The organism is Pseudomonas sp. 29 (genome assembly GCF_002754355.1).
Classification (GTDB): Bacteria; Pseudomonadota; Gammaproteobacteria; order Pseudomonadales; family Pseudomonadaceae; genus Aquipseudomonas; species Aquipseudomonas neuropathica.
The window spans coordinates 2,200,001-2,315,343 of sequence record NZ_PEEY01000001.1 but is presented as its reverse complement, the minus strand read 5'-3'; the positions used below and the strand labels follow the sequence as shown (position 1 = coordinate 2,315,343).

100 protein-coding genes, 1 tRNA gene and 1 pseudogene (1 of these 102 cut by a window edge) are annotated in these 115,343 nt (G+C 58.2%); 45 read left to right on the top strand and 57 right to left on the bottom strand.

Annotated elements, in window-relative coordinates:
- From CLU80_RS10825 to CLU80_RS10805, 5 genes are all read right to left on the bottom strand, one after another.
- Positions 1-529, bottom strand: partial view of a TonB-dependent siderophore receptor gene (locus CLU80_RS10825; protein WP_099757358.1) — the 5' end (the start) only. It extends 1,898 nt beyond the left edge of the window; the window shows 529 of its 2,427 coding nt (coding positions 1-529); it begins with the start codon at positions 527-529; its stop codon lies beyond the left edge, outside the window.
- 234 nt (positions 530-763) lie between these two features.
- Entirely contained in the window at positions 764-1,738 is a 975-nt protein-coding gene (locus tag CLU80_RS10820; RefSeq protein ID WP_099757357.1) for a FecR domain-containing protein, read from the bottom strand.
- On the bottom strand, positions 1,735-2,211 hold the full coding sequence (locus CLU80_RS10815; protein ID WP_286079728.1) for an RNA polymerase sigma factor: 477 nt from the start codon (positions 2,209-2,211) through the stop codon (positions 1,735-1,737). Before CLU80_RS10815 ends, CLU80_RS10820 begins: the two co-directional genes overlap by 4 nt.
- 349 nt (positions 2,212-2,560) lie before the next feature.
- Positions 2,561-3,268, bottom strand: coding sequence for a 3'-5' exonuclease (locus CLU80_RS10810; RefSeq protein WP_099757355.1), 708 nt, complete (start codon positions 3,266-3,268; stop codon positions 2,561-2,563).
- Positions 3,265-5,199 carry a DUF294 nucleotidyltransferase-like domain-containing protein gene (locus CLU80_RS10805; protein WP_353616979.1) on the bottom strand — a complete coding sequence of 645 codons (1,935 nt, stop codon included), beginning with the start codon at positions 5,197-5,199 and terminating at the stop codon, positions 3,265-3,267. The genes CLU80_RS10810 and CLU80_RS10805 overlap by 4 nt, the downstream gene beginning before the upstream one ends.
- 259 nt (positions 5,200-5,458) lie before the next feature.
- Here CLU80_RS10805 and CLU80_RS10800 point away from each other — a divergent pair, with 259 nt between their 5' ends.
- Positions 5,459-5,905: a response regulator gene (locus CLU80_RS10800; RefSeq protein WP_095050287.1), complete on the top strand. Its 447-nt coding sequence runs from the start codon at positions 5,459-5,461 to the stop codon at positions 5,903-5,905.
- Between the two features lie 533 nt (positions 5,906-6,438).
- Here CLU80_RS10800 and CLU80_RS10795 read toward each other — a convergent pair.
- A complete protein-coding gene (locus CLU80_RS10795; protein WP_099757353.1) occupies positions 6,439-8,616 on the bottom strand; it encodes a malate synthase G in 2,178 nt (725 codons plus the stop codon).
- 504 nt (positions 8,617-9,120) lie between these two features.
- Between CLU80_RS10795 and CLU80_RS10790 the strand changes: the two genes are divergently transcribed.
- Complete coding sequence (locus CLU80_RS10790) at positions 9,121-9,639, top strand: glycine cleavage system transcriptional repressor (RefSeq protein WP_093429935.1); 519 nt, start codon at positions 9,121-9,123, stop codon at positions 9,637-9,639.
- 223 nt (positions 9,640-9,862) lie between these two features.
- Here the strand turns inward: CLU80_RS10790 and rarD are convergent, their stop codons facing one another.
- The 5 genes from rarD to CLU80_RS10760 form a co-directional block, all read right to left on the bottom strand.
- The gene (gene rarD / locus CLU80_RS10785) at positions 9,863-10,750 is read right to left on the bottom strand and encodes an EamA family transporter RarD (protein ID WP_093429936.1); all 888 of its coding nucleotides are present in this window, start codon (positions 10,748-10,750) and stop codon (positions 9,863-9,865) included.
- Positions 10,751-10,956: 206 nt separating this feature from the next.
- Positions 10,957-11,931 (bottom strand): serine/threonine protein kinase, encoded by a 975-nt coding sequence (locus CLU80_RS10780; protein WP_093429937.1) that lies wholly within the window; start codon positions 11,929-11,931, stop codon positions 10,957-10,959.
- A 170-nt stretch (positions 11,932-12,101) separates the two neighbouring features.
- Positions 12,102-14,003: a PhoX family protein gene (locus CLU80_RS10775; RefSeq protein ID WP_099757352.1), complete on the bottom strand. Its 1,902-nt coding sequence runs from the start codon at positions 14,001-14,003 to the stop codon at positions 12,102-12,104.
- Between the two features lie 70 nt (positions 14,004-14,073).
- Positions 14,074-14,838: a TOBE domain-containing protein gene (locus CLU80_RS10770; RefSeq protein ID WP_099757351.1), complete on the bottom strand. Its 765-nt coding sequence runs from the start codon at positions 14,836-14,838 to the stop codon at positions 14,074-14,076.
- A 182-nt stretch (positions 14,839-15,020) separates the two neighbouring features.
- Positions 15,021-15,755, bottom strand: a complete 735-nt coding sequence (locus CLU80_RS10760) for a ComFC family protein (protein WP_099757350.1) — start codon at positions 15,753-15,755, stop codon at positions 15,021-15,023.
- A gap of 91 nt (positions 15,756-15,846) precedes the next feature.
- Here CLU80_RS10760 and bioB point away from each other — a divergent pair, with 91 nt between their 5' ends.
- From bioB to CLU80_RS10705, 11 genes are all read left to right on the top strand, one after another.
- Complete coding sequence (gene bioB, locus CLU80_RS10755) at positions 15,847-16,902, top strand: biotin synthase BioB (protein WP_038363255.1); 1,056 nt, start codon at positions 15,847-15,849, stop codon at positions 16,900-16,902.
- Between the two features lie 161 nt (positions 16,903-17,063).
- Positions 17,064-18,242 (top strand): 8-amino-7-oxononanoate synthase, encoded by a 1,179-nt coding sequence (bioF, locus tag CLU80_RS10750; protein WP_099757349.1) that lies wholly within the window; start codon positions 17,064-17,066, stop codon positions 18,240-18,242.
- The gene (locus CLU80_RS10745) at positions 18,235-18,966 is read left to right on the top strand and encodes an alpha/beta fold hydrolase (RefSeq protein ID WP_099757348.1); all 732 of its coding nucleotides are present in this window, start codon (positions 18,235-18,237) and stop codon (positions 18,964-18,966) included. Before bioF ends, CLU80_RS10745 begins: the two co-directional genes overlap by 8 nt.
- On the top strand, positions 18,959-19,768 hold the full coding sequence (gene bioC / locus CLU80_RS10740; protein WP_099757347.1) for a malonyl-ACP O-methyltransferase BioC: 810 nt from the start codon (positions 18,959-18,961) through the stop codon (positions 19,766-19,768). Before CLU80_RS10745 ends, bioC begins: the two co-directional genes overlap by 8 nt.
- Positions 19,765-20,445 (top strand): dethiobiotin synthase, encoded by a 681-nt coding sequence (bioD, locus tag CLU80_RS10735; RefSeq protein ID WP_095050294.1) that lies wholly within the window; start codon positions 19,765-19,767, stop codon positions 20,443-20,445. Before bioC ends, bioD begins: the two co-directional genes overlap by 4 nt.
- Positions 20,446-20,552: 107 nt before the next feature.
- Positions 20,553-20,849, top strand: coding sequence for a pyrroloquinoline quinone biosynthesis protein PqqE (locus CLU80_RS10730; RefSeq protein ID WP_093429944.1), 297 nt, complete (start codon positions 20,553-20,555; stop codon positions 20,847-20,849).
- Between the two features lie 274 nt (positions 20,850-21,123).
- Positions 21,124-22,929: a phenylacyl-CoA dehydrogenase gene (locus tag CLU80_RS10725; protein WP_099757346.1), complete on the top strand. Its 1,806-nt coding sequence runs from the start codon at positions 21,124-21,126 to the stop codon at positions 22,927-22,929.
- Positions 22,930-23,200: 271 nt separating this feature from the next.
- The gene (locus tag CLU80_RS10720) at positions 23,201-25,303 is read left to right on the top strand and encodes a cytochrome-c peroxidase (RefSeq protein ID WP_099757345.1); all 2,103 of its coding nucleotides are present in this window, start codon (positions 23,201-23,203) and stop codon (positions 25,301-25,303) included.
- A 198-nt stretch (positions 25,304-25,501) separates the two neighbouring features.
- Positions 25,502-26,791, top strand: coding sequence for a GGDEF domain-containing protein (locus tag CLU80_RS10715; RefSeq protein ID WP_093429947.1), 1,290 nt, complete (start codon positions 25,502-25,504; stop codon positions 26,789-26,791).
- A gap of 90 nt (positions 26,792-26,881) precedes the next feature.
- Entirely contained in the window at positions 26,882-28,678 is a 1,797-nt protein-coding gene (locus CLU80_RS10710; RefSeq protein ID WP_093429948.1) for an acyl-CoA dehydrogenase C-terminal domain-containing protein, read from the top strand.
- 210 nt (positions 28,679-28,888) lie between these two features.
- Positions 28,889-30,667: an acyl-CoA dehydrogenase C-terminal domain-containing protein gene (locus tag CLU80_RS10705; RefSeq protein WP_099757344.1), complete on the top strand. Its 1,779-nt coding sequence runs from the start codon at positions 28,889-28,891 to the stop codon at positions 30,665-30,667.
- Positions 30,668-30,894: 227 nt separating this feature from the next.
- Here the strand turns inward: CLU80_RS10705 and CLU80_RS10700 are convergent, their stop codons facing one another.
- Positions 30,895-31,809 carry a LysR family transcriptional regulator gene (locus tag CLU80_RS10700; protein WP_099757343.1) on the bottom strand — a complete coding sequence of 305 codons (915 nt, stop codon included), beginning with the start codon at positions 31,807-31,809 and terminating at the stop codon, positions 30,895-30,897.
- A 169-nt stretch (positions 31,810-31,978) separates the two neighbouring features.
- Between CLU80_RS10700 and CLU80_RS10695 the strand changes: the two genes are divergently transcribed.
- Both CLU80_RS10695 and CLU80_RS10690 read left to right on the top strand, forming a co-directional pair.
- Positions 31,979-33,262 (top strand): aspartate aminotransferase family protein, encoded by a 1,284-nt coding sequence (locus tag CLU80_RS10695; protein ID WP_099757342.1) that lies wholly within the window; start codon positions 31,979-31,981, stop codon positions 33,260-33,262.
- A gap of 194 nt (positions 33,263-33,456) precedes the next feature.
- Positions 33,457-33,615: a YqaE/Pmp3 family membrane protein gene (locus CLU80_RS10690; RefSeq protein WP_003228885.1), complete on the top strand. Its 159-nt coding sequence runs from the start codon at positions 33,457-33,459 to the stop codon at positions 33,613-33,615.
- 133 nt (positions 33,616-33,748) lie between these two features.
- On the opposite strand, the gene CLU80_RS10685 is transcribed toward CLU80_RS10690, so the two are convergent.
- From CLU80_RS10685 to CLU80_RS10630, 13 genes are all read right to left on the bottom strand, one after another.
- Positions 33,749-35,560, bottom strand: a complete 1,812-nt coding sequence (locus tag CLU80_RS10685; protein WP_099757341.1) for a S9 family peptidase — start codon at positions 35,558-35,560, stop codon at positions 33,749-33,751.
- Complete coding sequence (gene pqqE, locus CLU80_RS10680; protein WP_016983158.1) at positions 35,526-36,665, bottom strand: pyrroloquinoline quinone biosynthesis protein PqqE; 1,140 nt, start codon at positions 36,663-36,665, stop codon at positions 35,526-35,528. The genes CLU80_RS10685 and pqqE overlap by 35 nt, the downstream gene beginning before the upstream one ends.
- Positions 36,658-36,933, bottom strand: coding sequence for a pyrroloquinoline quinone biosynthesis peptide chaperone PqqD (gene pqqD, locus CLU80_RS10675; protein ID WP_007910068.1), 276 nt, complete (start codon positions 36,931-36,933; stop codon positions 36,658-36,660). Before pqqD ends, pqqE begins: the two co-directional genes overlap by 8 nt.
- Complete coding sequence (gene pqqC / locus CLU80_RS10670) at positions 36,930-37,682, bottom strand: pyrroloquinoline-quinone synthase PqqC (RefSeq protein WP_093429953.1); 753 nt, start codon at positions 37,680-37,682, stop codon at positions 36,930-36,932. Before pqqC ends, pqqD begins: the two co-directional genes overlap by 4 nt.
- A gap of 136 nt (positions 37,683-37,818) precedes the next feature.
- The gene (gene pqqB / locus CLU80_RS10665) at positions 37,819-38,730 is read right to left on the bottom strand and encodes a pyrroloquinoline quinone biosynthesis protein PqqB (RefSeq protein WP_099757340.1); all 912 of its coding nucleotides are present in this window, start codon (positions 38,728-38,730) and stop codon (positions 37,819-37,821) included.
- An 81-nt stretch (positions 38,731-38,811) separates the two neighbouring features.
- Entirely contained in the window at positions 38,812-38,886 is a 75-nt protein-coding gene (gene pqqA, locus CLU80_RS10660; protein WP_003422658.1) for a pyrroloquinoline quinone precursor peptide PqqA, read from the bottom strand.
- A gap of 156 nt (positions 38,887-39,042) precedes the next feature.
- On the bottom strand, positions 39,043-41,457 hold the full coding sequence (pqqF, locus tag CLU80_RS10655; RefSeq protein WP_099757339.1) for a pyrroloquinoline quinone biosynthesis protein PqqF: 2,415 nt from the start codon (positions 41,455-41,457) through the stop codon (positions 39,043-39,045).
- 38 nt (positions 41,458-41,495) lie between these two features.
- A complete protein-coding gene (locus CLU80_RS10650; RefSeq protein WP_093429956.1) occupies positions 41,496-42,290 on the bottom strand; it encodes a carbon-nitrogen hydrolase family protein in 795 nt (264 codons plus the stop codon).
- A 12-nt stretch (positions 42,291-42,302) separates the two neighbouring features.
- The gene (locus tag CLU80_RS10645) at positions 42,303-43,985 is read right to left on the bottom strand and encodes a flavin monoamine oxidase family protein (RefSeq protein WP_099757338.1); all 1,683 of its coding nucleotides are present in this window, start codon (positions 43,983-43,985) and stop codon (positions 42,303-42,305) included.
- A gap of 222 nt (positions 43,986-44,207) precedes the next feature.
- Positions 44,208-44,669 (bottom strand): Lrp/AsnC family transcriptional regulator, encoded by a 462-nt coding sequence (locus tag CLU80_RS10640; protein ID WP_093429958.1) that lies wholly within the window; start codon positions 44,667-44,669, stop codon positions 44,208-44,210.
- Between the two features lie 296 nt (positions 44,670-44,965).
- Positions 44,966-45,532 (bottom strand): PBECR2 nuclease fold domain-containing protein, encoded by a 567-nt coding sequence (locus CLU80_RS10635; protein WP_099757337.1) that lies wholly within the window; start codon positions 45,530-45,532, stop codon positions 44,966-44,968.
- Positions 45,533-46,284: 752 nt separating this feature from the next.
- Positions 46,285-46,956 carry a hypothetical protein gene (locus tag CLU80_RS30205; RefSeq protein WP_286079727.1) on the bottom strand — a complete coding sequence of 224 codons (672 nt, stop codon included), beginning with the start codon at positions 46,954-46,956 and terminating at the stop codon, positions 46,285-46,287.
- The gene (locus CLU80_RS10630) at positions 46,944-48,260 is read right to left on the bottom strand and encodes an HsdM family class I SAM-dependent methyltransferase (protein ID WP_099757336.1); all 1,317 of its coding nucleotides are present in this window, start codon (positions 48,258-48,260) and stop codon (positions 46,944-46,946) included. Before CLU80_RS10630 ends, CLU80_RS30205 begins: the two co-directional genes overlap by 13 nt.
- A gap of 166 nt (positions 48,261-48,426) precedes the next feature.
- Between CLU80_RS10630 and CLU80_RS10625 the strand changes: the two genes are divergently transcribed.
- Together CLU80_RS10625 and CLU80_RS10620 are read left to right on the top strand one after the other, a co-directional pair.
- Entirely contained in the window at positions 48,427-48,666 is a 240-nt protein-coding gene (locus CLU80_RS10625) for a helix-turn-helix domain-containing protein (protein ID WP_099757335.1), read from the top strand.
- A gap of 28 nt (positions 48,667-48,694) precedes the next feature.
- Positions 48,695-49,507: a hypothetical protein gene (locus CLU80_RS10620; protein ID WP_286079726.1), complete on the top strand. Its 813-nt coding sequence runs from the start codon at positions 48,695-48,697 to the stop codon at positions 49,505-49,507.
- 383 nt (positions 49,508-49,890) lie between these two features.
- Here CLU80_RS10620 and CLU80_RS30200 read toward each other — a convergent pair whose 3' ends face one another.
- Positions 49,891-50,760 (bottom strand): helix-turn-helix domain-containing protein, encoded by an 870-nt coding sequence (locus CLU80_RS30200; protein ID WP_286079725.1) that lies wholly within the window; start codon positions 50,758-50,760, stop codon positions 49,891-49,893.
- A gap of 287 nt (positions 50,761-51,047) precedes the next feature.
- On the opposite strand from CLU80_RS30200, the pseudogene CLU80_RS30495 reads away from it, so the two are divergent.
- Positions 51,048-51,233, top strand: a pseudogene (locus tag CLU80_RS30495) (helix-turn-helix domain-containing protein); the annotation flags it as partial.
- Positions 51,234-51,554: 321 nt separating this feature from the next.
- Complete coding sequence (locus CLU80_RS30195) at positions 51,555-51,842, top strand: hypothetical protein (RefSeq protein ID WP_286079724.1); 288 nt, start codon at positions 51,555-51,557, stop codon at positions 51,840-51,842.
- A gap of 139 nt (positions 51,843-51,981) precedes the next feature.
- Here the strand turns inward: CLU80_RS30195 and CLU80_RS10605 are convergent, their stop codons facing one another.
- A complete protein-coding gene (locus CLU80_RS10605) occupies positions 51,982-52,203 on the bottom strand; it encodes a TraK family protein (protein ID WP_099757332.1) in 222 nt (73 codons plus the stop codon).
- Between the two features lie 415 nt (positions 52,204-52,618).
- On the opposite strand from CLU80_RS10605, the gene CLU80_RS10600 reads away from it, so the two are divergent.
- The gene (locus tag CLU80_RS10600; RefSeq protein ID WP_286079723.1) at positions 52,619-52,933 is read left to right on the top strand and encodes a plasmid mobilization protein; all 315 of its coding nucleotides are present in this window, start codon (positions 52,619-52,621) and stop codon (positions 52,931-52,933) included.
- Positions 52,934-52,945: 12 nt separating this feature from the next.
- On the opposite strand, the gene CLU80_RS10595 is transcribed toward CLU80_RS10600, so the two are convergent.
- The 7 genes from CLU80_RS10595 to rpsU all read right to left on the bottom strand — a co-directional run bounded on the left by CLU80_RS10595 (position 52,946) and on the right by rpsU (position 63,004).
- On the bottom strand, positions 52,946-53,239 hold the full coding sequence (locus CLU80_RS10595; RefSeq protein ID WP_286079722.1) for a hypothetical protein: 294 nt from the start codon (positions 53,237-53,239) through the stop codon (positions 52,946-52,948).
- A gap of 41 nt (positions 53,240-53,280) precedes the next feature.
- Complete coding sequence (locus CLU80_RS10590) at positions 53,281-54,336, bottom strand: site-specific integrase (protein WP_099757330.1); 1,056 nt, start codon at positions 54,334-54,336, stop codon at positions 53,281-53,283.
- 125 nt (positions 54,337-54,461) lie between these two features.
- A tRNA-Ile gene (locus tag CLU80_RS10585) sits at positions 54,462-54,538 on the bottom strand.
- Positions 54,539-54,553: 15 nt separating this feature from the next.
- Positions 54,554-58,300, bottom strand: a complete 3,747-nt coding sequence (locus CLU80_RS10580; protein WP_099757329.1) for a bifunctional diguanylate cyclase/phosphodiesterase — start codon at positions 58,298-58,300, stop codon at positions 54,554-54,556.
- Positions 58,301-58,426: 126 nt separating this feature from the next.
- Positions 58,427-60,271: an RNA polymerase sigma factor RpoD gene (gene rpoD / locus CLU80_RS10575; RefSeq protein WP_093441990.1), complete on the bottom strand. Its 1,845-nt coding sequence runs from the start codon at positions 60,269-60,271 to the stop codon at positions 58,427-58,429.
- A 67-nt stretch (positions 60,272-60,338) separates the two neighbouring features.
- Positions 60,339-62,303 (bottom strand): DNA primase, encoded by a 1,965-nt coding sequence (gene dnaG / locus CLU80_RS10565; protein WP_093441982.1) that lies wholly within the window; start codon positions 62,301-62,303, stop codon positions 60,339-60,341.
- Between the two features lie 485 nt (positions 62,304-62,788).
- Positions 62,789-63,004 carry a 30S ribosomal protein S21 gene (rpsU, locus tag CLU80_RS10560; protein WP_002551877.1) on the bottom strand — a complete coding sequence of 72 codons (216 nt, stop codon included), beginning with the start codon at positions 63,002-63,004 and terminating at the stop codon, positions 62,789-62,791.
- A 199-nt stretch (positions 63,005-63,203) separates the two neighbouring features.
- Here rpsU and tsaD point away from each other — a divergent pair, with 199 nt between their 5' ends.
- Positions 63,204-64,229 carry a tRNA (adenosine(37)-N6)-threonylcarbamoyltransferase complex transferase subunit TsaD gene (gene tsaD / locus CLU80_RS10555; RefSeq protein WP_093441977.1) on the top strand — a complete coding sequence of 342 codons (1,026 nt, stop codon included), beginning with the start codon at positions 63,204-63,206 and terminating at the stop codon, positions 64,227-64,229.
- A 23-nt stretch (positions 64,230-64,252) separates the two neighbouring features.
- Here tsaD and plsY read toward each other — a convergent pair whose 3' ends face one another.
- Positions 64,253-64,822 carry a glycerol-3-phosphate 1-O-acyltransferase PlsY gene (gene plsY / locus CLU80_RS10550; protein ID WP_093441972.1) on the bottom strand — a complete coding sequence of 190 codons (570 nt, stop codon included), beginning with the start codon at positions 64,820-64,822 and terminating at the stop codon, positions 64,253-64,255.
- 74 nt (positions 64,823-64,896) lie between these two features.
- Here plsY and folB point away from each other — a divergent pair, with 74 nt between their 5' ends.
- Both folB and folK read left to right on the top strand, forming a co-directional pair.
- Complete coding sequence (gene folB, locus CLU80_RS10545) at positions 64,897-65,253, top strand: dihydroneopterin aldolase (protein WP_064390789.1); 357 nt, start codon at positions 64,897-64,899, stop codon at positions 65,251-65,253.
- Positions 65,244-65,759 carry a 2-amino-4-hydroxy-6-hydroxymethyldihydropteridine diphosphokinase gene (gene folK / locus CLU80_RS10540; RefSeq protein WP_099757328.1) on the top strand — a complete coding sequence of 172 codons (516 nt, stop codon included), beginning with the start codon at positions 65,244-65,246 and terminating at the stop codon, positions 65,757-65,759. Before folB ends, folK begins: the two co-directional genes overlap by 10 nt.
- Before the next feature lie 91 nt (positions 65,760-65,850).
- Here folK and CLU80_RS10535 read toward each other — a convergent pair whose 3' ends face one another.
- The 11 genes from CLU80_RS10535 to CLU80_RS10485 form a co-directional block, all read right to left on the bottom strand.
- On the bottom strand, positions 65,851-67,074 hold the full coding sequence (locus tag CLU80_RS10535) for a multifunctional CCA addition/repair protein (RefSeq protein WP_099757327.1): 1,224 nt from the start codon (positions 67,072-67,074) through the stop codon (positions 65,851-65,853).
- A gap of 63 nt (positions 67,075-67,137) precedes the next feature.
- Complete coding sequence (locus tag CLU80_RS10530) at positions 67,138-68,700, bottom strand: SpoVR family protein (protein WP_093441957.1); 1,563 nt, start codon at positions 68,698-68,700, stop codon at positions 67,138-67,140.
- A complete protein-coding gene (locus CLU80_RS10525; protein WP_007910114.1) occupies positions 68,697-69,968 on the bottom strand; it encodes a YeaH/YhbH family protein in 1,272 nt (423 codons plus the stop codon). The genes CLU80_RS10530 and CLU80_RS10525 overlap by 4 nt, the downstream gene beginning before the upstream one ends.
- A gap of 121 nt (positions 69,969-70,089) precedes the next feature.
- Positions 70,090-72,012 (bottom strand): PrkA family serine protein kinase, encoded by a 1,923-nt coding sequence (locus CLU80_RS10520; RefSeq protein ID WP_007910115.1) that lies wholly within the window; start codon positions 72,010-72,012, stop codon positions 70,090-70,092.
- A gap of 297 nt (positions 72,013-72,309) precedes the next feature.
- Positions 72,310-72,639 (bottom strand): thiosulfate sulfurtransferase GlpE, encoded by a 330-nt coding sequence (gene glpE, locus CLU80_RS10515; RefSeq protein WP_016983139.1) that lies wholly within the window; start codon positions 72,637-72,639, stop codon positions 72,310-72,312.
- A gap of 33 nt (positions 72,640-72,672) precedes the next feature.
- A complete protein-coding gene (locus CLU80_RS10510) occupies positions 72,673-73,554 on the bottom strand; it encodes a symmetrical bis(5'-nucleosyl)-tetraphosphatase (RefSeq protein WP_093441948.1) in 882 nt (293 codons plus the stop codon).
- On the bottom strand, positions 73,554-73,934 hold the full coding sequence (gene apaG, locus CLU80_RS10505; RefSeq protein WP_099757326.1) for a Co2+/Mg2+ efflux facilitator ApaG/CorD: 381 nt from the start codon (positions 73,932-73,934) through the stop codon (positions 73,554-73,556). The genes CLU80_RS10510 and apaG overlap by 1 nt, the downstream gene beginning before the upstream one ends.
- Before the next feature lie 113 nt (positions 73,935-74,047).
- Positions 74,048-74,866 (bottom strand): 16S rRNA (adenine(1518)-N(6)/adenine(1519)-N(6))-dimethyltransferase RsmA, encoded by an 819-nt coding sequence (gene rsmA / locus CLU80_RS10500; RefSeq protein WP_038363334.1) that lies wholly within the window; start codon positions 74,864-74,866, stop codon positions 74,048-74,050.
- Positions 74,863-75,852, bottom strand: a complete 990-nt coding sequence (gene pdxA, locus CLU80_RS10495) for a 4-hydroxythreonine-4-phosphate dehydrogenase PdxA (protein WP_099757325.1) — start codon at positions 75,850-75,852, stop codon at positions 74,863-74,865. The genes rsmA and pdxA overlap by 4 nt, the downstream gene beginning before the upstream one ends.
- Positions 75,849-77,165 carry a peptidylprolyl isomerase SurA gene (gene surA / locus CLU80_RS10490; RefSeq protein ID WP_147307367.1) on the bottom strand — a complete coding sequence of 439 codons (1,317 nt, stop codon included), beginning with the start codon at positions 77,163-77,165 and terminating at the stop codon, positions 75,849-75,851. The genes pdxA and surA overlap by 4 nt, the downstream gene beginning before the upstream one ends.
- Complete coding sequence (locus CLU80_RS10485) at positions 77,146-79,962, bottom strand: LPS-assembly protein LptD (protein WP_099757324.1); 2,817 nt, start codon at positions 79,960-79,962, stop codon at positions 77,146-77,148. Before CLU80_RS10485 ends, surA begins: the two co-directional genes overlap by 20 nt.
- A 130-nt stretch (positions 79,963-80,092) precedes the next feature.
- On the opposite strand from CLU80_RS10485, the gene CLU80_RS10480 reads away from it, so the two are divergent.
- Genes CLU80_RS10480 through CLU80_RS10470 form a run of 3 tightly spaced genes read left to right on the top strand, consistent with a single transcriptional unit; the run spans position 80,093 to position 82,549 of the window.
- On the top strand, positions 80,093-81,112 hold the full coding sequence (locus tag CLU80_RS10480; protein ID WP_099757323.1) for an aminoglycoside phosphotransferase family protein: 1,020 nt from the start codon (positions 80,093-80,095) through the stop codon (positions 81,110-81,112).
- The gene (gene murU, locus CLU80_RS10475) at positions 81,109-81,780 is read left to right on the top strand and encodes an N-acetylmuramate alpha-1-phosphate uridylyltransferase MurU (protein WP_099757322.1); all 672 of its coding nucleotides are present in this window, start codon (positions 81,109-81,111) and stop codon (positions 81,778-81,780) included. Before CLU80_RS10480 ends, murU begins: the two co-directional genes overlap by 4 nt.
- A gap of 1 nt (position 81,781) precedes the next feature.
- Positions 81,782-82,549, top strand: coding sequence for a TerB family tellurite resistance protein (locus CLU80_RS10470; protein ID WP_093441918.1), 768 nt, complete (start codon positions 81,782-81,784; stop codon positions 82,547-82,549).
- 126 nt (positions 82,550-82,675) lie between these two features.
- On the opposite strand, the gene CLU80_RS10465 is transcribed toward CLU80_RS10470, so the two are convergent.
- On the bottom strand, positions 82,676-83,659 hold the full coding sequence (locus CLU80_RS10465) for an alpha/beta hydrolase family protein (protein ID WP_099757321.1): 984 nt from the start codon (positions 83,657-83,659) through the stop codon (positions 82,676-82,678).
- Between the two features lie 73 nt (positions 83,660-83,732).
- Here CLU80_RS10465 and CLU80_RS10460 point away from each other — a divergent pair, with 73 nt between their 5' ends.
- From CLU80_RS10460 to trpE, 10 genes are all read left to right on the top strand, one after another.
- On the top strand, positions 83,733-86,129 hold the full coding sequence (locus CLU80_RS10460) for a PAS domain-containing sensor histidine kinase (RefSeq protein ID WP_099757320.1): 2,397 nt from the start codon (positions 83,733-83,735) through the stop codon (positions 86,127-86,129).
- Between the two features lie 85 nt (positions 86,130-86,214).
- A complete protein-coding gene (locus CLU80_RS10455; protein ID WP_093441901.1) occupies positions 86,215-86,844 on the top strand; it encodes a response regulator in 630 nt (209 codons plus the stop codon).
- Between the two features lie 347 nt (positions 86,845-87,191).
- Positions 87,192-88,316, top strand: a complete 1,125-nt coding sequence (locus CLU80_RS10450) for an ABC transporter ATP-binding protein (protein ID WP_016983608.1) — start codon at positions 87,192-87,194, stop codon at positions 88,314-88,316.
- A gap of 48 nt (positions 88,317-88,364) precedes the next feature.
- The gene (locus CLU80_RS10445) at positions 88,365-89,408 is read left to right on the top strand and encodes an ABC transporter substrate-binding protein (protein ID WP_008085222.1); all 1,044 of its coding nucleotides are present in this window, start codon (positions 88,365-88,367) and stop codon (positions 89,406-89,408) included.
- A 181-nt stretch (positions 89,409-89,589) separates the two neighbouring features.
- Complete coding sequence (locus CLU80_RS10440) at positions 89,590-90,837, top strand: ABC transporter permease (protein WP_093441896.1); 1,248 nt, start codon at positions 89,590-89,592, stop codon at positions 90,835-90,837.
- A gap of 12 nt (positions 90,838-90,849) precedes the next feature.
- Positions 90,850-91,674 carry an ABC transporter permease gene (locus CLU80_RS10435; RefSeq protein ID WP_099757319.1) on the top strand — a complete coding sequence of 275 codons (825 nt, stop codon included), beginning with the start codon at positions 90,850-90,852 and terminating at the stop codon, positions 91,672-91,674.
- A 499-nt stretch (positions 91,675-92,173) separates the two neighbouring features.
- Positions 92,174-93,322 carry an iron-containing alcohol dehydrogenase gene (locus tag CLU80_RS10430; protein WP_093441891.1) on the top strand — a complete coding sequence of 383 codons (1,149 nt, stop codon included), beginning with the start codon at positions 92,174-92,176 and terminating at the stop codon, positions 93,320-93,322.
- Between the two features lie 114 nt (positions 93,323-93,436).
- Entirely contained in the window at positions 93,437-94,111 is a 675-nt protein-coding gene (gene rpe / locus CLU80_RS10425; RefSeq protein ID WP_007918813.1) for a ribulose-phosphate 3-epimerase, read from the top strand.
- Positions 94,108-94,926, top strand: a complete 819-nt coding sequence (locus CLU80_RS10420) for a phosphoglycolate phosphatase (protein WP_034155098.1) — start codon at positions 94,108-94,110, stop codon at positions 94,924-94,926. The genes rpe and CLU80_RS10420 overlap by 4 nt, the downstream gene beginning before the upstream one ends.
- A gap of 71 nt (positions 94,927-94,997) precedes the next feature.
- Positions 94,998-96,479: an anthranilate synthase component I gene (gene trpE / locus CLU80_RS10415; RefSeq protein ID WP_099757318.1), complete on the top strand. Its 1,482-nt coding sequence runs from the start codon at positions 94,998-95,000 to the stop codon at positions 96,477-96,479.
- A gap of 174 nt (positions 96,480-96,653) precedes the next feature.
- On the opposite strand, the gene estP is transcribed toward trpE, so the two are convergent.
- Positions 96,654-98,561, bottom strand: coding sequence for an esterase EstP (estP, locus tag CLU80_RS10410; protein WP_099757317.1), 1,908 nt, complete (start codon positions 98,559-98,561; stop codon positions 96,654-96,656).
- A gap of 408 nt (positions 98,562-98,969) precedes the next feature.
- Between estP and CLU80_RS10405 the strand changes: the two genes are divergently transcribed.
- The 4 genes from CLU80_RS10405 to CLU80_RS10390 all read left to right on the top strand — a co-directional run bounded on the left by CLU80_RS10405 (position 98,970) and on the right by CLU80_RS10390 (position 102,292).
- Positions 98,970-99,563: an aminodeoxychorismate/anthranilate synthase component II gene (locus CLU80_RS10405; RefSeq protein WP_093441878.1), complete on the top strand. Its 594-nt coding sequence runs from the start codon at positions 98,970-98,972 to the stop codon at positions 99,561-99,563.
- Between the two features lie 9 nt (positions 99,564-99,572).
- A complete protein-coding gene (trpD, locus tag CLU80_RS10400) occupies positions 99,573-100,622 on the top strand; it encodes an anthranilate phosphoribosyltransferase (RefSeq protein WP_095050325.1) in 1,050 nt (349 codons plus the stop codon).
- The gene (trpC, locus tag CLU80_RS10395; protein WP_093441870.1) at positions 100,619-101,455 is read left to right on the top strand and encodes an indole-3-glycerol phosphate synthase TrpC; all 837 of its coding nucleotides are present in this window, start codon (positions 100,619-100,621) and stop codon (positions 101,453-101,455) included. Before trpD ends, trpC begins: the two co-directional genes overlap by 4 nt.
- A gap of 135 nt (positions 101,456-101,590) precedes the next feature.
- Positions 101,591-102,292 carry a lipoate--protein ligase family protein gene (locus CLU80_RS10390; RefSeq protein ID WP_099757316.1) on the top strand — a complete coding sequence of 234 codons (702 nt, stop codon included), beginning with the start codon at positions 101,591-101,593 and terminating at the stop codon, positions 102,290-102,292.
- A gap of 9 nt (positions 102,293-102,301) precedes the next feature.
- Here CLU80_RS10390 and crp read toward each other — a convergent pair whose 3' ends face one another.
- On the bottom strand, positions 102,302-102,946 hold the full coding sequence (gene crp, locus CLU80_RS10385) for a cAMP-activated global transcriptional regulator CRP (RefSeq protein WP_093441863.1): 645 nt from the start codon (positions 102,944-102,946) through the stop codon (positions 102,302-102,304).
- A gap of 238 nt (positions 102,947-103,184) precedes the next feature.
- Here crp and CLU80_RS10380 point away from each other — a divergent pair, with 238 nt between their 5' ends.
- Entirely contained in the window at positions 103,185-103,607 is a 423-nt protein-coding gene (locus tag CLU80_RS10380; protein ID WP_016772921.1) for an OsmC family protein, read from the top strand.
- A 237-nt stretch (positions 103,608-103,844) separates the two neighbouring features.
- A complete protein-coding gene (gene speD, locus CLU80_RS10375; protein ID WP_093441859.1) occupies positions 103,845-104,639 on the top strand; it encodes an adenosylmethionine decarboxylase in 795 nt (264 codons plus the stop codon).
- 110 nt (positions 104,640-104,749) lie between these two features.
- Here speD and coq7 read toward each other — a convergent pair whose 3' ends face one another.
- From coq7 to hemJ, 6 genes are all read right to left on the bottom strand, one after another.
- Positions 104,750-105,397 carry a 2-polyprenyl-3-methyl-6-methoxy-1,4-benzoquinone monooxygenase gene (gene coq7, locus CLU80_RS10370; RefSeq protein ID WP_008077993.1) on the bottom strand — a complete coding sequence of 216 codons (648 nt, stop codon included), beginning with the start codon at positions 105,395-105,397 and terminating at the stop codon, positions 104,750-104,752.
- 196 nt (positions 105,398-105,593) lie between these two features.
- Positions 105,594-105,932 carry a histidine triad nucleotide-binding protein gene (locus tag CLU80_RS10360; RefSeq protein ID WP_003228789.1) on the bottom strand — a complete coding sequence of 113 codons (339 nt, stop codon included), beginning with the start codon at positions 105,930-105,932 and terminating at the stop codon, positions 105,594-105,596.
- A gap of 57 nt (positions 105,933-105,989) precedes the next feature.
- The gene (locus CLU80_RS10355; protein ID WP_093441854.1) at positions 105,990-106,778 is read right to left on the bottom strand and encodes an SDR family NAD(P)-dependent oxidoreductase; all 789 of its coding nucleotides are present in this window, start codon (positions 106,776-106,778) and stop codon (positions 105,990-105,992) included.
- A 61-nt stretch (positions 106,779-106,839) separates the two neighbouring features.
- On the bottom strand, positions 106,840-107,790 hold the full coding sequence (locus tag CLU80_RS10350) for a DUF805 domain-containing protein (RefSeq protein ID WP_093441849.1): 951 nt from the start codon (positions 107,788-107,790) through the stop codon (positions 106,840-106,842).
- A 75-nt stretch (positions 107,791-107,865) separates the two neighbouring features.
- On the bottom strand, positions 107,866-108,837 hold the full coding sequence (locus CLU80_RS10345; protein WP_099757314.1) for an NAD(P)H-dependent flavin oxidoreductase: 972 nt from the start codon (positions 108,835-108,837) through the stop codon (positions 107,866-107,868).
- Between the two features lie 33 nt (positions 108,838-108,870).
- Positions 108,871-109,299, bottom strand: a complete 429-nt coding sequence (gene hemJ / locus CLU80_RS10340; protein ID WP_099757313.1) for a protoporphyrinogen oxidase HemJ — start codon at positions 109,297-109,299, stop codon at positions 108,871-108,873.
- Positions 109,300-109,432: 133 nt separating this feature from the next.
- On the opposite strand from hemJ, the gene argC reads away from it, so the two are divergent.
- Both argC and erpA read left to right on the top strand, forming a co-directional pair.
- The gene (gene argC / locus CLU80_RS10335; RefSeq protein ID WP_099757312.1) at positions 109,433-110,467 is read left to right on the top strand and encodes an N-acetyl-gamma-glutamyl-phosphate reductase; all 1,035 of its coding nucleotides are present in this window, start codon (positions 109,433-109,435) and stop codon (positions 110,465-110,467) included.
- Between the two features lie 168 nt (positions 110,468-110,635).
- Positions 110,636-110,986: an iron-sulfur cluster insertion protein ErpA gene (gene erpA / locus CLU80_RS10330; protein ID WP_008077999.1), complete on the top strand. Its 351-nt coding sequence runs from the start codon at positions 110,636-110,638 to the stop codon at positions 110,984-110,986.
- Positions 110,987-111,057: 71 nt separating this feature from the next.
- Here erpA and CLU80_RS10325 read toward each other — a convergent pair whose 3' ends face one another.
- Positions 111,058-112,149, bottom strand: coding sequence for an anhydro-N-acetylmuramic acid kinase (locus CLU80_RS10325; RefSeq protein ID WP_093441839.1), 1,092 nt, complete (start codon positions 112,147-112,149; stop codon positions 111,058-111,060).
- Between the two features lie 3 nt (positions 112,150-112,152).
- Positions 112,153-113,571 (bottom strand): peptidoglycan DD-metalloendopeptidase family protein, encoded by a 1,419-nt coding sequence (locus CLU80_RS10320; protein ID WP_093441835.1) that lies wholly within the window; start codon positions 113,569-113,571, stop codon positions 112,153-112,155.
- A 212-nt stretch (positions 113,572-113,783) separates the two neighbouring features.
- On the opposite strand from CLU80_RS10320, the gene tyrS reads away from it, so the two are divergent.
- Complete coding sequence (gene tyrS, locus CLU80_RS10315) at positions 113,784-114,983, top strand: tyrosine--tRNA ligase (RefSeq protein ID WP_099757311.1); 1,200 nt, start codon at positions 113,784-113,786, stop codon at positions 114,981-114,983.
- Positions 114,984-115,343: the final 360 nt, after the last annotated feature.

Below are 115,343 nucleotides of genomic sequence, written 5' to 3'. Positions count from 1 at the left end.
TGTGCACGCTGCGGTCGTCCATTTGCTGGCGAGTCGCGACGGAGATCGAACGCGGCGCTTCGACCAGCGCGGTGTCGGTCTTGCTGCCGGCGGCGGTGCGGGTGGCGGTGTAGCCGTCGACCGGCCCCCAGGCGCTTTCGAAGTTTTCCACACCGATAACCGATGTTTCCGGCAGGGCCAACGTTCCTTCAGGTACCGCCACAAGGGTGTAGGTGCCGGTGCTGCTTTGTTCCAGTTGCAGACCGGTGCCACGCAGGGCCGCGCGCAAGGCACCGGCCGCGTCGTACTGGCCGTTGACCGGCGCCGAGGTCTTGCCCGCCGCCAGCGACGGATTCAGCGACAGCGCAATGCCGCCCTGGCTGGCGATCTGGTTCAGGGTGGTCGACAGTGGCGCCGCCGGCAGGTTGTAGGCGCGCACGCTGGACGCTTGTTCAGCGGCGAGCAACGGACTGCTGATCAGCGGCGCGCTGAGCGCGATGGCGACGGCCAGCAGACCGGGGCGCAATAAGGTGTCTAGCGAACGGGACATACGGCGGCTCCTGAATGGAAATATTTCTCAATTGCCTGTGTGCCGGATGAAAAGCAGAAAGTGATAGGGCAGGATGAAAATAATTTCGATTAACTGGAAACAGCCACATTTCTGCGGGCTTGATCGTTCCCACGCTCCGCGTGGGAATGCCTCAATGGACGCTCTGCGTCCGCTTCGGCAGGGACGCAGAGCGTCCCGAGCTGCATTCCCACGCAGAGCGTGGGAACGATCAGGTCAAAGGGAGGAGGGCTCGGCCTTAGCGACTGTGACCCAATACGGCGTATGCCGCTCGATCTGCACCGGCAGGGTCGGCAGCAATGCGCTCAGGGCCTTATCGGTGTCATGCAGCGGGAAGCTACCGGTAATCCGCAGGTCAGCCACGTCCGGTGCCACGCCCAGATACCCGCGACGATAACGCCCGAGCTCGTGCACCAAATCGCCCAACCGCGCGTTATCGACCACCAGCATGCCGCGCGTCCAGGCATCGGCGCCGGGGTTGAGCGCGACGATCGAACCCAATCCATCACGGCGCAGCAGCACTTGCTGGCCTTCATGGAGAATTTGCTCATCAGGGTTGGATTGCGGGTGCGCCGCGACCGCCGACTGCAACACACTCAGGCGCGTGCCTTGGTCTTCACGCTTGACCAGGAACCGCGTACCCAGCGCGCGCATGCTGCCTTCGCGGGTTTCGACGATAAAAGGGCGCGCATCGCCATGCCCGGTTTCGACAAGAATTTCGCCTTCCTGCAAGACGATCAACCGGCGCTTCTCATCGAACCGCACATCCACCGCACTGTGGGTGTTCAGATTCAGCACGGTGCCGTCAGCCAGACGCACAGTGCGCTGCTCACCGGTCGCGGTGCGTTGATCGGCGAGCCAGTAATCCAGCGGCAGAAAGCGTTCGCTGGCGAACAGCCCCACACCGACCAGCAGCACAACGCTGGCCAGCCCACTGCCGAGCTTGCGTACCCGTCGGCGAATGCCTTCGCGTGATTGCAGCAGTGCAGTGCGCGCCGGGCCTTTGGCGACGCTGAAACGCTGATCGAGCATGCCCAGTTGCCGCCATGCGCGGGCGTGCTCTTCATGGGCCGCATGCCATTTGGCGAATTCCTCACGCTCCAGCGGGCTGCTCGAATCGAGGGTCAGTTGCCAGGCAATCGCCGCGTCCAGCACATGCGCCGGCACCGGTCTGGAACTGGCCGGGCTCACGTCGGCTCTCCGTACAGCGCGATGTAGCACTGACGAATCCCCTGGGCCAGATACTGGCGCACGCGCGGCACCGAGACGCCGAGCTTGTCGGCGATCTCGGCATGGCTGAAGCCATCGAGGCGGTTATAAAGGAACGCGGCGCGGGCCTTGGTCGACAGTTTGCCGAGCAAGCGGTCGATGGCTTTGAGGTCTTCGAGGATCATTTGCTGTTCTTCCACCGACGGTTGTTCGCCTTCGGGGATCAGCATCAGTTCGGTGAGGTAGGCCTGTTCCAGCGCCGCGCGGCGGAAGTAGTCGAACAGCAAGCCTTTGGCGATCGCCACCAGAAAGGCGCGTGGCTCGCGCGGTGTCAGCATGTCGTCGCGACCGAGCAGGCGGACGAAGGTGTCCTGGCTCAGGTCTTCGGCACGTTGCGGGCAGGCCACATTGCGCCGCAGCCACGCCAGCAGCCAACCGCGATGGTCACGATACATCGCACCGACGAGCTCACTGTTAGGGCTTGGGACTGACGACACCGGACATCACCGATTGGGAAATATTAACTAACGCGAATTGTTCGCGATTGTGGCAGAGGTGGGAATGGTTAGCAATTGGCCACTGGTCAGGTGGGCGTTAAAGGCTGGCCCTCACCCTAGCCCTCTCCCGGAGGGAGAGGGGACCGATTGGGGGATATTGTCGCAATACACCGACGTGAAAGATTTCTGCTGAATCCATAATCGACTCGGTTTCTCAGGTCGATGGAAAACCCGAGACACCTCGGTAGGCTCCCTCTCCCTCGGGGAGAGGGCTGGGCGGGCGGCGTTCCGATGAGGGGCTTTTGATTTAAAACGAAGGCGTCTGCTGCCGCCGCTTCCACTGACTCAACCGCTGCTGCAAATTCAACGGACTATGAATCTGCTGACCCCGCGCCCGACTGAACAGAATCAACGCCAACTCTGCAGTGGCCAGCGCATCGGCACTCGCGTTATGCCGCTCGAACACCTCAAGCTTGAACCAGTCGATCCACTCATCCAGCCCGGCCTCACGAATGTTCGCTTGCGGGCACACTAGCGGTGCAATGTCGGCGACATCCAGGAACACCTGCTGCAACTTGTGCCCCAGATGTTCCTTCAGCGCACGCCCGAGCATGTGCTGATCAAACGGCGCATGAAACGCCAGCACCGGGCTGTCGCCGATAAATTCCAGGAGTTCCAGCAACGCCTCGACCGGCTCACTGCCCGCCGCAATCGCATTCGGCCCCAACCCGTGAATCAACACGCTGGGACTGAGCTTCAGCTCGCGACATTGCAGCGTGCGTTCGAACTGCTGACTGAAATCGATCGCGCCGTCCTCGATCACCACCGCGCCAATCGACAACACACGGTCCTTGTTCAGATTCAGCCCGGTGGTCTCCAGATCCAGCACCACCCAGCGTTGTTCGCGCAGTGTGCATTCGCTCAGCTCGGTAATCGTCGGCAGCTGCGCCAGACGCTGCTGAAAATCCACCGGCACCACCGCACTCGCCGGGCGCAGCCACGAGAACAGGCTCATAGCTGATACCGCAACATCAGGCTACTTTGCAGACGCTGAGCCTGGCGCAGGGATTCACGCAGGATGCGCCGGTCGAGGTGATTGAGGCTGTCCGGGTCGACGCGGTTGGAATAGGGCAGGTTCTCCCGCGTCTGCAATTGATGCTGCTGCATGCGCGTCTGCTGTATGAAGTGATAGGCCTCTTCATACGCCGCGCCATCCAGTCGCTCGATGACTTCTTTCTCGACCAACTGACGGAAGCGCTCGAGGGTATTGTTGGCGTCGATACCGTTAGCCAGCGCGAGCAATCGTGCGCCATCCACGAACGGCGTCAGCCCCTGCACCTTGAGGTCCAGCGTGGCTTTCTCGCCATTCTTGCGTGCCAGCACAAACTCACGGAAACGGCCCACCGGTGGACGATTGCGCAGGGCGTTCTCGGCCATCATGCGCTGGAACAAACGGTTGTCGCCGACCTGATCGAGAATGCCACGGCGCAATTGTTCGCAGCCTTTTTCATCGCCCCAGACCACGCGCAGATCGAAGTAAATACTCGAACCGAGCAGATTCTCCGGCGTTGCCTCACGAATAAACGCCGCGAAGCGCCGCGCCCATTCTGCCCGCGACAGACACAGCTCGGGATTGCCGGCCATGATGTTGCCCTTGCACAGAGTGAAACCGCACTGCGCCAGACTCTGGTTGATCTGCTGCGCAATCGGCAGCAGCTTGCCGCGAATCTCTGCTGCATGCGCAGCATCGCGGGCGTCGAACAGAATGCCGTTGTCCTGATCGGTGTGCAGCGTCTGCTCGCGACGGCCTTCGCTGCCGAAGCACAACCAACTGAATGGCACGCCGGGGTCGCCTTTTTCCGCGAGGGTCAGCTCGATCACCCGGCACACGGTGTGATCGTTTAGCAAGGTGATGATGTGGGTGATCTGCGTCGACGACGCGCCATGAGCGAGCATGCGCTCGACCAGTTGGCCGATCTCACCGCGCAGACCGACCAGCTGTTCGACGCGTTGGGCGCTGCGAATCGTCCGGGCTAGATGCACCAGGTCGACCCGTTGTAGCGAAAACAGATCACGCTCTGAGACCACGCCACACAAACGCTGATCCTTGACCAGACAGACATGCGCGATGTGCCGTTCGGTCATGGCAATCGCCGCATCGAACGCACTGTGATCCGGCGAAAGATAAAAGGGCGAAGGCGTCATGTGGCGCTCGATGGCCTCGCTGAAATCACCGACGCCCGCAGCCACGACATGACGCAGATCGCGCAGGGTGAAAATCCCCAGCGGGGCTTTGTGTTCATCTACCGCCACGATGCTGCCGACCTGTTGCTCGTGCATCAGCTTCACCGCTTCACGCAATGGCGTGTCGGGGCTGCAGGTCACCGGGTGACGCATCGCCAGTTCGCCCAGTCGGGTGTTCAGCGAATACTGGGTGCCAAGGGTTTCCACGGCTTTCTGCTGCACTTGCTGATTGACTTGATCGAGCAGACTGCTTACCCCGCGCAAGGCGAAATCGCGAAAGGCGTTGGAGAGGGCGAACAGTTTGATGAACGCCAGTTTGTTCAGTTGCAGGCAGAAAGTGTCTTCGCCCGCAAGGTGCTCGGTGCGCGTCGCGCGTTCGCCGAGCAATGCGGCCAGCGGAAAACATTCGCCGGTGGTGATTTCAAACGTGGTCTCGGTGCCGGGCTTGGTGATGTGCTGACGTTCGCCGACCACCCGACCTTGCTTGACGATATAGAAGTGTTCAACCGGGCCGTCGGCGGGTTTGATGATGCTTTCGCCCTGGCCGTAGAAACGCAGCTGACATTGCTCCACCAGATAAGCCAGGTGGGCGTGTTCCATCTGATTGAAGGGCGGGAAGCGCTGGAGGAATTGCAGGGTGCCCTGAATGTTCTGCAATACCGCGGTTTTCCCTGCCTGGGTGAAGGCGTCCGCTTTACTCATAACCATTACCGCAGTCTTTTTCGAATTGTTGTTGTCGGATCGTTCTGGCCATGGTCGACCCCTGCGGGCGGGGTGCCCATTGGACGTAAGTCTAGGTTTGCCATGCCGTTCGGCACATTTGGGAAGTGCCCTACAAAAACAGTCGGAAATTCGCCCGCCAGCCTCTTGGAAAAAAATCCGACGAAGTGCACATTGAAGCTCTGCTTAGCGATGTCTGACGACTGTGCCAGGTGATTGATTTGAAAACGTAGAGAACGCCATGTCCGACCACGATATTTTGAGCGACGCCGAGCGTGAAGCGCTCAGCGCTGTAATGCTCGAACCCGATTTGCCGCCGCAGCGTGTACTGATCGTCGATGACGACAAGGACGCCCGAGAGCTGTTGTCGGAGATTCTCGCGTTGGATGGCATTCGTTGCATGACCGCAGCCAGTGGCGAGACGGCGCTGAAGATGCTCGAAGAAAAACCTTCGATCGGGCTGGTGATTACCGATCTGCGCATGGGCCATGTCGGTGGCCTTGAGCTGATCCGCCAGGTGCGTGAGTCGGTAAGGGCGGCGATGCCGATCATCATTGTCTCGGGCGATGCCGATGTGAAAGACGCGATCGCGGCGATGCATTTGAGCGTGGTGGATTTTCTGCTCAAGCCGATTGATACGGGCAAGTTGTTGGAGTTGGTGAAACATGAATTGGGGATTGAACCCTAAGAGCCCCTCACCCTAGCCCTCTCCCGGAGGGAGAGGGGACTGACCGCGGTGAATGTTTGAGGTATACCGACCTGAGATTCCCGAGTCGAACTCCGGTTTTGAAAGCACAAAGATCGGCTCCCTTTCCCTTCTACCCTTGGCAACTCCTGAGCCGAGCTCAGATTTTGAAAAGCACAGAGATCGGCTCCCTTTCCCCTCTACCCTTGGCAATTCCTGAGCCGAGCTCAGATTTTGAAAAGCACAGAGATCGGCTCCCTTTCCCCTCTACCCTTGGCAATTCCTGAGTCGAGCTCAGATTTTGAAAAGCATACAGATCGGCTCCCTTTCCCCTCTACCCTTGGCAATTCCTGAGTCGAGCTCAGATTTTGAAAAGCATACAGATCTGCTCCCTTTCCCCCTCTCCCCCCTGGGGGAGAGGGCTGGGGTGAGGGGGGATGGATTTCAAGCCCACCACAAAAATCCAATCCACAGCACAAACAAAAAAGCCCTGATCTTTCGATCAGGGCTTTTTCATGTCCGGCATTCAGCGCAAGTTACAGGCCGTTGGCCTTCTTGAACTCGCGACGACGACGGTGCAGCACCGGCTCGGTGTAGCCGTTCGGCTGTTTGGTGCCTTCGATCACCAGTTCGACCGCCGCCTGGAAGGCGATGTTGCTGTCGAAGTTGGGTGCCAGCGGACGGTACAGCGGGTCGTTGGCGTTCTGACGATCCACCACCGGCGCCATGCGCTTGAGGCTTTCCATCACTTGCGCTTCGGTGACTACACCGTGGCGCAGCCAGTTGGCGATGTGCTGGCTGGAGATACGCAGCGTGGCACGGTCTTCCATCAGGCCGACGTCATTGATGTCCGGCACTTTCGAGCAACCCACGCCCTGGTCGATCCAGCGCACCACATAGCCAAGAATGCCCTGGGAATTGTTGTCCAGTTCGTTCTTGATCTGCTCAGGCGTCCAGTTCGGGTTGACCGCCAGCGGAATGGTCAGGATATCGTCTACCGAAGCGCGAGCACGTTTGGCCAGTTCGGCCTGACGGGCGAACACGTCGACCTTGTGGTAGTGCAGCGCGTGCAGCGCAGCAGCAGTCGGCGACGGCACCCAAGCGGTGTTAGCACCGGCCAACGGGTGCGCGATTTTCTGTTCGAGCATCGCCGCCATCAGGTCTGGCATCGCCCACATGCCTTTACCGATTTGCGCGCGACCTTGCAGGCCGGTGCTCAGACCGATATCGACGTTCCAGTTTTCGTAAGCGCCGATCCACTTCTCAGCCTTCATGTCGGCCTTGCGTACCACCGGGCCGGCTTCCATGGAGGTGTGGATTTCGTCGCCAGTGCGGTCGAGGAAACCGGTGTTAATGAACACCACGCGCTCGCTGGCCGCTTTGATGCAGGCCTTGAGATTGACCGTGGTGCGGCGCTCCTCGTCCATGATCCCGACTTTCAGGGTGTTGCGCGTAAGGCCCAACACGTCTTCGATGCGGCCGAACAGCTCGTTGGTGAACGCTGCTTCTTCCGGGCCGTGCATCTTCGGTTTAACGATGTAGACCGAGCCGGTGCGGGTGTTACGACGCGAGGTATTACCGTTGAGGTTGTGCATCGCCGCCAGGCAAGTGACCAGACCGTCAAGGATGCCTTCCGGCACTTCGTTGCCTTGACTGTCGAGGATCGCGTCGATGGTCATCAAGTGGCCAACGTTGCGCACGAACAACAGCGAACGACCGTGCAACGTCACTTCACCGCCATTTGGCGCGGTGTAGGTGCGATCCGGGTTCATGGTGCGGGTGAAGGTCTGGCCGCCCTTGGAAACGGATTCCGACAGATCGCCCTTCATCAGGCCGAGCCAGTTACGGTAGATCACCACTTTGTCGTCGGCATCGACGGCAGCCACGGAGTCTTCGCAGTCCATGATGGTGGTCAGGGCCGCTTCCATCAGGATGTCTTTGACGCCGGCCGGGTCGGTCTGGCCAACCGGGGTGCTGGCGTCGACCTGGATTTCGAAGTGCAGACCGTTGTGTTTCAGCAGAATGGCGATTGGCGCGTTGGCGTCGCCCTGGAAACCGATCAGTTGTGCATCGTCGCGCAGGCCGGTGTTGCTGCCGCCCTTGAGGGTGACCAGCAGTTTGCCGTCAGCGATTTTGTAGGCGGTCGAATCGACGTGGGAACCTGCGGCCAATGGTGCGGCTTCGTCGAGGAAGGCACGGGCGAAGGCGATGACTTTGTCGCCACGCACCTTGTTGTAGCCTTTGCCTTTTTCCGCGCCACCGTCTTCGCTGATCGCGTCGGTGCCGTAGAGGGCGTCATACAGCGAACCCCAGCGGGCGTTCGAGGCATTGAGAGCGAAGCGGGCGTTCATCACCGGCACCACGAGTTGCGGGCCGGCGGTACGGGCGATTTCATCATCGACATTTTGCGTCGTTGCCTGGAAATCAGCCGCTTCTGGCAGCAGATAACCGATTTCTTGCAGGAAGGCTTTATAGGCCACGGCGTCGTGCGCCTGACCGTTGCGTTCCTGGTGCCAGGCATCAATGCGAGCCTGGAAGTCATCGCGTTTGGCGAGTAGGGCTTTGTTCTTCGGCGCCAGGTCATGAATGACCTTGTCGGCACCTTCCCAGAATTTTTCGGCGGTGAGGCCGGTACCGGGAATGGCTTCGTTGTTCACGAAGTCGAACAGGACTTTGGCGACCTGCAGGCCACCGACTTGAACGTGTTCAGTCATTGCTTGCCTCACTCTGCTCAGCTATTTCGCTTTTCAGCTCTTCAATTTGACAATGAAGCCTCTGGCCATTTAAACCACAAACCTGCCGACCAGTACATGCCATTGCTGGCGGCTGGGCTGGGACCAATCAACGGCTTGGGGCCTTGCTGACGGGGCTTTCAGGGTTGCGAACAGGCTTTGGGCAGACATCGATTCAGCGTTATGTAGTGCGCGCTGCGGCATACTACATGATGAGTTGCGCTTGTGAAAATCAGACTAATTACGTCGTTCTGCGACCTCATGTCGCATTGCGGTCACATCGCGGAACGGGATGTTCTCAAAAAACAGATGGATTGTTCCAGCTAAATATAAAAAGTTGTACACATAAATAGTAATTGGCTGCTATGGCACCGGTTTTTGTGGGAGCGAGCTTGCTCGCGAAAGCGTCGGTCGCCTCAACGCAAAATTGACCCTTGCCTATACTTCCCCCTTCTATAACAAAAGTCATGACAAGAGGGCTGCGCCATGGACCATCTCGTACTCACCGTATTCGCCCCGGACAAGCCCGGGCAGGTCGAGCGCATCGCCCAATGCATTGCCGAACACGGCGGTAACTGGCTGGAAAGCCGCATGTCGCGGATGGCCGGGCAGTTCGCCGGGATTCTTCGGGTGGGGGTGCCGGCAGAGGCTTACGACGAATTAGTCGATGCCTTACAAGCATTGTCGACGCACGGCATTCGCGTGCTGATCGCCGAGAGCGGTATCGAACAATCCTGTACCTGGAAACCGATCGCCATGGAACTGGTGGGCAATGACCGGCCCGGCATTGTTCGCGACATCACCCGGCTGTTGAGCGAGCAGGGCGTCAACCTTGAGCGGCTGGTGACTGAAGTGCGTCCGGCACCGATGAGCAGCGAACCGCTGTTCCACGCCGAAGCGATTCTCGCGGTACCGCTAACCCTGTCGCTGGATGTATTGCAGTCGCGGCTGGAAACCCTGGCCGATGATCTGATGGTCGAACTGGTGTTACGCACAGACAGTTAAGCGCTGACCGGGTTATCCAGTTTTAACGTGCACCTGCCTGTGGATAACCTGTAGAGACCGGGCGCAGCGCCAAGCCGGCCGGGGCTTGCGCGGAGCTGATCAAAAAATCGCCAACATTCAGTGACTTGCACACAAACGGCGGGGATCACGCTGTGGATAACCTTGGGAAGGAACGATGCAGGCCACGAGAACCATGGCCTGTGAGGGTTTGTACGTTTTTTGATCAGCTGCGCCGGCGTAAACTGATCACCGCGTCGACGCTGTAAACGGCCAGGCCGGCCCAGATGAAGATAAACGCCACCAATGTGCTGGACGATAGATGCTCACCGAACAGCAGCACGGCTTGCAGCAGCACCAAAGTCGGCGCCAGGTATTGCAGGAAGCCGATGGTGGTGTAGGGCAAGTGACGCGTGGCAGCGTTGAAACACACCAGCGGCACCAATGTCACCGGGCCGGCCGCTACCAGCCACCAGGCTTGCGAGGTGGTCCAGAACTCCGGTTGGGCGCTGGTCGCGGTCTGATTGAACAGCAACCAGGCAATTGCGATCGGTACCAGCATCCAGGTTTCCACCACCAGCCCCGGTAACGCCTTGACCGGCGCCTGTTTGCGGATCAGACCGTAGAAGCCGAACGTCAACGCCAGCACCAGCGATACCCACGGCAGACTGCCGACCTGCCACACCTGCTGCGCCACACCAACCGCCGCCAGGCCGACCGCGAGCCACTGCATCCGGCGCAAGCGTTCGCCGAGAATCAACATGCCCAACAGCACGTTTACCAACGGGTTGATGTAGTAACCGAGGCTCGCTTCCAGCATGCGCCCGTTATTCACCGACCACACGTAGGTCAGCCAGTTGGCCGCGATCAACGTGCCGCTCAAGGCCAGAATCGCCAAACGTTTAGGGTTGTCGAGCAGTTCGCGCAACCAGCCCGGATGTTTCCACACCATCAGCAACAACGCACCAAACAGCGCCGACCACAGCACTCGATGGATGATGATTTCAACGGCCGGCACTTCGGCGATGGCTTTGAAGTAGATCGGGAACAGGCCCCAGATGATGTAGGCACTCAGGCCCAGAATGTACCCGCGACGCGGGTTGGCGGCTTGCATGCAGAATCCTTGCTTAGGCAGCTAACAAAGGAGGGATTGTAAGGATATTTGTCTACGAATGCCGTAGCGCAATGGTCGGGAAATTGTGAACACCGAACAAATGTAGGAGTGAGCCTGCTTGCGATCGCGGTCTGACATTTAACATTTACGTCGACTGACAAAGCGCTATCGCGAGCAGGCTCACTCCTACAAGGAGGAGGTGGTGATCAGAAGAGTTTCAGTGGCTCTTCATTCAGCGCGGACAGTTGCTCACGCAACGCCAACACTTGATCACCCCAATAACGCTCGGTGCCAAACCACGGAAAGCTGTGCGGGAACGCCGGGTCATCCCAGCGCCGCGCCAGCCAGGCGCTGTAGTGCATCAGGCGCAAGGCGCGCAGCGGCTCGATCAGCGCCAGTTCTCGCGGATCGAAGTCGTGGAACTCGTTGTAGCCATCCATCAATTCCGACAACTGCCCCAGGCATTCCTGACGATCACCGGCGAGCATCATCCAGATGTCCTGCACCGCCGGGCCCATGCGGCAGTCGTCGAGGTCGACGATGTGGAACATCTCGTCGCGGCACATCATGTTGCCGGGGTGGCAATCGCCGTGCATGCGGATGTTCTGGTGCGGCGTATTGGCGTAGGCATCTTCCACGCGTTTAAGCAGGTCGCGGGCGACAGACTCGTAGGCCGGCAGCAGGCTTTTTGGAATGAAGTTGCCTTCAAGCAAGGTGTTCAGCGAGGCATGGCCGAAGTTCTGCACGGCGAGGGCTTCACGGTGTTCGAACGGCTTGGTCGCGCCGACCGCGTGGATGCGCCCGAGCAACTGGCCGAGGCGATACAGCTGATCAAGGTTGCCCGGCTCCGGCGCACGACCGCCGCGACGCGGGAACAGGGTGAAGCGGAAACCGGCATGCTCGTGCAGGGTTTCGCCGTTGTGGATCAGCGGCGCTACCACCGGGATGTCGACGTTGGCCAGTTCGAAGGTGAATTGATGTTCTTCGAGGATGGCTTCGTTGGTCCAGCGTTGCGGGCGGTAGAACTTGGCGATCAGCGGTTCGGAGTCTTCGATGCCGACCTGATAGACGCGGTTTTCGTAGCTGTTGAGCGCGAGAATGCGCGCATCGCTCAGGAAACCGATGCTTTCAACGGCATCGAGCACGAGGTCTGGGGTGAGGGTTTCAAACGGGTGGGCCATGCTGACTCCTGCGCGCAGCAGGCTGCCGCGTCCGGCCCAGCATGGTAGCGCAGATGGCAGCGGGGGAGGTGGTTGGTGTCTGTGCTGACGCTATCGCGAGCAGGCTCACTCCTACAGGGGAACGCACGCATTCCAAATGTAGGAGTGAGCCTGCTCGCGATGAGGGCCTGTCAGGCGCCGACGATTCCACCATCCTCGCGAGTGATCGCCATCACCGAAGACCGCGGCTTGCCATTCGGCAGATGCTCGGGGAAGGTCGACCCGCCGTTCTCCCCCGGATGCTGAATCCCGACAAACAGGGTTTTCTGATCCGGCGAGAAACTGATCCCCGTCACCTCACAACCAATCGGCCCGACCATGAACCGGCGAATTTCACCGGTCTTGGGATCGGCGCAAAGCATCTGGTTATTGCCCATCCCGGCAAAATCCCCGGCATTGCTCGAGTCACCATCGGTGAGAATCCACAAACGCCCAGCCTTGTCGAAACCCAAACCATCCGGGCTGTTGAACATGTTCTGCGGGGTGATGTTCTTCGAGCCACCCTTCGGCGTCCCGGCATGCACGCCCGGGTTGCCAGCGACCACAAACAGATCCCAGGCAAACGTCTTCGAGGCGTGATCCTCACGGTCGGTGCGCCAGCGCAGAATCTGCCCGTAGACGTTTTTCTCGCGCGGGTTCGGCCCGCCCACCGGCTGCCCGTCTTCGCCGCGCTTGGCGTTGTTGGTCAGGGTGCAATAGACCTGACCGTCCTTCGGACTGACGACGATCCACTCCGGACGGTCCATGCGCGTCGCGCCAACCACGCTGGCGGCGAGGCGCGCGTGGATCAGCACTTCGGCCTGATCGGCGAAACCGCTGCTGGCGTCGATGCCGTTTTTGCCGTGGGTCAGCTCGATCCACTGGCCCTGGCCTTTCGGGTGGTCGGGGTTGCTGTCGCCATTATCGAACTTGGCCACGTACAGGGTGCCGTGATCGAGGATGTCGCGGTTGGCCTTGGCGTTGCGATGGTTGATGCGGTCGCGGCTGACGAATTTATAGATGAACTCGCCACGCTCGTCGTCGCCCATGTACACCACGGCGCGACCGTCGTCGGTCTCGGCCAGTGCGGCGTTTTCATGCTTGAAGCGGCCCAGCGCTGTGCGCTTGACCGGGGTCGATTGCGGATCGAACGGATCGATCTCGACCACCCAGCCGTGTCGGTTGAGTTCGTTGGGGTTTTTCGCCATGTCGAAGCGCGGGTCGTACGGGTGCCAGTTGATCTCGCGGCTGGCGACGGAGACACCGTAACGCTTCTGCGCCGGGTCGAACTGTTGCTGGGCATTGCTGCTGCCGAAACAGTCGGTGAAGTTTTCTTCGCAGGTCAGGTAAGTACCCCACGGCGTTTTGCCGTTGGCGCAGTTCTGGAAGGTGCCGAGGACTTTCTTGCCGTGTTTGTCGGCCGCCGTTTTCATCAAGTCGTGACCGGCAGCCGGGCCGCTGATGCGCAGCGGTGAGTTGCCGTGAATGCGGCGGTTGTAGCGCGAACCCTGAACGAACTGCCATTGACCGTTCTTGCGTTGCACTTCAATCACCGAGACGCCTTCGCAGGCCAGCGCCTTGCGCACGTCTTCGGCCGATTGCGGCATGCCGCCGTGCGGATAGAGGTAGCGGTAGTTGGTGTATTCGTTGTTGATCGCCATCAGCGCGCGATTGCGGTCGTCGGGGAAGGCGAACAGGCTCATGCCGTCGTTGTTGTCGCCGAATTGCACTTCCTGTGCGGCAGCGGTGCCGTTGCCACTCGGGTCGAAGGCCGGGCCGTTCTTTTGCAGGGGCTGGCCCCAACTGATCAGCACCGAAGACTTGTAGCCTTTGGGCAGTGTGATGACGTCGGTGGTTGCCGCCGGAATACTCTCGAAACCGAGCAGACGGCTGTTGCCGGCACTGACGCCAGTGGCCAGCGCGCTGCGGCTCAACAGGCTGCCGCCGAGGAACATCGCCGCGCCGCACAGCGCGCCGGCGCCGATGAAACCGCGACGGCTGAGGCCGACCATTTTTTCCAGGTCAGTGGATTGGTTTTCTTCTAATAGGCTCACATCAGGCTCCCTGCTTGGTTTTGGCAGCCACCTTAATGAGCGTCGATGACGCTTTCGTTGCAGCGCCTGATTACAGCGGCGTGCCGAGCAGCACGTTGGACGGCGAAAACTGCACCTGCACTGGTTGTGCGATGCCCAACCCGCGAGTGCGCAGGTCCAACGGTTCCGCCAGGGCACAGAGGATATGGCCGTTGGGCAGGGCAATGCGCACTTCGCTCGGGCCATCCTCGGCGTCGAGGATCGCTTCGATGGTGCCGTTGAGAAGATTGTGACCAAACGTTGCAGGCTGCTCATTGCTGAGCAATTCCAGCCAGCCGGCCTTGATCAGGGCGACCACTTCGGTGCCGGCTTGCAGCTCCAGGTGCACGGTGCTGTCATGGGTGATCTGCGCGTCGAGGCACAGGCCTTCGGCCAGTTCGAGACGGATCAGGTCATTGCGGCCCTGCGCTTCGATCGCCACGACCTTGCCGTGCAACTGATTGCGTGCGCTGGTTCTGAGCATCAAACGACCGAGCAGATCCAGATCACTGGCGTCTTCCGCTGCCTCCAGCACCTGAGCCTGCAAGGCCTGCAGTTTTTGGTACAGGCGCAAAACGCGCTCGCCTTCGCTGGAGAGTTTCGCACCGCCGCCACCCTTGCCGCCGACGGCGCGCTCGACCAGCGGTTTCTGCGCGAGGTTGTTCAGCTCATCGATGGCGTCCCATGCCGCTTTGTAGCTCAGGCCAGCACTTTTCGCCGCGCGGGTGATCGAGCCCTGTTCGGCAATATGTTGCAGCAGGGCGATGCGCTGCGGACGGCGGACGATGTGCTGGGAGAGCAGGGAAGGCATGGACATGGATGGGTGCTTTTTTGTGGCGGTGGACGTGGAAGTTGGCCGCTAGCGACGCGAGAGTCAAGTCGAGCCGAGATCCCTTGTAGGAGTGAGCCTGCTCGCGATTGCGGTGGATCAGTTAGCATAAATGTTGGCAATGATGACGCTATCGCGAGCAGGCTCACTCCTACAGGGATTGTGCTGGCTCAGGTTCCGGGTTTTGGCGTGCGGGCCAGGCAATAGACATCGACCCGTGCAGCGCCTGCGTTCATCAGTAACCGGGCGATTGCCTGGGCAGTGGCACCCGTAGTCAGCACATCATCGATCAACGCCAGATGCCGGCCTTTCACATCGGAGTCGGGTATCAGGCTGAAAGCATTGCGCAGATTACCTTTACGCGCCTTGGCATCGAGATTTTGCTGAGCATCGGTATCCTTGATTCGCCGCAGAACCCGTTCTTCGCACGGCAGATCCAGTGACTGACTCAACCAGCGCGCCAGCATCGCAGCCTGGTTGAACCCGCGTTGACGCAGACGTTTGTTCGCCAGCGGCACCGGCAACAACACATCAGGCCTCGGCAACCCCTCATCGAAGCGATGTTGCAGGTATTGCCCGAGAACGTCGGCGAGCAGGTGACCAAACGGCCATTTTGCGTTGTGTTTAAAACGCGTAATCAAACTGTCGACCGGGAAGCCGTAGCGCCACGGCACCACCACCTGTTCGAACGCCGGCGGCTCTAGCAGGCACTCGCCACAGGTCAGGTCGGCGGCAGAGAGTGGCAGGGCGCAGGTCTGGCAGTGGTCGCCGAGCCAGGGCAAATCCGTTTCGCAGGCCACGCAGATTGGCATTTCTGCTTCTGCCGGCTCATCGCAAAGTAAGCAGATCTGTACATTATTTAAACAGATGTAAACCTGTCCTTCGCATCGTGGTTGACAGCGCATGACTCTTCCTTAAATATGCCGAACATCCGTGTCGCGCCTGTGGGTATTCCATTCCCGCAGCCGCCAGCCAAGCATAACCAAGGAACTACCCATGAGCGCGAGCACCACCGCCACCCTGCGTCACGACTGGTCTCTGGCCGAAGTCAGAGCACTCTTCGTACAGCCATTCAACGACTTGCTGTTCCAGGCGCAAACGGTGCACCGCGCACATTTCAACGCCAACCGCGTTCAGGTGTCGACACTGCTGTCGATCAAGACCGGCGCCTGCCCGGAAGACTGCAAGTACTGCCCGCAGTCCGGTCACTACAACACCGGTCTTGAAAAAGAAAAGCTGATGGAAGTGCAGAAGGTCCTCGAAGAGGCGGCACGCGCCAAGGCTATCGGTTCGACACGTTTCTGCATGGGCGCGGCGTGGAAACATCCGTCGGCGAAAGACATGCCGTACGTGCTGAAAATGGTCGAAGGCGTGAAGGCCATGGGCCTGGAAACCTGCATGACTCTTGGCCGTCTCGACCAGGATCAGACCGAAGCACTGGCCAAGGCCGGGCTCGATTACTACAACCACAACCTCGACACGTCGCCGGAGTTCTACGGCAGCATCATCACCACCCGTACTTACAGCGAACGTCTGCAAACGCTGGCCTATGTGCGTGAATCGGGGATGAAGATCTGCTCCGGCGGCATTCTCGGCATGGGCGAGTCGCTGGATGACCGCGCCAATCTGCTGATCCAGTTGGCCAACCTGCCGGAGCATCCGGAATCGGTGCCGATCAACATGTTGGTGAAAGTTGCCGGCACGCCGCTGGAAAATGCTGAAGACGTCGACCCGTTCGACTTCATCCGCATGCTCGCCGTGGCGCGCATTCTCATGCCGCAATCCCACGTGCGCCTGTCCGCCGGCCGCGAAGCGATGAATGAGCAGATGCAGGCCCTGGCTTTCTTTGCCGGCGCCAACTCGATTTTCTACGGCGACAAACTGCTGACCACCGCCAACCCGCAGGCGGACAAGGACATGCAGTTGTTTGCGCGTTTGGGTATTCAACCGGAAGCCCGTGAAGAGCATTCCGATGAGGTGCATCAGGCCGCGATCGAGCAGGCGCTGGTGGAGCAGAAGAGCAGTGAGCAGTTCTACAACGCCGCAGTGTAAAAAGCTGCGCGGATTCCTCTGAAGGAATGCAAAACCCCTGTGGGAGCGAGCTTGCTCGCGAAAGCGGTGCCTCAGTCGACATTGATGTTGGATGTGAAGGCCTATTCGCGAGCAGGCTCGCTCCCACAAGGGATCTGTGTCACTTGAAAGTCGAGGCCTGCATGTCTTTCGATCTCGCCGCACGCCTTGCTGCCCGTCGTGCCGAAAATCTCTATCGCCAGCGACCGCTGCTTGAGTCCCCGCAGGGGCCTGAAGTGGTGGTCGACGGCAAACTATTGCTCGCGTTCTGCAACAACGATTACCTGGGCTTGGCCAATCATCCGCAAGTGATCGAAGCCTGGCGCGCCGGTGCTGAACGCTGGGGCGTCGGTGGCGGTGCCTCGCATCTGGTGATTGGCCACAGCGGCCCGCACCACGCTCTGGAAGAAGCGCTGGCCGATCTCACCGGTCGACCGCGTGCGCTGCTGTTCACCACCGGCTACATGGCCAACCTTGGCGCCGTTACGGCGCTGGTCGGGCAGGGCGATACGGTGCTGGAAGATCGCCTCAATCACGCTTCGCTGCTGGACGCGGGTCTGTTGTCCGGCGCGCGTTTCAATCGTTATCTGCACAACGACGCGGTGAGCCTGGCCAAGCGTCTTGAGAAAGCCATCGGCAATACGCTGGTGGTCACTGACGGTGTGTTCAGCATGGACGGCGACCTCGCTGACCTGCCGGCATTGGCTCGTGAAGCCAAGGCCAAAGGCGCGTGGCTGATGGTCGATGACGCTCATGGGTTCGGGCCGCTCGGTGCGAGCGGCGGCGGCATCGTCGAGCATTTCGGTTTGAGCCAGGAAGATGTGCCGGTACTGGTTGGCACCCTCGGTAAAGCGTTCGGCACGGCAGGGGCATTTGTTGCTGGCAATGAAGAGTTGATCGAAAGCCTGATCCAGTTCGCCCGTCCGTACATCTACACCACCAGCCAGCCACCAGCGCTGGCCTGCGCGACCCTGAAAAGTCTGGAGCTGCTGCGCACTGAACACTGGCGCCGTGAGCATCTGCAGACCTTGATCCGCCAGTTCCGCCAGGGCGCCGAGCAGATCGGTCTGGAGCTGATGGACAGCTTCACGCCGATCCAGCCGATCATGATTGGCGATGCCGGGCGCGCGGTACGTCTTTCGCTGATGTTGCGCGAGCGTGGGCTGATGGTCACCGCCATCCGCCCTCCGACCGTGCCCGCCGGCAGCGCGCGCTTGCGCGTGACCCTGACCGCCGCCCACAACGAAGCGCAGGTGCAGCTATTGTTAGAGGGACTGGCCGATTGCTTTGCCCAACTGTCGTCGGAGCCAAGCCATGCGTAATCGCCTGATTCTGTTGCCCGGCTGGGGCCTCGGTGTGTCGCCGATGGAGCCTCTGGCCGCCGCTTTGCAAGGGCTCGACGAGCATCTGAAAGTGGAAATCGAGCCGCTGCCGGAGCTGGATTCCAGTGACCTGCAAGACTGGCTCGATGAACTCGATGAACGCATTCCACAAGACGTCTGGCTCGGTGGCTGGTCGCTGGGCGGCATGCTCGCGACCGAACTGGCGGCGCGCCGTGGCGAGCGTTGCTGCGGATTGCTGACGCTGGCGAGCAATCCTTCCTTCGTTGCCCATGAACAGTGGCCGACCGCGATGCCGGGCGAGACCTTCGATGCATTTCTCGCCGGTTGCCAGGCCGATCCCCGGCTGACCCTCAAACGCTTTTCGCTGCTCTGTGCTCAAGGTGCACAAGATGCGCGCGGCTTGTCGCGGTTGATGCTCGGCGGCGCACCGCACACGGCGCCGTCGGCGTTGATGGCGGGCCTGGAATTGCTCGCGCAACTGGACACCCGCGAAGCACTGCAAGCATTTCGCGGCCCGCAATTTCATCTGTTCGCCGGACAGGACGGCCTGGTCCCGGCGGAAGCGGCGGGGGCGTTGTTCGTCCTGTTGCCGGATATCGAAATCGGTCTGATCGAACAGGCCAGCCATGCCTTTCTTCTGGAAGACCCCCACGGACTGGCGGGCGCTATCCAGGCTTTTCTACATGAGTGCGGTGATGACTGATTTGTCTCTTGTGCTGCCCGGCGGCTTGCCTGACAAACGTCAGGTCGCGGCCTCTTTTTCCCGCGCTGCGGCCAGTTACGACAGCGTCGCCGAGTTGCAACGTGATGTTGGTACACAATTGCTTCAACGCTTGCCGGCGGATTTTTCACCGTCGCGCTGGCTGGATCTGGGCTGTGGCACCGGTTATTTCACCCGGGCACTGGCCGCGCATTTTGCCGAGGGCCATGGTCTGGCGCTGGACATTGCCGAGGGCATGCTCGATCACGCGCGGCCGTTGGGCGGCGCTGATTACTTCATTGCTGGCGATGCGGAGCGTCTGCCGTTGCAGGACTCGACTTGCGACTTGATCTTTTCTAGCCTGGCGGTGCAATGGTGCGCGGACTTCGATGCGGTGCTCAGCGAAGCCTTTCGCGTACTGAAACCGGGTGGGATTTTTGCGTTTGCTAGTCTTTGTGTAGGGACGCTGTTCGAGTTGCGCGACAGTTGGCGGCAGGTCGACGGGATGGTGCACGTCAACCGCTTCCGCGAGTTCACCCGTTATGAGCAACTGTGTACGGCCAGTGGCTTGCGTACGTTGAGCCTGGATAATCAGCCTCACGTGCTGCATTACCCCGATGTGCGCAGCCTGACCCATGAATTGAAGGCCTTGGGTGCGCACAATCTGAATCCGGGGCGGCCGGGCGGTTTGACCGGGCGGGCGCGGATTCTCGGGCTGGTGGAAGCTTACGAGCAGTTCCGTGAAGCGTCGGGATTGCCGGCGACTTATCAGGTGGTCTACGCCGTGTTGGAGAAACCCGTATGAGCGCAGCCTATTTCATCACCGGAACGGACACTGACGTCGGCAAGACCACCGTGGCTGCCGGGTTGCTGCATGCGGCGCGATCAGCAGGCTTGAGTACCGCGGCGGGCAAACCGGTGGCCTCAGGGTGCGAAGTGACGCCGAAGGGGCTGCGCAATTCCGATGCGTTGGCGCTGTTGGCCGAATGTTCGCTGCCGCTGACTTATCAACAGGTCAATCCCGTGGCGTTCGAGCCTGCGATCGCTCCACACCTGGCAGCGCGTGAGGCCGGAGTAGCGTTGACCGTGCAATCGTTGCTGGCGCCGATGCGCGAGATTCTGGCGATGAACGCCGATTTCACCTTGATCGAGGGCGCGGGTGGCTGGCGGGTGCCGTTGGCGGATCAGGACAATCTGTCGGATCTGGCGATTGCGTTGAAGCTGCCGGTGATTCTGGTGGTGGGTGTGCGGCTGGGGTGCATCAGTCATGCCTTGCTGACGGCCGAGGCGATTGCCCGTGATGGCCTGCAACTGGCCGGGTGGGTGGCGAATATCATCGATCCGAAGACTTCGCGGCTTGAGGAGAACCTCGCCACATTGGCCGAGCGAATTCCGGCGCCATGCCTTGGGCGCGTGCCGAAACTCAAGAGCTTGAGTGCCGAAGCGGTAGCGGATCATTTGCAACTGGATCTGCTCGACTAAGCTTTTCTCTATGGGCAGGCACTGTGCCATTAGTGTTTTTGACGGGTGTTTTTCTGGCGCCTCTGGTTCAATGGCGCCATTGATCCTTCCCAAGGATGAGAACTGTTATGGAAATCTCCGGTAACACAGCTTTTTATGCAGGTCTGAGCTCGATTCAGAGCGGGCAGAACCGCGTTGATCAGGCCGCCAGCCAGATTGCCAACAACACCATTGAGCGTTCGGTCACCAGCCAGTCTTCGGAAGCGCAGGTCGATCGTCTGCGTGGCGTTGATCGCAGCCAGCAAATGGACCTGGGCAGCGACATGGTGCAAATGGCCCAAGGCAAATTTCAGGTGGAGCTGGGCGTAAAAGTCGCCAAAGCTTCCGACGAAATGCTCGGTACGATCATCGACACCTTCGCCTGATTTTTCGCCATCTACACCCTGAACGCCGCGCTTTGTCGCGGCGTTTTTCGTTGTAAGTCCTTCTCCCTCAACTAATCTTTTTTCAGCACCCGTGACTCGATCGAGCGCATGGCGGTTTGCTGTGTCCGGCGTTTGAAAGATGCGATGACGAACGGCAAAAGATCGATGCTTGACAAGATTTCGGCGTAAACGTATGTTTCAAACAACTGTTTGACCGTCACAACAAATCAACACGGTCGTTCATTCCCGGTTACATCAGCAGAGGTTTATCGCTATGCCTGACTACAAGGCCCCCTTGCGTGATATTCGCTTCGTTCGTGACGAACTGCTCGGCTACGAAGCGCACTATCAGAGCCTTCCGGCTTGCGCAGACGCAACTCCAGACATGGTTGACGCCATTCTCGAAGAAGGCGCCAAGTTTTGTGAGCAGGTACTGGCGCCGCTGAACCGCGTGGGCGACCTCGAAGGTTGCACCTGGAGCGAGTCCGGCGTGAAAACCCCGACCGGCTTCAAAGAGGCTTACAAGCAATTCGTCGAAGGCGGCTGGCCAAGCCTGGCGCACGACGTTGAGCACGGCGGCCAAGGCTTGCCGGAGTCGCTGGGTCTGGCAGTGAGCGAGATGGTTGGCGAAGCCAACTGGTCGTGGGGCATGTACCCAGGCCTGTCGCACGGTGCGATGAACACCATCTCCGAGCACGGCACCCCTGAGCAGCAAGAAGCCTATCTGACCAAACTGGTTTCCGGCGAATGGACCGGCACCATGTGCCTGACCGAACCGCACTGCGGCACCGACCTGGGCATGCTGCGCACCAAGGCCGAACCTCAGGCCGATGGTTCCTATAAAGTCTCCGGCACCAAGATCTTCATCTCGGCCGGTGAACACGACATGGCCGATAACATCGTCCACATCGTACTGGCCCGCCTGCCGGATGCACCGGCCGGCACCAAAGGCATCTCGCTGTTCATCGTTCCAAAGTTCATGCCCAATGCTGATGGCACCGTCGGTGCACGCAACGCAGTGAGTTGCGGCTCGCTGGAACACAAGATGGGCATCCACGGCAATGCCACTTGCGTGATGAACTTCGACGGCGCCACCGGTTACCTGATCGGCCCGGCGAACAAAGGCCTGAACTGCATGTTCACCTTTATGAACACCGCACGTCTGGGTACCGCGCTGCAAGGTCTGGCCCACGCCGAAATCGGTTTCCAGGGCGGTCTGAAATACGCTCGCGACCGTCTGCAAATGCGCTCCCTGACTGGCCCGAAAGCGCCGGACAAAGCCGCTGACCCGATCATCGTGCACCCTGACGTACGCCGCATGCTGTTGACCATGAAGGCTTTCGCCGAAGGCAACCGTGCGATGGTGTACTTCACCGCCAAACAGGTCGACATCGTCAAATACGGCGTCGATGAAGAAGAGAAAAAGAAAGCCGACGCATTGCTGGCCTTCATGACCCCGATCGCCAAGGCGTTCATGACCGAAGTCGGTTTTGAATCCGCCAACCACGGCGTACAGATCTACGGCGGCCACGGCTTCATCGCCGAGTGGGGCATGGAGCAGAACGTTCGCGACAGCCGCATTTCGATGCTGTACGAAGGCACCACCGGTATCCAGGCACTCGATCTGCTGGGCCGTAAAGTGCTGATGACGCAAGGCGAGGCCCTGAAAGGCTTCACCAAGATCGTCCACAAGTTCTGCCAGAACAACGAAGGCAACGAAGCCGTTGCAGAGTTCGTCGCACCGTTGGCGGCGATCAACAAGGAATGGGGCGAGCTGACCATGAAGGTCGGTATGGCTGCCATGAAAGATCGCGAAGAAGTCGGCGCGGCCTCCGTGGATTACCTGATGTACTCCGGTTATGCCTGCCTGGCTTACTTCTGGGCCGACATGGCGCGTGTAGCAGCCGAGAAGCTGGCAGAAGGCAGTGGCGAAGCGGCGTTCTACACCGCCAAGCTGCAAACCGCGCGCTTCTACTTCCAGCGCATCCTGCCACGCACCCGTACTCACGTGGCCACCATGCTGTCGGGCGCCAACAACCTTATGGACATGAAAGAAGAAGACTTCGCACTGGGCTACTAAGCCTTAACGCGGTCTTTTGAAAAACCGCTGCTCTTTCGGGGGCAGCGGTTTTTTTTGCGCTGGATTTACCCCCAACACTGGGGACGTTTCCCCAGCAGAAACGGTGAGCTGACAGCGCGCAGCCCGAGCGTTTATTGATTCAAAATGTTTCTCGGAAGGGTGGCCAATTAATTGCACTGCGCAGATTAACCGGCGCTCACGAGAAATCCTGTCCTGTTTCACGACGCCTCTCGCCCGGCGAACTCATAACAACAACGTCAGGGTGAAGCATATGAACATCTGTCGACTTGTCGGGTTAACCCTCACGCTAAGTGCCTGCGGCGCCATGGCGGCTGATCCTGTGGAAGTGGATCCGCCGGTGCCGCAAGTGCCGAGCCTGCAATCACTGCGAGGCATGGTTCCGCCCGATCCCTCAGGAACCGAGGGTGGCCGTAAAGTCGACCTGATGACCGACTACGTGCTCAACCGGTCCGCCGCAATCCTGCTGGGCAAAGCGCTGTTCTGGGACATGGAAGTCGGCAGCGACGGCGCCACGGCGTGTGCGTCCTGCCATTACCACGCCGGCGTCGATCACCGCATCACCAACCAGCTCAACCCCGGCCAGGCGCACACCAATGCCAACGTCGCTTCGATCTTCAACAAACCCTTTGTAGCGTCGGATATTCCCGGCGATGTGGCGTCCTACGCGACGCTGTCCGGCGGCAAGGGCGGGCCGAACTACACACTGAAGAAAAACGACTTTCCGACCCATGTGCTGAGTAATCCACTGGAGCGCAACTCGCCGATTGTTTACTCGACGGACGACGTGATCGGCTCCCAAGGCGTGTTCGACGCCAATTTCGTCAAACCCAACCAGCCACGTTTCGACAAATGCACCCAGCAGCCTGACGGCATCTTCCAGGTCGGCGGCATCAACGTGCGCCGCAGCACCGGGCGCAACGCGCCGTCGGTGATCAACGCAGCGTTCAATGTGCGCAACTTTTGGGACGGACGGGCGAATAACGTGTTTAACGGCTTCTCGCCGTTCGGCAATCGCGACCCTGATGCGGCGATTTACGTGACCAGCGAGCGCAGCACCGTGGCAAGCAAAGTCCGGCTGGCGCTCAACGATGCTTCTGCGGCGTCGCAAGCAGTAGGTCCGCCCGGGAGCGGGGTGGAAATGTCCTGCGGTGGCCGCACTTTCGCCGACATCGGCCGGCGCATGCTTGATCAGTTGATGCTCAAGCAACAGCGGATTTCTTCCAACGACTCCGTGCTCGCTTCGGTATCCGGCGCGCGGCGTCCGACTTATCGCGAATTGATCAAAAATGCCTTCCAGCCACGCCTGTGGAACGCCACACAAAATGTGCTGGTGGGCGGTGCACCGTATACACAGATGGAAGCCAACTTCCCGCTGTTCTTCGGGTTGGCGATTCAGATGTACGAATCCACCCTGATCTCTGACCAGGCGCCGATTGATGCCTATCTGCAAGGCGATTCAGCCGCGATGAACGCGCAGCAGGTTCAGGGCATGAATCTGTTCCTCGGCAAGGGCAAATGCGTCAATTGCCACGGCGGCGCGGAGCTGACCAACGCGGCCAGCCGCCTGCTGATGCACCCGCGTGAACGCATCGAACGCATGGTCATGGCCGATAACCTGATCACCCTTTACGACAACGGTTTCTACAACACCGGTGTACGTCCGACCTCTGAAGACCTCGCGCTCGGTGGCTCGGATGCCTGGGGTAACCCATGGTCGTTCAGCCGCCAGTACAACAAGCTGTTGCAAGGCGGCAGCATCCCCGATCCGCTGGACGTCGATGTCTGCACCTTCGAGGCGCCGCTGAGCGCAGCGATTCCGTGCGACGCCACGCTCAAGCCCAACGTCAACTTCCGTGATTCGGTCGACGGCGCCTTCAAGACGCCGACCTTGCGCAACATCGCGCTGACCGGGCCGTACTTCCACAACGGCAGCCGCGCCACGCTTAAACAGGTGATGGAGTTCTACAACCGTGGCGGCGACCGTCGTGGCGAAGACGCCAACAACACCAGCGGTTTCGAGCATCCTTCGGCGAATCAGCACAACACCTCAAATCTCGATCCGGACATGACCAATCTCAACCTGACGCCGGATGAGATCGACGCACTGGTGAAATTCATGGAAGTCGGCCTGACCGATCCGCGCGTGGCCTGGGAGCGGGCGCCGTTCGATCATCCGTCGCTGGTCATCCCGCAGGGCCATATCGGTGATGAAAACGCCGTGACGCAACGTCCGGCCAGTCCGAAAGTCACCACCCGCCAGGCAGCGGACGCTTCACTCAATCTCAAGCCCTACGGCGCCGAGGGGCGCAGCACGGCGGAGGGGCCATTACTGCCGTTCTACAACGATTTGTGAGGAATATTTCCAGGCCTGGCCACCAGTGATGGTGGCCAGCATGGCAAATCGGGCAAAAAACTTGGCAAATCGCTCAGATAGTCAGGTTTTCTGCCGTTAAAGAGACTGCGTGTGATCTGGATCACATTGTGTGTGCTTAACTGCACGCATTGCAGGCACAATGCCATCTCTTTGCTATGACGGGTCGGAGCTTTACCCTTGCCGCGTTCTTCCGCTGTACGTTTCAGTCATTTCCTGCCATCACTGCTGTTGTTACTAGCGGGGTTGGCGGCTGCGTACGTCAAAGACCTCAGCGTGTTCTTCACTTCGCTGTTCAACGTGTTGCCGACGTTGGTGCTGTTGCTGGGCGGCGCGTATTGCGCGGTTTATCGCCGTCAGCGCGAGCTGTTTCTGATGCTCACGGTGTACATCGCCTACTTTCTGCTCGACACCCAGACCGACTATTACCGCGACAACGGCAAGGTCCGCGAAGACGCTGCGGTGGTCTTCCACCTCGTCTGCCTGCTGTTGCCGTTGTTGTTCGGCTTGTTCGCCGCATGGCAGGAACGTACACATCTGTTCCAGGACATGGTCGCGCGTTTCGCCGTGTTACTGGCCTTTGGCAGCGTGGCATTGGGGCTTGAGCAAAGTTATCCCCAGGCATTGCTGATGTGGCTCTCGGAAATTCGCTGGCCGGCGCTGCACGGCGCGTGGATGAGTCTTATCCAGCTCTCGTATCCAGTGTTCATCTCGGCGTTCCTGCTATTGGCCTGGCAATACTGGCGCAATCCACGTCCGCTGCATGCGGCGCAATTGGTTGGCCTGCTCGGCGTGTTCTGGATGCTGCCGAAAACCTTCATCCTGCCGTTTACCCTGAACATCATGTGCAGTCAGGTGATGTTGATGATCGCCGCCGCGGTTGCGCACGAGGCTTATCAGATGGCCTTCCGCGACGAACTCACCGGTCTGCCGGGCCGTCGCGCGCTCAACGAACGCATGCAGCGCTTGGGTCGCAACTATGTATTGGCGATGAGCGACGTCGATCACTTCAAGAAATTCAACGACACCCACGGTCACGATGTCGGTGACCAGGTACTGCGTCTGGTCGCCAGCAAGCTGTCGAAAATCAGCGGTGGCGGTAGGGCGTATCGCTATGGCGGTGAGGAATTCGCCCTGGTGTTCGCAGGCAAAACCCTTGAGGAATGCATGCCGCACCTTGAGGTGATCCGCGAGTCGATTGCGTCCTACAACATTCAACTGCGCAATCAGGAAAACCGCCCGCAGGATGATCAGCAAGGTCGTCAGCGCCGCGCCGGCTCTGGTGCTTCCAGCGTTTCGGTCACGGTCAGCATCGGCGTTGCCGAACGAGTGGAGCAGCGCAACCCGGAACAAGTGCTGAAGTCCGCCGACGAGGCGCTCTATGCCGCAAAAGGCGCGGGGCGTAACTGCGTGATGGCATACGGACAAAACCGCCGTGGCGCGGTGCGCATGGATACGGCCGCAGGTTGAGTGATGACGGCGCATTCAGCGTCTGCACAGTGATTGTGGGGTGTGGTGGCCAGCAGTAGGTTGGAGAAATCTGCTGACGGAGAAGCCACCATGCCTGAGTACAAAGCCCCCCTGCGCGACATGCGCTTTCTGATCGATCACGTCTTCGACTTCCACAGCAATTACGCCGCCCTTGGCGCGCACGACGCCAGCCCGGACATGATCAACGCGATCCTCGAAGAGGGCGCGAAGTTCTGTGAGAACGTTCTGGCGCCGCTCAATCGCAGCGGTGATGAAGAGGGCTGCCATTTCGACAACGGCGTGGTGACAACGCCTGCAGGCTTCAAGCAAGCCTTCGCACAATACGTGGAAGGCGGCTGGCACGGTCTGGCGGCGGATCCGGCTTACGGCGGCCAGGGTTTGCCGAGTTCGCTTGGGCTGGTGATCAGCGAGATGGTCGGCTCCAGCAACACTTCCTGGGGCATGTACCCGGGCCTGACCCACGGCGCGATGTCGGCGATCCACGCCCACGGCAGCGCTGAGCAAAAAGACACCTACCTGAGCAAACTCACCGCCGGCCAGTGGACCGGTACCATGTGCCTGACCGAAGCCCACTGCGGCACCGACCTGGGGATCATCAAGACCCGCGCTGTGCCCCAGGCTGACGGCAGTTACGCGGTCACCGGCAGCAAGATTTTCATCTCTGCCGGCGAGCACGACATGAGCGACAACATCATCCATCTGGTGTTGGCCAAATTGCCCGACGCTCCAGCCGGAACCAAAGGGATTTCGCTGTTTATCGTGCCGAAATTCTTGCCGGATACGGCGGGTGAAGCGGGCGAGCGCAACGGTGTTTCCTGTGGTTCGATCGAACACAAGATGGGCATCAAGGCTTCAGCCACTTGTGTGCTGAACTTCGATAGCGCCAAGGGCTATCTGATCGGTGAGCCGAACAAGGGCCTGAACTGCATGTTCACCATGATGAACCACGCGCGGCTAGGCACCGGCATGCAGGGTTTGTGTCTGGGCGAAGCAAGCTTCCAGGGCGCGATCAAATACGCCAACGACCGCTTGCAGATGCGCGCGCTGACCGGCGCCAAAGCCCCGGATAAACCTGCAGACCCGATCATTGTCCACCCGGACGTGCGGCGCATGCTGCTGACCATGAAAGCCTTTAACGAAGGCAATCGGGCGCTGACCTACTTCACCGCGCAGTTGCTCGATGTCGCGCATCTGGGCAGCGATGCCGAGGCGCGTCAGGAGGCCGAAGACTTGTTGGCGTTTCTCACGCCGATCTGCAAGGCCTTCATGACCGACACTGGCCTGGAGGTGACCAACCACGGCATGCAGGTGTTCGGCGGCCACGGTTTCATTCGCGAATGGGGCATGGAGCAACTGGTGCGCGATTGCCGGATTGCACCGATCTATGAAGGCACCAACGGCATTCAGGCGCTGGACCTGCTCGGACGCAAGGTGCTGGGCAGTCAGGGCAAGTTGCTGCGCGGTTTCACCAAAATCGTCCATAAGTTCTGCTCAGCCAACGCTGAGCACCCGCAGCTGGGCGGTTTCGTTGCGCAGCTCAATGAGCTGAACCAGCAGTGGGGCGACCTGACGATGAAGGTCGGCATGGCGGCGATGAAGAACCCGGATGAGGTGGGCGCGGCGTCGGTGGATTACCTGATGTACAGCGGTTACATCATCCTTGGCTATCTGTGGTTGCGCATGGGCTTGGTGGCGCAGGCGCAACTGGAGGCGGGCGAGGGCGAGAGGGATTACCTGCGCGGGAAATTGGCGACGTGCGAGTTTTACTTCAAGCGCTTGTTGCCGCGTACGGCGGCGCATCGTGCGGCGATCGAGGCGGGCAGTGATTGCTTGATGAAGTTGCCGGCTGAAATGTTTGCGCTTTAAGGAAGATCAAAAGATCGCAGCCTGCGGCAGCTCCTACATGGGATCGAGTTTTATCTGTAGGCGCTGGCGAAGGCTACGATGTTTTTTGGTGACTAAAAATAACAAATCAGTCACTGGTTGACCCTATGTGTCGCAAAAGTTGTTGAGGTACACTCCGGCTCAGAAAACATCATTCCACGAATCACCTGTTTAGATCTTGCGAGGTTTGCCATGGCTGACTACAAAGCGCCGCTGCGCGATATGCGCTTCGTCCTCAATGAAGTGTTCGAAGTCGCCAAGCTCTGGGCCGAACTGCCGGCCCTGGCCGAGACTGTCGACGCCGAAACCGTTGAAGCCATTCTCGAAGAGGCCGGCAAAGTCACCAGCAAAAGCATCGCACCTCTGAGCCGCGCTGCCGACGAAGAAGGCTGCCACTGGAAGGACGGTGCCGTCACCACGCCGGCCGGTTTCCCACAGGCTTACCAGACGTACGCTGAAGGCGGCTGGGTTGGCGTCGGTGGCGATCCGCAATACGGCGGCATGGGCATGCCCAAAGCCGTGTCGGCGCAAGTCGAAGAAATGGTCAACTCCGCCAGCCTGTCGTTCGGTCTGTACCCGATGCTGACCGCCGGCGCCTGCCTGTCGATCAACGCTCACGCCAGCGAAGAGCTGAAAGCCGCGTACCTGCCGAACATGTACGCTGGCGTCTGGGCCGGCTCGATGTGCCTGACCGAGCCGCACGCCGGCACCGACCTGGGGATTATTCGTACCAAGGCCGAGCCTCAGGCCGACGGCTCCTACAAAGTCAGCGGCACCAAAATCTTCATCACTGGCGGCGAACACGACCTCACCGAAAACATCATTCACCTGGTGCTGGCCAAGCTGCCGGACGCCCCGGCCGGTCCTAAGGGCATCTCGCTGTTCCTCGTGCCGAAGTTCATGGTCAACGCCGACGGCAGCCTGGGCGCGCGCAACCCGGCGAACTGCGGTTCGATCGAACACAAAATGGGCATCCAGGCGTCCGCGACCTGTGTGATGAACTTCGATGAAGCCGTGGGCTATCTGGTCGGTGAGCCGAATAAAGGTCTGGCCGCGATGTTCACCATGATGAACTACGAGCGTTTGGGCGTGGGCATCCAAGGTCTGGCCACCGGCGAGCGCTCCTATCAGAACGCCGTCGAATACGCCCGCGACCGTCTGCAAAGCCGTTCGCCGACTGGCGCGCAGAACAAAGACAAAGTCGCTGACCCGATCATCGTCCACCCGGACGTGCGGCGCATGTTGCTGACCATGAAAGCCTCGAACGAGGGCGGCCGTGCGTTCTCCACCTACGTAGCGATGCAGCTCGACACCGCCAAGTTCAGCGAAGACGCCACCACCCGCAAACGTGCGGAAGATCTGGTCGCGTTGCTGACGCCGGTGGCCAAGGCATTCCTCACCGACCTGGGTCTGGAAACCACCGTGCACGGCCAGCAGATTTTCGGCGGCCACGGCTACATCCGCGAGTGGGGTCAGGAGCAACTGGTACGTGACGTGCGCATCACCCAGATCTATGAAGGCACCAACGGCATTCAGGCGCTGGACCTGGTCGGGCGCAAGATCGTCGGCAGCGGTGGCGCTTTCTACAAGCTGTTCGCTGACGAGATCCGCCATTTCACCGCGACGGCCAGCGCCGATCTGGGTGAATTCACCAAGCCGCTGAACGATGCCGTCGACACTCTCGACGAGCTGACCTCGTGGCTGCTGGACCGGGCGAAAACCAATCCGAACGAAATCGGCGCGGCTTCGGTCGAATATTTGCAAGCATTCGGATACACAGCGTACGCCTACATGTGGGCATTGATGGCCAAAGCTTCGCTGGGCAAAGAAGCGCAAGACGATTTCTATGCCAGCAAACTGGGCACCGCGCGCTTCTACTTCGCCCGTTTGCTGCCGCGTATCCACTCGTTGAGTGCGTCGGTGAAGGCCGGTAGCGAGTCGCTGTTCCTGCTGGATGCGGCGCAATTCTGATGCGATGACGTCATGTAAGCATTCTCTTACATGACGTGCTGCTGTTCTCCCATATGCGTAGATTGGATCCACGGCTAATCTACATTTCATGGACGTCGCGCAGGAAGCGCAAAGCAACAACACGGACACGTAGGATTCTGCCAGGGTGGCGGAGTGAAATGGATGTCAGGGAAACAGTCTGCAAAGCCCCGCTTCGGCGGGGTTTTCTTTTGCCTGAAGAAAAGTGCTCAGACCAGAGGATCTCTCTCTGGCCGCACTTCACGCTCCATCACTTCCTCCAGCAATGTCTGCAATAGCGCCAAAGGTGCCTGCTGGCGCTGCACATCGCGACAGACCAACCCAACTTTCAGCGGCACGCGTGGTTCGCTCAGCGGTTTCCAGAGCAGATCCTGATCGTCGTACTCCTTTTGCGAACGCCCCGGCAGCACCGTCGCCAGTTTGGTGTGCGGCAGACTGTCGAGAATGCCCACCATATTGTTCAGCTCTGCCTGCACCTGTGGACGTCGCCCCAGCGCGGTCAGTTGCGCCTGCCAGATCTGGCGGATCTGAAACTCTTCGCCCAGCAGCAACATCGGCAGTTCAGCCGCCTGGCGCATCGAAACTTTCTTGAATTCACGCAGCGGATGATCCGCCGGGATGACCAGCGTCAGCTCATCTTCGTAGAGCATCACGCCGTGCAGGCCGGGTTGGCGCGGCGGCAGGTAACTGATGCCGATGTCCAAAGAGCCGTTGAGCAGCCGCCGCTCGATCTCAAGTCCGGTCAATTCATAGATCTGCACCACCAGATGTGGCTGTGCCTTGCGCACCCGCTCAAGCATTTGCGGAACGAGACTGGTGTGAACCGTTTGCAGCACGCCGATTGCCAGCGTGCGCAAGGCCTGGCCCTTGAAGTTGCCCAATGCCTCACGCGCCCGCTGCAATCCGTCGAGCAGCGGCAAGGCGTGGTTGTACAACGTGTGCGCGGCGAGGGTTGGCAGCAGACGCTTGCTGCTGCGCTCGAACAGGGTAACGTCGAGGTTCTGTTCGAGCTGGCGGATCTGCTGCGACAGTGCCGGTTGCGAGATCGACAGGCGTTCGGCGGCGCGACCGACATGGCCTTCTTCGTAGACCGCGACGAAATAACGCAGTTGTTTGAAATCCATAAGTAATGCTTATCGAAAATGCTGGTAAATCGAAATGGCCCGCAGGCCTCAGTGAGCCTAGTCTAACCGCATTCACAAGGCTTACAGGGCCAGAAAGCGCGATGAATAGCGTTCGCTTCGACAGTGTTTGCATAGGCAGTTCAAAACACCTTAAACGCGGTGTTTTTCAATGAATCTGTTCAGTTTGCGGCGCCAGACGCCGAGTCTTGATGACCTCGCCTTTGAGGCTGATCCTTCTGATATCAACGAAAATCTGAGCACCGAACGCCTGATGCCCAGCGTCGAACGGCCGCAACAGGTGTTCGTTCGTGGTCAGGGTTCCTGGTTGTGGGACAGCAACGATCGTGCGTACCTCGACTTTTCCCAGGCCGGTGGCGCCAACAGTCTTGGTCACAGTCCTTCGGCATTGGTCAAAGCCATCAGCATTCAGGCGCAGGCACTGATCAATCCCGGCTTCAATCTGCACAATCGAGGCATGCTCAGCCTCGCCGAACGTCTGTGCGCCAGCACCGGTAGCGATCAGGCCTATCTACTCAACAGCGGCAGCGAAGCCTGTGAAGCGGCGATCAAACTCGCGCGCAAGTGGGGCCAACTGCGTCGTGGCGGCGCCTCGCGAATCATTGTCGCGAAGCAGGGTTGCCATGGCCGCAGTCTGGCGACGATTTCTGCCTCCGACAGCTGCAACCTGCACAACCGTTTCGCGCCGTTACTGCCGGGTTTCGATCTGGTGCCGTTCAACGACTTGCCGGCCCTGCACGCGGCGGTCGATGCGCAAACCGTGGCGATCATGCTTGAACCGATCCAGAGCGATGCGGGGGTGGTGCCGGCGACCGAGCATTACCTAAAAGGCGTTGAACGTCTGTGCCGAGAGCTGGGCATTCTGCTGATTCTCGATGAAGTGCAAACCGGCATCGGTCGCTGTGGCACCTTGCTTGCCGAACAGTCCTATGGCGTACGCGCCGATATCGTCGTGCTCGGCAAAGGCCTTGGCGGCGGTGTGCCCTTGGCGGCGCTGCTGGCGCGAGGCAAGGCGTGTTGTTTCGACGCGGGTGAACTGGGCGGCACGCATCACGGCAATGCGCTGATGACAGCGGCTGGTCTCGTGGTGCTCGACAGCGTGTACGACCGCAGCTTCCTGCAGCAGGTCAACGATAATGGCCAGCATCTGCGCGAAGGCCTGGCCCGATTGGCGCACCGCTACGACCACGGCGAATTGCGCGGCCAAGGCCTGTTCTATGGTCTGACCCTGTCGGACGATTCCGCCGATGCTGTGGTCCATGCAGCCCTGCACGAAGGCCTGCTGCTCAACGCCCCGCAAGCCAACTGTTTGCGCTTCACCCCGGCGCTCACTGTCAGCAAAACCAACATCGACGAAATGCTCCTGCGCCTGAGCCGCGCGTTCTCGCGAGTGCGCACCGCGCAACTGCAATGCCGTAAAGGGATTGCCGTCTGAGCTGAACTTTCCTACCCGATTTCCAGAACCGTCTCGCGGTATAACGCACGCCCCACGCCTGATTCTTTTGGCGTGGGGCGTTTTTTTGTGAGGTGATGGCGATCAAATGGCAGTTGCACTGAACCCTGACGAACGGCGCAGGTCGATTAGCTTGTATGGCTCATGTGAGCCAACCCCCATTCAGGAGCTGACCCATGGACTTCATTCGCATCATCATCGCCATTCTGTTGCCGCCACTGGGTGTGTTTCTGCAGGTCGGGTTTGGCGGGGCGTTCTGGTTGAACATTCTGCTGACGTTGTGCGGGTATATTCCGGGGATCGTGCATGCGGTGTACATCATCGCCAAGCGTTGAGTACTGCTGCGCCTGATAGATAGCTTTCGCGAGCAGGCTCGCTCCCACAGGGGATTTGTGAACAACACAGATCCAATGTCGGAGCGAGCCTGCTCGCGAATGGGGCAATTCGGTTTTGAACGGGGCGCGGTGATCAGTCCGCCAATCCCATCACCCGCCGATAGAACTTCCACTCCTGCTCCAGCGCATGCGCTTGATTGGCCGCGCGGCGGAAGCCGTGGCGTTCGTCGGGGTAGTAATGCGCTTCGACGGGGATGTCGTTCTGCTCCAGCGCCGTGACCATGTCGCGAGTCTGTTGTGGCACGACCACGGCATCCAGTTCACCCTGAAAGAAAATCACCGGTACGCGGATATTGTTTGCGTGCAACAACGGCGTGCGGGCGGCGTAGCGTTCGGCGTCTTGCTCGGGATCGCCGATCAGCCAGTCCAGATAATCACCTTCAAATTTGTGCGTAGCCCGAGCCAATGCAACCGGATCGCTGACGCCGTACAAACTCGCTCCAGCGCGGAAGACTTGCTTGAACGCCAGCGCACATAACGTGGTGTAGCCACCTGCGCTGCCGCCACGAATGAATGCGCGATCACCGTCGATCAAACCCTGGCCGGTGAGATAACTCACCACCGCACAAGCATCCTCGACATCCACCTCACCCCAGCTCAGATGCAAGGCCTGCCGATATTCGCGGCCATACCCGCTGCTGCCGCGATAGTTGAGATCGGCCACGGCGAAGCCGCGTTGCGTCCAGTACTGAATGCGCGGGTCGAGCATCGGGTAGCAGGCCGATGTCGGGCCGCCGTGGATGAACACCACCAGCGGCGGGTTTGTCTCGCCGCTCATGGCCGGATAAAAGAACCCATGTGCTTGGCCCGAACCACTTGGGTAGCGCAGTGTTTGCGGACGACTGATGCGCTCAGCAGGCAAGGGCGCTACGCCACCCACCAGCACGTTCACTTCTCGCGTGGTTCGATCAACGGCGATGACCGCCGAAGGACTGATCGGTGAGGCGGCGATGCAGTAGATAAATCGCTCATCCACAGCGAGATGACGGAAGCGGCTGTAGTCACCAGTGAAATCTTCGTCACCGAGCGTCAGGCGACCAAAACCACCTTCGCTCCAGCTCGCCAAAAACGCATTCTCAACAGGCAGCCAAGTGCAGCCGCCCAGTTGCCACGGTGCCGGCGCGTGATCGGCTTGCGCAGCAGCCAATGGCTCCAAACCGTCGGAAGTCTCAGCCCACGGCTGCCAGAAACCACCACGATCGGTCAGGCAATAAAGGCGATTGTCGGCATCGAATCGTGGTTGTTGGATGGACTCTTCAAACTCGGCGCCGGCAACGCATCGCGGCGAACCAAAAGCGCTATTGGTCGAACGCTCAGCCACCATCAACCGGGTCGACGTCCACGGCTGATGCGGCCGACTCCACTCGATCCAGGCCAAACGCTGGCCATCCACACTGATGATTGGTGCCGCATAAAAATCCGCGCCCTCAGCCAACAAATGTCGACGGCCATCAGCCAGATCAATCGCCACCAGCCGATGCTGATCCTGCTGTTCTTCAACTGCCAGAACCTGGCCGTAGGCAAAATGCACATCGCCGTAACGGCATTCGCCCGACGTCAGCGCCTCTGGCTCACCACCCAGCGTCTGGCGATACAACTGCTGATCCGCCTCAGCAACGAAAACCACCCCATCGGGTGTCAGACAAAACGCACCGCCGCCATATTCGTACACGCGACTGCGCACGCTAAAACCATTCGGCGTCAGACATTTCGCCAATCCATCGCGCCAATGCCAGATCCGGCAGGCGGCATCTTCAGGACGATATTCATTCCAGAACAGCCCATTGGCACCGAGCTGCAGTTCGGCAAAGTCCATCCCGGCAGCGACGGCTTGCGAGGCGCTGAAAGGCTCAGCCTTTGGCGATGAGGCGCGAGTTTCGTTCATTGCGGAAGGCCAATTGTTCGATGGTTTGAGTGGCAGTCTCGGCTTCTTCGCGGGCCTTGAGAATCACGCCGTGATGTTCGGACTTGCTGCACACCGGGTCGGCATTGCTCGCATCACCGGTGAGCATGAACGCCTGACAGCGGCAGCCGCCGAAGTCTTTTTCTTTCTCGTCGCACGAGCGGCACGGCTCGGGCATCCAGTCGTAACCACGGAAGCGGTTGAAGCCGAACGAGTCGTACCAGATGTGCTGCATGCTGTGATCGCGCACATTGGGAAATTGCACCGGCAGCTGTCGGGCGCCATGACAAGGCAGGGCGGTGCCGTCCGGTGTGACTGTCAGAAAAATACTGCCCCAGCCGTTCATGCAGGCTTTCGGGCGTTCTTCGTAGTAATCCGGGGTGACGAAAATCAACTTGCACGGATGCCCTTCGGCTTCCAGTTTCGCGCGGTATTCGTTGGTGATGCGCTCGGCACGGACCAGTTGCTCTTTGGTCGGCAACAGGCCGACACGATTGAGCTGCGCCCAACCGTAAAACTGGCAGGTGGCGAGTTCGACAAAGTCGGCCTCAAGTGCAATGCACAGCTCGATGATGCGGTCGATCTTGTCGATATTGTGCCGATGGGTGACGAAGTTCAGCACCATCGGATAGCCGTGGGCCTTCACCGCCCGAGCCATTTCCAGCTTCTGCGCGAAAGCCTTTTTCGAGCCGGCCAGCAGGTTGTTCACTTGCTCATCGCTGGCCTGAAAACTGATCTGGATGTGATCGAGCCCGGCCTTCTTGAAGTCGCTGATTTTCTGCTCGGTCAGGCCGATGCCAGAGGTGATCAGGTTGGTGTAGAAACCCAACTGCCGCGCTTCATGAATCAGCTCGGCGAGATCCTGACGCACCAGCGGCTCGCCGCCGGAAAAGCCCAGTTGCGCTGCGCCCATCTCCCGCGCCTCGCGGAACACTTTGATCCACTGTTCGGTGCTCAGCTCTTTGCCCTGCTCGGCGAAATCCAGCGGATTGGAGCAGTACGGGCATTGCAGCGGGCAGCGGTAGGTCAGCTCGGCGAGCAGCCACAGCGGCAGGCCGACTTCAGGCTTGGGCGGCAGATCAGGCAAGTTCGATCCAGTGCTGCGCACGGGCAACCTCCATGAATTGCTCGATGTCGTCACCGAGCTCGGGCACGCCGGGGAACTGCTCATCGAGTTTGGCAATAATCGCCGCAACGTCGCGTTCGCCGTCGATCAAGCCGCCGATCAGCGCGGCGCTGTCGTTGAGTTTGATCATGCCTTCGGGGTAGAGCAGCACGTGACCTTTCTGCGCCGGCTCGTACTGGAAGCGGTAGCCGGGACGCCAGGTCGGGACTTTGCTGCGGTCGAAACTCATAAGGTGATTCCTTTATGCCAGACGCGTTGTTCGGTGACGCTGTGATACGGCGGGCGGTTCAGTTCGTAGGCCATGCTCATGGCATCGAGCATGCTCCAAAGAATGTCGAGTTTGAACTGGAGAATTTCCAGCATGCGTTCCTGGCCTTCGCGGGTCTTGTAGTGCTCGAGCGTGATCGCCAGACCGTGCTCGACATCACGCCGGGCCTGACCGAGGCGGGTGCGGAAGTATTCGTAACCGGCCGGATCGATCCACGGGTAATGCTGTGGCCAGCTGTCGAGGCGCGACTGATGGATCTGCGGCGCGAACAGTTCAGTCAGCGAGCTGCTGGCGGCTTCCTGCCAACTGGCCCTGCGGGCGAAGTTGACGTAGGCATCGACGGCGAAACGTACGCCGGGCAGTACCAGTTCCTGGGAGCGCAATTGATCCGGATCGAGGCCGACCGCTTGACCGAGTCGCAGCCAGGCTTCGATGCCGCCGTCTTCGCCTGGGGCGCCGTCGTGGTCGAGCAGGCGCTGAATCCACTCGCGGCGGATTTCCCGATCGGGGCAGTTGGCGAGGATCGCCGCGTCCTTCAAGGGGATGTTCACCTGATAGTAGAAGCGGTTGGCGACCCAGCCCTGAATCTGTTCGCGGGTGGCGCGGCCTTGGTACATCGCCACGTGGTAGGGGTGGTGGATGTGGTAGTAGGCGCCTTTGGCGCGCAGGGCCGCTTCGAATTCGGCGGGGGACAGCGGGGTGTCGGTCATTGCGGTTCTCCGGGGAACAACCGTTGGAATCCTGGGTGTTTATTCGGACGCTTTCGCGAGCAAGCTCGCTCCCACAGGGTTTGTGAACGCCACAGATCCAATGTGGGAGCGAGCTTGCTCGCGAAGAGGCCGGTGGCTACAGCACAATACTCATGCCATCGAACGCCACTTCTACATTACGCCGGGCCAACTCGGCACGCTCCGGCGAATCTTCGTCGAGAATCGGGTTGGTGTTGTTGATGTGGATAAGCACTTTGCGCTGCTCAGGCAACTGCTCCAGCACTTCGAGCATGCCGCCAGGGCCGTTCTGCGCCAGATGGCCCATCTCGCGACCGGTGCGGGTGCCGACGCCACGGCGCTGCATTTCATCGTCATCCCACATCGTGCCGTCCACCAGCAGGCAATCGCTGCCGGCCATGATTTCCAGCAACGGCGCATCGACTTTGCCCAGACCCGGCGCGTAGAACAATTTGCCGCCGGTGGTCAGGTCTTCAACGATCAAACCGATGTTGTCGCCCGGGTGCGGATCAAAGCGATGCGGCGAGTATGGCGGCGCCGCGCTGCGCAGGGGCAGCGGGGTGAAACGCAGGTTCGGGCATGCGGCCACGGTGAAGCTCTGGTCGAGTTCGATGCGGTTCCAGTCCAGCCCACCGTTCCAATGGGTGAGCATCTTGAACAGCGGGAAACCGGTGCTGAGGTCTTCGTGAACCATGTCCGTGCACCAGACCTGATGCGGGCAGCCTTCGCGCAGGCTGAGCAGGCCGGTGGTGTGGTCGATCTGGCTGTCCATCAGGATGATCGCGCTGATGCCGGTGTCACGCAGGGCGCGGCCCGGTTGCATCGGGGCGAAGCTTTGCAGCTGCGCGCGGATGTCCGGCGAGGCGTTGCACAGCACCCAGTTCACGCCGTCATCGGAAATCGCGATGGACGATTGAGTGCGGGCCTTGGCATTCAGGCTGCCGTCGCGAAAGCCTGCGCAATTGACGCAGTTGCAGTTCCACTGCGGAAAACCGCCACCGGCGGCCGAACCCAGAATCTGGACGAACATGAACGCTCCATCATTTCTACGCGGAAAATAAAACGCCCCGGCGAGCCGAGGCGTTGCACTGCAATTCTACGTAAGCAGAACTCAGCGGCTGGCGAAGTACATGGTGACTTCGAAGCCGATACGCAGGTCGGTGTAAGCAGGTTTTGTCCAGGACATGGGTGTCTCCTTCAGGGTGGATGGGATAGCGCTGTCCATAGGTATAGTCCACGGCAGCGCAAAGATGTTCCAAATAGTTAGGCGGCTATGTTACTCAAAATTTCACCGGGTTTGCCCGTGAATATTCGAGAAAGCTCCTTGCAGCCTCGGTAATGATCAATTTGTCGTTTGCCATGGGTTACCGGGCGCGGGGTCGCTGGCGAGACAGAGCCAGCCGCCTTCGGCGTTGATCAAGCGCTGTGCTGCGTTAAACAACGCCTGGCGATCGAGTTGGCCAATGGCGGCGAGCAATTGCCCAAGATAATCCGACGAGTGGCCTGCGAGTCTGGCCTGCCAGAGCAACTCGGCAGCATCTTTGCTGGATAGATTGGCGTCGTCGAATTGATCCGCGAGGTTTTGCCGCCGCTGGTTGAGGCTGACCTCATCAAGTTGTTCGATCAGCGCGGGCATACCTTTGAGGAACTGTTGAATGTGCTCGAGCAACTCCGCAGGTCTGGCGCTCGGAGATTGCACACCGAACAGCAGGGCGGTTTGGCCATTCATCTCGCGAAGCGCACTGAACACCGCGTAGCCCAATTGCAATTCGACGCGCAGGCGCTGGTAGAACGGCGTCTGGCACACCTGCGCCAACAGTCGCCACGCGGCGTCCTCGACGATGTCGCGGCTGGCGCCGGGGCAGAACAACAGCACGGCGTGTTCGCTGGAGGCGGTATCGACATGGCGCCAGTGTTTTTGCGCGGTGATTGCCGCCGGCGCTGCCAGATGGTTGTCCGGGATACCGGGAACCCGGCTCAGGGCCAGGCCCATGGCGGACTGGGTCTGTTGGCTCAGTCCCAACGCGAGGCCGTCCCAATGCGAAGTTGTCCACAGGTGTGGGGCGTCGTCGCCGGTTTCAGCTGATTCCAGCGCCTGTTCCGGCAGCGCTTTCAGCAACTGGCGAATGGGGATCAGCGGCGTTTCCGCCTCACTACGCAACGAATCGGCGTCAACTTGCGTCAGACATTTCAGCGCATGCTCCAGGACGCTGGGCATTGGCTCCTGCAGGCCATTGAGCTTGAGCAACCATTGATGCCCTGTGGTGCTGAAAGACAACTCGACTCCAGCCTCGCGCGCGTCTTGCTGAGTTTGCCGGAGACTGCGTTGCAATCTCGAGTGCAGATCAGGGCTGGCGGCAGACTCAACCTGCCAACGCAGATAAATCGCGCCTTCATCGCCGCTGTCCGGCAAGACCTGGCTGAACTGCATCGGCGAGCGTTCGCGACGGCCGCGCGAGCGATCCTGAGCAAATGTACGAAGGCCACGGTGGGCGCTGGTCTGGCCGCGAATCAGGCCCGCATTGGCGAGCGGTTCGCTGGCGCGCAAAAATGGATTGGCAGCAGGTAATCGCCAGTGGGCGCTGAAGTTATCCACAACACCGATTTCACGGAGCAGGTGTTTGAGGGCGCTGATGCCGCTGTCGGACAGCCCACTCTCTTGTCGCTCGCTGTCGACTCGTGCCAGTTGCAGCGCACCGCTGACTTGTTGCTGGCGCTGAACCAGGGCCATGTATTCCGCCCGCAGCGGCGTCCAATCCTGTTGCGCGAAGAAGCTCAGCCAATCCTTTGCGCGTTCGCTAATGACGTTCATCGATTCGGCTGGTGCGATGAATGCCAGATGCAGCAAGGCTTGCCCGGCAAAGCAGTACAGTGGTGCGGCTTTCAGATCATCCGCCAGATTCTGCTCCTGCAGATGCGCCAGCAACCCACCGGGCTTGGCACTGTTCAGCCAGTGGCAGAGGAATGCCATTGCCTCGGCGGAAGACTCCGGCAAATCATCGAACGCAAACAGCAGATTGGCGCGTCGCTCAGCGGCCTGTTGATAACTTTTCACCGCCAGTTGCAGGGGCGCAGCCTGCACAATTTTATCCCCAGCCGGTAAAGCCGCTGCGAACTGCTCGGCCAGTGCACGCAGCTCTTCAAGGCTCTGCGGCCCCACCAGGCTCAAGCTCATTTGTCCGGTGCGATAGAACTGCTGGTGGAAATCCTTCAACGCTTGTTGAAACGCTGGCAATTCCACTTTCAGGCTATCCCGATTCCCCGCATGAAATCCGCGCAACGGATGCTCTGCCGGTAAACCCTCATACAACGCAAACTGCTGCAGAGCCGCAGGATCTTGCGACCAGGCGACAAATTCCGCCTGCAACACTTCTCGTTCCCGCAGCTGATCGTCCAGATTCATACGCGGCTTGGCGAGCATGTCTGACAGACGCTCCAACCCCTCGCTGAACGAGCGCGTCGGCAGCTCAAAGAAAAAGTCAGTGGTGCGTTCGCCAGTGCTGGCATTCACTTGGCCACCGTGGCGCTGCACGTAGGCCATCAACCCTTCGTCCGCCGGAAAACGCTCAGTGCCGAGAAACAGCAAATGCTCGAGGAAATGCGCCAGCCCTGGCCACGCCAATGGCGCGTCATGACTACCGGCAGCCACCCGCAGGGCAGCGGCACTGCGCTTGAGGCTTGGCACATGACGCAGGGTCACGCGCAAGCCGTTGGCCAGGGTTTCGGTGTGGGGGCGGGGGTGAGTCGGCGCAGGCATGGGCACTTCCAGAACAGTGAAGTGCCCATGCTAGCGGATTAGCGCTTGTTCAGCGCGCCGTAAAGCTCCGGGCGGCGGTCGCTGAGATAGCGATTGGCCGCGCGGGAATCGACCATCAACTGCCGATCCAGTTCGCCGACGATCAACGCTTCGTCCAGACCGGCCTGAGCAATACGGCTGCCGTCAGGCGCGGCGATGCTGCTTTGCCCGCAATAATGGATATCGCCTTCATGGCCGCAGTAGTTGGCGTAGGCCACGTAGCATTGGTTTTCGAAGGCGCGGGCGCGTACGGAGACATCGGCGATAAAATCGAACGGAATCATGTTCGCCGTCGGCACCAGAATCAGCTCGGCGCCGTCGAGGGCCAGGCGTCGGGCGTTTTCCGGGAATTCCAGGTCGTAGCAGATCAGGAAACCGAGTTTCCAGCCGTTCAGTTCAACCACCGGAAAATCGCCTTCACCGGGGCTGAACATCGAGCGATCAAGGTCACCGAACAGGTGCGTCTTGCGGTAATTGCACAGGCGCTCACCGTTGGCGTCTATCAACTGCACGGCGTTGTAGATCTGCCCGTCCGCCGTGCGCTCGGGGTAACCGTAGAGAATCGCCAAACCGGCCGACTTGGCAATGCGGCCGATCTGTTGCGCCCATTCCCCGTTGTAGACCTCGGCCAGGGTGCCGACCGCTTCGGCGCCAATGTTGTAGCCGGTCATGAACATCTCCGGCAGCACCAGCAGATCGGCGCCTTTGGCCTCCATCGCCACTTGATGCAGGCGTTGCAGGTTGGCGGCGGGGTCCAGGGGCAGCGGTGGACATTGGTAAAGGGCTACACGCATCAGGGATTCCTCTTACTCGGGCAGGGCGATAGGGCCGATGTCTTTGAACACATCACCCGGGCCCGGGTTCGCTTTATGTGTCGAACCGCCGAAATGCTTCATGATCCCCCACACCGCGTTGAGCGATGTCTGCACTGCGCCTTCAACCCACGCCGGTGTCCACGACACATCGTCGCCAGCGATGAAAATCCCGCGCTGCTCGGCGGGCATCTCGTCCTGCATGAAGTGCGCGTACATGCGCTGGTTGTAGCGATAGTGGCCGGGCAGGGCGCCCTTGAACGCACCGAGAAAGTACGGATCGGCTTCCCACGACACGGTGATCGGATCGCCGATGATGCGCGCGGCGATGTCGACTTTCGGATAAATCTTTTTCAACGCATTCAACGCCAGCTCAACGCGTTTTTCCACTGGGTGCGGAAGCATCTTCAAGGCGTCGCTCATCCACGAGTACGACAGGCAGATCACCCCCGGTTTGTCGTCGCCGTTGTCGAACAGATAAGTGCCGCGGGTCAGACGATCGGTGAGGGTCATGCTCATCAGGTCGCGGCCGGTTTCCGGGTCTTTGTCTTTCCAGAATGGCCGGTCGACCATCACGAAAGTCTTCGACGATTGCATATAACGGGTGCGGTCGAGGGCCATCCACATCTTCTGCGAGAACAGGGTTTCGTCGCACTCGATCTGGGTGGTCAGCAGCCAGCTCTGGCAAGTGGTCAGCACAGCGGCGTATTCGCGAGTGTCGCCATTATTGTCGGTGACCGCGAAACGGCCATCGGGCGCGTGAGCGATTTTCTTCACCCCCGAGCGCGGTGCGCCACGGTGCAGGGATTTCAGGCTGGTGCCTTCCGGCCAGTGCACGCAACGCTCCGGTACATGCCGCCAGATGCCTTGTGGGACTTGCTCGACGCCACCGACCACCAGGTGCTGGTGATCGTCGCAGTTGGTCATCACCACACGAAAGATTTCCAGCATCGAGTTGGGGAAATCCGAGTCCCAGCCGCCAGTGCCGAAACCGACCTGACCGAACACTTCGCGGTGATGGAACGACAGTTTGGCGAAGGCCTCTGAGGTGGCGACGAAGTCGTAGAAGGTGCGGTCGTCCCACAACGGCACCAGCGTGTTCCACAGCTCTTTCAGCCGGGGCACATCGCGATCGCGGATGGCTTGCTGGATATCGGCGAACTGCGAGCCGGCTTCCAGTGCGTCCGCCCAGGCGTCAGCCACTTCCTGAAACAGTGCAGGAAGATCCGCCAGTTTTTGTGCGTAATGGGTTTTGCCTTCCAGGTCGATCACGGTGCTGCCGGAGGCCGGCGTCAGCGGGTTCGGGAAAGGTTTGGTTTCCAGGCCGAGCTTGTCGACGTAGTGATAGAACGCGGTGGAGGACACCGGAAAACGCATGCCGCCCAGTTCCGCGACGATGCCGTCAGTGCCGTTGAACGCTTGCGAGCGCAGACGCCCGCCGAGCTTCGAAGCCTCGTAGACCACCGGTTTCAGGCCGAGCTTCATCAGCTCGTAAGCCGCTACCAGGCCGGCGATGCCAGCGCCGACGATCGCCACTTCAGCGCCATGATGATGTTCAGGAATAGTGCCGAGACCGGCCGGGTGCTCGATCCAGTCGTCGAACGCGAACGGAAAGTCCGGGCCGAAAATGGTGACTGGTTTCTTACCGTCTGCAGGATGGCGATTGTTCTTGTTCATGGCTGACCTTGCTGGCGACCCGACGCAGGATACGCGTCTGAGTATAGGAAAAGATGCCTGCCATTCTAGGGAGCGTAGAACACGTTAATAAGACGCAAAGTGTCGTCGTTTTGCCAGTTAGCAGATCAATATGACGATCAAAGACTGCATATGGACCAAAGTTTAGGAGGGGCCTGCTCGCGAAGAGGCCCTGAAATCCAGCCGAGAAGCCCGATCAAGACCTTAAACCGGCTGCCCCCGATCAATCTTGCTGCTCAAGATGATCGAAGTCGTGGTCTTCTCGACCCCATCTACACTCCCGATCTGATCCAGCAACTGGTCCAGCTGCTCCGGCGAATCGGTGCGCAACCACGCCACATAATCAAACTCACCACTCACCGCACACAACTGCTGCACCTGCGCCATCGCACTCAGGCGGCGCAACACCTCTTTTCCGGAACGCGGCTGCACCTTGATCCCGACGTACGCCTGCAACCCGCCATCGACCACGCGCTGACCCAGGCGCACGCCATAACCGGTAATCACTTTGGCCTTTTCCAACCGCGCCAAGCGTGAAGTCACGGTGGTGCGCGCGATGCCCAACTGCCGGGCGAGCATGGCCACGCTTTCGCGGGCGTTGATCTGCAGGGCGGCGATCAACTGGCGGTCGATTTCATCAAGCACGGGCGTGCGGGTGTCGGGCAAGGGGGCGGCTCCATGGGTGTGGGGGCGGTGAGTACGCATGTTACAGACACTGTCAGCAACACGCTTGCAGGCGATGTTTGAATTGTTCACCCAAGAATCGATGCCATCGTTGCGCTGAAACAATACATCGGATATTTGATTTGACTTGGTTGGCCTATTTATCAAGAATGCCAGCAAGAGCGCGAAATCCGCTGCCTTGCAGGGCATTAGTGGACGTAGGTACCTCAGCGATGCTGCAACATCGGTGTAAGGTGAGACCTCTTCATCCCATTTCCTGAGGATGCAAATATCAGGATTCAAATATTAAGGGCAGCCAAATGGCTGCCCTTTTCTTTGTCTTCAAGAATGTACCGCTTGTACAAGAGCTCGCCTTGGCGGTGTTTGTTCATCGCTCTGGCGGGAGCGTGCATGAAGTTCCAGAGGACATGCCCGTTGCGCACATCGACCACGACAAGCATGTCGTTTTTTGCCTCGTAGGCGTTTATGAATGCCATTCGGTATCCGCCGTTATCGTAGAGAACTTTCCATACTTCAAAAGGTCCCGTCAGCGTATCTATGGCATGTCGAACATAACGTTCTCGGGAATCTGGACGTTTCTCGACGATGTGGGCCCGTTTGTCTCTCAGGACCGCGACGTTCCCGATGGGCGTGAGGATGGTAACGGCCAATAATGACTCGTCGACAAACCCAAAGTGATCCGAGAGGATTTTGAGCGCGCCTTCTGCGTCCTCAGCCCTTTTTACCTCTTCTATTGCGGCTGACCGAAGTTCTCTCGATAAGGTTCTGAGATCGGGTAAGGCGAGGTCGATCCAGGTTTGCTGGTCGGCTGCTTCCTTTATCAGTGGCGCAGCATTCACGAGCATGAAATCGATCCTGGACGGGCTGAGGCGTCCGGAGATTACTCGTCTGGAGAAACGGTCAACAACGCGCGGAGAGGGGAGAAAACCTAGTTTGGGAACATTCCTACAGATCTTGAGGTTGTATTCCTAACAATGCCCTTCGTACATTGCGCTCGCCAAGACGTCGAACCCTAATCCATCGCCCAAGAAAAAGCCGCGCATTTAGCGCGGCTTTCAATTTGGTGGGCCCACACGGACTTGAACCGTGGACCAAAGGATTATGAGTTGCAGGGAGAGCTGATATGCCTAGAGGAAGCGTCCGAAGGTGAGCGCAGTTTGGCATAGCAGAAAACTCTATAGATGATGGTGTTGAGCGTAATTTCGAGAAAGCTGATCCAGCTGAGTACTGTACCGTAGTTGTACTGAATTTCATGGTGTGGCCGCTTGTGAATTTTTATCTTTCGACCAGTTTTGCTGAGGCGAGTGGACTGGTTTCGAACCAGCGCAATGAATCGTGAGAATAGCTCCATATTTGATGCCAAGAGTTGAGAGTGTGAGTAATGCACCACACTTGTTCTAAATTACAAACTCGGTAGTGTCTTAGACAGTTCCGTTGTTTGCCGTTTCATTTTTGAAACGCTCTCTGAAGCCTACATGAAGCACGGCCATTGACTTTAGGCCATGCCTCACTTATGCCCTTTGACGAAAATAGACGAATGGAGTCTGTGCCAAATGGGTATATATTTGTTTCACAATTATAAACTTTACGTATGGCTCTATAAATTATTGATGGCCGAAATCCCATCGTGAATCAAAGTTTCCGAGTCTCTATATAGTTCTGCTGCCAAAGAAACAGACTTCGAAATTATATTTCTGTTTTTTAATACATCCTCAGGAATTGGGATGGCTAATAATACAGAAGTGTCGAAGCGAGGATGATGGCCGCCTTCTTGAGCGGCAAAAAGAGCACTTTGTACTTTGTCTGAAAGGAGGTACGGTACTAAGAAATCAATCGGGTCGGCAGAGGTTGATCGTAGAATAAAAAACTCCGTAGAGCAAGCCATTTCACAATGTTTAAACTTTCTTACAAAGCCTTCGTCAATTATTGCAACTTGTCTCAGATAAGGTCTGAGTCGTGAAATTAGTACGTCGTGACATCTAAAGATTTTTTTTGTACTACCTATTTCTTCCGCCGTAACGGGAGTTTTCTTGCCGACTACGATGCCTTCTCTAATATCAGAAGTATCTAAAACGACAAAATTTCGTCCGGCAGCATTCTTAGATACTGGGTTAATAGTATGTTTAACTATTTCTGCTATTTGGCCAATAGTGACCTGTGAATTCCCCTCGTCGTGGTTTGTTAAACTACGTCTAGGATCGTAACGTTCAGGTGAAAGTATCTTTCCTGGTTCTAGGTTTCGTAATTGTATGATCGTTACGCTCGCCATTTGTCACCTCCAAACTCTAAGCCTTCTTCTTTGCAAAATTTTTCAAAAGAACTTAGTATCTCATCTAGGTCGTGGTCAACCCATTGCCAAGAATCAGTAAGTTTAGAAAAATCTTTCTTGAAAACAATTTTACCTTTTTTGTCTTTGCCATCGCGATCACTGACAGCAAAAAATATGTTTTCATCAAGTGATTCTGGAGCGCCATTTGTTCTTTTTTGTACAAACAGGATGCTGGTTTTTTGGTGGGTGTGGGGGAGGAATGTGTTACGTCCAAGCCCAACAACTCCGAGAATGCGGCATTTTTTAATCAGCCATTCTCTATTTTCTGAAAACTCACTGGCCGAAAACTTATTGTGGGGAAGAACAATTGCCATTCGGCCCCCGGGCCTTAATAGATCTACGCAGCGCTCTATGAAGAGTACGTCACGTTCTATGCGGGATTTTCCGCGACTGGCATCGTAATTGTCCAATATTTGTTGCTCAAGAACTTCCCCCGCAAATGGAGGGTTTGTCAAGATTAAATCAAATCCTTTATGGTTTCTGCATCGAGCACGTACAATGTCTTCCACTGTTAAAGAGTTATTGTCGGATTCTGGAAATAGCGAGCTATACATTTCTGTACGTATCAGACTATTCAGTCTTACTATGTTGCTTACTCCATCGCCAGCCAATATCATTAACGCCTTCGCAACTTTCGTTGCGCGGGGGTCTATATCAAAGCCCCAGAGCTTTGTAGAGCAGTATTGTTTTAAATCCTCTCCAGAAAAACTTTCTTTTGATTGTACAAAATCTAGCCCATGAAATAGAAAGCCGCCGGATCCGCAAGCAGGATCTAATATCGTTTCTTCTGAGCTAGGGTTCAGCATTCGTACACAAAACTCTACAACGTGTCGCGGTGTAAAAAATTGGCCCTTATTCCCTTTTGCTGCCTTAGACACCATAAACTCAAAGAAACTATCCAGAACATCTAGTCCGTTGTCGGATATCTTGTGTTCAGATAGTGCTTTAACGCATATGTGAAGATGTTCATCAGTTAAGTTTGATGTTGTATTGTTTTCAAGTATCCCGGGCCATTTTATTTGGGCGCTATTTAGGGTTTTGTTGAAAAAAATTGCTGTTTCACTCTCGGTTTCAAATGCCTTGAACTGAGGCTGGTTCGGAGATAGCTCGGTGTAAATTTTAGCTATTAATAGCTTGAAAACCTCTTCGAATTCATCCTCTCCAGAGTTTGCAAGGACTAATTCTTCCAGGCGTAGGAACATGGATTCTAAATTGCCAGAGTGGTTCGCGTGCCTCTTTGCCATTTTTCGCGCCTTATAACGGGTATCTGCCGATTATACCCTGTACAGACGATCGTCACAACATTTTTCAATATACCAATTTGGGTTTTTTTGACGTCTGTTACAGGATATCTCGGCTGACGATGGGATTTATATAAATTTAGTGTCTCTACAGCAGCGTTGGAATCAAATGAAATCAGCAAATGATCCCATGTATATCGAGTTCATAGCGAGACTTAGGGCGTATAGGAAAGATAAAAATATAACTCAATCTGATTTGGCGTTGGCTTTAAATCGTCCTCAATCGTATGTGTCTAAAGTTGAGACCTGTGAGAGAAGGATTGATGTTATCGAAACTGCTCTTTGGTGTTCCGTACTCGGTATAGAAATAGTTAGTGTGTTGCCGCGTTCTCTTACTCAATCTAAATAATATTAATTTCGATAACTCTAGGTGTGCTATGGTTTTTGAAGGGGCAGGAATAAGTAAGGAAAGACTTGATGTATTAAAAAGTCAGCTTTCGCCACTTATAGGTACTCAATTCGACACTTTGACGCTTCCCATGGCAGTATTGACGGCATTTGAACCCTCTCAAATAGGAACGATTGTTGGTTCGCTAATGGATGCTTTAATTCCGCACTTGGACAGTATTCCGCAAGTTGGTCTCAGTAAGCACGGTGGTCTACTTGGCGAGCGAGAAGGCTATCCAGACTATATTCACGTTTCTGGAATAAGGGTTGAGTTAAAGCTTCTATATGTGGACAACCCTCATTTGGAAATGAAGCGCCCTCCAACGAGGCGGGAGCCATCTGCTAGATTGACTCAGAAAGTAACAGTGAAGAATGTTGTTCCGGAAACAGATGCTCTGCTTATAATCGCTTATCAACTACAGCCCCATCTTTATAAGGTCGGAGCAGTAACGCCGACTATTGTTGATCTAGATGTATTTTCGGTCATCGAATTGGTTCTCGCAAGGGATAGTAGACTTACTAATGCTGGTGGTAGGTGGTTTGGGCATTATGAAACGCCAGGTGTGTTAAGTCGCATCGGAAGAGAGAAATACAAAAACAATATGCCTTTAGCTATTGATTCTTACGGTAGAAAAGAGTCTGAAGGAAAAGATTATAATGAAGATACAAATTTTGGGAAGCTTAAGAGGATTCCTCATAAGGATTTGCAGGGCTTTTTAAGGAAATGTATCGGTATTGGGGTGGGGCTATCTGCTAGGCAGGTGGAGATTGAAGAGTTATCTGATCTTGAGCAAGATATTTGATATTGTAATTCATTGTGTCTGAAAAATGTCCAATTGACCTTTACAGGAAAGCCTTCACCAGGCTTTCCACTTTTCGCGCAACTAAGTCGTGCTTGGTGTCGTTGCATAGCTATGCTGAGTAGATTTATCTCCTGGGTCGCTATGCGGCAACGAGGTCTCAAATCCCTGCCATGGTCAAGGGTCTTCCAATGGAGTACTTATAACTTGTGATTTCCACAAATGACTCCTCATCGGATCGAGAATCGGTTGCTTGGTCTTTCGTTCGCTCATCTCGGAGCTTCAGCGGTATTTAAACAGCGGCGCAGGAAGGTTTTTCCCGCTTGGCGAAAAGTTAACAGACCGGAAAAAATAAGACAGGACTTTGCCTCAGTGCCCGCCTTCTCCTAATCCTTGAGATGTTTTTTCAAAGAATTTGAAACAGCTTGCCTGCTTATTCCAAGGCGTTTTGATATTTCAATTTTTTTCAATCCTTCTCTATAAAGCTTCATAATTTCTAGATAAGTGGTCTTTTTTTGCATATGTGCTGTTTCATATGCAATGACACGCATTTGTGTCGCAGTTAGTTTTTTCGGGTTGCGTGCAAGCCTCATGTTTTTAAGTTCAATATGAAAACGAGCGCGGTATCGGTGATCCCTTCGATACATTGAGTCGGGTACGCTAGGGTTGTGTTCGCTACAAAATCGCAGAGTTGCATAGCAGTTTTCAGGATGATCGAGGTCGCGTTCTGCGGCCTGTGAAAGTCTCCAGCAAAGTTCGCAGTAAGGATAATGTAGGTGATCGACCTTTTTTCGATAGTTAAGTTGAGCCGAACCTTTTAATTTTTGGCTTTGTATACGTATACGTTTAGATGGTGTCTTAGAGAGTACGAAATATGAAACTCCCAGGAGTGCGTCGAAGTTTGCAGAAAGCTCCGGGGTGGATTCATAGATGCGCATCGCTCTTTGAAGATAACGGCTCATTTCAGCCATGTTTTTAGAGCGTAGCCATTTGGTAAACGGCTGTTCAAAAATATTGAAGCAACCTAAGTTTTCAAATGCTCTGATTATGGGGTTGTCGAGATTTTTACTCAGTATGCTCCATATTGAATATCTTCTTGAGCCGACGTTATGTGATGGTGTGCATTCTAAAAAAAAGGCTCTGATCGCGTCCTTTAGCTCGTGCGTCATCCCCTCAAAAAGCAGTGTCTCGAGAATTTGAGCGCTGGAGGGATGTGCTTTTTTGTCAACCATAATGACATATTTTAGTCGTTTCATTAGGAAGCTCAAGCATTACCTTTCGGTTCAGTTCGATAACCACCGGAGGTCAAGCATATGCACCTGCATGAAAACGCAATAGAAGACTCATTGGTGAGTCTTTACGGGCCTTTGCTGAGCTTGGCTCAGCTAGCAAACGTGCTTCATAGAAGTCCAGATGGCCTTCGAATTGCGCTTAGCGGTACGCAGCCATACGCTGAGCGAATCAACCTGGCTAGAGTAAAGGTTGGGCGTCGCGTCTACTTTCGCACCGCAAGCATTGCCGCTTATTTGGTTAGTGCTGGCGTATGAGTATTAAAGCGATGAACTGGGCCTGGGGGCAGGCTCTATCACCCACGCCCAAACTTATCCTGATGGCGTTGGCGGATGCGGCGGACGATGAGGGGCTTTGCTGGCCAGGTATCAGGACTTTAGCCGCCAAATGTGGTGTTTCTGGACGAACCGTACAGCGAATGATTAAAGCCTTTGTGAGCCAAGGCTTATTAGTCGTGGAGGAGCGCCGAAGGCCTAGTGGTAGGCAGACATCCAATAGTTATCATCTGGTCATGGAGAGGTACCCTGACAAATTGTCATCCCCTACTTTGAGCGTTCGGGGAGGCGGTGACACCGGTAGCTCCCCGAGAGTGACACAGATGAGTCAGGGAGAGGGTGACTCAGTTGTGTCACTCCAAGGACCACCACGTGAACACGTAATAAAACCACCACTACCGGGCGAGAACGGTGGGGCGGCCATAGTTTTTCCACGAAAACTCACAATTCTAGAGCGCCAGTCCATTATCAGTATGGCGGGAGCGATGCCGATTGAAGACCTGCAGTTATTGGTCGATGAGCTGGCTAGTGCTTTGGCATCTAAAAATACGATCAGGACCACTCCTTTACGTTGGTTTCAGGGGATCTTGCGGCGTTATCGAAAAGGGGAGTTTGTAGCAGCGGGGGCAATTGAGATCGAAAAAAGGCGATTAAAAAAGCAGCAGGAGAAATCGTCAGAGGCCATACAGAATGGTTCAACCTCTAAGGCCAAGGCTGAGCCTTACATTCAGAATATGCGTCAGGTTTTGGGCGGTTCAAAAAAACGCAGGTAGACCAAGAGTTATTCTATTTCGTGTATGGCGATCTAGGCATCGATCAACTTTTAAAAGTGAAAGGCAAAGAGTGCACCAAAAGGATGAGTGCGTTAAATTGCAAGTTATTAGTTGCTTTGTTATTTGCGGATTTTCCATATTAAAATATGGGTTTGCCTTGCTTGATGTGTCTCGTTACGTATTTTGTAAATTGCGTATAACCCAGATCTAGACGATCCTCAAAAAGCTCGTAGATACGTATTAGGGGGTATCCTTGGTCTATTTTCGATTTTACTTCATTCATCACTGCCACGAATGATACAAGGCCGTTTCCACGTCTAGTACGGCTGCCAGAGCCAAATGATTCGGTTTGGTTGTGCATGTTTATTTCTGATTTTTTGGTAGTCGTATAGGCAGTATAGCCATAGTGCCGGTGCCAGGGGGGATTTTTGCGATTTTAGTTAATGATGGTTTTCGCATGTGCGATTAGAGGAAATAAAATGCGATTAGAGGAAATAGAATGCGATGTAAGGAAAATTTATGCGACTCAATGCCGCTTTGTTGTTGAAGTAGTCTCTGTCGCATAAAGTCGCATTCAGGTTGACGGCAAGATATGTGTTGTACGGGTGCGGGCTTCGCTCTCTCCCTTCCAACACCTTGCCTTACTCGCCTTCGGCTCGACGGAATTTTGCTCTAACTGAAAGAACTCACATCTAGGAACAAAGGAGGCTCACATGGCTGGTACTGAGGCACCGAAAGGAAATGCTCGACGTCGCGGTAAGCCTATTGAGGTTTAGGTGACTGATGCGGAAAAAGCAGGGATTTCCAAACTTGCTGTACAGACAGGCTTGTCAAGGTCTGCCTACCTAAGGAATGTTGGGTTGAACTGTCCAGTCCGGTCAGTTGTAGATTTGGGTGCGGTTTCTGATCTTGCGAAAGTAAATGGTGATCTTGGTCGCGTAGCCGGGCTTCTGAAGCTATGGCTAGCGGATATGCGCGATGTCGGGGCAAGTTCACGCGATGTTGCTGCGATGATGAGGGACTTTCGAACTCTTCAATCACAGATTACTGCCATCATGTCGATGATCGTTTATCAAAAAACTAGTGTTTAGTCATTTCCTTGGCTAATTGGCATTAAAGTAATTGCGATTTGCAATCGCGGATAAGGATTTTTGTAGCTCTGCCTTTGTTTTTTTTGAGCGAGCCTTGTCAAGGGCAAGAGTAATTTGTCGGCGTATTATAGGAAGTTCCTCGTAACTCATCTCGCGTAAAATTTCTTTCAGGGTTTTGTACGCGAATTCTGGATGTTTTGCGTATGTTGCCACCATAAAATTCTCATGGCTCCAGTCTCTCATCTGTTGATCTCTTGCTTGAGTATTGTGAGTTCGGCCGCTTGAGTTACTTTGGCTGACCATCATCAGGTCAGCCTGGAACAACAAAATCTGTACTAACGGAAATATCACCTCACGATTTTATCAAGTCGCTGTACTAAATCCTCTGCGCGCAGATGAGTGTAGCGCTTGAGCATCTGCATGGATTTGTGTCCGCTAATGGCGGATACCTCCTGATCCGAAAGGCCGCCCTCGACGAGGCGGCTTACGGCTTCATGGCGTAGGTCGTGAAATCTAAAGTCTGGTAGCTTCAGTTTTTTCTTTAGCTGGCCCCAGATTTTGGTGAAGGAGTACGGCCTGCGCTTTCCGTCCTTTCCCGGTTCACCAAAAAACACGAGGTTGCAATCAATCGGACGCACCGGATTATTCATCGCAGCTTGGAATACCTCGGTGGCTTGCCTGCTCAGGGGAACGGTTCGTGATGCGTCGTTCTTGGTGTCTGAGAGCCTTACTACGCGCTTAGCCAGATCAACCTGCGGTCGTTGTAGAGATGAGATCTCAGACGAGCGCATACCCGTTTCTAAGGCGATTCGCACAATCCATCCCAGCATCGGGTTGCTGTGTGCGCTCACCGCCGCCAGTAAGCGCCTTTCTTCGTCTGGCGAAAGGCGGCGGTCTCTGCCGTCACCGGGACTTGGCTTGCGTATGTTCAGTACCGGGTTGAACGTAAGTCCTAACCCCCACTCCTGAATTGCCACCGTGTACAGATGACTCAGCAGGGCCAATTCGAGGCGGACGGTATTGTTACTGATGTTTCCACCGCGTCCGGGCTCGCTGAGGCGCTTGTCACGGTATCCAGCGATGATTTCAGCCGAGAGAGCTGCAAGGGAATATTTGCCTAGGTGCTCGATCAGCTTCTTGGCTTTGTTGATCTCGCCGCGTTGGGTCGTGGGCTTTTTGGTTGGGGTTATGTCGCTGAGATAGCGCGTTAAGGCTGCTTCCAGCGTCATACGCTCGGAGCCGCTGCGCTGGATGTACACACCTCGTACCATTTCGTCTTCGGTACGCCGAGACCAATCTTCCGCATCACGCTTGGTCCGGAAGGTTTTGGCGACGGTGGGCCAGCCAGTTTTACGAATAAGTGCCTTCCAGGTGCCGGAAGAAGTTTTGACGAGAGTAGCCATGAGAGGGTGCTCCTAGGCGGCTGGCGAACCAGCACTGTACCTAATTTGTACCCTTAGACCATAGGACTGTGTCTGTGGTGGTCCATCCAGAAACACGAAAGCCGCGCAATGCGCGGCTTTGAGTATGGTGGGCCCACACGGACTTGAACCGTGGACCAAAGGATTATGAGTCCTCTGCTCTAACCAACTGAGCTATAGGCCCTCAGTAGGTCGCGGATTATAGCGACGGTTTCTCGGCTGTGCTATCCGAAAAATCCGATACGGTTACACGAAGAAACGTTGCTGCGAATTCTTCCGACGGCAGCGGCAGGCTGACGATGTAGCCCTGGATCTGTTCACAGCCTTCGGCGGCGAGAAATTGTTGTTGTGCCTGGGTTTCCACACCTTCAGCGATAACCGTGAACTGCATGCTCCGGCCCAGTGCGATGATCGCCCGGACGATGGCCGCATCGTGGGGGTCATCGGGCAGTCCGCGGACAAACGACTGGTCGATTTTGAGGATGTCCAGCGGCAGCCGTTTGAGGTAACTGAGCGAAGAATATCCGGTGCCGAAGTCATCAATCGCCAATTGAACGCCGAGGTGTTTGAGCTGGTGTAACACCGCCAACGCCTCTTCGGCCTGACTCATGATGAAGTTCTCGGTAATTTCCAGTTGCAGTAAATCCGGTTGCAGGCGGTTGTCGTTGAGCAGCTGTTCGATGCGTCCGAGCAGATTCGGCTGACGCAATTGCGCACCGGCGAGGTTCACCGACAGCGGGCCGAGGCTGTCGTAGACCTGACTCCATTCGAACATTTGCCGGCACGCCGTCTCGAGCACCCAGTCACCAATCTGCAGGATCATGCCGTTCTCTTCGGCCAGCGGAATGAAGTGTTCTGGTGGCACGTCGCCGAAGGTCGGGTGACGCCAGCGGATCAGCGCTTCGGCACCGACCAGACGATGATCGTCGAGGCTGATTTTTGGTTGGTAGTAGAGAAACAGTTCATCACGTTCAATGGCCCGACGCAGTTCATGCTCAAGCGCAATGCGCTCGCTGGCCTGGGCGGTGAGGTCGCGGGTGTAGCTCTCGACGCGGTTGCGGCCCTTGGCCTTGGAGCGGTACATCGCCGCGTCGGCGTTTTTCACCAGCGTGGCGACGTCGCAACCGTCTCGAGGGAAGAGGCTGGTGCCGATGCTGGCACTGATGAAGAACTCATGCTCACCGGCCTGGAATGGCGCACCGAAGCAGTTGAGCAGTTTGGTGGCGATGTTGTCGGCGTCGCTGGCCTGTTGCAGGCCGGGTAACAGAATGATGAATTCGTCACCGCCCAGACGCGCCACGGTATCGATGTCTCGCAATTGCTCCTTCAGGCGCACGGCGATGCCCTTGAGCAGCAGATCGCCGACCGGGTGGCCGAGGCTGTCATTGATGTGTTTGAAGCGGTCGAGATCGAGAAACAGCACGGCGCCCTGACTGCCGTTTTCCTGCTGGCTGTTCAGTGCCATCAGCAAGCGGTTTTCGAACAGCGTGCGGTTTGGCAGACCGGTAAGCGGGTCGTGGTGCGCCTGATAGTCGAGTTTGGCTTGTGCATGTTTGAGGCTGGAGATGTCGGCAAACACCGCGACAAAGTGGGTAATAAACCTGTCTCGATTGCGCACGGCGCTGATGGTCAGCCAGCTCGGGTACAGCTCGCCGTTCTTGCGTCGGTTGGAGATCTCGCCTTGCCAGTGACCTTCGTCGGTCAACTGGTGCCACATTGCCGCGTAGAATGCGCTGTCGTGCAGACCGGATGCGAGCAGACGCGGGGTATGCCCGAGCGCTTCGCTTTCGCTGTAGCCGGTGATTTCGGTGAAAGCGCGATTGACCGCACTGATGTGTTGTTGGGTGTCGGTGATCAATACGCCTTCAGCGGTACTTTCGAACACGGTGGCGGCCTGCTGCAGTTTTTCCTGCATCAGATGCCGCTCGGTAATGTCGCGGGCGATGGTCAGCATGCAGTCATCTTCGCCAATCGGCAGCGGACGGCTGGATACTTCACAGAGGCGGATCTGCCCGTCACTGCGGCGGATATGGCAGGTGAAGTCACGGACGAAGCCGTCGCGATGCAACAGATCGAGCATCTGTTTGCGTTCGTTGAGGTTGACCCAGATTCCCAGATCCAGTGCCGAGCGATCCACCGACATGGCGCTATTGAAACCGGTGATACGGCTGAATCCTTCGTTGACCTCCAGCAGCAGGCCGTCGCTCTGGCGTGACAATAACAAACCGTCCGGCGAGGCGTGGAAGGCTTTGGCGAACTTCTCTTCGGAGGTTTGCAGTTGCTGTTGGGTTTCCTTGAGCTGGGTGATGTCGCGCACTACGACAACCAGCGCGGGGGTGGTATCGAGGTCGAACGGCTCGGCGGAAATCAGGCCAGTGAACAACTGGCCATTGTTGCGGCGAAACGGCATCTCCAGATTGCGAATGCTGCCCGCCTGCAAGCGCTGCAGCAATCCGGGACCGACGCCGGGTATCCCCCAGATATTCAGGTCAGTTGCGGTTTGCCCCAGCACTTCTTCGGCTTTCAGGCCGATTTGTTCTTCAAACGCTTCGTTGACCTCCAGCAGGCAGCCATCGGACAGCCGTGCAATCACTAGAATGTCCGGGCACTGCTGGAAGACCGAAGCGAACTTTTGTTCCGAAAGCCGCAGCGCTTCTTCAGTGCGCTTGATTTCGCTGATGTCGATCATCAAACCGCGCATCACCGGCTCGTGGCCATGTTCGATCAGGCTGACGATGTCGCGTACCCACAAACAGCGGCCATCAGCGGTGATAACGCGGTAATCGACGATGTGATCGCGACCCTGGCGAAGCGCTTCTTTGCAGTAACTCTGCGTACGGGTCAGGTCGGCCGGGTGAATAATGTTGTGCCAGAACCCGGGAATCAGCCAATGCGATTGTGGATAGCCAAGCAAGTCTTCGGCGTGGGGCGACACATAGCTGTAGGTGAAGTCGCTCATCCGCGCTTCCCAGGCGATGGCCGACAGGCTCTCGACCAGGCCACGATAGTGGTATTCGCTGCTGCGCAGTTCCTGTTCGAGGTCGATACGTCGGGCGATTTCCGAACTCAGGCGGCGGTTGATGCGGATCACCACGGCGAGAATCGTCACCAACAGCAACAGACCTGGTAAACCGTAGATCAGCAGATCCGACCAGAATGTCCGATGATCAAGGACGTTGCCGACCCAGTGCTCCTGAATGCTGCTGATTTCATCAGAGCTCATGTCAGCAAGGACTTTGTCGAGAATTCCCACCAGTATCTTGTTGTCGCGGGGGACGGCCATTGCCAGTTGGTAGCGATATGGGGTTTCGCCGCTGACGTACAGACCGTCGAGCTTGAGCTGGCGCAGGCTCCAGACGCTGGAGGCGAGGTCGCCGACGACGGCGTCCACTTCGTCGGTCGCCAACGCTTGTAATGCCGAGCTGACATTGGGCATGGCCACCAGATTCAGATCGGGGTGGTGGGTGCGCAGCAGTTCGTGGGGCGCGTAGTTTTCCACCACGGCGATCTTCAAGCCGTACAGGTCGTCAAGTTTGCGCGGTTGTGCACCGCCGATGTGCGAGAGGATGACGATAGGGAAGTCGAGATAAGGGCGGGTAAACGACAGGTAAGTCTGGCGCTCCGGTGTGGACATGATGCCGGGCAGGAGGTCGATCTTGCCTGATTTGACCTGTTCGAGCACCACCGTCCAGCTCACCGGTTCGATGGGCGTCAATTTGATTGCAAGGCGTTGGCGAATTACGTCGATATAGTCCGCCGCCAGGCCCTGATAGCGGCTCTGGTCGTCGCGAAACTCAAAGGGCGGCCACGACGCATCGACACCCAGGCGCAAGTCCGGGTGAGCCGCCAGCCAGCTACGTTCTTCATCGGTCAGAGTCAGCGCGTCAGCCGTTGCGGTCCAGATCATCAGTGACAGCAAAAAAAGCACGGACGCCAATCTGGGCATAACGCTCTCGTTATGGCTCGGGGATGATTGTTTCGAGTGTAGACGGGGTATGCGGGGGAGGGGCGTTGCGAAGGATTTAATCTGCCATATAAACAAAACCCCCGGCCTGGGCCGGGGGTTCTGGTATCACTCGTCGAGGAAGGAGCGCAGATGCTCGCTTCGCGTCGGGTGGCGTAGCTTGCGCAGCGCCTTGGCTTCGATCTGACGGATCCGCTCACGCGTTACGTCAAACTGTTTGCCCACTTCTTCGAGTGTGTGGTCGGTGTTCATGTCGATACCGAAACGCATGCGCAGTACTTTGGCTTCACGGGCAGTGAGGCCGGACAGCACTTCGCGAGTCGCTTCTTTTAGGCTCTCAACAGTGGCGACATCGATTGGCGACTGCATGGTCGAGTCTTCGATGAAGTCACCCAGATGGGAGTCTTCGTCATCACCGATCGGGGTTTCCATGGAGATCGGCTCTTTAGCGATCTTCAATACCTTGCGGATCTTGTCCTCAGGCATTTCCATGCGTTCGCCCAGCTCTTCCGGGGTCGGTTCGCGACCCATTTCCTGCAACATCTGCCGGGAAATGCGGTTGAGCTTGTTGATCGTCTCGATCATGTGCACCGGAATACGGATGGTGCGGGCCTGGTCGGCGATCGAGCGAGTGATCGCCTGACGGATCCACCAGGTGGCATAAGTCGAGAACTTGTAACCACGACGGTATTCGAACTTGTCTACCGCTTTCATCAGACCGATGTTGCCTTCCTGGATCAGATCGAGGAATTGCAGGCCACGGTTGGTGTACTTCTTGGCGATCGAGATCACCAGACGCAAGTTGGCTTCAACCATCTCTTTCTTCGCGCGGCGGGCCTTGGCCTCACCGATCGACATGCGACGGTTGATATCCTTGATTTCTGCGATGGTCAGACCGGTTTCGGTTTCCAGCGCGATCAGTTTCTGCTGGCAGCGAATGATGTCCGGTTGCACGCGACCAATGGCTTCGGCGTATTTGCTTTTGCCTTTGGCCAGGGCGTCGGACCAGCTTTCGTCGACTTCGTTGCTCGGGAACTGACGCAGGAAATCGGCGCGTGGCATACGTGCATCACGTACGCACAGTTGCATGATCGCGCGCTCTTGCTGACGCAGACGATCCAGGGCACTGCGGACACGCTCGACCAGGCCTTCGAATTGCTTCGGCACCAGTTTGATCGGCATGAACAATTCGGCCAGTGCGAGCAACTCGGCAATCGCTGCCTTGTTGTTGCGACCGTGCTTTTTCAGGGCCTTGCGGGTGATTTCCATCTGGTCAGCCACGGCGCCGAAACGCTGGGCAGCGATGACCGGATCCGGACCGCTTTCGGCTTCTTCTTCGTCATCGGAAGATTCGGCTTCATCGTCGTCGGTGTCGTCGTCGGCTTTCGCCACTTTAGCTTCGACAGGCGGCGGCACTTCGGCAGGCGGCGCAATGCCGTCGTCCGGGTCGATATAACCGCTCAGAACGTCGGACAGGCGACCACCTTCGGTGGTGACGCGGGTGTACTCGGAGAGAATGTGGTCAACCGTGCCAGGGAAGTGCGCGATTGCGCTCATCACTTCACGGATGCCCTCTTCGATACGCTTGGCGATTTCGATTTCGCCTTCACGAGTCAGAAGCTCGACCGTACCCATTTCACGCATGTACATGCGCACAGGGTCAGTGGTGCGACCGATATCGGTCTCCACCGCTGCCAACGCAGCGGCTGCTTCTTCCGCAGCGGCCTCGTCGGTATCGGCGTCGGCCAACATAAGGGCGTCCGCATCCGGAGCACTCTCGTGTACGGGGATCCCCATGTCGTTAATCATGCGGATGATGTCTTCCACCTGCTCAGGATCTGAAATATCCTCGGGCAGGTGGTCGTTGACCTCGGCGTAAGTCAGATACTTCTGCTCACGACCCAGTTTGATCAACTCAATAATACGAGACTGCTGTTGCGCTTTTCCGGACATAACACCCTATCCACTGAAGGTCTTGGCGGGCAAAAAACAAGCCGAGGATTATACCTGAGCTATGACCTCACGCGCCAGTTGAGGTCGGGTTTGATGCGGAAACATTGCGACTTAGTAGGTCGCGCAGTTGGTTTTTCTCTTCAACGCTCAGTTCGCTTTGACGCGCTTTCCTGAGCAACTGTTCCAGATTTCGCTCGCGTTGGCGGGCTGACAAGCTAGTAATGGTGTCGAAAAACTGTTGTTCAAGGTTATCGCCGTCAATCAGCCACTCCTTTTCTGCCAAAGCCTTGAGCAAGCGTCCCTGTTCAGTGCCGTGCCATCGCGCGATCAACTGAAATGAGTTTAGCTTGGGATTCTTCTGTACAGCTTCGAGCAGGGCCACAAGTAACTGGGCGTTGGTCTGATTCTCGTCCGCAATGTGCCCGGCATCTTCGACGCGCTTGGCCAATTGTGGGTGATGAAGCAGTGTGCGCAGGGCGGTCAGGGTTGGCGACTCGACGCCAATCGGTGTGCGCGGGCGCTGCTGATCGCGATCACCGCCACGTTTGCCGTTCTTGTCCCAGGGTTTTTTGTCCCACTTCTTGCCGCCAGCGCCGGGCTTTTTCGGCGTCCACTCCTGCTGCGGCACATACATATCCTGTGCTTGCGGCTGATGGTAGTCGCTGTAGTCCGGCATCGCATCGTAATCGATGCCCGGATCGTAGGCGGGCGGCGCTTCCTGTGGCGCGCTTTGTGCCAGCTGACTGACGGTTTCGCTGCTCAGGCCGGTGATTTCGGTCAGGCGCTGACGCATCAGAATACGCAGGTTGGCGCCCGGCACTTTGTCGATCAGCGGTGCGGCGAGGGTGGCCATGTGGGCCTTGCCTTCGAGCGAGCGCGGATCGGCTTCTTCGGTCAATTGCTGGAAGAAATAATCCGCCAGTGGCTGAGCGTGCTGATTGATCCGGGCCTTGAAGGCGTCAGTGCCTTCGGCGCGCACCAGGGTATCCGGGTCTTCGCCTTCGGGCAGAAACAAAAAGCGCGCCCGGCGGCCGTCTTGCAGGCTTGAAAGCGTTGCTTCCAGGGCGCGCCACGCGGCGTTGCGGCCGGCCTGGTCGCCGTCGAAACAGAACAACACGTTCGGTACGACGCGGAACAGGCGCTTCAAATGTTCTTCGCTGGTCGCGGTGCCCAGCGTCGCGACGGCATTCTTCAGCCCCTGCTGTGCGAGGGCGATGACGTCCATGTAACCTTCGACGACGATGATTTCGTCGAGGTTGCGGTTGTTCTTGCGTGCTTCATAGAGGCCATAGAGTTCCTGGCCTTTATGGAATACCGGGGTTTCCGGTGAGTTCAGGTATTTCGGCTTGTCGTCGCCGAGTACGCGGCCGCCGAAAGCGATGATCCGCCCGCGGGTGTCGCGGATCGGGAACATTACGCGATCGCGGAAGCGGTCATAGCGTTTGCCGGTTTCGGCGTTCTCGATCAGCAGGCCTGCGTCGATCATGGCCTTCTGCTGCAATGTATCGCTGCTCAAGTGCTTGAACAGATTGTCCCAGCCCGGCGGCGCGAAACCGAGGCCGAAATCCCGGGCGATCTCGCCAGTCAGGCCGCGTCCCTTGAGGTAATCCACTGCAGCTTTGCGTGCCGGATGGCTCTTGAGCGCCTGCCGGTAAAAGTCGGCGGCGGCGGTGAGCAGTGGATACAGCGGCGAATCGGTCGGCTGCCGTGGCTTGCGCTCGCGGCCGCTTTCTTCGCGGGGGATTTCCATACCGGCGGCTTTGGCCAGATCTTCGACAGCCTGGGGGAAATCCAGGTTGTCGTGATCCATGAGAAAGCCGAGGGCATTGCCGCCGGCGCCGCAGCCGAAACAATAGTAGAACTGCTTGTCGGGGCTGACGCTGAAAGACGGCGTTTTCTCTTTGTGAAACGGGCAACAGGCGGTGTAGTTCTTGCCGGCCTTCTTCAATTGCACGCGCGAACTGACCACATCGACGATGTCGGTGCGGTTCAGCAGGTCGTCAATGAAGCTCTGGGGAATCAGCCCGGCCATGGCGTTCTCGTCGTCTGCGCTGTAATAAGTCCGATGCGAAAGGCTGCCGGACGCGGGTCATTGTTTGAAGCACGCAAAATGTGCGGCTCGACCGGTGTCGTCTGCGTAATCGCTGTCGGGAAGTGTATCTGCCGAAAATCCACTGACGTTAGTACTCATCAGTCGTCGACTATTTGAAAGTGTTGCGCTGAATCCGCTGACGGCCGGTTCAGGGCCTCGGATCGCTCAATAAAGCGGGCACGCATGCAGGTGCCTTGGGCTGATCGTCGTAAGAGGAATCAGTGGGTGTGCTCGTCAGTAGCCTTGAAAGGCTCGTCAGAAAAGACGTGCACCGCTGGCAAAAGAGCCAGGTCTGACGTGTGAAGCAGATTCGTCTTGGTCGCGTGTGCGGCTTCGACGGTGAAGCATCAAGCGTTTTACGCAAATGCCATTAGCCCGGCTGAGAGCCGGGCTTAGGCAAGAAGCTTGCTACGAACGTCTGTGTATTAGTACAGACGAACGGCGCGGCGCTGTTCGCGCTGAACTTTCTTGGCGTGACGCTTAACAGCGGCTGCTGCTTTGCGCTTACGCTCAGAAGTTGGCTTCTCGTAAAATTCGCGGCTACGAACTTCAGCCAGTACACCGGCTTTTTCGCAGGAGCGCTTGAAACGACGCAGAGCTACGTCGAAGGGTTCGTTCTCTTTAACTTTGACGGCTGGCATCCAGAGCTACCTTCATTCATTACCGGGGTCAACATCCTCGCGGCAAAAGAGCACTTGAAGACGTCGGTTTTTAAGGGTTGCGGATGTTAACCCCTCATCGCTCGGAATGCAAAGCCTCTGATCGAAAACCGCTGGTCGGGGCATCACGCGGCGACTATTATGCGCGCCTTCGAATTCAGCCTAAACAAGGCGCAAACCCATGCTAGTACTGGGATTAGAAACCTCCTGCGACGAAACCGGCGTCGCATTATATGACAGCGAACGCGGCCTGCTGGCCGACGCACTGTTCAGCCAGATCGACCTGCACCGCGCTTATGGCGGTGTGGTGCCGGAGCTGGCCTCGCGTGACCACGTCAAACGCATGCTGCCCTTGATCCGTCAGGTGTTGGCCGAGGCTGACTGCGTACCGACCGAGATCGATGCAATCGCCTATACCGCGGGTCCTGGCCTGGTTGGCGCATTGCTGGTCGGCGCTTCCTGCGCTCAGGCACTGGCGTTTGCCTGGGGCATTCCGGCGCTCGGCGTGCACCACATGGAAGGCCACTTGCTGGCGCCGATGCTGGAGCCGAAACCGCCCGAATTCCCGTTCGTCGCTTTGTTGGTCTCCGGCGGTCATACGCAGCTGGTTCAGGTCGATGGCATCGGCCAATACAGTCTGCTCGGCGAGACGCTGGATGATGCCGCCGGTGAGGCATTCGACAAAACCGCGAAGATGATGGGTCTCAATTATCCGGGTGGGCCGGAAATCGCCAAGCTGGCCGAGAAGGGCGTCGCAGGACGTTTTACCTTCCCGCGTCCGATGTGTGATCGCCCGGGTCTGCAATTCAGCTTCAGTGGTCTGAAAACCTCTGCGCTCAACGCCTGGCAGCAGTGCGTCAACGCCGGGGACGACAGCGAGCAAGCCCGTTGCGACATCGCGCTGGCGTTCCAGCAGGCCGTGGTGGAGACTTTGACCATCAAGTGCAAGCGTGCCCTGAAGCAGGCCGGCATGAAGCGTCTGGTGATTGCGGGCGGCGTCAGCGCCAATAAGGCGTTGCGTGTTTCGCTGGAAAAGATGCTCGGCGACATGAAGGGCGATGTGTTTTATGCACGCCCGGAGTTCTGTACCGACAATGGCGCGATGATCGCCTTTGCCGGTTGCCAGCGTTTGCAGGCCGGTCAGCAGGAAAGTCTGGCGATCAGCGTGCAGGCGCGCTGGCCGATGGAGCAATTGTCGGCGTTGTGATGAGTGGCGCTCATGGCCGGTATTTAAAAATGCCGTTCGCGCCCGGCAAACAGGTCGCGTAGATTGCCGCGGTGGCGCCAGACGATCAGCAGTGTCAGCGCGCTCATCGGCAGCAGCGCTTCCGGTTCCTGCCAGGCCAGCAAAGGCAGGGTCAAGGGGGTTGCGATCAGTGCTGCGAGCGAGCTGGTGCGGGTCAGGTAAAACGTCAGTAACCAGGCGCATACTGCCAGCAGCGCGGCGGGCGGATACAGGCCCAGCAGCATGCCGGCAGCGGTGGCGACACCCTTGCCGCCACGAAAGCGAAAGTACAGCGGGAACAGGTGACCGATCACGGCGCACACGCCGATCCACGCCTGATCCTGCAGCGAAAGGCCGGCAGTCGAAGCGATCAGCACCGGCACCAGGCCTTTGCACAGATCACCCAGCAGGGTCAGGATCGCCAGTTTGCGACCGGCCAGGCGCAGCATGTTGGTGGCACCGGCATTACCCGAGCCACTCATTCGCGGATCCGGGTTTCCGGTCAGGCGGCTGAGCAAAATGGCGAAGGACAGCGAGCCGAGCAGGTAGGCGAGAGTCGCCAGTAACCAAAACATGCTAACTATTCCGGGCGAGGACGCCCTGATTCTAACGGCGCATTGCGCCCTTGTCGTGCAGCGGAGAGAAGTGCTTGGACAGAGTGTTTATCGAAGGCCTGGAAGTCGACACCGTGATTGGTGCCTACGACTGGGAGCGCGGCATCCGCCAGTGCCTGCGCCTTGATCTGAGCTTCGCCTGGGACAATCGCCCGGCCGCCGCCGGTGATGACCTGACCCTGGCGCTCGACTACGCCAGCGTGTCCACGCGAATTCAGGCGTTTGCCGAGCAAGCGCAGTTTCAACTGGTCGAGACCTTCGCCGAACGTCTGGTTGAAGTGCTGATGAGCGAATTCAAGATCACTTGGGTGCGCCTGAAGCTGACCAAACCCGGCGCCGTTCCGGCTGCCAAGGGCGGCGTGGGTGTGGAGATCGAGCGCGGATGTCGCTGACTCAGGTCTACCTCGGGCTCGGTAGCAATATCGAGCGCGAAACTCATTTGCGCGCTGGACTCGACGCTTTGGCGACGTTTCTGGTGGATGTCCGCTGTTCGGCGGTGTTCGAAAGCGCGCCTGTGGGCATCAAGAGCGGGCCGTTCTTCAATTTCGTGGTGTCGGCGTATACCGACCTGCCGTTGATGGAACTGGATCGCCGCTTGAAATTCATTGAGGCGGATAACGGTCGCTACGCACCGGATCGCAAGGGCTTGCCGTTGGATATTGACGTGCTGCTGTATGGCGATCTGGCGGGCAACTTTGACGGTTTGGTTTTGCCGCGTGCGGAAATTCTGAAAAATGCCTTTGTGTTGTGGCCGTTGTCGCTGATTGCGCCGGATCGCATGCATCCGGGTGTGGGAAAAAGCTTCGCGACGTTGTGGGCAGAGGCGCAGATTGACCAGGTTTTAGCGCCAGTTGCGTTCGAGTGGCGTGGTGCGCAATTGACCCCGCCGAATCTTTAAAAGCAAAAGATCGCAGCCTGCGGCAGCTCCTACACGGGAATATGCGTTTCTCTGTAGGAGCTGCCGCAGGCTGCGATCTTCTGATCTTGCTTCAGGCGTTCTCTTTGTAAGCCTTCAACGCCTTCAGTCGCTCACGTTTCAGCGCTTCGCCCAGTTCCGGGCCCTTGAATCCCTTCTCCAGTAACGGCTGCACCGCAACCTCTCGCGCAGCCTTCGCCGCACCGCGCAAATAATCCGCCTGTGGATAACTTCTCTGCTCCAGCCCTTTACGGCCTCGGGCGTCCATTTCACATGCCGCGATAAACTCTTCAAACCGCTGCGGTCGGCGATACACATCAAAGCTCTGCAACAGCTCAAGCAGCGTCGAGGCCTTCAACTCCAGCGCCCGGTGGCTGTGGGTGTGGTACTTGCCGACCAACAAGGCCAACTCCTGACAATCCTTTGGTGCCTTAAAGCGTTCGTTGACCGCTTTGATCAGCTTCAACCCCGTGTGCTCATGGGCGATGTGTCGCGGCCACTCTTCCTCTGGGGTCAGACCTTTGCCGAGATCGTGCAGCAGGCAAGCCCAGCGTACCGTCAGCGGTTGCTTGTGCAGCGCTGATTGCTCCAGGACGCTGAGGGTGTGCAGGCCGGTATCGATTTCCGGGTGATGCGCTTCCGGTTGTGGCACACCGAAAAGCGCGTCGACTTCTGGCATCAGTACTTTCAGTGCGCCGCAGTCGCGCAGCACCTGAATGAACACTTGCGGCTGATCTTCCATCAGTGCCCGGGAGATTTCTTTCCAGCTACGTTCAGCGGTCAACGCCTCCAGCTCACCGGACTCGCTGAGCTGACGCATCAATTCCAGCGTCTCCGGTGCGACAGTAAAACCCAGCCCGGCATAGCGCGCTGCGAAGCGGGCAACGCGCAATACACGGAGGGGATCTTCGGCGAACGCCGGAGAAACGTGGCGCAGAATCCGGGCTTCAAGATCGCGCTGGCCATGGTAGGGATCGGTCAGATTATGCTCGTTGTCCTCGGCCATGGCGTTGATGGTCAGGTCGCGACGAATCAGGTCTTCTTCAAGCGTCACTTCGGGGCTGGCGTGAAAAGTGAAACCGCCATAACCGCGCCCGCTCTTGCGTTCGGTGCGGGCGAGGGCGTACTCCTCGCCGCTTTTGGGATGAAGAAACACGGGGAAATCCGCCCCAACCGGGCGATAACCCTGGGCGAGCATTTCTTCCGTGCTGGCACCGACTACGACCCAATCGATGTCGGTGACTGGTTTGCCCAGCAAGCGATCACGTACGGCACCGCCAACCTTGAAAATCTGCATAAAAAACCTCCGTTAGCCCGACAGAATAACCCTTGCGTCAGACTTTCGGAGGCCGAAACCGGATCAAAGATGAATGACGGCAAGGTCAAGTCGACCGTAATCCCCTTCGCTGTGTTCACTGCGTGGCGGTACGTGGTGAGTTTTCATGATCTGGTCGCCTTGCAGGGTTTCCAGATGGATATCGAAGCCCCACAAGCGATGCAGGTGTTTAAGCACCTCGTCGGTGGAATCACCCAGTGGTTTGCGGTCATGCTGCTGGTGACGCAAGGTCAGTGAGCGGTCGCCGCGCCGATCGATGCTGTAGATCTGCACGTTCGGTTCACGGTTGCCGAGGTTGTATTGCGCGGCCAGTGTTTCGCGGATGATCCGGTAGCCGGGTTCGTCATGGATCGCAGGCACCAACAAGTCGTCCTTCTGATCGTCATCCATGATGCTGAACAGTTTCAGGTCACGGATCACCTTGGGCGACAGATACTGCAGGATGAAACTCTCATCCTTGAAGCTGCTCATGGCGAATTTGATGGTCGACAGCCAGTCGCTCCCGGCAATTTCCGGGAACCAGTGACGATCCTCTTCGGTAGGTTCTTCACACATGCGCCGGATGTCGCGATACATGGCGAAACCCAGCGCGTAGGGGTTGATGCCGTTGTAGTAAGGGCTATCGAAACCTGGCTGAAACACCACACTGGTGTGCGAGGTGAGGAATTCCATCATGAAGCCGTCGGTAACCAGCCCTTCGTCATACAGGTCGTTCATCAGCGTGTAGTGCCAGAATGTTGCCCAGCCCTCGTTCATCACTTGGGTCTGGCGTTGCGGGTAGAAGTACTGGGCGATCTTGCGCACGATCCGCACGATCTCGCGCTGCCACGGTTCCAGTAACGGCGCGTGTTTTTCGATGAAGTACAGGATGTTTTCCTGCGGCTCGGCCGGGAAGCGTGCGTTGTCCTTGTCGCTGTATTTATCCGCGCCTTTGGGAATGGTGCGCCACAAATCGTTGATCTGCTTTTGCATGTGCTCTTCACGATCCTTCTGCCGACGCCGTTCTTCTTCGGCGGAAATCGGGTAAGGACGTTTGTAGCGGTCGACGCCGTAGTTCATCAACGCATGGCAGGAGTCGAGCAGGTCTTCTACTGCATCGATGCCGTGACGCTCCTCGCACTGCATGATGTACTGCTTGGCAAACACCAGGTAATCGATGATCGAGCTGGCGTCGGTCCAGGTGCGGAACAGGTAATTGCCCTTGAAGAAACTGTTATGCCCGTAACAGGCATGCGCCACTACCAGCGCCTGCATGCAGATGGTGTTTTCCTCCATCAGATAGGCAATGCACGGGTCAGAGTTGATCACGATTTCGTAGGCGAGGCCCATCTGCCCACGGCTGTACGACTTTTCCGTGCTGAGGAAGTGTTTGCCGTAGGACCAGTGGTGGTAGCCCAGTGGCATGCCCACCGAGGCATACGCATCCATCATCTGCTCGGCGGTGATCACTTCAATCTGGTTGGGGTAGGTATCCAGCGCATAGCGGGCCGCGATCCGGGCTATTTCGCGGTCATAGGTCTGGATCAGCTCGAACGTCCATTCGGAGCCGGTGGAAATGGGTTGGCGCTTCTGCTCTTTGGCGGTCATGTCACTAACCTGCGCTGGAAGAGTTCACGGAAGACCGGATAGATATCCCCGGCCGAGACCAGTTGCTGCTGGGCAAAAGTGTCAGAGAAGGCTTCGGCGATGCGTTCGTACTCGTACCACAAGGCCTGATGTTCGCGCGGGGTAATCTCCACATAAGTGTAGTACTGCACAAACGGCATGATCTGGTTGATCAGGATGTCGCGGCAGATTGGCGAGTCATCATTCCAGTTGTCGCCGTCGGAAGCCTGCGCCGCGTAGATATTCCACTCGTTGCTCGGGTAACGCTCGGCCATGATCTCCTGCATCAGTTTCAGGGCACTGGAAACGATGGTGCCGCCGGTTTCCCGTGAATAGAAAAACTCCTCTTCGTCGACTTCCCGGGCGCTGGTGTGGTGGCGGATGAACACCACGTCGATCTTGTCGTAGTTCCGTTTCAGGAACAGGTACAACAGGATGAAAAAGCGTTTGGCGATGTCCTTGGTCGCCTGGGTCATGGAGCCGGAGACGTCCATCAGGCAGAACATCACCGCTTTTGAACTGGGGTTGGGCTGCTTGATCAGCAGGTTGTACTTCAAGTCGAAGGTATCGAGGAACGGCACGCGATGGATGCGCGCACTGAGTTTTTCGATTTCCGCCTCGAGTTCCTGAATATCGCCGAAGTTGTCCGGCTCTTCGCGTCTCAGACGCTCAAGTTCTTCTTTCACTTCGCGCAGTTTTGCCCGACTGCTACCGGACAGGGCAATGCGTCGCGCATGAGCCGAACGCAGGGTGCGGATGATATTGATGCGCGACGGGTTGCCTTCGTTGCTGATCCCGGCGCGCACAGTTTTGAAAGTGTCGGTGCCGCTCAGGTTGCGTTTGACCAGGTTCGGCAGTTCGAGGTCTTCGAACATGAATTCGAGGAATTCTTCCTGAGTGATCTGGAAGACGAATTCGTCCATGCCCTCGCCGGAGTTGCCGGCCTTGCCCGGGCCGCGTCCGCCACCGCCTCCCGGCGGGCGGGCGATGTGTTCGCCGGCGGTGAACTCCTTGTTGCCCGGATGCACGACGGTCTGCTTGCCGCCGCGGCCATGGTGAAGCACCGGTTCGTCGATGTCGCGACCGGGAATACTGATCTGTTCGCCGTGCTCCATATCGGTAATGGAGCGCCGGCTGACCGCCTCTTCGACAGCCTTCTTGATGTGGTCACGGTAACGCCGCAGGAAGCGCTGACGGTTCACCGTGCTCTTGTTCTTGCCATTGAGACGTCGGTCGATCACATAACTCATAGGAAGCCCTCCGGGCAGCTTCAAGTTGTGAGCTTCAAGCTGCAAGTAAAAGCAGGTTCCCGGGCATCAGTGGGTTACGCGCTTTGTTCTTGCAGCTCGTAGCTAGAAGCTTGCAGCTGCTTCACTGCGACTTCCGTACCCGTAGGTACCATTCGGAAAGAAGCCGTACCTGTTTGTCGGTGTAGCCGCGTTCGACCATTCGAGTGACGAAGTCGTTGTGCTTTTGCTGATCCTCCTTGCTGGCCTTGGCGTTGAAGCTGATGACTGGCAGCAGGTCCTCGGTGTTCGAGAACATTTTCTTCTCGATGACCACCCGCAGTTTCTCGTAGCTGAGCCAGGTCGGGTTCTTGCCGTTGTTGTTGGCGCGTGCGCGTAGTACGAAGTTGACGATCTCGTTGCGGAAATCCTTCGGATTGCTGATGCCGGCCGGTTTTTCGATTTTCTCCAGTTCTTCGTTCAGCGCGACGCGGTTGAGAATCTCGCCGGTTTCCGGATCGCGGTATTCCTGATCCTGAATCCAGAAGTCCGCGTACAGCACGTAGCGGTCGAAGATGTTCTGGCCGTACTCGCTGTAAGACTCGAGGTACGCGGTCTGGATCTCCTTGCCGATGAATTCGATATAACGCGGCGCCAGATATTCCTTCAGGTAGCGCAGGTAGCGCTCGCGGGTTTCGGCCTGGAATTGTTCCTGTTCGATCTGCTGTTCCAGCACGTAGAGCAGGTGTACCGGGTTGGCAGCGATTTCATGCGGATCGAAGTTGAAGACCTTGGACAGGATCTTGAAGGCAAACCGGGTCGACAGACCGTTCATGCCTTCGTCGACGCCTGCCGAGTCACGGTATTCCTGGATCGACTTGGCTTTCGGATCGGTGTCTTTGAGGTTTTCGCCGTCGTAGACGCGCATCTTCGAATAAATGTTGGAGTTTTCCGGCTCCTTGAGGCGCGACAGCACAGTGAACTGCGCGAGCATCTTCAGGGTGTCAGGCGCGCAATGCGCTTTGGCCAGGGAGCTGTTGAACAGCAGTTTGTCGTAGATCTTCACTTCGTCACTGACGCGCAGGCAGTACGGCACTTTGACGATATAGATCCGGTCGATGAACGCTTCGTTGTTCTTGTTGTTGCGGAAAGTGTGCCATTCCGATTCGTTGGAGTGGGCGAGCAGGATCCCGGTGAACGGAATCGCGCCGAGGCCTTCGGTACTGTTGTAGTTGCCTTCTTGCGTCGCGGTCAGCAATGGGTGCAGCACCTTGATGGGTGCCTTGAACATTTCGACGAATTCCATCAGGCCTTGGTTGGCCCGGCACAGCGCACCGGAGTAGCTGTAGGCGTCGGCGTCGTTCTGTGGGTATTCCTCGAGTTTGCGGATGTCGACCTTGCCGACCAGTGCGGAGATGTCCTGGTTGTTCTCGTCGCCCGGTTCGGTCTTGGCTACGGCGATCTGGTTGAGGATCGACGGGTACAGTTTGACCACGCGGAACTGGCTGATGTCGCCGCCGAATTCGGCCAAGCGCTTGGTCGCCCAAGGCGACATGATGGTGTTCAGGTAGCGCCGTGGAATGCCGAAGTCTTCCTCGAGGATCGCGCCATCTTCGGTGGCGTTGAACAGACCCAGAGGCGATTCGAATACTGGCGAGCCCTTGATGGCGTAGAAGGGCACTTTTTCAATCAGCTGTTTCAGCTTTTCGGCCAGGGACGATTTACCGCCACCGACGGGACCGAGCAGATAAAGGATCTGTTTCTTCTCTTCCAGGCCTTGGGCGGCATGGCGGAAATACGAAACGATCTGGTCGATGCATTCTTCCATCCCGTGGAAGTCTTCAAAGGCCGGATAGCGACGGATCACCTTGTTGGAGAAGATGCGTGACAGCCTCGAATTGGTCGAGGTGTCGAGCAGTTCCGGTTCACCGATGGCCAGTAATAGACGCTCGGCGGCAGAAACGTAGGCGCTCCGGTCTTTTTTGCACAGCTCCAGGTACTCTTGCAGCGAGAGTTCTTCCTGGCGTGTGGACTCGAAGCGTTGTTGGAAGTGGCTAAAGATACTCATGACGTCACCTCGCTCGATACGTGGAGCCGACGCCGGATCACTCAGTCGATGCTGGCAAACAACCGTTTAGGCAGCTGTTTGTTTACCCCCCAGAACACTTTCACGATCGACAATCGTGAAAGTCACTCCCGATGACCCGTGCGCCGGTGTACCGGCTCTCCCCTGTTTTGGATGGCCTGGGCTTAAGGATAGTTGGGAATTCGGGAGGTAAAGGCGAGATACGTAATTAGTTGTGGCAAGACCGTTCGTCTGCCAGCGCGGGCCCACGGCAGCCGGGGCCTGCGCGTGACAAAAAAATTATTCGGCGGTGCCTTGCGCAGTTTCCGCAGGATAAGTCGTACGCCACAGCTCGAAGCCGCCGTCCATGCTGTAGACGTCGGAGAAGCCTTGGCTGATCAGGTAGGCCGCAGCACCCTGGCTGGAGTTGCCGTGATAGCAGACGACGACGGTCGGCGCATCAAGGTCAGCGCCTTGAATGAAAGCGTGCAGGGAATGGTTGTCCAGATGCTTCGAGCCGCTGATGTGCAGGGCGGCGAAAGTCGCCGGGTCGCGCACGTCGACGACGACAGCACCTTGTTCACGCAGGGCCTGGGCCTGTTCCGGGGGGATTCGTTTGAATTCGCTCATGGCGGGTTCCTGTTGCTCGGCTGAAAGCGCAGTCTAACGCGGTGCGCTGACTGGCGAAGTTTCGGGGATAAGTGGTGCGACAGTTGGCGCGAGTCCGCCGTGTTCGTCGCATTTGCACGACAGCCGTTCGCCGCTGTCGACATTCATCAGGGTCAGGCTGCCGCCCCAGACACAACCGGTGTCGAGCGCCGAGATACCTGGCTCATGGATATTGCCTTCGAGTGCCGCCCAGTGGCCGAAGATGATGCGCAGGCCTTTGGTCTTGCGATCCTTGTGCTGAAACCACGGTTTATATCCGGCGGGTGCTGTGTCGAGGCCTTCCTTGCTCTTGAGGTCGAGTTTGCCTTCGGCGGTGCAGAAGCGCATGCGCGTGAAGTAGTTGGTGATGACGCGCAAACGAGTCACGCCTTTGAGATCGTTGTCCCATTTCGCTGGATCGTTGCCGTACATGCCGTCGAGGTAGGCGAGCAGCATGTTGTCGTCTCGCAGGGCCGTTTCGACTTCGGCGGCGCACTTCAGTGCGCGGCTCAGCGACCATTGCGGTGGAATGCCGGCGTGAACCATGGCGACATCGCGCTGCTCGTCGTAGTGCATGAGCTTTTGTTGGCGTACCCATTCCAGCAGTTCCGCGCTGTCTGGGGCATCGAGAATCTCGCGCAGGGTGTCGGACTTTTTCAAACGCTCGATATTTTTAGCCGCTGCCAGCAAATGCAGGTCGTGGTTACCGAGCACGCAGACCAGCGATTCACGCATGCCATACAGAAAACGCAGGGTTTCCAGTGATTGCGGGCCACGGTTGACCAGGTCACCGACCAGCCACAGTCGATCAAGCTTTGGGTCGAACGCTACTTGCTTGAGCAGGCACTTGAGCGGCTCAAGGCAGCCTTGCAGGTCGCCGACGGCATACGTCGCCATCAGTGCAGGGCTCCGGGCACCGCCAGGCGGAAAGGTTTGATGATGGCGTCGAAATGTTTGCCGTCGTCGGCAACCATTTGGTAAGTGCCTTGCATGGTGCCGACCTTGGTGGTCATCACTGTACCGCTGCTGTAGGTGTGGCTTTCGCCGGCCTCGATCAGCGGTTGTTTGCCGACCACGCCAGCGCCGCGCACCTCCTCTACATGGCCATCACCGTCGGTGATCACCCAGTGCCGCGAAAGTAGCTTGGCCGGGATGGCGCCATTGTTCTGCACAGTGATGGTGTAGGCGAAGGCGAAGCGGTCGTGCTCGGGTTGCGATTGGTCTGCCAGATAGCGGGTGACGACGCTGACATCGACCTGGTAACGGGAATCGGACATGCAAGAGGCCTTAAACGAAGCGGAACGCGGGGCGTAGCTGATGGGGATTCAGTCTAGGCAAGTATCGGGCAGTAAACCAGAGTGGCGTCCTGCCCGATAGCGTTCATCGTTTATCAGTCGGCGGCGGGGGAGGCCGGGACTTGTACCGCGAGCTGGTCGGCCAGACGTACGAACGCGGCCAGATCCAGTTGCTCCGGACGCAAGCTGCCATCGACGCCGGCGGCTTCGATCTCGGCATTGCTGAGCAGTTGCTTGAGAGTGTTGCGCAAGGTCTTGCGGCGTTGGTTGAACGCTTCGCGCACCACGCGCTCCAGCAGCTTGTGATCCTTGGCCGGGTGCGGCAGTACGGCGTGCGGCACCAGACGGACGATGGCCGAGTCGACCTTCGGCGGCGGGTTGAACGCGCCCGGGCCAACGTTGAACAGGTGTTCCACACGGCAATGGTACTGAACCATGATCGACAGGCGACCCCAGTCACCACCGCCAGGGCCTGCGGCCAGACGCTCGACCACTTCTTTCTGCAGCATGAAGTGCATGTCGCGAATGATGCCGGCATTGTTCAGCAGGTGAAAAATCAGCGGCGTGGAGATGTTGTACGGCAGGTTGCCAACCACACGCAGGCTGTTTGGCGCGGCGTTGAGCGTGTTGAAGTCGAACTTCAGTGCATCGCCCTGATGCAGGTTGAAGTTGCTCTTGCCGGCAAACTGCTGGTTGAGGATCGGGATCAGATCCTTGTCCAGTTCCACCACGTCGAGTTGTGCGCCGGAGGACAGCAGGCCGGCGGTCAGTGCGCCCTGGCCCGGGCCGATTTCCAGCAGGCGGTCTTCAGACTTGGCGCTGATGGAGCGCAGGATGCGGTCGATAACGCCGGCATCGTGCAGGAAGTTCTGGCCAAAGCGTTTGCGCGCCTTGTGTTGGTATTGCTCGGTCATAAACGGGTCTCGGCCATCTGGTAGGCGGTTTCCAGGGCGACTTGCAGGCTGCCGGTGTCGATCTTGCCGCTGCCGGCCAGATCGAGGGCGGTGCCGTGATCGACCGACGTGCGGATGATCGGCAGACCCAGGGTCACGTTGACGGCAGCGCCGAAGCCTTTGTACTTAAGCACAGGCAAACCCTGGTCGTGGTACATCGCCAGCACTGCGTCGCAGTGCTCCAGATATTTGGGGGTAAACAGAGTGTCGGCAGGCAGCGGGCCACGAAGGTCCATGCCCTCGCCGCGCAGGCGCTCTAATGTCGGTTCAATGATGTCGATTTCTTCATGGCCCAGGTGGCCGCCTTCACCGGCGTGCGGGTTGAGTCCGCAGACCAGGATGCGTGGCTGGGCGATGCCGAATTTGTGTTGCAGGTCGCTGTGCAGAATCCGCGTCACGCGCTCCAGCCGTTCTGGTGTGATTGCGTCGGCAATCTCGCGCAGGGGCAGGTGAGTGGTGACCAGTGCCACGCGCAAACCACGCGTGGCGAGCATCATCACCACTTGGGCGGTATGAGTCAGGTCGGCGAGGAATTCTGTGTGCCCGGAAAAGGCGATGCCGGACTCGTTGATCACGCCTTTGTGCACAGGCGCGGTGATCATTCCGGCGAAATCACCGTTCAGGCAGCCATTGCCGGCGCGGGTCAAGGTCTCGAGGACGAATGCGGCGTTGGCTTTGTCCAGTTGCCCGGCAACCACGGGGGCGCTGAGCGGCGTATCCCAGACATACAGGCTGTTGGCGGGCGCCGGAGCGTCCGGCCAGTGATTAGGCGCAACATCCAGCAAAGTGACGGCCAGCCCCAACTGCGCGGCCCGCTCGGAGAGCAGGTCGCGGCTGGTGATGGCAATCAGGGGATGTGGCTGGGCTTGCGAGGCGAGCAGCAGGCACAGGTCGGGACCGATGCCGGCTGGTTCGCCGGGTGTCAGCGCGAAACGCTTGGGTTTCACTGCGCTGCCTGGTCTGCACCAGGGAGTTTGATCTCTACGTACGCTTCGTCACGGATCTGACGCAGCCAGGTTTGCAGCTCTTCGTCGTATTTGCGGTTACGCAGTACGGTCATGGCTTGCTGCTCGCGGGCCTGTTCAGTGCTGTCAGTGGCGCGACGGCCAAGGACTTCCAGAACGTGCCAGCCATATTGAGTCTGGAATGGCTTGGACAGCTGACCTTGTGGGGTCTTGGCCATCACTTCGCGGAACTCCGGTACCAGTGCGTTCGGGTCGATCCAGTTCAGGTCGCCGCCGTTGAGCGCCGAACCCGGGTCTTCGGAATAGCTTTTCGCCAGAGTGGCAAAATCTTCACCGGCCAGAATGCGCTCGTACAAGGATTGAACCAGTGCCTTGGTCTTCGCTTCATCGCGAATCGGGCTCGGCTTAACCAGAATGTGACGTACATGCACTTCGTCGCGCATCTGCGCTTCGCCACCACGTTTTGCCAGCAGCTTGAGGATGATGAAACCACCCGGCGTGCGTGCAGGTTGCGTGATGTCGCCAACAGCCATGCTGCTCAACTCGCGGTCGAACGGCGGAGGCAGTTGCGCTGCTTTACGCCAGCCCATGTCGCCGCCTTCCAGTGCGTTGTCGCTGCCGGACTTGGCAACGGCCATCTGGCCGAAGTCAGCGCCTTGCTTGAGTTGCTGGTAAACCTCCATGGCCTGACGGGCAGCGTTCTGAATCGCTTCAGAGTTGGCGCTTTCCGGCGTCGGGATCAGGATGTTGGCCAGGTGCAGCTCTTCGGACAGTTGCATCTTGCCCAGGTCGGAGGCGAGGAAGTTCTTCACTTCCTGCTCGGAGACCTGAATGCGTTCTGCCACGCGGCGTTGACGTACGCGGCTGATGACCATTTCGCGTTTGATCTGGTCACGGGCGTCGTCGTAGGACAGGCCGTCGCGAGCCAGAGCAGCACGGAACTGCTCAACCGACATGTTATTGCGCTGGGCAATGGTGCCGACCGCCTGGTTCAGTTCTTCATCGGTGATGCGGATGCCGGAGCGTTCGCCGATCTGCAGTTGCAGGTTTTCGACGATCAGGCGCTCAAGCACCTGTTGATCCAGTACGCCAGGAGGCGGCAGGCCGCCACCACGCTTGGCGATGGTCTGCTGCACTTCGTGGACGCGCTGGTCCAGTTGGCTCTGCATGACCACATCGTTGTCGACGATCGCTACCACTTTGTCGATGGATTGAACTGCGGCGTTCGCCGCAGTACCCAGGAACAGCGCGCCCAGCATCAGCGGGCGCAGACAATCAGAAAGCTTGGTCTTCACGTTCACGATAACCTTGAATGCCTTTGTCGAGGAAGCTCTCTACCTTGGCGCCAGTGAGGCCGCCGAGTCCCTTCAGAACAATTTGGAGGAAGACGCCATGGTCGCCTTTTTCGTTTTGCGGAGCTTCCTGGCTGAACTCGTCATAGGAAACCCAGTAACGGTTGATCAGGCGCAGTTTCCAGCAGCAGTTGTCGTACTCGAAACCACCGAAGGCTTCCAGGGTACGGTTACGGTTGTAGTCATACTGCCAGCGGCTGATCGCGTTCCACTGTGGAACGATCGGCCAGATGACCGAGAAGTCATGCTGCTGGATCTTGTAGTAGTCCTTCACGTAGCCAGGCTGGCCAGGGGTGCCGTAGTCACCACCGCCCACCGACCATTTACCGGTGTTCTGGTCGTAACGAACCTGGTCATTGCGATAGCGATAGCCGGCGTTGATAACCTTGTTCGGGTTGTCTTCAGGCTGGTAGTGGAACATCGCGCTGCCGGAACGTGGGCTGCGGCTGTCCGGATCCCAGTTGTAGTCGGCCGTGGTGCGCCAGTCGCGGTTCCAGCGGTATTCGTATTCCAGTGCATATGGCGAAACGTTGGACTTCGCATCGTCACGGGTTTTGGCGTCGATACCTGGCAGTTGAACTTCGCGATCCTTGAAGTACAGAGCCTGGCCGACACTGATGCGTTGACGTTCGAAACCGTCGTCTTCGATCCAGCGGCTGGTCACGCCCAGCGACAGCTTGTTCTCGTCGCCGACACGGTCGGAGCCGGAGAAACGGTTGTCGCGGAATAGCGAGGCGTAGTTGAAGGTGTATTCGCTGGTGTCGAATACTGGAATATCTTCCTGATTCTCCTCAGGTACATAGAGGTAGAACAGTCGCGGTTCCAGTGTCTGACGGTAGTTCTTGCCGAAGAAAGACGTATTGCGGTCGAAGTACAGACCGCTGTCGATGCTGGCAATTGGTACGCCACGGTTCTGGTTACTGCCGAACTTGCCGCCTACGTAATCAGTACCTGCCGCAGCTGCGGCATTTTGCTGATCAACGATTTGGGATTTGCCGGTACCGTCCAGATCCAATTGATACTGGGTGTACTGGTACTTGAGCGACGGCTTCAGGAAGCCATAAGTCCAGTTCATTGGCAGACTGACACCAGGCTTCAGGTTCAGACGGTCGCCGTTAGCGCGTGCAAGGCCTTGAACGTTGTTGTCCAGTCTAGACTCAGTCGTAATACCGTCTTCCTGAGTGAAAGTGCCGGTTTTCAGATCACGATCAAACCGGACAAGCTCGGTCTCGTAGTCGAAGTTCAGACCTTCCGGGTGATACGGCAGCTGACCATTGAAGGTGATCTGCGGCAGACGACCATACGGTGTGATGTTCGAAACGGTAGCCAATTGGTACTGCTGAGCATTCAAGCGAGCGGTATAGCTGTCGCCACGATAAGTAACCGCGCCCTGCTGGTTCACGAAGTCGCTGGATTTCACACCAATCTGATCGGTCTGCAGATCCTGGAAATAATACGGATCGCTGATCTTGGTGTAGTCGACTTCGGTGAGCACACGAGAGTCGAGACCGCCCTTGTGCTGCCAGTTGTACATGTAGCGGGTTTTTTCGTAGTCGGTCTGCTTGCTGCGCTCGGTATCGTCATCGTTCAGATACGCCGCACCAAACTGACCTTCACTCGACTTGGTCAGGTAACGGAACTCACCTTCCACCAACATGCCACGCTTGCTCATGTAGCGCGGGTACAACGTGGCGTCGTAGTTCGGCGCCAGGTTGAAGTAGTACGGGGTGACCAGCATGAAGCCGGTATCGCTGCCGCTGCCAATGGTCGGCGGCAGGAAGCCCGACTGGCGACGGTCGTCGATCGGGAAGTAGATGTACGGCGTGTACAGAATCGGAATGTCTTTAACGCGCAGCGTCACGTTGGTCGCGGTACCGAAACCGGTGGCCGGGTTCAAGGTGATGTTGTTGCCCTTGAGCTGCCAGGCGTTGCTGTTCGGTTCGCACGTGGTGTACGTGCCGTCCTTCAGGCGGATGATCGCGTTTTCGGCACGCTTGGCGTACAGCGCGTTACCGCGGATGCGCGATTTGTGCATCACGTATTCGGCGTTGTCGACCTTGGCTTCACCGGTGTCGAGCTGCACATCGGCGTGGTCGCCGACGATCAGCGCGCCGTTGTCGCGGATACGTACATCGCCATTGAGTTCGGCGCGGCTCTCGGCCTGATACAGGCTGGCCTCGTCGGATTCGACCTGCATGCTGCCCTGACGCAGGACAACATCACCGGCCAGCGTACCGACTTGATCATCGGTGTTATAGCGCGAGGCTTTTGCGCCGATAAAGGTCGGAGCATCGCTTTTGTTCGTCTTGTCATTCATGCCAGGACGAACCGGTTCGATGTAGGCACCAGAGCAGTAAGGCCCGGTCTCGGCCAATTGAGCGGCGGTGAGCTTCTCGCGCGGAACCCAGTCGAGGTGACTGAAGTCTTCGCTACGGGATTTCAAACCGCGGCCCTTGGCTTCGGTGACCAGCGCCGTTTTAGGCGCTGTGTCGGCAGCCGAACCGTTCTCGGTCGCCGCTTCGCCGGTAGCGCTGACGGCACTGCCGTCATGCACCGGACGCGGCGGCAACGCAGCAGCGGTTGATTTGGGCGCACAGGCCCAACCACCCGAAGCCGAGACGGAGCAGTCATACTGCTCGGCGGCAACAACGAATTGACTGGCCAGAGGTTGCATAGCCAGCAGACTGCCGGTTACCAACAACGGAAATTTTTTACGAAACGCGGGGGATTTCAATGCCATCTTATTAGTCCGGGCTTCCTGCGTGCCATCTGCCCGCGGTGTGGGCCGCACGCCTCTCGATGGTCTGAAAAAGATGCTGGATAATAAAGCATGACCCGCTTGACGGCTAGCGCCGTCGGAGACCCTTGCAATGCCTGACCAAGATGTACGCTTGCAACACCTGAAAGTTTGGCTCGATGAGCAGTTGGCAATCCTGTTTGCAGATCAGGGCTGGGGCACCGTGCCCCCGGCCACGTTGACTGCGGCCAGCAGCGACGCGAGTTTCCGCCGTTACTTCCGCTGGGAAGGCGAGGGGCGCAGCTTCGTCGTGATGGACGCACCGCCGCCCCAGGAAAACTGCAAACCGTTCGTGGATATCGCTTTTTTGCTGGCGAAATCCGGAATAAATGTGCCGAAAATTTATGCCGAGGACCTCGAGCGCGGATTTCTTTTGCTCAATGACCTGGGCAACCAGACCTATCTCGACGTGATCGATGGCGAAAATGCCGACGCATTGTTCGCCGATGCCCTGCAAGCGTTGCTGGCTTTTCAGCAGTTGCCGATGGTTGCACCGTTGCCGAGCTACGACGTTGCCTTGCTGCGCCGTGAGCTGGAACTGTTCCCCGAGTGGTATGTGACGCGTGAACTCGGTGTCGAATTTGATTCGACTCAGCAACAGCAGTGGCAGCAGGTTAGTGATCTGCTGATCGACAGCGCACTTGCTCAACCCAAAGTGCTGGTACACCGCGACTACATGCCACGCAACCTGATGCTCAGCGAACCGAATCCCGGCGTGCTGGATTTCCAGGATGCGGTTTATGGCCCGGTGACCTACGACGTGACCTGCCTGTTCAAGGACGCCTTCCTCAGCTGGCCCGAAGAGCGCGTGCGCGGCTGGCTGGAAAATTACTGGCAGCAAGCTTTGGCGTTGAACATTCCAGTGCAGCCGGACTTCGAAGACTTCCTGCGCGCCAGCGATCTGATGGGCGTGCAGCGTCATTTGAAAGTTATCGGCATCTTCGCGCGCATTTGTCATCGTGATGGCAAGCCGCGTTACCTGGCCGACGTGCCACGTTTCTTCTCCTATATAGAAGCGGTGATTGCGCGTCGTCCTGAATTGGCCGAACTGCAAGCGCTGTTCACCAGCCTGCGGGGTGGAGCAACAGCATGAAGGCAATGATTCTGGCGGCAGGCAAAGGCGAGCGGATGCGTCCGCTGACCCTGGCCACGCCGAAACCACTGGTGCGTGCCGGCGGTGTTCCCTTGATCGAATATCACCTGCGCGCCCTCGCGGCCGCAGGATTCAACGAGATCGTGATCAACCACGCCTGGCTCGGTCAGCAGATCGAGGATTATCTGGGTGACGGTTCGCGATTTGGTGTGAGCATTCAGTACTCGCCCGAAGGCGAGCCACTGGAAACCGGCGGCGGGATTTTCCGGGCGCTGCCGATGCTTGGCGATGATGCGTTCCTGGTGGTCAACGGTGATATCTGGACCGATTATGACTTCAGCGTCCTGCACCAGCCGATCAACGGACTCGCGCATCTGGTCCTTGCGGACAACCCGACGCATCACCCGAACGGTGATTTCACGTTGACCGACGGCCAGGTGATCGATGGCCAGCCTGATGCTGCAACCCTGACCTACAGCGGCATCGCTGTGCTGCATCCGCAACTGTTCGATGGCTGCACCGACGGCGCGTTCAAGCTGGCACCGCTGCTGCGCAAAGCCATGGCGGCTGGCGAAGTGAGTGGCGAACGCCTGAAAGGGCACTGGGTCGATGTCGGTACGCATGAGCGTCTGGCTGAAGCTGAAACATTGATAGAAGCGAGTCGCTGACATGTTGTGGCCAGGGACTCTGATTGGAGCCGGAGCGGGTTTTGCAATCGCCAGCATTCCGGGGGCCATGCTTGGGGCATTGTTGGGGCAGGCGCTGGATCGGCGTCTGCACTTGCAGAGCTGGGGACACTTGCGGGAAAAACTCGGCGGTCGGCCGATGCTGCGCAACGACGAACTGTTGTTTGTGTTGCTCGGGCGTCTGGCCAAGAGTGATGGTCGGGTTACCGACGGGCATATCCAGCAGGCGCGCAACGAGATGCGTGCGCTGGAGATGAGTGAGCCGGCAACGCGCCGCGCCATTGCGGCATTCAACCGTGGCAAGTCTGAAAATGACAATCTGCGCGGTTATCTGCGGCGCTTGAGCGCGCAGCCCCATGCGGCCGAGGGTGTCTTGCGTGCGTGCTGGCGGATGGTCTGGGCCGATGGTCGTGCCGGCGTCAGCGAGCGTGAATTGTTGGCGCAGTGGGGCAAATGGCTGGGCTGGACAACGCATCAGGTGCAGGCGCTGGCCAGTGATTACGAACCGGGCAAGCGTCCGATCGTCAGTGCTGCAGTGAGCTATCAGGAGGCGATGCGTTTATTGGGCGTGTCGGCGTCCAGTGAACCGGCGCAGATCAAACGGGCCTATCGGCGCCTGCTCAGTCGTCATCATCCGGACAAGATTGCCGGAACGGGGGCGACGCCAGCGCAGGTGCGTGAGGCGACTGATAGAACCCGGGAGCTGCACAATGCTTATACGTTGATTCGTGAGCGGCGGGATTTTCGTTAGTCGTTAGAGCTGTGTTGGCGGTGATGGCCCCTTCGCGAGCAAGCTCGCTCCCACATTGGATCTGTGTACACAATCCATTGTGGGAGCGAGCTTGCTCGCGAATGCGGGCGACTCGGTCTTATTCGGTCAGTCCATGTTCTGCGGATTCAGCCAGCCACGCACCCGGCGGAACAACTGTTCCTGCTCAGCCTTGTTGTCTGGCAAGGCTCTGAGCGCCACTTGGCTGAACGCCGAAGTCTTCAAGCGCTTGCTCGCCTGCATGCGCTCCAGCGCGGCGTTGCGATCCAGCGGCTTGTCCATGTAGAAAATATCTGCGGTCGGCAGCTTCAGGGTTGGCGTCAGCTCGGCCAGTGGCGGTTTGGCCTTGGCTGGCATCTGTGCATCGACCATGACGAATTTCTCTACCTGCGCCGTTTGTTTCTCGCTCAGGTATCGCGCGGCCCAATAGGCACCAGTGCCGTGTCCGAGCACGACAATGCTGCGTGCGCTCTGCTGTTCGGCGTAGGCAATCGCGGCGTCGATGCGCGCGAAGATGCGTTCGGCGTCAGCCTTGGATTGTTCTTCAGTGGTTTCGGCGACCACTTGATCCGCCACTTCGGCTTCACCGCCAGCGGCTTGTTCAATTGGCTGCGCGGTGGTGGAGTCCTTGCTACCCGACTCCGGTGCTTTCGGCGCAACCGGCGCTTCAACCACGCGCGGTGCGATGGCGTCGCTTTGCAGGTCGGGCAGGGTGATACTCAGGCTGCTCCATTGTGCATCCGGCAGTTTGCGCCGCAATGGGCCGATTGCCTGCGGCCAGTCAGCGGTTTCGCCGGCGCCAGGGATGATGATCACCGCGCCTTTGGGCTCGGCGGTGTTGGCCGGTTTCCACAGGGCGAGGAAGCTGTCGCTGCCGGCCTGCAATTGTTGCTGTTCTTGCGCCGGGACTTTACGTTCCAGTGCGGCGGCCTCTTCCTGACTACGCTCTAGCAGTGGCTGGCGTTCGGCCGGTTTTTCTTCTGCCGGTTTTTCCGCCGCAGGAGTGGGGTCGGCGGCGTTGACGGAAAACGCACAGGGCAGGATCAGCGACAGGCACAATGCTGGCATTGCCAGGCGGTAAACAGAGGGCATCGGTTATTCCAGGCCAGAAAGTATCCCGGCAGCCTAATGGGTTGGTCAGAATTTGTCAGTGTATGAGACTTCAATGAAGCGATTTTGCTGCCTGTGGGTTATCGGCTGTTTGTGGTTTCCCTTGATGGGCTGGGCGGCGCCTGCGCCCCCGGCCCACGTTGCGCAATTGTCGGCGGGCCAGCAGCAATGGCTGGCGCAGCACAATGAACTGCGCGTCGGTCTGGTCCTGCAAGCACCGTATGCGCAATACGACCGGCGTTTGCAGCGGCTGTCCGGGGCTAACGTCGAACTGATGAAGTTGTTGGCCAAGACGCTCAATGTCGAACTGAGCTGGCGTAACTTTCAGGATCTCGCACAACTGGAAACCGCCGTGCGCGAGGGCGAGATCGATATCGCTCCGGGCCTGAGTCAAACCCCGAGTGCGTTGCGTCTGTGGCAGTTTTCCGATCCCTACATGCGCGTGCCGCAACTGGTGGTCAGTGAGCAGAAGGCCAGTGGCGTGGTCGATCTGGAGAAACTCGACAGCCAGGTCCGCGTCGCCGTGCGCATGCCCAGCAGCACCGCGGACTATCTGCGCAGCAACTATCCACACCTGAACCTGCAAGGCGTGCCGCTAGAGCGTCAAGCCTTGCAGTTGCTGTTGACGCAGCAGGCCGCCTACGCCGTGGTCGACGAGGCACAACTCGGGCGGTTGTCGGTAGAGCCGGAGTTCGCCGAACTGGTGGTGGTGGGCGATATCGGCCTGCCGCAACTGCTGCGAGTCGGCTCGCGCCGCGATTGGCCGGAGCTGGCCGGCATTGTGCAAAGTGCTTTGCGCGCGATCCCGGCCAAAGATCTGGAGCAACTGCACAACCAATGGCTGCAACCGAAATACCCGCGACTGTCGGAGTCGCCCGGCTTCTGGCAGAACCTCAGTCTGTTGTTTGCGGTGATCCTGCTCAGTTGTGTCGCGATCGTGCTCTGGCAGCGCCGCCAACAGCACAGCCTTGAGCAGCGATTGCTGGCCGCCCGGGAAGACATCGCCTTGCGCGCGGCCAGCGAAGAAGCGCTGCGGTTGACGCAGTTCTCCATCGATCAAAGCACCGTCGGCATCCTCTGGGTTAATTGGGACAGCCATGTGCGCTACGCCAATCGTGCGGCGGAAAACATGCTCGGTTACCCCTCAGGCGGATTGATCGAGCGTCCCCTGATCGACTTCGAGCCGGGACTGCACATGGATCGCTGGCTCAATCTGTGGAAGCGCGCGCGGGCCAGCGAAGAAGGGCCGCTGAGTTTCGAAACCAGTTGCGTGCGCGCCGATGGCAGTGTTTTGCCTGCGGACGTGTCGCTGAGTTTCCTGCGCTTTCGCGACAGCGAATACCTGGTGGTTTACCTCACGGATGTCACCGAGCGCCGCCGTGCACTGGCGGCGTTGCAGGAAAGCGAGGCGCGTCTGCAAGGCATTGCGGCGAATGTGCCGGGGCTGGTGTTCCGTCTGGAGCGGGCGCCAGTGACCGGGCAGATCGACTTTGCCTACATCAGCGAGGGCAGCGAAAGTCTGGTCGGTTATGCCCCGGCCACCATTGCCCATCGCGACATGGGCCTGCGCAGCCTGGTGCATCCCGAAGATAAGGCGAGTTATCACCGCACTCAGGATCAGGCGCTGGACACCGACAGTGACTGGTCATGGCAAGGCCGGATCCTCACGCGTCAGGGCGAGCAGCGCTGGGCCGAGATCAAAGCGATCACTCGCCAACTGGAGGACGGCGCGTACGTGTGGGACGGCATCGTCTGGGACATCAGCGAGAGCAAGCGTATCGAGCTGGAACTGGCGGCCTCCCGCGAGCAACTGCGCGAACTGTCGGCGCACCTTGAAAGCGTGCGTGAAGAAGAGAAGGCGCGAATTGCCCGCGAGGTTCACGATGAATTGGGGCAGATGTTGACGGTGCTGAAACTGGAAACATCGATGTGCGAACTGGCCTACGCGCAACTCGATCCCGGTCTGAACGAACGGTTGAACAGCATGAAGCGCCTGATCGCCCAGTTATTTCAATTGGTGCGTGATGTGGCGACGGCGCTGCGACCACCGATTCTCGATGCCGGGATTGCGTCGGCAATCGAGTGGCAGGCGCGGCGGTTCGAGGCGCGTACGCAGATTCCATGCCTGGTGCAGGTGCCGGACAATCTGCCGGCGCTCAGTGATGCCAAGGCGATTGGCCTGTTCCGGATCCTGCAGGAGGCGCTGACCAATGTGATGCGCCATGCCCAGGCGCATACTGTGGAACTGACGCTGGCGCTGGAAGGCGACGAATTGTGTCTGACGGTCGCCGATGATGGCGTAGGATTTGCCCCCGCTGGCGGTCGGCCGACTTCGTTTGGTCTGGTGGGCATGCGCGAACGGGTGCTGATCATGGGCGGGAGGTTGACGCTGGAGAGTGAGCCGGGGGAGGGCACCAGTCTGGTGGTGCGGGTGCCGGTGAGTGAGGTTTGAAAATTTGTGGTGTTTGGGCTGACGCTATCGCGAGCAGGCTCGCTCCCACAGGGATTGGTGTGTACCTGAAATCTGGAGAAAAGATTTGATCCGTGTACTGGTAGCCGAAGACCACACCATTGTCCGCGAAGGCATCAAGCAATTGATTGGCCTGGCCAAGGATCTGCAAGTGGTGGGCGAGGCGAGCAATGGTGAGCAACTGCTCGAAACCCTGCGCAATGTGCCGTGCGAAGTGGTGCTGCTCGACATCTCCATGCCCGGGGTCAATGGCCTCGAAGCGATCCCGCGCATCCGTGCTCTGAACAATCCGCCAGCGATTCTGGTGCTGTCGATGCACGACGAAGCGCAAATGGCCGCACGCGCGCTGAAGGTGGGCGCGGCCGGGTATGCGACCAAGGACAGTGATCCGGCGTTGTTGCTCACCGCCATTCGCAAGGTCGCGGCCGGTGGGCGTTACATTGATCCGGATCTGGCGGATCGCATGGTCTTCGAAGTCGGCCTGACCGATGCGCGGCCGCTGCATTCTTTGTTGTCCGAACGCGAGTTCTCGGTGTTCGAACGCTTGGCCCAAGGCGCCAACGTCAATGACATCGCCCAGCAACTGGCGCTGAGCAGCAAAACCATCAGCACCCACAAGGCGCGTTTGATGCAGAAACTCAACATCACCTCGCTGGCCGAACTGGTCAAGTACGCGATGGAACACAAACTCCTCTGATCAGCACTGTTCCCCTGTGGGAGCGAGCCTGCTCGCGAATGCGGTGTATCAGTCACAGAATGAGTTGAATGACCCACCGCATTCGCGAGCAAGCTCGCTCCCACAGGGTTCTTTGTTCAGCTCTCGATGTGCGCATATCCATTAACGACAGGCGCTTTTGCTTGTTCTTGCAGCCTGCAACTCAACCCTCGCCACTGCCTTATCCATTAGCGCCATCCTTGTAGGGCAATCCCTACCCCCAACCTTCCATCCGGCTGAGGCGATTCTCTCCTGCGCCCCGATTTGCGCGCCTGTCAGCAGCCACTAGGCTTAACCCACAAGCAGTCATCAACAACAAAGGTGTGGGTATGAGCCAGGTCGATACAAACGCAGGGGCCAGTGATGTGCTGGTCAGCTTTCGTGGAGTGCAGAAGAGCTACGACGGCGAGAACCTGATCGTCAAAGACCTCAACCTGGACATCCGCAAAGGCGAATTTCTCACCCTGCTAGGGCCATCCGGTTCCGGCAAGACCACTAGCCTGATGATGCTCGCTGGCTTCGAAACACCGACCGCCGGCGAAATTCTGCTGGCCGGGCGCTCGATCAACAACGTGCCGCCGCACAAGCGCGACATCGGCATGGTGTTCCAGAACTACGCGCTGTTCCCGCACATGACCGTGGCGGAAAACCTCGCGTTTCCACTGACCGTCCGTGGCCTGAACAAAAGCGACGTCAGCGACCGCGTGAAAAAAGTCCTCAGCATGGTTCAGCTCGACGCGTTCGCCTCGCGTTATCCGGCGCAACTGTCCGGCGGTCAGCAACAGCGTGTGGCGTTGGCCCGTGCGCTGGTGTTCGAACCGCAACTGGTGCTGATGGACGAGCCTCTTGGCGCCCTCGACAAGCAACTGCGTGAACACATGCAGATGGAAATCAAACACCTGCACCAGCGCCTCGGTGTGACCGTGGTCTATGTGACCCACGATCAGGGTGAAGCGCTGACCATGTCCGACCGCGTGGCGGTATTCCATCAAGGCGAAATCCAGCAGATCGCCCCGCCCCGCACCCTTTACGAAGAGCCAAAAAACACCTTCGTCGCCAACTTCATCGGCGAGAACAACCGCCTCAACGGCCGCCTGCTCAGCCAGACCGGTGAGCGTTGCGTGGTCGAGTTGGGCCGTGGCGAAAAGGTCGAGGCGCTGGCGGTCAACGTCGGCCAGACCGGCGAACCGGTGACCCTGTCGATCCGTCCGGAGCGCGTCAGCCTCAACGGTTCGAGCGATCAATGCGTTAACCGCTTCTCAGGGAGGGTGGCGGAATTCATCTATCTGGGCGACCACGTCCGGGTGCGCCTGGAAGTCTGCGGCAAGACCGACTTCTTCGTGAAACAACCGATTGCCGAGCTCGATCCTGCGCTCGCCGTCGGTGACGTGGTACCGCTTGGCTGGCAGGTCGAGCACGTACGCGCGCTTGATCCGCTTTTAGAGGCGAACTGATCGCCCCGGCAATACCAACACCAACCCTGCACGTGGAGAGAACAATAAATGTTGAGATCCCTGAAGTTCACCGCCCTGACCCTGGGCCTGATGGGTGCGGCCAGCGCGATGGCCGCCGGCCCGGATTTGACCGTGGTGTCGTTTGGCGGGGCGAACAAGGCGGCGCAAGTCAAAGCCTTCTATGCACCGTGGGAAGCGGCGGGCAACGGCAAGATCGTCGCCGGCGAATACAACGGCGAAATGGCCAAGGTCAAAGCCATGGTCGACACCAAGAGCGTGTCGTGGGATCTGGTGGAAGTTGAATCGCCAGAGCTGTCCCGTGGCTGCGACGAAGACATGTTCGAACAACTCGACCCGGCACTGTTCGGCAAGACTGAAGACTACGTCAAAGGCGCGATTCAGCCGTGCGGCGTGGGCTTCTTCGTGTGGTCGACCGTACTGGCTTACAACGCCGACAAGCTGAAAACCGCGCCGACCAGTTGGGCGGATTTCTGGGACACCAAGAAATTCCCGGGCAAGCGTGGCCTGCGCAAAGGCGCCAAGTACACCCTCGAATTCGCGCTGATGGCCGACGGTGTGGCGCCGAAAGACGTCTACAAAGAGCTGGCGAGCAAGGGTGGCCAGGATCGTGCGTTCAAGAAGCTTGATGAGCTGAAGCCAAGCATTCAGTGGTGGGAAGCCGGCGCGCAACCGCCGCAATACCTCGCTTCCGGTGACGTAGTGATGAGCTCGGCCTACAACGGTCGCATCGCTGCCGTGCAGAAGGAATCCAACCTGAAAGTGGTGTGGAACGGCGGCATCTACGACTTCGACGCCTGGGCCATCCCGAAAGGTCTGGACGCCAAGCGCGCCGAAGCGGCGAAGAAATTCATCGCTTACTCGGTGCAGCCGCAGCAGCAGAAAACCTACTCGGAAAACATCGCCTACGGCCCGGCCAATACCCAAGCCGTACCGCTGCTGGCCAAGGATGTTCTGAAAGACATGCCGACCACCCCGGAAAACATCGCCAACCAGGTGCAGATCGACGTCAGCTTCTGGGCTGACAACGGCGAGCAACTGGAGCAGCGCTTCAACTCCTGGGCTGCGAAATAACCGAGGGCTCGCTCTCCTGTGGGAGCGAGCTTGCTCGCGAAAGCGCCAGTACATTGAACATTGATGTCGACTGATGCGCCGCCTTCGCGAGCAAGCTCGCTCCCACATTTGGATCTGTGTGCATCAATCGATCGAGGTGGTTCACCACCTCTGTAACGATCAAAGATTTGCGGAGTACGTCATGGCTATCGCCGTTCCCCTGAACGAGGGCACCAGCCCCACCTTGAAGCAGAAGCTCAAGCGCGCCGAGCGGGTCAACCGCTGGAAGGCTCAAGCGCTGATTGCGCCGCTGGTGCTGTTTCTGTTGCTGGTGTTTCTGGTGCCGATCGTGGCGCTGCTCTACAAAAGCGTCGGCAACCCCGAAGTGGTCGGCGGCATGCCGCGCACCGTGGCGGCCATCGCCAGTTGGGACGGCCGTGGCCTGCCCGCTGAACCGGTCTACAAGGCTGCCGGCGAAGACCTCGCCGAAGCGCGCAAAAACCAGACGCTGGGCGATCTGTCCAAGCGCTTGAACATGGAGTTGGCCGGCTATCGCAGCCTGTTGACCAAAACCGCCCGGGCGCTGCCCTTCGCCAGCGAACCGGCCTCCTATAAAGAAGCACTGGAAGGCCTCGACGAGCGTTGGGGCGACCCGGCCTACTGGCAAGCGGTCAAACGCAACACCAGCAGCATCACGCCTTACTACTTGCTGGCTGCGGTCGATCATCGCATCGACGACCTCGGCGAAATCGCCCCGGCCACTCCGGATCAGGCGATCTACCTCGACATCTTCGCCCGCACCTTCTGGATGGGCCTGGTCATCACCGTGATCTGCCTGCTGCTGGCTTATCCGCTGGCTTATCTGTTGGCGAACCTGCCATCGCGGCAAAGCAACCTGCTGATGATTCTGGTGCTGTTGCCGTTCTGGACCTCGATTCTGGTGCGCGTCGCCGCGTGGATCGTATTGCTGCAATCGGGCGGTCTGATCAACAGTGGGCTGATGGCCATGGGCATCATCGATAAACCGCTGGAACTGGTGTTCAACCGCACCGGCGTGTACATCTCGATGGTGCACATTCTGCTGCCGTTCATGATCCTGCCGATCTACAGCGTTATGAAAGGCATCTCGCCGACCTACATGCGCGCGGCGATTTCCCTCGGCTGCCACCCGTTCGCCAGTTTCTGGCGGGTGTACTTCCCGCAGACCTACGCCGGTGTTGGCGCCGGTTGCCTGTTGGTGTTCATCCTCGCTATCGGCTACTACATCACCCCGGCGCTGCTCGGCAGCCCGAACGATCAAATGGTCAGCTACTTCGTCGCTTTCTACACCAACACCAGCATCAACTGGGGCATGGCCACCGCGCTGGGCGGGCTGTTGCTGCTGGCGACCGTGGTGCTTTATCTGATTTACAGCTGGCTGGTCGGCGCCAGTCGCCTGCGCCTGAGCTAAGGGGAATTCGAAATGCTGAGTCCTTACATGTCGCCCATTGAACGGGTGTGGTTCTACAGCCTGCGGATCCTCTGCGGCCTGATTCTGTTGTTCCTGATTCTGCCGGTGCTGGTGATTATTCCGCTGTCATTCAACTCGGGGAGTTTTCTGGTCTATCCGCTGCAGGGTTTCTCGCTGCAGTGGTACCACGACTTCTTCGCCTCGGCGGAATGGATGCGGGCACTGAAGAACAGCATCATTGTTGCCCCAGCGGCGACGGTGCTGGCGATGATATTCGGTACGCTGGCGGCGATTGGTCTGACTCGCGGTGACTTCCCCGGCAAAGCGCTGGTGATGGCGCTGGTGATTTCGCCGATGGTGGTGCCGGTGGTGATCATCGGCGTGGCGAGTTATATGTTCTTCGCGCCGTTGGGTTTGGGCAACAGCTTTTTCTCGCTGATTGTGGTGCATGCGGTGTTGGGTGTGCCGTTTGTGATCATCACCGTGTCGGCGACATTGCAGGGGTTTAACCACAACCTGGTGCGGGCGGCGGCGAGTCTCGGTGCATCGCCACTGACGGCGTTCCGCCGGGTGACCTTGCCGCTGATTGCGCCGGGGGTGATTTCCGGGGCGTTGTTTGCGTTTGCGACTTCGTTTGATGAGGTGGTGGTGACGTTGTTTCTTGCCGGGCCTGAGCAGGCGACGTTGCCACGGCAGATGTTCAGCGGGATTCGCGAGAACCTCAGTCCGACGATTGCCGCTGCTGCCACGTTGCTGATCGCCTTCTCCGTCATTTTGCTGCTGACCTTGGAATGGCTGCGCGGGCGTAGCGAAAAACTGCGTACGGCTCAGGTTTAAGGGCCAGATCAAAAGCTTACCCCCTCACCCCAGCCCTCTCCCCCAGGGGGGCGAGGGGGAAAGGGAGCAGATCGTTGTGCTTTTCAAAACCCGAGTTCGACTCGGTATCGCATGTCGGTGTATCTCCTCCATGCACCTCGGTCAGTCTTTTTTACCTTCTGGGGAGAAGGGAGCAGATCGTTGTGCTTTTCAAAACCCGAGAACGACTCGGTATCTCAAGTCGGTGTATCTCCTCCATGCACCTCGGTCAGTCTTTTTACCTTCGGGGGGAAGGGGAGCAGATCGTTGTGCTTTTCAAAACTCGAGTTCGACTCGGTATCGCACGTCGGTGTACCTCTCCCATCCACCTCGGTCAGTCCCCTCTCCCTCCGGGAGAGGGCTAGGGTGAGGGGCTCTTGATCTTCTAACCGATCAACCATTCACCACCTGAATAGCAGACAACCCCAAATCCCCAGCTAATCTTGTGCCCAGCTCCCACATCTATAAGAGGCTGCGCACGATGAGTCTGTCCCAGTTCAAAATCGCTCACAAACTGATCACCGGCGCCGCCGCCATCGAACAACTGGCCGCTGAGCTCACGCGCCTGGACATCGACAATCCACTGATCGTCACCGACGCCGCGCTGGTCAAATCCGGCACCGTCGAGCTGGCGCTGGTGCAACTCGGTGGGCGCGACTACGAGATTTTCGACCGCGTGCTGCCCGATCCGGAAATCGCCATCGTCGAAGACTGCATGCGCGTTTACCGCGAGGGCGGGCATGACGGCTTGATCGGCCTCGGTGGCGGCAGTGCCATCGACATCGCCAAAAGCGTCGCCGCCTACGCCGGTTACCACGGCGCGCTGGAAGATCTGTTCGGCGTCGATCAGGTGCCACGCAAAGGCCCACCGCTGATTGCCATCCCGACCACCGCCGGCACTGGCTCTGAAGTGACCAATGTGGCGATTCTCTCGGACAAAGTCGCGCAGTTGAAGAAAGGCATCGTCAGCGACTTTCTGTTACCGGACGTGGCGCTGGTCAGCCCGCAAATGACCCTGACCTGCCCACGCAGTGTCACCGCCGCCAGTGGTGTCGACGCGTTGGTGCACGCCATCGAATCCTATCTGTCGGTGAATGCCTCGCCGATCACCGATTCGCTGGCCATCGGCGCCATCAAGCTGATCGCCAAAGCGTTGCCCAAGGCCTATGCCAACGGCGCCAACCTGCAGGCTCGCGAAGACATGGCCACCGCCAGCCTGATGGCCGGCATGGCGTTCGGCAATGCCGGGGTTGGCGCGGTGCATGCGCTGGCGTATCCACTGGGCGGGCGTTTCAATATCGCCCATGGCGTGAGCAATGCCTTGCTGCTGCCGTATGTCATGACCTGGAACAAGATGGCCTGCGTCGAACGCATGCAGGATATTGCCGAAGCCATGGGGGTGAAGACTGCTCATCTGAGTGCAGCCGAGGCGGCGGACAAAGCCGTGCAGGCGATGACCGATCTGTGCGCGGCCGTGGAAATCCCGGCCGGGCTGCGTAGTTTCGGCGTGCCGGAAGAGGCGATCCCGGCGATGGCCGTGGAAGCCGCGGGCATTGAGCGGCTGATGCGCAATAACCCGCGCAAACTCAGTGCTGTCGATATCGAGAAGATCTACCGCGCGGCGTATTGAGTCAGCGCCGGTCATCCGTCATGGCATAACCCAATCATCGCGGTCACGGTGCGCGCTTGGAAACTTGAGGTATACAATGCGCGCCATCGTGATTTAGCTCAGAAAAGGTGCGTCATGCAGCCCTTCGTAATTGCTCCGTCGATTCTCTCCGCCGACTTCGCCCGCCTCGGCGAGGAAGTAGACAACGTTCTCGCCGCTGGCGCCGACTTCGTCCACTTCGACGTCATGGACAACCACTACGTGCCAAACCTGACCATCGGTCCGATGGTCTGCGCGGCATTGCGCAAGTACGGCGTTACCGCGCCGATCGACGCGCACCTGATGGTCAGCCCGGTGGATCGCATTGTCGGCGACTTCATCGAAGCTGGCGCCACCTACATCACCTTCCACCCGGAAGCCACGCTGCACGTCGATCGCTCGCTGCAGCTGATCCGTGAAGGTGGCTGCAAATCCGGTCTGGTGTTCAACCCGGCGACCCCACTGGACGTGCTCAAGTATGTGATCGACAAGGTCGACATGGTCTTGCTGATGAGCGTCAACCCGGGCTTCGGCGGGCAGAAGTTCATTCCTGGCACCCTCGATAAACTGCGCGAAGCGCGGGCGATCATCGATGCCTCGGGCCGTGACATCCGCCTGGAAATCGATGGCGGCGTCAACGTCAACAACATCCGCGAAATCGCCGCTGCTGGCGCTGACACCTTTGTTGCCGGCTCGGCAATCTTCAATGCGCCGAACTATCAGGAAGTCATCGACAAGATGCGTTCCGAACTGGCGCTGGCTCGCCCATGAGCGGGTTTGAGCAGCTGTTCCCGGGGAAACTGCCACGGCTGGTGATGTTCGATCTGGATGGCACACTGATCGACTCGGTTCCGGACCTGGCAGCCGCCGTGGACACCATGCTGCTCTCTCTCGGCCGGCAACCGGCGGGCATCGATTCGGTGCGCGAGTGGGTGGGCAACGGCGCGCCAGTACTGGTGCGCCGTGCGTTGGCCGGTGGTATCGATCATTCGGCGGTGGATGACGTCGAAGCCGAGCACGCGCTGGAAGTATTCATGGACGCCTACGGCGCCAGCCATGAGCTGACCGTGGTCTATCCCGGCGTGCGCGACACTCTCAAGTGGCTGCACAAGCAAGGCGTGGCCATGGCGCTGATTACCAACAAACCGGAGCGCTTCGTGGCGCCGCTGCTGGATCAGATGAAGATCGGTCGCTACTTCAAGTGGATCATCGGTGGCGATACCCTGCCGCAGAAAAAGCCTGATCCGGCCGCGCTGTTTTTCGTGATGAAAATGGCCAACATCCCGGCCTCGCAATCGTTGTTCGTCGGCGACTCGCGCAGCGACGTGCTGGCGGCGAAAGCGGCGGGGGTCAAATGCGTGGCGCTGAGTTATGGCTACAACCACGGCAGGCCGATCGCCGAGGAATCCCCGGCGCTGGTGATCGACGATCTGCGCAAGCTAATTCCCGGTTGCCTCGGTTCGGCCGCTGAGATAACGTTGCCCGACGCTGCTCAATCCCATTCTGGAAACGCCATCGTGGTGGTCACTCGCAAACTCTGGATGAAAGTCATCAAGGCCCTGGCCCGCTGGCGTTGGCGCGCCTGACTTGTTCCTGGCCGGCCTGCCGGCGCGTTTGCATACCTGACTGATTTGCCCCTCACACCACGAGGCACCTTATGATCCGCGAAGAATTCCTGCGCTTGGCCGCTGACGGCTACAACCGCATTCCGTTGGCCTGCGAAACCCTGGCCGACTTCGACACCCCGCTGTCGATCTACCTGAAACTGGCCGACCAGCCCAACTCCTACCTGCTCGAATCGGTACAGGGCGGCGAGAAATGGGGCCGTTACTCGATCATCGGTCTGCCGTGCCGCACCGTGTTGCGGGTTCACGACCATCACGTGAGCATCACCGTTGATGGCGTCGAGACCGAAAGCCACGATGTGGAAGACCCGTTGGCCTTCGTTGAGGCCTTCAAGGCGCGCTACAACGTGCCGACCATCGCTGGTCTGCCGCGTTTCAACGGTGGTCTGGTGGGTTACTTCGGTTATGACTGCGTGCGTTATGTCGAGAAGCGCTTGGGCAAGTGCCCGAACCCGGATCCGCTGGGCGTACCGGATATTCTGCTGATGGTTTCCGACGCCGTCGTGGTCTTCGACAACCTCGCCGGCAAGATGCACGCGATCGTGTTGGCCGACCCCGCGCAGGCGGATGCCTTCGAACAAGGTCAGGCGCAGTTGCAGGCATTGTTGGAAAAGCTCCGTCAGCCGATCACGCCGCGTCGTGGCTTGGACTTCAGCAAGCAACAAGCGGCTGATCCGGTGTTCCGTTCGAGTTTCACCCAGAACGATTACGAAAAAGCCGTCGACACCATCAAGGAATACATCCTTGCCGGCGACTGCATGCAGGTCGTGCCGTCGCAGCGCATGTCGATCGACTTCAAGGCTGCGCCGATCGATCTGTACCGCGCTTTGCGTTGCTTCAACCCGACGCCGTACATGTACTTTTTCAACTTCGGCGACTTCCACGTCGTTGGCAGTTCGCCGGAAGTGCTGGTGCGGGTCGAAGACAACCTGATCACCGTGCGCCCGATTGCCGGCACGCGCCCACGTGGCGCCACGGAAGAAGCGGATGTGGCGCTGGAAGAGGACTTGCTGTCAGACGACAAGGAGATCGCCGAGCACTTGATGCTGATCGATCTGGGTCGTAATGACACTGGCCGGGTTTCGGAAATCGGCTCGGTGAAGCTCACCGAGAAGATGGTCATCGAGCGCTATTCCAACGTGATGCACATCGTCTCCAACGTCACCGGCCAGTTGAAAGCCGGGCTGACGGCAATGGACGCGCTGCGAGCGATTCTGCCGGCGGGCACCTTGTCGGGCGCGCCGAAGATTCGCGCGATGGAAATCATCGACGAACTGGAGCCGGTCAAGCGTGGAGTGTATGGCGGCGCGGTGGGTTACTTCGCCTGGAACGGCAACATGGACACCGCGATTGCGATTCGTACGGCGGTGATCAAGAACGGCGAACTGCACGTGCAGGCCGGCGGCGGCATCGTTGCCGACTCGGTGCCGGCACTGGAATGGGAAGAAACTCTGAACAAGCGCCGCGCGATGTTCCGCGCCGTGGCCCTGGCCGAGCAAACCCCGGAAGCCTGAACTCACGCAAAACCCCCTGTAGGAGTGAGCCTGCTCGCGATAGCGGATTAACATTCAACGGATATGTTGTCTGAACCACCGTAATCGCGAGCAGGCTCACTCCTACATTTTGATCTGTGTTCAGCCATAAAAAAGCGGCGCCTGTGAGGGCGCCGCTTTTTTTGTGTCGGCGATTTAGAAGTCGAGCACAACCCCGACATTCACACCCTGCTGGGTAAAGTCATCATCCTTGCGCAGCGAGTAGCCGCCGCGCAGCGCCAGATCCGCCGTGAGTTTGTGGCTGACGCCCAGGCTCAAACGGTTCAAATGACTCTGCGGCGTGTAGCCCTCAAGTTTGAAGTCGTTGGCCGGCAAGGTATTGAGCGCGATGTTGACCTTCTGCACGTCGTCTTCGTACTCACGCTCGTGAGCGTACTCGCCGAATACCTGGGTTTGCGGGGTGATGTTGTACTTGCCCTGCAAGCCCAACCCCAGGCGTTTCGAGTCACGAGTCTGATCATCGAAAGTCAGCGCCGTGGCGCGGTTGCTTTTCTCTGAGTAGCCGTCGACATCGACGCTGGCGTAGTCGGCGCTGACGAATGGCGACAGGTGCCACTCGCTGCCCGGCTGGGCAATGTCGTAACCGACGCGGGTGCTGAAGGCCCAGAGGCTACCGTCGGTGTCGCCTTTTTCTGCACCTTCGCTGACGCCCAGATCAAATTTGCGCTTGAGGTTGTCGTAGTCGAGCTTGCCGCCGGTCAACGCTGCGTCAGCCCACCAGCGATTTTGCTGATATTGGGCAAATGCCGTGGCCATGTAGCTGTTGAGTTTGTAGTCGGAATCGTTATGCCCAGCCTCCAGATTCTGCCGGTAGAAACCGCCTGCCACACCGACGCGCCAAGCTTCATTCAAGCGGTAGCTGCCGCCGACGTTGAGGTTGTAACCGCTGCCATCGGCGCTGGCGCCGCTGCTTTGGCTGTCGACATCAAGATGTTGGCCGCCTGCCGAAACAATGGCGCGCCATTGACCTACCGCTTGCCAGTTCTCCCAGTCCGCCTGCCATTGATTGCGCAGCTCATCCTGATGCGCACGCACGGTGGCGTGGGCCATTTCCGGTAGCAGCGTCAGCTCCCACGGCGCGGCGAGCAGGGAATAGGCGTAATCGGAGATCAGCTTTTGCCCGGCCTCGGTCGGGTGCACGCCGTCGTTGTAGATCAGCTTGCTCGGATCGGGTGTCGCGCTGTTGATGCCGTAACGGGCGTTTTCGGTGCAGCTATTGCCACTGAAGCAGGTCGCAGTGAGGTTCTGATCGGTTGCGAGGCCAAAACGTCCTGGATCGGCAAACACTTCCGACAACAGGACCGGAATGTTTAGCGGAATGATTTCAGCGTTGATGCCTTGCAGGCGAGTGACCAACTGGCTGTTGAACTGCGTGGCGAGCTGGCTGCTGAAGGCTTGCAGCGGTGTACCGTTGATGGCCGGGGTCAGGCCAACGTCAGGCAACAGCCAGACCATCACGTACTTGGCGCCGGCGGTTTGCAGGGTCTGCACGCTGTCGGCCAGTCGATCGGCGGCGGCGTTGGCTTGCGGCAGGCTGAGAATGCGACCTTGCAGGAAGTCGTTACCGCCGCCGGAAATGTAATACAGCGCCTTCGGGTCGGCGCGGAAGCCGTTCGATGGCAGGTAACCGGCGCGGGTGCGTTCGCCGGTTGCGGATTGCGTGGTGATCGAATCGAGGATCTGGTCGGTGCGATAGCCGCCGACCGCCCAGTTGTTACCGTCCGGCTGGCCGTTTTCGGCGCGCACGGCGGAGCTGGAGGAGGCTGTCTGGTCTGGCGAAAAGCCAAGGCGTCCGCCGAGCAACTGCGTGGAATTCAATGAATACAGTTCACCGCTGCCATCCTGATACACCGGCCCGGTCCGGTTGGTGTAACGCTCGGTGGAGCCGGCTGGTCCGCCAGTGTCGGTGAAGGTGCCTGCGTCGTTGAGGCTGTCGCCAAACACAATGAAACTGGAGTAAGGGTTGGGTGCAGCATTGGCCTGAGCACAGGCCAGTGCGAGCAGGCAGCCGGCCAGCGGTACAAACAACGTCTGTTTGATCATGAGCAAGTCCGTTTAGTTATTGTTGTAGGTGAACGAAACGACAGTACCAAAAACTCCCGGCGTTTTGCCATCGGTCGCGAATCCTCCCCCGGTTTTATCTGCCGCAGCCCCGGCCATATTGCACGCTCCGCCCAGCTAAGTTACTGTGCCGGAACGTATGAACGAGACCTTCCCCGTGTTGATCACCAGCAAACTTCTGGATCAAGTCATCAAGGCACACGCCCGCTGGCGTTGGCGCGCCTGAATCTTTTCTGCCGGCCCCGCCGGATCTGTATCGCTTTGCCTTCCTTGCCTGTTTGAAATGCCGCTGTGCCGACGCATCTTCCTGCGTCCGACATCGTGCAGCGCCCTGCGGGCAAGTGATCTGAAGGCTGTTTTCAAATCAGAATTCAAGAGGTTCGACACGCCATGTTGCTGATGATCGACAACTACGACTCCTTTACTTACAACGTTGTGCAATACCTCGGCGAGCTGGGTGCCGAAGTCAAAGTGGTGCGCAACGACGAGCTGACCATCGCCGAAATCGAAGCACTCAAGCCTGAGCGCATCGTGGTTTCCCCCGGCCCGTGCACGCCAACCGAAGCCGGCATCTCCATCGAAGCGATCAAGCACTTTGCCGGCAAGCTACCGATCCTCGGCGTCTGCCTCGGCCACCAGTCCATCGGTCAGGCCTTTGGCGGCGACGTAGTGCGTGCGCGGCAGGTGATGCACGGTAAGACTAGTCCGGTATTCCACGAGGACAAGGGCGTTTTCCAAGGCCTCAATCATCCGCTGACCGTCACCCGTTACCACTCGCTGATCGTCAAGCATGCGACGTTGCCCGATTGCCTGGAGCTGACCGCATGGACGCAACACGATGACGGCAGCGTCGACGAAATCATGGGCCTGCGTCACAAGACCCTGAACATTGAGGGCGTACAGTTTCACCCCGAGTCGATCCTGACCGAGCAGGGCCATGAGCTGTTTGCCAACTTCCTCAAACAAACCGGCGGCACGCGCTAAGGACTTCCCATGAATATCAAGACAGCCCTGAGCCGTATCGTCGATCACCTCGACCTCAGCACCGATGAAATGCGCGACGTGATGCGCGAAATCATGACTGGCCAATGCACCGACGCGCAGATCGGCGCGTTCATGATGGCCATGCGTATGAAGAGCGAGAGCATCGACGAAATCGTCGGCGCCGTGTCGGTGATGCGTGAGCTGGCCGATCAGGTAGAACTGAAGACCCTCGACGGCGTGGTCGATGTGGTCGGCACCGGCGGTGACGGCGCGAACATCTTCAACGTATCCACGGCCTCTTCGTTTGTCGTAGCGGCAGCCGGTTGCACCGTGGCCAAGCACGGCAACCGCGCGGTATCGGGCAAGAGCGGCAGCGCCGACTTGCTGGAAGCCGCCGGCATCTATCTGAACCTGACGCCGGTGCAAGTCGCACGTTGCATCGACAACGTCGGCATCGGTTTCATGTTTGCCCAGACTCACCATAAAGCCATGAAGTACGCCGCCGGCCCGCGCCGCGATCTTGGCTTGCGTACGCTGTTCAACATGCTCGGCCCGCTTACGAATCCGGCCGGTGTGAAACATCAGGTGGTGGGCGTGTTCACTCAGGCATTGTGCCGGCCATTGGCCGAAGTCTTGCAGCGCCTGGGCAGCAAGCATGTACTGGTGGTGCATTCGAAGGACGGCCTGGACGAGTTCAGTCTTGCCGCGCCGACTTTTGTTGCCGAGTTGAAGAACAACGAAATCACCGAGTATTGGGTCGAGCCGGAAGATCTCGGCATGAAGAGCCAGAGCCTGCACGGTCTGTCGGTCGAAGGCCCGGAGGCGTCGCTGGCGCTGATCCGCGATGCCCTCGGCAAGCGCAAGACCGAAAACGGCCAGAAAGCCGCCGAAATGATTGTGCTCAATGCCGGTGCGGCGCTGTATGCCGCTGACGTGGCGAGTAGTTTGAAACAGGGTGTGGAGCTTGCGCACGACGCCCTGCACACCGGCCTCGCTCGGGAAAAACTCGAGGAGCTGGGTGCCTTTACCGCGGTATTCAAAGTGGAGAATGAGGGATGAGTGTACCGACGGTTCTGGAAAACATTCTGGCCCGCAAGGTTCAGGAAGTCGCCGAGCGTAGCGCCCGTGTGAGCCTGAGTGAGCTGGAAAGTCTGGCCAAGGCGGCCGATGCACCCCGTGGTTTTGCCCAAGCGTTGCTGGCGCAAGCCAAGAAGAAGCAGCCTGCAGTCATTGCCGAAATCAAAAAGGCCTCGCCGAGCAAAGGTGTGATCCGCGAGAACTTCATTCCGGCCGACATCGCCAAAAGCTACGAGAAGGGCGGGGCGACCTGTCTGTCCGTGCTGACCGACATCGATTACTTCCAGGGCGCCGATGCTTATCTGCAACAGGCCCGGGCCGCGTGCAAACTGCCGGTGATTCGCAAGGACTTCATGATCGATCCTTACCAGATCGTCGAAGCCCGCGCGCTGGGTGCTGACTGTGTGCTGCTGATCGTCTCCGCACTGGATGACGTGAAAATGGCCGAGCTGGCCGCTGTCGCCAAAGGCGTCGGTCTCGATGTGTTGGTCGAAGTGCACGACGGCGATGAGCTGGAACGTGCATTGAAAACCCTCGACACGCCGCTGGTCGGGGTCAACAACCGTAACCTGCACACCTTCGACGTCAGCCTGGAAACCACCCTCGACCTGCTGCCGCGCATTCCGCGCGATCGTCTGGTCATCACTGAGAGCGGTATTCTCAATCGTGCCGATGTCGAGTTGATGGAAATCAGCGAAGTGTATTCGTTCCTGGTGGGTGAAGCGTTCATGCGCGCCGAGAATCCTGGCACTGAATTGCAGCGTCTGTTCTTCCCGGAGCGCGGGACTTCCATCAGCGGTTCGACCCTCGACTGATTCGCTCTAGACCGAGTCGAGACCATCGCGAGCAGGCTCACTCCCACAGGGGAAATGCATTCCAATGTGGGAGCGAGCTTGCTCGCGAAGGGGCCATCGAAACCGCTAAAGATTTCCATGTTGCCGGAGCCTGTTATGTCGCTGCCAACCTCCCTGACCATCGAAGCCGGTCTGCAAGCCGAACAAGACTTGCTGGCCTCGGTCTGCGCCGGCGACGCAGAATTCGGCCTTCTATTCTGGCAACCCAGCGATCGTGCGTTGGTCATGCCTCGCCGCCTCAATCGCCTCGCCACGTTCGACCACGCCTGCGAAGTCTCAGCCGCCGCTGGCTGGCCCGTCCTGCTACGCGAAACCGGTGGCGAACCCGTCCCGCAATCAGCGGCGACGATCAACATCGCCCTGGTCTATGCACCACCACGCAGCGAAGGCGACCTGAACCGCATCGAAACCGGCTACCACCGTCTCTGCGACCCGATCTGTCAGTTGCTGGAGGAGTTGGGCGGCACGTCATCACTTGGCGAAATCGACGGTGCATTCTGCGACGGCCGTTTCAACGTCAACCTCGACGGTCGCAAAATGGTCGGCACGGCCCAGCGCTGGCGCCAGAGTCAGGGCGGGCAACGTCCGGTGGGCCTGGTGCACGGTGCTATGCTGATGGATAACGAGCGCGACTCGATGGTCGCGGCGGTCAATCGCTTCAATGGAGCGTGCGGCCTGGAGCAGCGGGTGCGGGCGGAGAGCCACATTGGCCTGCATGAAAAGTTCAACGCGCCCGGGGCTTTGGCGCGTCTCGATGAGCTGTTTCGTTTGATGCTGGCGCAGATCTACAACGCCTGACTATCGGGCTTAGCGCGTACCGAAGACCACCATGGTCTTGCCTTTCACATCGACCAGGTTGCGCTCCTCAAGATCCTTGAGCACGCGACCGACCATCTCCCGCGAACAACCGACAATCCGGCCGATTTCCTGACGGGTCACCTTGATCTGCATGCCATCCGGGTGTGTCATTGCGTCCGGTTGTTTGCACAGTTCCAGCAGGCAGCGCGCCACTCGGCCGGTCACGTCGAAGAACGCCAGATCGCCGACCTTGCGCGTGGTGTTGCGCAGACGTTGTGCGATTTGTCCGCTGAGTACGTAAAGAATGTCCGGATCCTGCTGCGACAATTCGCGGAACTTGGCGTAGCTGATTTCCGCTGTTTCGCATTCGACCTTGGCCCGCACCCAGGCGCTGCGTTGCTGTTCCTGTCCCGCTTGCTCGAACAGGCCCAGTTCGCCAAAGAAATCCCCGGCGTTGAGGTAAGCGATGATCATCTCCCGACCGTCGTCATCCTCGATCAGGATCGTCACAGAACCCTTGATGATGAAGTACAGCGTGTCCGAGCGATCGCCCGCACAGATGATGTTGCTCTTGGCCGCATGGCGACGGCGCTGGCAATGCATCAACAGCTTGTCGAGATTCTTGATTTTGGATGTGGGGGTAATAGCAACCATGGTTGTATCCCGAAAAGACTGCACGGTGATGTTTGATTTTTTATGAGGCGCTGAAGGCGGTCGCTACACGGGCTGGCATGGGCGCCAGCGAATTGGCGCCAGCTTAACAGACACTTCGTCGCAAATTCGAGAAATTACCTACAGCGCTGAGGCATCGTGTCCTAGGAACGTTGCTCGCTGTCCGGGCAAAGCCCTGTGCTAAGCTGGCGACCCTTTTTTTTACAGTGGAGTCTGGGCGATGAAGGCACGCATCCAATGGGCTGGCGAAGCCATGTTCCTCGGCGAATCCGGTAGCGGTCATGTCGTGGTGATGGACGGTCCGCCGGACGCCGGTGGTCGTAATCTGGGTGTTCGTCCGATGGAAATGCTTCTGCTGGGTGTCGGCGGTTGCAGCAACTTCGACGTGGTCAGCATCCTGAAGAAATCCCGTCAGGCCGTTGAAAGCTGCGAGGCCTTTCTCGACGCCGAGCGCGCGACCGAAGATCCGAAGGTGTTCACCAAGATCCACATGCATTTCGTGGTCAAGGGCCGTGGCTTGAAAGAAGCTCAGGTCAAGCGCGCCATTGAACTGTCCGCCGAGAAATACTGCTCCGCTTCGATCATGCTTGGCGCGGCAGGCGTGGCGATCACCCACGACTACGAAATCGTCGAACTCGGTTGAACCGACATTCAACTATCATAAACGCAGTGCAGACTCTGACGATCACTCGTTGACGTCTGCATAATGCGCCACTTTTTTCAGGGCAGTGATCGGTCAGCCGACGGATCAACCGCTTGAACAGATAACCAAAATCGCCATAGCGAAGAGGTGTTAACCGTCCTACGCAGGTGCGTCGTTCGCACTTGACGGGCATGCTTGATCACGCGGCCGGGCCGCATACATAGAGAGTTTTTAACGGTGAAAAGCAAACTCAAGCTCCACGGGTTCAATAACCTGACAAAGACCTTGAGCTTCAATATCTATGACATCTGCTACGCGCAAACCCCGCAAGACCAGCAGGCTTACGTCGAGTACATCAATCAAGAGTACAACGCGAAACGCCTGACGCAGATTCTCACAGAAGTTGTCGAGATCATTGGTGCCAACATCCTGAACATTGCCAGTCAGGACTATGAACCCCAGGGCGCCAGCGTCACGATTCTGATTTCTGAAGAGCCGGTAACCCCGACTGAAAGCCAGATCGAAGAGTCGCCGGGTCCGTTGCCCGAAATTATCCTGGCCCACCTCGACAAGAGTCACATTACGGTGCACACCTACCCGGAAATCCATCCGGATGACGGTATTGCAACTTTCCGTGTGGACATCGATGTGTCGACTTGTGGTGTCATTTCACCGCTCAAAGCGCTCAATTTCCTCATTCACCAGTTCGATTCGGACATCGTGACTGTGGATTACCGTGTGCGCGGCTTCACCCGTGACGTTGAAGGCAACAAGCACTTCATCGACCACGAGATCAATTCGATCCAGAACTACCTCTCCGAAGACACCCGCGACGCGTACCAGATGACTGACGTGAACGTGTACCAGGAAAACCTGTTCCACACCAAAATGCTGCTGAAGAACTTCGAACTGGACAACTACCTGTTCGGCGACGCCACCAGCAATCTGTCCTCCGAGCAGCGCGTTCAGGTGACCGACCGTGTGAAACACGAAATGCTCGAAATCTTCTACGCACGCAACATGCCGACCTAAGATTCCCGGGTACAAAAAAGGCGACTGTTTCAGGACAGTCGCCTTTTTATTGCTGGAACAAAGCACCCTGTGGGGGCGAGCCTGCTCGCGATTCAGCACCTACACAGATCTCAGATTCGATAAGTGCTCTTGGTCATCACCTTGGCCAGAATACTCATCCCGAACTTCACCGGCGCCGGAAACCGAAAACCCCCAGCCTCCAGCGCACTTTCCGCATGATGTTCTTCATCTATGCGCATCTGCTCCAGAATTGCCCGGGACTTTTCGTCCTCGGCCGGCAATTGCTCCAGGTGTTCATTCAAGTGCTTGCACACCTGATGCTCGGTCGCCGCGACGAATCCAAGGCTGACCTTGTCGCTGATCAACCCGGCCACTGCGCCGATCCCGAACGACATCCCGTAAAACAGTGGATTCAAAACGCTGGTATGGCTGCCCAACTGATGAATACGCTGTTCGCACCAGACCAGATGATCAATCTCTTCTTCGGCGGCGTGCTCCATGGCCTCGCGCACCTGAGGCAGCTTGGCGGTCAACGCCTGCCCCTGATACAGCGCTTGGGCGCAGACTTCACCGGTATGGTTGATACGCATCAGGCCGGCGACGTGGCGGGTGTCTTCGTCGCTCATCTGCGTGTCCGGCTGCAAAATCGCCGGCGACGGACGGTACGGCTGGCCACTGAAGGGCAGCAGAGTACGCATTGCAGCATCGGCTTGCAGCAGAAGACGGTCAATCGGCGAGTAGTGACGTTGGGTAGTCATGCTGACCTCCGGGAAGAATCTCGGCGGCCAGTTTAATCGAATCGGCCGGGGAAGGTTTGCGTTGGGTCATTTGCTGCGCGGTCATGCTTTTTTGTGGGAGTGAGCTTGCTCGCGAAAGCGGAGTGTCAGGCAATGGAGGTTTTGAATCTGCCGACGCCTTCGCGAGCAAGCTCGCTCCCACAGTTTTTGTCGTGAATCAGCCCGGTGGCCAGTTCATCTGACGCTGACCGAGTACGTGCATATGAATGTGATAGACGGTCTGCCCACCTTTTTCATTGCAGTTCATCACCACGCGGAAACCTTCTTCGCAACCCAGTTCCAGTGCCAGACGCTGCGCAGTGAACAGGATGTGCCCGGCCAATGCCTTGTCATCTTCGGTCAGGTCATTGAGGGTGCGCACCGGTTTTTTCGGGATCACCAGGAAATGCACCGGTGCCTGAGGGGCGATGTCATGGAAGGCCAGAACCTGGTCGTCTTCGTAAATGATCTTGGCCGGGATTTCCCGGTTGATGATCTTGGTGAACAGAGTATCCACTGCTGTTTTCTCCGCTGTTTGGGCTGAATCGAGTGTACCGCGTTGAATCCGGTTTCTTCAGCGCGGGCAGTAAGCTTTATTGACCATACCGACGATGGTGCGATTGAGCCAGCGCGAGCCCAGTCGCGGCAAGAACGCGAACCAGCGGTTGCGTCGTCCGGGAATGATGATTGCGCGGTTCTTGTCGAGGGCGCGTACGGTGTACAGCGCAACTTCCTCTGGGCTCATCATTAACTTGCTGTCTTTGAGTTTGTCGCTGTTCAGCTGCGCCGTGCGGAAAAATGCCGTGCGTGTCGGGCCGGGGCAGAGTACCGAGACCTTCACCGCACTTTGTTTCAGTTCAACCCGCAAGGCTTCGGAGAAGTGCAGCACATACGCCTTGCTGGCGTAGTAAGTGCTCATCCATGGGCCGGGATTGAAGGCGGCCACCGAGGCGACGTTGAGAATCTGCCCGCCGCCCTGCAGCGCCATGCTGTTGCCGATGGCGTGGCAGAGACGGGTGAGGGCGAGGATGTTCACTTCGATCAGATCCTGCTCGGTCATCCAGTCCTGTGCGAGAAACGGGCCGCAGGTGCCGATGCCGGCGCAATTGACCAGCAAGTCGATCTGTCGGTCACCTTCTTCCAGTTCCAGCAGGAAGCCGGACAGACGCAATGGCTCGCCCAGATCGCAGGCGCGGAACAGTACCTCGACGCCAAAACGCTGGGTCAATTCGATCGCAATGCTTTCGAGCTGATCACGCTGTCGGGCCACCAGAATCAGGCTGCGGCCACGCCGGGCCAGAGCTTCGGCCATGGCCAGGCCGATGCCGCTGGAGGCGCCGGTGATCAGTGCGTAACGGGTCATGCAATTCTCCATCGCAACAGCTCCGCGCCGGCGACGCGGGTGTCACGGCGGGGAGCGCTGTTCATTCTTTCGCAGAGTCTACAGGGGCCTGCGCCGCTTCGGCTGCCTCGTCGGCGGAATCCGCAGGCGTTTCGACCTCTACTTCGACTTCGTCAGTGGTCACCGAGCCACTTTCGTAGCTGCTTTCCAGATTGCTTTCATATTCCTGCTGGATGGCTGAGATGCCGCCGAGCATTCCACCGACAAAAATCAGTGCGAAGAACACGATCCACAGGGAGCACAGCACTTTCACGGCGGTGCTGTTTGGCGGCGGGGGAGGGCCGTAGCGATTGGCGCCGGTGTTGCCCGGTACGACCATGATCACCAGCGGGAAGAAGCTGCCCACGAACGGTACCAGGTTCAGCAGCCAGAGCCAGCCGGACCAGCCAATGTCGTGCAGACGCTGGACGCTGAACAGAATGCTGACAATCAGGAAGGCGATAAACAGGAAGAACGCGAAGATCCCGCCGATGATCAGGCCGGTGGTGGAGTCGCCGCTGACCAGACCCAGAGCCAGCAGGGCGAACACGCCGACAATGGGCAGGGTCACCAGACTCAGGACCATCGTCCATGCCAGAAAACGCAGGCGGCCGATTCGCCCTTCGACGCTGAACGGCTTGAGCGTGGCGAACGCCGGAAGATTTTCCCCCACATTGGCGCGAGGCGGTGCATACGGGGAGTCCGGTTCTGCCACCACAGTGGAGTGTTCCTGGACGTCCGATAGATTCAGTTCGATTGCCGTCTCTGCTTCAATGCGTGCATCAATCCCGGTTTTGCTCAGAGCTTGTAGATAAGCCTGTGCATCGTTGTGGGACAGGTCGCGTTTGAGTGCTACGGCGCGGCCATTGAACAAGCGTTCGATGGCGGCCACTTCACTTTTGAAAAGATCAGCCAGATTGAGCTTGGCGGTAGTGATATCGACACCGGGCTGCAAAGCACCGTCGAATACGATCTTGTAACGGGGTTCGCTCATGGCCGAGGCATCCTTGTCGCGAATGGTTTGAAAGGTCGTCAGTGTAAGGCCAGTCTTGAGTCGACTGGCCCGGTTTTATTCGCGCGGCCAGCGTTTTGGCAATTGTGCTGCGTGTTCCTGGGCTTTCCGGTATTCAGCGTCCAGCCGTGCGATCAATTGATCTACGCTCGGCAGGTCATCGATCTGTCCGACGCCTTGTCCGGCCGACCACACAGTCTTCCAGGCTTTGGCTTCATCATTGATTGGCTTGAGCTTGTCACCGAAATTCACTTCGCCTTTGCCTTGCAGAGCGGCCATGTCGAACCCGGCCGCTTCCAGGCTCTGCCGCATAAAGCTCGCCGGCACTCCCGAGACCGCTGGAGTATGGATGATGTCGGACGCCTTGGCTGTCAGCAGCATCTCCTTGTAGGCGTCGGGCGCATGACTTTCCGTGGTGCCGATAAATCGCGTACCGAAGTAGGCCAGATCCGCGCCGAGCAGCTGTGCGGCGAGAATCTCATGCCCGTGGTTAAGACATCCTGCAAGCAGCAGGGTTTTATCGAAGAACTGACGGATCTCGGCAATCAGCGCAAACGGACTCCAGGTCCCGGCGTGCCCCCCGGCGCCGGCCGCCACGGCGATCAAACCGTCGACACCCGCCTCGGCCGCTTTCTCGGCATGTCGGCGAGTGGTGACGTCATGGAAGACCAAGCCGCCATAGCTGTGTACCGCGTCGACCAACTCCTTCACCGCGCCGAGGCTGGTGATGACGATCGGTACTTTGTGTTCGACGCAGATGTTCAGGTCTGCCTGCAAGCGCGGGTTGCTGTTGTGCACGATCAGGTTCACCGCGTACGGCGCCGGGTTGTCCAGTGTCGCCAGGCCCGCTTCGATCTGTTCCAGCCAGGCTTTGAATCCGCTGCTTTCGCGTTGGTTCAGCGCAGGAAAACTGCCGACCACGCCATTACGGCAGCAGGCGAGCACCAGCTCAGGGTTGGAAATCAGAAACATCGGCGCCGCCACTACAGGCAGACGCAGACGTTGTTCGAGCAAAGCGGGCAGCGACATTATGAACACCCCAAGGATCTGTACTTGTTGAAGTTAGAACGGCTTGACCACGACCAGAATTACGATAGCCAGCAATATCAGAACCGGCACTTCATTGAACCAGCGATAAAAGACATGGCTGCGGGTGTTTTCGCCACGGGCAAAACGTTTTACCTGCGCGCCGCACATGTGGTGGTAGCCGATCAGCAAGACGACCAGGGTCAGTTTGGCGTGAATCCAGCCGCCCATGCTGAAGATGCTCGGGTTGAGGTAGATCAGCCAGCCGCCGAAGATCAGCGTCGCAATCATCGCCGGACCCATGATGCCGCGATACAGCTTGCGCTCCATGACACTGAAGCGCTCTTTGCTGATCGTGTCTTCGCTTTGCGAGTGATACACGAACAGACGCGGCAAGTAGAACAGCCCGGCAAACCAGCAAACGATGCTGACAATGTGAAAAGCTTTGATCCATAGATAGAGCATTTTTAGTTATTCCAGGTTCACGGTAAGCCGGATAGTAGAGGCTTGAGCGTCCGCACGTCACCTTGACGGTTGTCGCAGGGCCGCGCGGCCCCTATTATCGACGGCTTTCCAGTGGGTTCTTTGAGGGCAGGTTATGGTCAAGGTCGGTATCGTCGGCGGCACGGGTTACACCGGTGTCGAACTGCTGCGTCTGTTGGCGCAGCATCCGCAGGCAGAAGTGGTAGTGATCACTTCCCGATCCGAGGCCGGTCTGGCCGTGGCTGACATGTACCCGAACCTGCGCGGACACTACGACGGCCTGGCCTTCAGCGTCCCAGACATCAAGACCCTCGGCGCTTGCGACGTAGTGTTCTTCGCTACACCGCACGGTGTGGCTCACGCATTGGCCGGTGAATTGCTCGCGGCGGGCACCAAGGTGATCGACCTGTCGGCCGACTTCCGTCTACAAGACGCTGAAGAGTGGGCCAAGTGGTACGGTCAGCCGCACGGCGCACCGGAGTTGCTGGACGAAGCGGTTTACGGTCTGCCGGAAGTCAATCGCGAGCAAATCAAGAAGGCTCGCCTGATCGCGGTACCGGGTTGCTATCCGACCGCTACCCAGTTGGGTTTCCTGCCATTGCTCGAAGCCGGTCTGGCGGATACTTCGCGCTTGATCGCCGACTGCAAATCCGGCGTCAGCGGTGCTGGTCGCGGTGCGGCTGTCGGCTCGCTGTACTCCGAAACGTCAGAAAGCATGAAGGCCTATGCGGTGAAAGGTCACCGTCACCTGCCGGAAATTCGCCAGGGCCTGCGTCGCGCAGCGGGCAAGGATGTCGGTCTGACCTTCGTTCCGCACCTGACTCCGATGATCCGTGGCATTCACTCGACGCTCTACGCGACCGTGGTTGATCGCTCAGTGGATCTGCAGGCGCTGTTTGAAAAGCGCTATGCCAACGAACCGTTCGTCGATGTAATGCGGGCCGGCAGCCATCCGGAAACCCGTAGCGTGCGCGGTGCCAACGTGTGCCGTATCGCCGTTCATCGTCCGCAGGATGGCGATCTGGTGGTGGTGCTGTCGGTGATCGACAACCTGGTCAAAGGTGCGTCGGGTCAAGCGGTGCAGAACATGAACATCCTGTTCGGGCTGGACGAGCGTTTCGGTCTGTCCCACGCCGGTATGCTGCCGTAACACTTTAAGCAGCACAGCGAAAAGGCCCGTTCAGCGGGCCTTTTTGCATTCTGAACAGCTCGTCGGGTTTATTGATATACCGTAACAATAGTTGACCGATTTTCTCGGACAAGCGGATAATGCGCGTCATCACGCATTATGGCGGCGTAACGCCGGGAGATAGTCAGCATGAGCGTCGAATCCTTCACCCCCACGGCTTTGCAATTCACCCACGGTGCCGCGCACAAGGTGAAGAGCCTGGTCGATGAAGAGGGGAATGATCGCTTGAAGCTGCGCGTATTCGTTACGGGCGGCGGTTGTTCAGGGTTTCAATACGGTTTCACCTTCGATGAAGATGTGGCCGAGGACGACACCATCGTCGAGCGCGAAGGCGTGAGTCTGGTGGTGGATCCGATGAGCTTCCAGTATCTGGCCGGTGCTGAAGTGGACTACCAGGAAGGTCTGGAAGGTTCGCGTTTCGTGATCAAGAACCCGAACGCCACCACGACGTGTGGTTGCGGGTCTTCGTTCTCGATCTGATCGCTCCTCGCTCCAGATAACAAAACGCCGCAGAGCCTCACGGTTCTGCGGCGTTTTGCTGTGCTTAATCTTTAAGCAGGGTAGATAGCGCCAAGTATCCGCAGCCCGCGTGCGCCGGTGACGCTTGGGCGGTTGGCGGCGATGCCTTCTAGGCAGCAATGGGCCAGCCAGGCGAAGGCCATGGCTTCGACCCAGTCCGGGTCAACGCCGTGAGTGGCAGTGCTGGCGACTTTGGTGGTCGGCAGCAGCTCGGCCAGACGCTTCATCAGCGTGGCGTTGTGCGCGCCGCCGCCGCAGACCAACAGTTCCTGAGTATCGGTTTGAGCGTTTTGCAAAGATTCAATGATCGTCAACGCGGTCAGCTCAAGCAGCGTCGCTTGCACGTTCTCGGCAGCAAAGGTTGGCAGGTGCGAGAGATGTTGTTCCAGCCAGGGCAGGTTGAACACTTCTCGGCCGGTACTTTTCGGCCCCTTGGTGACGAAGAACGGATCGCTGAGGAGTGCGTTTAGCAGTGTCGGCTCGACTGAACCTGTTTTAGCCCAGTCGCCATTGCGATCATAGTTTTCGCCGCGCTGCTGGTGAATCCAGGCGTCCATCAGCACATTCCCGGGGCCGCAGTCGAAACCGGCTACAGGTTTGGTCGGCTCAATCAGACTCAGATTGCTGAAGCCGCCGACATTCAAGACGGCCTGGTTACCGGTACGCTCTTCAAATAACGCTTCATGAAATGCAGGTACCAGCGGAGCGCCTTGGCCTCCGGCCGCCACATCGCGACTGCGGAAATCGCTGACTACGGTGATACCGGTCAGTTCGGTCAGCAGAGCGGGGTTGCCGATCTGCACGGTGAAACCGCGTGCAGGCTCATGGCGAATGGTCTGGCCGTGGCTGCCTATCGCCCGAATGTCTTGCGGTTTGAGTCGCTGCTGATCGAGGAGGGTATGAATGCCCTGCGCCGCGAGTGTCACCCAGTTCTGCTGGGCAATCGCCGAGCGGGCGATTTCGTCAGGACCGCTGGCGCACAAGCCAAGCAGCTCGGCGCGCAGGGATTCAGGCATGGGGATGTAGTGGGTGGCGACCAGTTTGATCGCCGAAGTCTGTTCGATCAGGGCAATGTCCAGACCGTCGAGGCTGGTTCCGGACATCACGCCGATATACAGGGCCATGACTTAGCGCTTGCTCGAAGCCAGCATGGTGGCTTTCTCTTGATCCATGCGCGCCATCAGCGGCTGGCTCTGTGCAAGGAAGCGAGCGCGTTCGGCTTTGGCAATTGGATCAGCCATTGGCAGCTTCTGTCCCAGCGGATCGACGTGAACGCCGTTGACCTGGAACTCATAGTGCAAGTGCGGGCCGGTCGAGAGGCCGGTGGTGCCGATGTAGCCGATGACTTGGCCTTGCTTAACGGAACCGCCAGTCTTCACGCCTTTGGCGAAGCCTTGCATGTGGCCGTACAGCGTGCGGTAAGTGTTGCCGTGCTGGATGATCACCGTGTTGCCGTAGCCACCACGACGTCCGGCCAGCAACACTTTACCGTCACCGGCAGCCTTGATTGGCGTGCCGCGCGGCGCAGCGTAATCAACACCTTTGTGGGCGCGAATCTTGTTGAGGATCGGGTGCTTGCGGCCCATTGAGAACTTCGAACTGATGCGGGCGAAATCCACCGGAGTACGGATGAACGCCTTGCGCATGCTGTTGCCGTCAGCGGTGTAGTAGCTGCTGTTGCCTTGCTTGTTGGTGTAACGCACGGCGGTGTAGGTCTTGCCGCGGTTAGTAAAGCGAGCGGACAGGATAGGTCCGGTGCCGACGGCTTTGCCGTTGACCACTTTCTGCTCGTAGATCACATCGAATTCGTCACCCTGGCGGATGTCTTGAGCGAAATCGACGTCGTAGCCAAAGACGCTGGCCATATCCATGGTCAGACTATGGGAGAGACCGGCACGGGCTGCTGATTGTGAGAGCGAGCTATTGATTACGCCATGGACGTAAGCAGTTCGAACGGTTGGTTTTGCGGTAACCCGGTTGAAGGCATAACCCTTGTCATTCTTGGTCAGGGTAATGGTTTCGACGTCACTGACCTTGCTGTGCAAACTGGTCAGTTGGCCGTCAGGGGTCAATTCGAATTCGAGCTTCTGGCCATGCTTGAGTTGGCTGAACTGTTTGGCTTGTTTGTCGCTGGCCAGGACTTCGTGAACGGAGGCGGCAGGCAGGCCGACCTTTTCGAACAGGGTCGACAGGGTATCGCCCTTGGCAACAATGACCTCGCGATGGCCAGGCGCTTTTGGCTTTTCGGCGGCTGGCGCAGGTGCAGCCTCTGCGGTTTGCGGGGTGTTTTCGCTACTGTTTTCGATTTGAGCAAATGGCGAAGCTACGGGCTCATTTGTGGCTTGAGCTGCGTCAGCGGCGTCTTGATCTTGTGTCAGTTGTTCAGCAGGACTTTCCAGTTCAAGGCTCAGGGTCGTCTTTTTGGCTTCAACATCACTGGAAGGGAATACCAGGAGTGCCAGGCTGAGAAGGGCGGCGATTCCACTTGCGGCGAGCAGGTGGGTCTTCGGGTAAAGCGGAGGCGCTTTAGACGGTTCTGTGGTCATAAGTAATTTTGACTTTGAAAAAAGATGAATTGGAAAAGATGAATGACATGATGAAGATGAAATAACTGTATAAAATATAACCAAATCATCTCTGAAGCAAGTCTGCAGACGCCGCGTTTGTGGATTGGTGTCCGTGCGCCGGGCAAAACTTGTAATTGGTGCACGATCTTGTATGGTTGGTTCCCTTTGAATCTGAGCCTTGCGGGTCTGTTATGAAGTCGGTTGAAGAGCAGCTAGCGCTGATTAAACGTGGTGCGGAAGAACTATTGGTCGAGTCCGAGCTGATCGAGAAGCTCAAGCGCGGCCAACCGCTGCGTATCAAGGCTGGTTTCGATCCGACCGCTCCTGATCTGCATTTGGGTCACACGGTGCTTATTAATAAGCTGCGCCAGTTCCAGGAGCTGGGGCATCAGGTTATCTTCCTTATAGGTGACTTCACCGGAATGATCGGTGATCCGAGCGGCAAGAGTGCTACGCGTCCTCCGTTGACTCGCGAGCAGGTTCTGGAAAACGCCGAGACTTACAAGACGCAGGTGTTCAAGATTCTTGATCCGGCGAAAACCGAAGTTGCGTTCAACTCCACCTGGATGGACCAGATGGGGCCGGCGGACTTCGTCCGCCTGACCTCTCAGTACACCGTGGCGCGCATGCTTGAGCGTGACGACTTCGATAAGCGCTACACCACCAATCAGCCAATCGCTATTCACGAGTTCCTCTATCCGCTGGTGCAGGGATACGATTCGGTTGCGCTTCGGGCGGATGTCGAGCTGGGTGGTACCGATCAGAAGTTCAACTTGCTGATGGGGCGTGAGTTGCAGCGTGGTTATGGTCAAGAGGCTCAATGCATTTTGACCATGCCGCTGCTCGAAGGTCTGGATGGCGTGAAGAAGATGTCCAAATCCTTGGGCAACTACGTCGGTATCCAGGAAGCGCCGGGCGTCATGTATAGCAAGCTGGTTTCGATTCCGGATGCATTGATGTGGCGTTACTTCGAGCTTCTCAGCTTTCGCTCGATGGATGAGATCAATGCACTGCGCGCTGATGTTGAGGCGGGTGCTAATCCGCGCGATGTCAAAATCAAACTGGCTGAAGAGATCGTTGCGCGCTTCCATGGCGAAGAGGCTGCTGCCAATGCCCATCGTGCGGCGGGTAACCGTATGAAAGATGGCGAGTTGCCGGATGATCTGCCAGAGATCGAGTTGGCCTCTACTGAGGATATGCCGATCGCTGCTGTCCTTAATAAGGCAGGGTTGGTGAAGAACTCGGCGGCAGCGCGTGATCTGTTGGCGTCTGGTGGTGTGCGCATCGATGGTGCAGTCGTTGATCGCTCCTTTATATATGTACTGGGCGCGACCCACGTTTGTCAGGCTGGCAAGAAGGCGTTTGCGCGTATCACACTGAAATCTGAGTGATTTCTGAAAATAAGTGTTGACGGCGAATTTCAGATGTCTATAATTCGCCCCACTTCCGGCGCAGTCGAAACGGAAAACTCCTTGAGATTCAATGAGTTATGCAGGTTTCGGCAGCAGGTTGCTTCAGTTCATCGAAGCCAAAAAGAAGTTGAAAAAGAAGTTGAAAAAGAGGTGTTGACAACAGCGTGTAACGCTGTAGAATTCGCCTCCCGCTGACGAGAGATCGGAAGCGCAAGTGGTTGAAGTTGTTGAAGAATTCTTCGAAAGCTTCTGAAAATAATCACTTGACAGCAAATGAGGCTGCTGTAGAATGCGCGCCTCGGTTGAGACGAAAGATCTTAACCAACCGCTCTTTAACAA

Coding starts and splice junctions, on each gene's coding strand:
- CLU80_RS10815 (WP_286079728.1), bottom strand. CDS start 2,211: ATGTATCGTGACCATCGCGGTTGGCTGCTGGCGTGGCTGCGGCGCAAT.
- CLU80_RS10810 (WP_099757355.1), bottom strand. CDS start 3,268: ATGAGCCTGTTCTCGTGGCTGCGCCCGGCGAGTGCGGTGGTGCCGGTG.
- CLU80_RS10805 (WP_353616979.1), bottom strand. CDS start 5,199: ATGAGTAAAGCGGACGCCTTCACCCAGGCAGGGAAAACCGCGGTATTG.
- CLU80_RS10800 (WP_095050287.1), top strand. CDS start 5,459: ATGTCCGACCACGATATTTTGAGCGACGCCGAGCGTGAAGCGCTCAGC.
- CLU80_RS10795 (WP_099757353.1), bottom strand. CDS start 8,616: ATGACTGAACACGTTCAAGTCGGTGGCCTGCAGGTCGCCAAAGTCCTG.
- CLU80_RS10790 (WP_093429935.1), top strand. CDS start 9,121: ATGGACCATCTCGTACTCACCGTATTCGCCCCGGACAAGCCCGGGCAG.
- rarD (WP_093429936.1), bottom strand. CDS start 10,750: ATGCAAGCCGCCAACCCGCGTCGCGGGTACATTCTGGGCCTGAGTGCC.
- CLU80_RS10780 (WP_093429937.1), bottom strand. CDS start 11,931: ATGGCCCACCCGTTTGAAACCCTCACCCCAGACCTCGTGCTCGATGCC.
- CLU80_RS10770 (WP_099757351.1), bottom strand. CDS start 14,838: ATGTCCATGCCTTCCCTGCTCTCCCAGCACATCGTCCGCCGTCCGCAG.
- CLU80_RS10760 (WP_099757350.1), bottom strand. CDS start 15,755: ATGCGCTGTCAACCACGATGCGAAGGACAGGTTTACATCTGTTTAAAT.
- bioB (WP_038363255.1), top strand. CDS start 15,847: ATGAGCGCGAGCACCACCGCCACCCTGCGTCACGACTGGTCTCTGGCC.
- bioF (WP_099757349.1), top strand. CDS start 17,064: ATGTCTTTCGATCTCGCCGCACGCCTTGCTGCCCGTCGTGCCGAAAAT.
- CLU80_RS10745 (WP_099757348.1), top strand. CDS start 18,235: ATGCGTAATCGCCTGATTCTGTTGCCCGGCTGGGGCCTCGGTGTGTCG.
- bioC (WP_099757347.1), top strand. CDS start 18,959: ATGACTGATTTGTCTCTTGTGCTGCCCGGCGGCTTGCCTGACAAACGT.
- bioD (WP_095050294.1), top strand. CDS start 19,765: ATGAGCGCAGCCTATTTCATCACCGGAACGGACACTGACGTCGGCAAG.
- CLU80_RS10730 (WP_093429944.1), top strand. CDS start 20,553: ATGGAAATCTCCGGTAACACAGCTTTTTATGCAGGTCTGAGCTCGATT.
- CLU80_RS10725 (WP_099757346.1), top strand. CDS start 21,124: ATGCCTGACTACAAGGCCCCCTTGCGTGATATTCGCTTCGTTCGTGAC.
- CLU80_RS10720 (WP_099757345.1), top strand. CDS start 23,201: ATGAACATCTGTCGACTTGTCGGGTTAACCCTCACGCTAAGTGCCTGC.
- CLU80_RS10710 (WP_093429948.1), top strand. CDS start 26,882: ATGCCTGAGTACAAAGCCCCCCTGCGCGACATGCGCTTTCTGATCGAT.
- CLU80_RS10705 (WP_099757344.1), top strand. CDS start 28,889: ATGGCTGACTACAAAGCGCCGCTGCGCGATATGCGCTTCGTCCTCAAT.
- CLU80_RS10700 (WP_099757343.1), bottom strand. CDS start 31,809: ATGGATTTCAAACAACTGCGTTATTTCGTCGCGGTCTACGAAGAAGGC.
- CLU80_RS10695 (WP_099757342.1), top strand. CDS start 31,979: ATGAATCTGTTCAGTTTGCGGCGCCAGACGCCGAGTCTTGATGACCTC.
- CLU80_RS10690 (WP_003228885.1), top strand. CDS start 33,457: ATGGACTTCATTCGCATCATCATCGCCATTCTGTTGCCGCCACTGGGT.
- CLU80_RS10685 (WP_099757341.1), bottom strand. CDS start 35,560: ATGAACGAAACTCGCGCCTCATCGCCAAAGGCTGAGCCTTTCAGCGCC.
- pqqD (WP_007910068.1), bottom strand. CDS start 36,933: ATGAGTTTCGACCGCAGCAAAGTCCCGACCTGGCGTCCCGGCTACCGC.
- pqqC (WP_093429953.1), bottom strand. CDS start 37,682: ATGACCGACACCCCGCTGTCCCCCGCCGAATTCGAAGCGGCCCTGCGC.
- pqqB (WP_099757340.1), bottom strand. CDS start 38,730: ATGTTCGTCCAGATTCTGGGTTCGGCCGCCGGTGGCGGTTTTCCGCAG.
- pqqF (WP_099757339.1), bottom strand. CDS start 41,457: ATGCCTGCGCCGACTCACCCCCGCCCCCACACCGAAACCCTGGCCAAC.
- CLU80_RS10650 (WP_093429956.1), bottom strand. CDS start 42,290: ATGCGTGTAGCCCTTTACCAATGTCCACCGCTGCCCCTGGACCCCGCC.
- CLU80_RS10645 (WP_099757338.1), bottom strand. CDS start 43,985: ATGAACAAGAACAATCGCCATCCTGCAGACGGTAAGAAACCAGTCACC.
- CLU80_RS10635 (WP_099757337.1), bottom strand. CDS start 45,532: ATGCTCGTGAATGCTGCGCCACTGATAAAGGAAGCAGCCGACCAGCAA.
- CLU80_RS30205 (WP_286079727.1), bottom strand. CDS start 46,956: ATGGCGAGCGTAACGATCATACAATTACGAAACCTAGAACCAGGAAAG.
- CLU80_RS10630 (WP_099757336.1), bottom strand. CDS start 48,260: ATGGCAAAGAGGCACGCGAACCACTCTGGCAATTTAGAATCCATGTTC.
- CLU80_RS10625 (WP_099757335.1), top strand. CDS start 48,427: ATGAAATCAGCAAATGATCCCATGTATATCGAGTTCATAGCGAGACTT.
- CLU80_RS10620 (WP_286079726.1), top strand. CDS start 48,695: ATGGTTTTTGAAGGGGCAGGAATAAGTAAGGAAAGACTTGATGTATTA.
- CLU80_RS30200 (WP_286079725.1), bottom strand. CDS start 50,760: ATGAAACGACTAAAATATGTCATTATGGTTGACAAAAAAGCACATCCC.
- CLU80_RS30195 (WP_286079724.1), top strand. CDS start 51,555: ATGCCGATTGAAGACCTGCAGTTATTGGTCGATGAGCTGGCTAGTGCT.
- CLU80_RS10605 (WP_099757332.1), bottom strand. CDS start 52,203: ATGCACAACCAAACCGAATCATTTGGCTCTGGCAGCCGTACTAGACGT.
- CLU80_RS10595 (WP_286079722.1), bottom strand. CDS start 53,239: ATGATGGTCAGCCAAAGTAACTCAAGCGGCCGAACTCACAATACTCAA.
- CLU80_RS10590 (WP_099757330.1), bottom strand. CDS start 54,336: ATGGCTACTCTCGTCAAAACTTCTTCCGGCACCTGGAAGGCACTTATT.
- CLU80_RS10580 (WP_099757329.1), bottom strand. CDS start 58,300: ATGCCCAGATTGGCGTCCGTGCTTTTTTTGCTGTCACTGATGATCTGG.
- rpoD (WP_093441990.1), bottom strand. CDS start 60,271: ATGTCCGGAAAAGCGCAACAGCAGTCTCGTATTATTGAGTTGATCAAA.
- dnaG (WP_093441982.1), bottom strand. CDS start 62,303: ATGGCCGGGCTGATTCCCCAGAGCTTCATTGACGACCTGCTGAACCGC.
- rpsU (WP_002551877.1), bottom strand. CDS start 63,004: ATGCCAGCCGTCAAAGTTAAAGAGAACGAACCCTTCGACGTAGCTCTG.
- tsaD (WP_093441977.1), top strand. CDS start 63,204: ATGCTAGTACTGGGATTAGAAACCTCCTGCGACGAAACCGGCGTCGCA.
- plsY (WP_093441972.1), bottom strand. CDS start 64,822: ATGTTTTGGTTACTGGCGACTCTCGCCTACCTGCTCGGCTCGCTGTCC.
- folK (WP_099757328.1), top strand. CDS start 65,244: ATGTCGCTGACTCAGGTCTACCTCGGGCTCGGTAGCAATATCGAGCGC.
- CLU80_RS10535 (WP_099757327.1), bottom strand. CDS start 67,074: ATGCAGATTTTCAAGGTTGGCGGTGCCGTACGTGATCGCTTGCTGGGC.
- CLU80_RS10530 (WP_093441957.1), bottom strand. CDS start 68,700: ATGACCGCCAAAGAGCAGAAGCGCCAACCCATTTCCACCGGCTCCGAA.
- CLU80_RS10525 (WP_007910114.1), bottom strand. CDS start 69,968: ATGAGTTATGTGATCGACCGACGTCTCAATGGCAAGAACAAGAGCACG.
- CLU80_RS10520 (WP_007910115.1), bottom strand. CDS start 72,012: ATGAGTATCTTTAGCCACTTCCAACAACGCTTCGAGTCCACACGCCAG.
- glpE (WP_016983139.1), bottom strand. CDS start 72,639: ATGAGCGAATTCAAACGAATCCCCCCGGAACAGGCCCAGGCCCTGCGT.
- CLU80_RS10510 (WP_093441948.1), bottom strand. CDS start 73,554: ATGGCGACGTATGCCGTCGGCGACCTGCAAGGCTGCCTTGAGCCGCTC.
- apaG (WP_099757326.1), bottom strand. CDS start 73,934: ATGTCCGATTCCCGTTACCAGGTCGATGTCAGCGTCGTCACCCGCTAT.
- rsmA (WP_038363334.1), bottom strand. CDS start 74,866: ATGACCGAGCAATACCAACACAAGGCGCGCAAACGCTTTGGCCAGAAC.
- CLU80_RS10485 (WP_099757324.1), bottom strand. CDS start 79,962: ATGGCATTGAAATCCCCCGCGTTTCGTAAAAAATTTCCGTTGTTGGTA.
- CLU80_RS10480 (WP_099757323.1), top strand. CDS start 80,093: ATGCCTGACCAAGATGTACGCTTGCAACACCTGAAAGTTTGGCTCGAT.
- murU (WP_099757322.1), top strand. CDS start 81,109: ATGAAGGCAATGATTCTGGCGGCAGGCAAAGGCGAGCGGATGCGTCCG.
- CLU80_RS10470 (WP_093441918.1), top strand. CDS start 81,782: ATGTTGTGGCCAGGGACTCTGATTGGAGCCGGAGCGGGTTTTGCAATC.
- CLU80_RS10465 (WP_099757321.1), bottom strand. CDS start 83,659: ATGCCCTCTGTTTACCGCCTGGCAATGCCAGCATTGTGCCTGTCGCTG.
- CLU80_RS10460 (WP_099757320.1), top strand. CDS start 83,733: ATGAAGCGATTTTGCTGCCTGTGGGTTATCGGCTGTTTGTGGTTTCCC.
- CLU80_RS10450 (WP_016983608.1), top strand. CDS start 87,192: ATGAGCCAGGTCGATACAAACGCAGGGGCCAGTGATGTGCTGGTCAGC.
- CLU80_RS10445 (WP_008085222.1), top strand. CDS start 88,365: ATGTTGAGATCCCTGAAGTTCACCGCCCTGACCCTGGGCCTGATGGGT.
- CLU80_RS10440 (WP_093441896.1), top strand. CDS start 89,590: ATGGCTATCGCCGTTCCCCTGAACGAGGGCACCAGCCCCACCTTGAAG.
- CLU80_RS10435 (WP_099757319.1), top strand. CDS start 90,850: ATGCTGAGTCCTTACATGTCGCCCATTGAACGGGTGTGGTTCTACAGC.
- CLU80_RS10430 (WP_093441891.1), top strand. CDS start 92,174: ATGAGTCTGTCCCAGTTCAAAATCGCTCACAAACTGATCACCGGCGCC.
- rpe (WP_007918813.1), top strand. CDS start 93,437: ATGCAGCCCTTCGTAATTGCTCCGTCGATTCTCTCCGCCGACTTCGCC.
- CLU80_RS10420 (WP_034155098.1), top strand. CDS start 94,108: ATGAGCGGGTTTGAGCAGCTGTTCCCGGGGAAACTGCCACGGCTGGTG.
- trpE (WP_099757318.1), top strand. CDS start 94,998: ATGATCCGCGAAGAATTCCTGCGCTTGGCCGCTGACGGCTACAACCGC.
- estP (WP_099757317.1), bottom strand. CDS start 98,561: ATGATCAAACAGACGTTGTTTGTACCGCTGGCCGGCTGCCTGCTCGCA.
- CLU80_RS10405 (WP_093441878.1), top strand. CDS start 98,970: ATGTTGCTGATGATCGACAACTACGACTCCTTTACTTACAACGTTGTG.
- trpD (WP_095050325.1), top strand. CDS start 99,573: ATGAATATCAAGACAGCCCTGAGCCGTATCGTCGATCACCTCGACCTC.
- trpC (WP_093441870.1), top strand. CDS start 100,619: ATGAGTGTACCGACGGTTCTGGAAAACATTCTGGCCCGCAAGGTTCAG.
- CLU80_RS10390 (WP_099757316.1), top strand. CDS start 101,591: ATGTCGCTGCCAACCTCCCTGACCATCGAAGCCGGTCTGCAAGCCGAA.
- crp (WP_093441863.1), bottom strand. CDS start 102,946: ATGGTTGCTATTACCCCCACATCCAAAATCAAGAATCTCGACAAGCTG.
- CLU80_RS10380 (WP_016772921.1), top strand. CDS start 103,185: ATGAAGGCACGCATCCAATGGGCTGGCGAAGCCATGTTCCTCGGCGAA.
- coq7 (WP_008077993.1), bottom strand. CDS start 105,397: ATGACTACCCAACGTCACTACTCGCCGATTGACCGTCTTCTGCTGCAA.
- CLU80_RS10355 (WP_093441854.1), bottom strand. CDS start 106,778: ATGACCCGTTACGCACTGATCACCGGCGCCTCCAGCGGCATCGGCCTG.
- CLU80_RS10350 (WP_093441849.1), bottom strand. CDS start 107,790: ATGAGCGAACCCCGTTACAAGATCGTATTCGACGGTGCTTTGCAGCCC.
- CLU80_RS10345 (WP_099757314.1), bottom strand. CDS start 108,837: ATGTCGCTGCCCGCTTTGCTCGAACAACGTCTGCGTCTGCCTGTAGTG.
- hemJ (WP_099757313.1), bottom strand. CDS start 109,299: ATGCTCTATCTATGGATCAAAGCTTTTCACATTGTCAGCATCGTTTGC.
- argC (WP_099757312.1), top strand. CDS start 109,433: ATGGTCAAGGTCGGTATCGTCGGCGGCACGGGTTACACCGGTGTCGAA.
- erpA (WP_008077999.1), top strand. CDS start 110,636: ATGAGCGTCGAATCCTTCACCCCCACGGCTTTGCAATTCACCCACGGT.
- CLU80_RS10325 (WP_093441839.1), bottom strand. CDS start 112,149: ATGGCCCTGTATATCGGCGTGATGTCCGGAACCAGCCTCGACGGTCTG.
- CLU80_RS10320 (WP_093441835.1), bottom strand. CDS start 113,571: ATGACCACAGAACCGTCTAAAGCGCCTCCGCTTTACCCGAAGACCCAC.
- tyrS (WP_099757311.1), top strand. CDS start 113,784: ATGAAGTCGGTTGAAGAGCAGCTAGCGCTGATTAAACGTGGTGCGGAA.